This window comes from Nocardia sp. CNY236 (genome assembly GCF_000482385.1).
GTDB lineage: Bacteria > Actinomycetota > Actinomycetes > Mycobacteriales > Mycobacteriaceae > Nocardia.
Genome location: NZ_AXVD01000003.1, coordinates 173,014 through 287,601 on the forward strand (window position 1 = coordinate 173,014; position 114,588 = coordinate 287,601).

The following is a 114,588-nucleotide window of genomic DNA, read 5'->3' on the forward strand; positions in this document are numbered from 1 at the left end:
CTTCGCCGGTGGTACCGCGGTGCACATCAATGCCGGCGCCGCCGCATTGGCGCTGGTTCTGGTGCTGGGAAGGCGCAAGGGTTGGCCGGCCGCTCCCTTCCGTCCGCACAACCTGCCGTTCGTCATGCTGGGCGCCGGTCTGCTGTGGTTCGGCTGGTTCGGGTTCAACGCCGGTTCTGCACTGTCGTCCGGCGGCCTCGCTGGTTCGACCTTCGTCATCACCGCGATTGCGACCGGTGCGGCGATGCTGGCCTGGTTGCTGGTCGAGAAGATCCGTGACGGCAAAGCGACGTCCCTGGGCGCTGCCTCGGGCATCGTGGCCGGTCTGGTCGCCATCACCCCGGCCTGCTCGTCGGTGAACGTGCTCGGTGCACTCGCGGTCGGCGTGGTTTCTGGTGCGCTGTGCGCCCTCGCGGTCGGCCTCAAGTTCCGGTTCGGCTTCGACGACTCGCTCGATGTGGTCGGCGTGCACTTGGTCGGCGGCATCGTCGGCACATTGATGGTCGGTTTCGTCGCGGCGCCGGAAACGGGCGCGGGTGTCGCCGGCCTGTTCTACGGCGGTGGCGCGGACCAGTTGTGGAAGCAGGCCGTGGGCGCCTTTGTGGTACTTGCCTTCTCCTTCGTCGTAACACTCGTCATTGCCTATATCGTGAAGTTCACCATTGGGCTGCGCGCGAGCGAAGAAGCCGAGTCGGTGGGCTTGGACGAGTCCGAGCACGCGGAATCCGCCTACGACTTCGCCGCTGTGGGTGGCACGGCACGTTCGGCCGTCAAGGAGGCATGACGAACATGAAACTGATCACCGCAATCGTCAAACCGTTTACGCTCGAGGACGTCAAGACCGGGCTCGAGCAGGCGGGTGTGTTGGGCATGACCGTCAGCGAGGTGCAGGGGTACGGCCGACAGAAGGGACACACCGAGGTCTACCGCGGGGCGGAATACTCGGTCGACTTCGTGCCGAAGGTCCGTGTCGAAGTCGTGGTGGACGACGCGTCCGTCGACAAGGTCGTGGAGGTGATCGTGGAAGCCTCCCGCACCGGCAAGATCGGTGACGGCAAGGTCTGGGTCAGCCCGGTGGAGTCCATCGTCCGGGTGCGTACCGGCGAACGCGGCACCGACGCGTTGTAACGGATCGCTGGAGTAGAGACACGTCGAGCAGCGGCCCCGCTCCAACCGGGATACCGGTCGGGCGGGGCCGCGGTCGTGAGGTGGTGGATAGTGGGTAGGTACGACGAGCGCGAGACGAACTCGACCGTGGTCGACTCTGCTGATGGTCGGATGGCCAGCGGGGCGGCAGATCTGGTTCGTGCGCGCGGGCGACTTCTCGACGGCGGTCAACCAGGTAGCCCGCGGCTCGACGCCGAGTCGCTGCGTGCGGCGTTGGTCGACCTGCACGAACTGTGGTTGACCAACAAGGGCGGCGAGTTGGGTATCGCCGAGGGCAGCGGGTTGGCGGTGATGGCAGTCGGCGGTCTCGGTCGCGGTGAGATGCTGCCGTATTCTGATCTCGATCTGGTGCTGGTGCACGCCGAAGTCGCAGCCGCGCAGGTCGCCGAGATCGCGGACCGGCTCTGGTACCCACTGTGGGACGCGCACATCAAACTCGACCACAGTGTTCGAACCGTGTCGCAGGCGGTGGAGGTGGCCGCCGGTGACCTCATCGCCGCGCTCGGTATGCTCGAAGCTCGGCATATCGTGGGCGATCAGGAGTTGAGCTCTCGACTGATCGGCGCCGTGCGGCGCGAATGGCGTTCCGGAATCCACTCGCGCTTCGACGAACTCGTCGACCACACCAGGGCCCGATGGCAGCGGGCAGGTGAGATCGCGCATCGCGCCGAACCGGATCTGAAGAACGGGCGCGGGGGTTTGCGCGATATTCAGCTGCTCGATGCCCTGGCCATCGCCCAGCTGACCGACCCGATACCCGGACTGGGACCGGAAACACCCGGGGGCGGACTACGATCGGCCCACCGGCGTTTGCTGGATGTGCGTACCGAACTGCATCGGGTGGCCGGCCGCCCGCGTGACCAGCTGCACGCGCAAGACGCGGACGAGATCGGCGCGGCGCTGCGCCTCGGCGATCGTTTCGACTTGGCTCGCACGCTCAGCGATGCGGCCCGCACGGTCGGCTATTCGGTGGATGTGGGTCTACGCACCGCGGGCAATGCTCTTCCTCGCCGCGGATTGGCACGGCTTCGTCGCAAACCGCTGCGCCGACCACTCGATGAGGGGGTGGTCGAACACGCGGGTGAAGTGGTGCTCGCCCGGGATGCTCGTCCGCACCGCGATCCCGGGCTCGTTCTCCGGGTTGCTGCGGCTTCGGCCCGGACCGCGCTGCCGATTTCGGCGACCACCCTCAACCGACTGTCGGAGGACGCTCCGGAGCTACGCGAACCGTGGCCCACGGATGCGCTCGACGATCTGTTGGTTCTCTTGGGGGCGGGCCGCGGCGCCGCCGATGTGATCGAGGCGCTCGACCGTACGGGATTGTGGGGCCGGCTGTTGCCCGAATGGGGCGCAGTGCGTGATCTGCCCCCGCGTGATGCCATGCATACCTGGACCGTCGATCGCCATCTCGTGGAGACGGCCGCCCAGGCCAGCACGATGAGCACCCGGGTAGCACGTCCGGACCTGCTGTCGCTCGGCGCCGTACTGCACGACATCGGCAAAGGACGTGCGGGCGATCACAGCGTCGTCGGTGCGGAATTGGCCACCCGCATCGGTCGCCGCCTCGGCCTGCGACCGTCGGATGTGCACACCCTCGGCACCATCGTCCGGCATCACTTGTTGCTGCCGGAGGTCGCGACTCGGCGCGACCCGTCCGATCCCGAGACGGTTCGCCAGGTGGTGGATGCACTCGAGGGTGATCCGCAGGCGCTGGAGGTACTGCACGTTTTGGCCGAGGCCGATTCCCTGGCCACCGGTCCCGGCGTGTGGGGCGACTGGAAGTCATCGCTGATCGGCGAGTTGGTCCGGCGCTGCCGCATGGCCATGGCGGGCGATCCGGCGCCGATGCCGGCGCCGATCTCACCGGAGATGGCCGAGCGTGCGCGGGCAGGCGGGGTACACGTCGACCTGGCGCGCGGCGAGAATATACATGCCTACACGGTGACCGTGGTCGTGCCCGACGGCCCGGATGTTCTTTCGGCCGCTGCGGGTGTACTCGCCTTGCACTCGTTGCAGGTGCTGTCGGCCTCGCTCGGCGTCGAGGGCGATTGCATCGTCGCTGTTTTCGGCGTCACGCCCACGTTCGGCGACCCGCCGGAGGTCGGTCTGTTGCGCCAGGACGTGATCCGCGCGACAGCTGGGAATCTGGATGTTTCCGCGGCGCTGGCCAAGCGCGAGCGGGCGGCGGGCGATGTCGGACGGCGTCTGTATGCCCACGCTCGACCGCGGGTCATCTGGTCGGATACCTCGGCGCCCGGCCCAGCAGTCCTGGAGCTGCGCGCCGAGGACCGGGTCGGCTTGTTGAGCCGTCTCGCCGCCGAGTTGGCCCGATGCGGCGCGAACGTCCGGTGGGCCTCGGTGGTCACATGGGGGGCTGCAGTTGTGGACCGTTTCGGCCTCGATGTGGGCGCCGAGGACGGACCTGCGCGTCGGGAAGCGATTGCCGATGCGCTTCTGGCTGTGGTTCCCGGTCCAGCGCCCAAGCCGTCGGAGAACGCTGTCGAGACGGTCTAGAAACAGGCTTGGACCTGCAAGTTTACCGAGTGATCAACCTGTTGCAGTATGTTTGCTACATCTGTACTCCAGTCCAGCGACCGGCCTTTACGATCTAGAGCGTCCGGCTATCGTAAGCACGAGGGGAGCAGGTCGGTGGCAATCGAGGTTGTTTCCGCGTCGACAATGACGAGCGACGAGACCACCCATATGGCGCGATGCGTCGGCGGAGACCGCTGGGTGGTCACGTGGCTGCCCGGCCGGACCTTGACCGGACAGCAGGCTGTGACGGCGATGACGATCGCGTCCACGGTGGCCAGCTCACCTGCGTCGAGCGCTGAGGAATGGGCTGTTCTCGACGACTTGGCGCTGGAGCTCGGGCTGACCGCCAACGAAGCGGTGTTCATGGTGGCCGAAGAGCATCACGACTATCGACGGCAGCCGAGCCCTCGTCGCCGGGTTCTGGAATAGCCGCTCGCTTCGCACAGGTGCACCGCCCGCACGGCTGCCCAGGTGATCCCACTACCCTGGGAGGGAATGTGACGTCCCCCGAGTTCAGGAGCGCGATCGGTGTTCGAATCCCTGTCCGACCGGCTTACCGGTGCCCTCAAGGATCTGCGCGGAAAGGGACGTCTGTCACCGGCCGACATCGACGCGACCGGCCGCGAGATCCGCCTGGCCCTGCTCGAGGCCGATGTCGCGCTACCGGTGGTGCGCGGTTTCATCGGCAGGGTCAAGCAGCGTGCGAAAGGCGCCGAGGTCTCCGCAGCGCTGAACCCGGCCCAGCAGGTCGTCAAGATCGTCAACGAGGAACTCGTGGGGATTCTCGGCGGCGAAACTCGGCGCCTGCACCTGGCCAAGAATCCACCGACGGTGGTCATGCTCGCTGGCCTGCAGGGTTCGGGAAAGACGACACTGGCCGGCAAGTTGGCGAAATTGCTCAAGGGGCAGGGACATCAGCCGCTCCTGGTGGCCTGTGACCTCCAGCGTCCCGGCGCCGTGACCCAGTTGCAAGTGGTCGGCGACCGTGCGGATGTGCCGGTGTTCGCTCCGCATCCTGGGACCTCCATCGGTGGTGGCGACAATCCGCTGGGCATCTCGGCTGCCGATCCGGTGAACGTGGCCCGCCGCGGAGTCGAGGAAGCGCGGCAGAAGCAATACGACGTGGTCATCGTCGACACCGCAGGTCGCCTCGGTATCGACGAGGAACTCATGCAGCAGGCCGCAGGCATCCGCGACGCCGTGCAACCGGATGAGACGTTGTTCGTGCTGGACGCGATGATCGGTCAGGACGCGGTCACCACGGCCGAGGCGTTCCGCGACGGTGTCGGTTTCACTGGGGTTGTGCTCACCAAGCTCGATGGCGATGCCCGCGGTGGCGCAGCCTTGAGCGTTCGTGAGGTCACCGGTGTCCCGATCCTGTTCGCCTCCACCGGCGAGAAGCTCGAAGACTTCGACGTATTCCATCCCGATCGGATGGCCAGCCGCATTCTCGGAATGGGTGACGTGCTCACCCTGATCGAGCAGGCCGAGCAGGTCTACGACGCACAACAGGCCGAGGTCGCTGCGCGCAAGATCGGCAGCGGCGAGCTGACCCTCGAGGACTTCTTGGACCAGATGTTGGCCATCCGCAAGATGGGGCCGATCGGCAACCTGCTGGGCATGCTGCCGGGCGCCGGGCAGATGAAGGACGTCCTTGCTCAGGTCGACGACAAGCAACTCGATCGTGTGCAGGCGATCATTCGTGGCATGACCCCCGCCGAGCGGGACAATCCCAAGATCATCAATGCATCCCGTCGACTGCGCATCGCCAATGGTTCCGGAGTCCAGGTATCCGAGGTCAACCAACTCGTCGACCGATTCTTCGAGGCCAAGAAGATGATGGCGATGATGGGGCGCCAGATGGGGCTGCCCGGTTCCCGTCGTAGCACCAAGAAGAAAGGCAAGAAGGGCAAGAAGAGCGGTCGCGGCCCGACGCCGCCGAAGGTGCGTGGCGGCTTCCCACCCATGGGCGGGATGCCCGGCATGCCCGCTGAGATGCCCGATCTGTCCGATATGCCCACGGGTCTGGACCAGTTGCCTCCGGGATTGGCGAATTTCGACCTCTCCAAGCTGGACTTCCCGAAGAAGAAGTAGCCGCACGTAGCGTCGTCCCGGCCCTCGAACGCCGGGGCGATCTCGTCGCTGGGCCGGGTGGGCGCACCAGTGACGCGTCTCCGAATGTGGGCGCTACGGTGGAACCAGTCGATGTGCAGGAGGTTATGGTGCATCTGCGGGGTGTGATCCTCCCAGAGGGCGAGGTGCGCGATATATGGGTGCGCGACGGCTCGATCACCTTCGACCCCGTGCCGGGCGCCGAAACGCTGTGCCGCCAGGGATGGATCGTTCCCGGCTTGGTCGACGCGCACTGCCATGTCGGTATCCGGCACGGCGGCGGTCACGAGGACCGTGCGGGCGCCGTCGCCCAGGCGGAGAGTGAGCGGGCGGCCGGCGCGTTGTTGCTGCGCGATGCAGGCTCACCGATCGATACCCGCTTCATCGACGACCACGACGAGCTGCCGCGAATCATCCGCGCGGGACGGCACATCGCCCGACCGAAGCGCTACATTCGCGAGCTGGGGATCGAACTCGACGACGAGCGCGATCTACCGGAGATCGTTGCCGAACAGGCCCGACTCGGTGACGGCTGGGTGAAGATCGTCGGTGACTGGATCGACCGCTCCGCGGGCGACCTGACCCCGCTGTGGAGTGACGCGATTCTGAAGGAGGCCATCGACGCCGCGCACGCCAATGGCGCGCGGGTCACCGCGCACGTGTTCGGAGAGGACGCACTCCCGGGGTTGATCGGTGCGGGTATCGATTGCCTGGAACACGGCACCGGCCTCACCGACGACGCCATCGAGATGATGGTCGCCCACGGCACGGCGTTGGTTCCGACCCTGATCAATATCGACACCTTTCCCGAGATCGCCGACAAGGCCGGCAAGTTCCCGGTCTATGCCGCGCACATGCGTGATCTGCACCGTCGGGTGCGAGGTACCGTCGCTGCGGCACACGAGGCCGGTGTACCGCTGTTCGCAGGTACCGATGCGGGGGGGTCCATTCGGCACGGGCGCATCGCCGACGAGATCGCGGCGCTGACCGGCGCGGGCCTGTCCGCGCACGATGCGCTCGGCGCAGCCTCGTGGGATGCCCGTGCCTGGCTCGGCCGACCGGGGATCGAGGACGGCGCACCGGCGGACTTCGTTGTCTACCAGCAGGACCCGCGCATTCATCCGGACACGCTCACCGCGCCCTACGCCGTGGTGCTGCGTGGGCGCGTGTATCGCACACACGATCCGGTGACCGGTCACCGCTGACCCGGGGGGGGGCTCACCGCCGGAGCTGGCGCCAGCCGAGGTCCGGATGAGGGCGGCGTTCGGGCGTAGTGCCGCGCTGCGCATCCGAAACTGGCGTAAGGTCGATTCGGTGACCATTCGCCTCGGGTATCAGATTCCCAACTTCAGCTATGGCACGTCGATGCGGGAGTTGTTCCCTACCGTCGTCGCACAGGCCAGGGCCGCCGAGCAGTCGGGTTTCGACACGGTCTTCGCGATGGACCACTTCTATCAACTGCCCGCGATCGGCAGTCCCGATGAGCCGATGCTCGAGGCGTACACCACGCTGAGCGGGCTTGCCGCAGCGACGGAGCGAGTTCAGCTGTCGGCATTGGTGACCGGGAACACCTATCGTAACCCGGCCATGCTCGCCAAGACCGTCACCACGCTGGACATGGTCAGCGGCGGGCGCGCAGTGCTGGGCATCGGCGCCGGATGGTTCGAACTCGAGCACCAGTCCTACGGCTACGAGTTCGGTACTTTCGCCGACCGGTTCGAACGGCTCGAGGAGGCGCTGCAGATCATCGAGCCGATGTTGCGTGGCCAGCGCCCGAGCTTCCGGGGCAGCTGGTATCAAGTGGACAATGCGATGAACGAACCTCGCATTCGAGACGATCTGCCGATCATGATCGGCGGCGGCGGGGAGAAGAAGACGTTCCGCTTGGCTGCCCGCTACGCCGATCACCTCAATATTCTCTGCAATGCCTCGGAGTTGCCGCGCAAGCTCGACGCACTACACGAGCGCTGTGCCGAGGTCGGCCGCGATCCACAGACCCTGGAGACGAGCTACCTGTGTTTCCTGGTGATGGACGACGATGCAGATCTGGCCCGCAAACGCTTGCAGGCCCTACTCGACCGGATGGGTATCGATCTGTCGACGATGTCGGCGCAGGAGATCGAACAAAGCATGGCCGACCGCGTGTTCGTCGGCACCCCGGACGACATCGCCGAGCAGCTGAAGACGCGAGTACTCGACCTCGGTGTCGACGGATTGACGATCAATTTGACCAGCAATGGGCACCAGCCGGGCGTGATAGAACTCGCCGGTCGTGCCCTGGCGCCATTGGTGCGTTGACCCGGGCAGTGGGAGCGAAGGTCCCGACCTCGAGGGCGTGATTTTCGGCTGTGGCGTCATCTCTGGCACAATGAACCACTGTCCTTCTGGACATCGTGTCAGCCCGTCTCCGGTTACGCACCGCACGGCGGTCACACACTTCAGAGCGCGAAACCGGGCTCGCAGACCATGCGAGTCGCCGAATTGCGTCGTGACCAACCTAGGAAAGGCAGATCAGCAGTGGCTGTTCGCATCAAGCTCACCCGCCTGGGCAAGATCCGCAACCCGCAATACCGCGTCGTCGTCGCGGATGCCCGTACGCGCCGCGACGGCCGGGCCATCGAGTCCATCGGCAAGTACCACCCGAAGGAAGAGCCCTCGCTCATCGAGATCGATTCCGAGCGTGTCCAGTACTGGCTGGGCGTCGGCGCGCAGCCGACCGAACCGGTCCTGCAGCTGCTGAAGATCACCGGTGACTGGCAGAAGTTCAAGGGCCTCGACGGCGCCGAAGGCACACTGAAGGTCAAGCCGTCCAAGCCGTCCAAGCTGGACCTGTTCAACGCCGCGCTGGCCGCCGCCGACAACGAACCCGTCGCACAAGCGGTCACGCCGAAGAAGAAGGCCGCCAAGAAGGACGCCGACGAGGCGGCCGAGTAATGAGCACTGTTGTCGCCGATGCCGTCGAGCACCTGGTGCGCGGCATCGTCGCCAATCCGGAAGACGTCCGCGTCGACTTGATCACCGGCCGACGTGGCCGCACCGTCGAGGTACATGTCCATCCCGACGATCTGGGCAAAGTGATCGGCCGCGGCGGACGTACCGCGACCGCACTGCGTACCCTCGTCGCCGGCATCGGTGGCCGAGGCATCCGGGTGGACGTAGTCGACACCGACCGGTAGTGGAACTGGTCATCGGGCGAGTCGCCAAGGCGCACGGTGTGCGTGGTGAACTCGTCGTCGAGGTGCGTACCGACGAGCCCGACGCACGGTTCGCTGCCGGCGTCACGCTACGCGGGCGCCTTCCTCGATCGAGCGACCTACGTGACTTCACGGTGCGATCGGCCCGCGAGCACTCCGGTCGGCTACTGGTGGCCCTCGCCGGCGTCGACGACCGAACCGCCGCAGACGCGCTACGTGGCGCGCTGTTCGTGGTCGACAGTGCGGACCTTCCGCCACCGGACGATCCGGACGAATTCTACGACCACGAGTTGGAGGGTCTTCAGGTCGGGCTCACCGACGGCGCCTCGGTCGGATCCGTCCACGAGGTGCTGCACTCTGCGGCCGGTGAATTGCTCGTGGTGCGGGCCGACAGCGACGGACGGGAGATTTTGATTCCTTTCGTCGCCGCTATCGTGCTCACGGTGTCGACGGCCGACGGCACCATCGTCATCGACCCGCCGGCAGGTCTTCTCGACCCGGAATAGGGACTACGCGGCTCGACCGTGGGAGCGGGGACCTGGCGTCGAGAGGAGACAGTCATGAAGCTCGATGTCGTCACGATATTCCCGGAGTACCTGCAGCCGTTGCGGACGGCGCTGCTGGGGAAGGCGATCGACCGAGGGCTGATTTCGCTCGGGGTGCACGATTTGCGCCGGTGGACACACGATGTGCACAAGTCCGTAGACGATGCCCCCTACGGTGGCGGGCCCGGAATGGTCATGAAGCCGACGGTATGGGGCGACGCTCTGGACGAGGTATGCCCCGATGACGCGTTGCTCGTCGTTCCCACCCCGGCCGGACTGCCGTTCACCCAGGCCACCGCGCAGCGCTGGGCCGCGCAAGAGCATCTCGTCTTCGCGTGCGGCCGCTACGAGGGCATCGATCAGCGAGTGGTCGAGGACGCCGCCCGCAGGGTGCGGGTGGAGGAGGTCAGTATCGGTGACTATGTGTTGATCGGCGGGGAGGCGGCGGTGCTGGTCATGACCGAGGCGGTGGTCCGGCTCTTGCCGGGAGTGCTCGGTAATCAGCAGTCACACGAGGAGGATTCCTTCTCCGAGGGTCTGCTCGAGGGGCCGAGCTACACTCGTCCGGTCTCCTGGCGTGGGCTCGACGTTCCGCAGGTGCTGTTGTCGGGCGACCACGCGAAGGTCGCGGCATGGCGGCGCGAGCAAGCGCTGGCACGCACGCGCGAGCGCCGTCCCGATCTTCTTTCGGACCAGGACGCGCAGGCGCCTCCGCAGCGGTGATCCGCCGGAGCCGCGCGGCGGTGAGACCGCGCACGGTGGACCAGCGAACACGCATCGGTTCGCCTGGGCAGCGACCGGGTGTCCGAAGGCGACGGTAGTGTCTGCGGGCGTGACGACAGCTCCCGAGACCGCCAAGACCGAGTCGGACACAACCGAGTCCGACACCGAATTCGCTTCGACCGATTCCGCCGCTGGCGGCAGCATGGGCGTGAACCGCCGTCTTGCCGAGGAGCTCGCGGTACCCGAGGCCCAGGTGCGTGCTGCCGTCGAACTACTCGACGCCGGATCTACAGTGCCCTTCATCGCGCGGTACCGCAAGGAGGTCACCGGCGGTTTGGACGACGCGCAGCTGCGGGTTCTCGATGAGCGTCTGCACTACCTGCGCGAACTCGACGAACGCCGGGCCACAATCGTGGAATCCATCCGAGCCCAGGGCAAGCTCGATGAAGCTTTGCACCGGCAGCTCCTGCTCGCCGAGACCAAGGCCAGGCTCGAGGACATCTACCTGCCGTACAAGCCGAAGCGGCGCACCAGAGCTCAGATCGCGCGAGAGGCCGGGCACGAGCCGGTGGCCGACGCCCTGATCGCAGATCCGACCGTCGACCCCGAGCGCTACACTGCCGAGCAGCTCGACGGCGCACGAGCCATCCTGGTCGAGCGGTTCGCCGAAGACGCCGATTTGGTCGGCGAGTTGCGTGAATTGATGTGGCAGCGCGGGCAGGTCACCTCGGCGGTCCGCGCGGGCAAGGAAGACGCGGGCGCCAAGTTCGCCGACTACTTCGACTTCGCCGAGCAGTTCGAGACGCTGCCGTCTCACCGGGTGCTCGCACTGTTGCGCGGGGAGAAGGAAGGCGTGCTCAATGTGCAGCTCGAGCCGGACACCGAGCAGCCGCAACCAGGTGAGCGCACCCTCTACGAGGGCCGTATCGCCTTCCGCTTCGGAATCGCCGACCGCGGCCGTCCGGCCGACTCGTGGCTGCTGGAGACGGTGCGCTGGGCGTGGCGCACGAAACTTCACGTCGGCCTTGGCATCGACATCAGAATGCGACTGCGTCAAGCGGCCGAGAAGGACGCGGTGGACGTGTTCGCCGCGAATCTGCGGGACCTACTGCTGGCCGCACCCGCCGGCACCCGCCCGACCATGGGCCTCGATCCCGGCTACCGCACCGGGGTGAAGGTTGCGGTTGTCGACGCCACCGGCAAGCTGGTCGCCACCGAGGTCGTCTACCCGCACAAACCGCAGGGCCGAACCGAGAAGTCACTGGCGGTGCTGGGTGCCTTGGTCACCAGGTTCGGGGTGGAGCTCATTGCGATCGGCAACGGCACCGCGTCCCGGGAGACCGATGCCCTTGCCACCGAGCTCATCTCACGGATCACCGCGGCGTCGGACACCACGCCTGCGCCGACCAAGATCGTGGTCTCCGAGGCGGGCGCCTCGGTGTACTCGGCCTCGGCCTATGCCACTCAGGAGCTGCCCGAGGTGGATGTGTCGTTGCGTGGTGCAGTCTCCATCGCCCGCCGTCTGCAGGACCCGTTGGCCGAGCTGGTGAAAATCGATCCGAAGTCCATCGGTGTCGGTCAATACCAGCACGACGTGTCCGAAACCCTGCTGGCTCGCTCGTTGGGCGGGGTCGTGGAAGATGCGGTGAACGCGGTCGGCGTCGATGTGAACACGGCGTCGGTGCCGCTGCTGTCTCGGGTGTCCGGCATCGGCGGCGCCGTGGCGGAAAGCATTGTGACGTATCGGGATCACAATGGCCCGTTCCGCACCAGGACCGCGCTGTTGGACGTGCCGCGGCTGGGACCGAAGGCATTCGAGCAGTGTGCCGGCTTCTTGCGTATTCGCGAGGGCGACGACCCGTTGGATACCTCTGCGGTACACCCGGAGGCCTACCCGGTGGTGCGACGGATCCTGGAAACGACTGGTAGCTCCGTCGCGGAGGCCATCGGAAACACGGCGCTGCTGCGGTCGCTGCGTGCCGACGACTTCACCGACGAGCGCTTCGGTGTGCCCACTGTCACCGATATCATCGCCGAACTGGAGAAGCCGGGTCGTGATCCGCGTCCCGAATTCAAGACCGCGGAGTTCGCCGCGGGCGTGGAGAAGGTCGCCGACCTGAAGCCGGGCATGGTGCTCGAGGGTGTGGTCACCAATGTGGCCGCTTTCGGCGCGTTCGTCGATGTCGGGGTACATCAGGACGGATTGGTGCATGTCTCGGCGATGTCGCGCAGCTTCGTGAAAGATCCGCGCGCGGTGGTCAAATCCGGCGACGTGGTGAAGGTGAAGGTACTCGACGTCGACGTTGTTCGACAGCGCATCGGGCTTTCGTTGCGGTTGGACGACGAGCCGGACGGGGCAGGCAACAGCGGCCAGAATCAACAGCACGGCCGATCCAGCGGTGGCGAGCGGCGGCAGAATGGTCAAGGTAGGCAGCAGGGCCGGGGCCAGGGTAAGGGCGCCCACAGCAAGGGAGGCCAAGGTCAAGGCCGCGACGGCAACCGGCGGCGTGCCGCCCCTGCCCCGAGCGGTGCGATGGCGGATGCGTTGCGCAGGGCAGGGTTCGGCCAGTAGTCGAATACACGAGAGTGAGCGGTGGCGATGGGACCGTGGCTCGACGAGGAGCTGATCGCTCGAGAACGGCTACCGTTGCTGTGGTTTCTCCTCGGATTCATCGTCGGCTTCTTGTTCATTCGGCTCAGCGTGCGACTGATTCGCGCGCGGGTGCGCTGGTGGCCGGGGAATCTGCGCGCCGGTGACACCCATATCCATCACATGGTGTTCGGGGTGATCCTGGTGCTGGTGTCCGGCATCGGCATGGTCGCGGCGTTCCCCAACGTGAGTTCGGCCACGGCGGCGGCGCTGGCCGCTGCCTTCGGCGTTGGGGCCGCGCTGGTCTTGGACGAGTTCGCTTTGATCTTCTATCTGCGGGACGTGTACTGGGAGGAGCAGGGACGCACCTCGGTGGACGCGGTGTTCGTCGCCGTCGCGGTGACCGGATTGTTGCTGCTGGGTTTCCATCCGCTGTGGATGCTGGACATCAACGACTTTCGGCGAGGTTCCAGCGCCGCGGTCGATATTTTCGTGATCGTGTTCGCGGCGGCCAACCTGGCGTTGGCTGCGGTCGTCATCGCAAAGGGGAAGATTTGGACCGGCCTGTTCGGCATGTTCTTCTTGCCGCTTCTCGTGGTGGGGGCGTTGCGGTTGAGCCGACCCGGTGCGCCGTGGGCGCGCTGGCGCTATGCCGACCGCCGGCGTCTGATGTATCGGGCCATCGTCCGAGAACGACGCTATCGTCGGCCGGTGATTCGCGCGAAGATCTTCGTGCAGGATCTGGTGGCGGGCAAACCCGATGTCGAGCATGTGCGCGAGGCGGCCGAGGCCGAGCTCGCCCGGCGAGTAGTGCCCGCGCCACCGGCGCCGCACCGTCACCACTCGTTGTGGCATGCCGCCGGTCACAGCGGCCCGACCTCTTCCGAACAGCCTGCCCCGCGGGACACGGTATCCGGCGACGAGAAGCATTGATCGGTCCGCCAGCGCGCGAAACACGGCCGCGACCTGGGTCGGGCTGTGGTTACTCGATCGGACGATCGTCATCGCGGGGTGGGGAGCGCGGGTCGATTTTTCTCGTCTCGGTCGATCTGACACAATGCACAGGTTGCCTGGGACGGTTCTCGGCCCGGAGCACCGCTATTCGGAGCATGAACCGGCCGAGCGCACACAGTGCCGCCAGGGTCCTCTGTTCGCGCGAAACCATGAAGGATGGACAATGAACACCCTTGACTTCGTCGACGAGAAGTCGTTGCGCAGCGACGTTCCCGACTTCCGACCGGGCGACACGCTGAACGTGCACGTGAAGGTCATCGAGGGCTCGAAGGAGCGCATCCAGGTCTTCAAGGGCGTCGTGATCCGCCGGCAGGGTGGTGGCATCCGGGAGACCTTCACCGTCCGCAAGGTGTCGTTCGGTGTCGGCGTGGAACGCACCTTCCCGGTACACAGCCCGAATATCGACCACGTCGATGTCGTGACCCGTGGCGACGTCCGCCGCGCCAAGCTGTACTACCTGCGCGGCCTGCGCGGCAAGGCGGCCAAGATCAAAGAAAAGCGCTGAACAGGCTGACTGTCCAGTAGATTCTTCTCGGCCCGGCGGGCGGACATGGGTTCGACCGCCGGGCTACTCTGTTCGCCGTGGCAGACGAAAGTGGGTCGGTGTCGATGTCCGAATCCGGCGACGACGGGGCGCGGCATGCGCGTGCCAAACGTACGCGGAAGAAGAAGCAGCGCCCGTTCTGGCAGGAGCTGCCGATCCTGATCGTGATCGCGGGGGTGATCGCCGCACTGATGGTCACCTTCGTCGGCAGGCCGTATGTGATTCCGTCGGAGTCGATGCAGCCCACCCTGCACGGGTGCGCCGGATGTACCGGCGATCGCATATATGTGCAGAAGCTGAGCTACTACTGGGGTGACCCGCAGCCGGGCGATGTGGTGGTGTTCGTCGGCCCCCCTTCCTGGAACACCCACTATCAGTCGATTCGTTCCGACAACACGGTCGTTCGCGGCGTGCAGAATTTCTTCGCCTTCTTCGGCTTCGTGCCGCCCGACGAGAACGATCTGGTCAAGCGAGTGATCGCGGTCGGCGGCCAGACTGTCGAGTGTTGCGATGCGCAGGGGCGGGTCATCGTCGACGGCAAGCCGCTCGATGAACCCTATGCCCGCTACGACGATCCGTATGTGCCGGGACGGCCCTACGGATCGGCTGGTGGTCGTGAGTTCGGGCCGGTGACGGTGCCCGAGGGACATTTGTGGGTGATGGGTGACAACCGCAATCAGTCCAGCGATTCGCGCGCGCATATCAGTGATTCCCCCGACTTGCGCGGCACGGTCCCGGTGGACAACGTCCGCGGCAAGGCGGTGGTCAAGATCTGGCCGCCGAGCCGGATCGGAACGGTGCGTTCGGAGAACCCGCAAACGGACTGATCGTCGCGTTAGCAGGACAATTGGATGGTGAATCGAGATCGGGTGTCCACAGCCACCGGTTGGCCGCCGCGCGTGGTGATGCGGCGGGCGGCCGGGCTGCGCACGCTCGAGGCGGCACTGACCCGCAGCGGGCTCGGACCCGTTGCGGGGGTGGACGAGGCCGGCCGGGGACCGTGCGCCGGGCCGCTGGTCGTCGCCGCGTGTGTCCTCTCCCCACGAGCGGATGACACGCTCATAGGCTTGAACGATTCCAAGAAACTCGCCGAGGCGACTCGTGAGCAGCTGTATCCGGTGATCACGCGCCGGGCATTGGCATACACGATCGTCGTGATCCCGGCTGGGGAGATCGACACGCTCGGCGTCCATGTGGCCAATATCGAAGGAATGCGCCGGGCGGTCGCGGGACTGGGCCAGCGGCCGGGCTATGTGCTCACCGACGGTTTTCGGGTACCGGGCATCCCCGTGCCATCCTTGCCGGTCATCGGTGGCGACGGCGCCGCAGCGTGTATCGCTGCGGCCAGCATCCTGGCCAAGGTCACCCGTGACCGAATCATGGTCGAACTGGACGAACAGCTACCCGGCTATGGCTTCGCCGGACACAAGGGCTACAACACGCCCGAGCATACGGCTGCGCTGCGTCGTCTCGGGCCGAGCAGCGAACATCGCCGATCATGGCGCAATGTGCGCGCTGCCGCCGCGACCGTGCGAGGTGGGACGCTGTTGGACGACTTCCCGCACGGGCATGCGGCCGGCCGACTGGCTACCGATACCGCGCATGCGCGATGATGTCATCACACCACGCGACGCGGCGAGAAGGAGGATGTCCCACCCGATGAGTGCCGAGGACCTCGAGAAGTACGAGACCGAGATGGAGCTCTCGCTGTATCGCGAGTACAAGGACATCGTTGGTCAGTTCTCGTATGTGGTGGAGACCGAGCGTCGTTTCTACCTCGCCAACTCCGTCGAATTGCGGCCACAGGACGCGGACGGCGAGGTGTACTTCGAGGTGCGGATGAGCGATGCATGGGTATGGGACATGTATCGCCCCGCTCGCTTCGTCAAACACGTTCGAGTGATCACCTTCAAAGACGTCAACATCGAAGAGTTGGAGAAGCCGGACCTGCGGTTGCCGGAGTAGCCGGTGCAACGCGGCGAGTTTCCACAGGAGCACGCTGATCCACAGGTGTTGTTTTGGCCCAGCGTGATGCAGCCGAACCGAGTCGAGCCTGTCGCAGACTCGACTGGTGACACACAGACAGGCGCTCGGCGCGCAGGGAGAGCAGTTGGCGGCCGAATTTCTCTGTGCCGCGGGGATGGAGGTTCTCGACCGCAACTGGCGCTGCCGGTACGGGGAGCTCGATCTGATCGTCCGCGACGGGCATGTGACGGCCTTCGTCGAGGTGAAAACGCGTTCTGGCTTTCGCTATGGAGTGCCGGCCGAATCGGTCACCGCCGGTAAGCGACAGCGGATTCGACGGCTCGCGCTGCAGTGGTTGGCCGAGCAAGGTGGGCCGTGGCGACGCATTCGGTTCGACGTGGTGTCCGTGCTTGCGTTGCCCGGACGCGTTCCGGTCATCGAACACTTCGAGGCGGTGTTCTGAATGGTGCTCGGCCGTGCGCATTCGGTGGCGGTCTCCGGTGTCGAGGGCGTGATCGTCGAGATCGAGGCGGATATCGGACAAGGGCTGCCGGCCATCCATCTGGTCGGCCTGCCCGACACCGCCCTACAGGAATCCCGCGACCGAGTGCGCTCGGCCGTGGCGAATTCGGGGGAGAAGTGGCCGGACACCCGGGTGATCCTGGCCTTGTCTCCGGCGACATTGCCCAAGCTGGGCAGCGTGTACGACCTGGCACTGGCGGTCGCGGTGCTGCACGCCTCCGGCTGCGTCCCGGGCGAGCGGCTGGCGAAAACGATCCTGCTCGGTGAACTCGCGCTGGACGGGCGAGTACGCCGCGTGCGTGGTGTACTGCCCGCGGTGATCGCCGCGCGCACCGCGGGAAGGGCGGCCGTCGTGGTACCGGAGGCGACGTTGGCCGAAGCAGCATTGGTCACCGGTATCGAGGTCTATGGTGCGAGCAGCCTGCGCGAGGTGGTGTCCTGGTTGTGCGGCCGAGGAACGCTCACCGTGCCAGAAAGCAACTCTCCTGCCCCGGTGCGCGCGGGTGGCGATTTGAGCGAGGTGACCGGGCAGGAGGAGGCCCGCTGGGCGCTGGAGGTGGCCGCTGGAGGTGGACATCATCTGCTCCTGACCGGCCCGCCCGGCATTGGAAAGACGATGCTGGCACAACGCCTTCCGAGCCTGTTGCCACCCCTGGCCGAGCCCGAGGCGCTGGAAGTGACCGCGATCCATTCGATGGCGGGCGCACTGTCCGACGATCACCCCTTGGTCACCGCGGCGCCTTTCGTTGCCCCGCACCACTCGACGTCGATCACCGCCATGATCGGCGGTGGCTCCGGGATCGCACGGCCGGGTGCGGTGAGCCGGGCGCACCGCGGCGTCCTGTTCCTCGACGAGTGCGCAGAAATCGGGGCGAAGGTGCTCGATGCGTTGCGTACGCCGTTGGAAGAGGGGGAGGTGCGCATCGCTCGGCGCGACGGCGTGGCCCGGTATCCGGCGCGCTTTCAGCTCGTACTGGCGGCGAATCCCTGCCCGTGTGCCCCAGCCCGGGACGTCGACTGCGTGTGCGCGCCGCTGGCCCGGCGACGTTATCTCGGAAAGCTGTCCGGTCCGCTCATGGACCGCGTCGACATTCGGGTACGGATGTACGGGGAGTCCAGCGCTGCGTTCGGTACCGCTGTGGCCGAGAGCAGCGAGGTGGTCCGCGCCCGGGTCGCTCGCGCCCGGGAGGCGGCCGCGGCGCGCTGGCGCGAGTACGGGTGGCTGACGAACGCCGATGTGCCCGGACATGTCCTGCGCCAGCGGTACCGTTTGCCACGAGAATCGCTCGCGCCCGTCGAAGGTGCGCTTCAGCGCGGTCGCCTCTCCGCGCGCGGCGCAGACCGCGCTATCCGTGTGGCGTGGACCATCTGCGATCTGCGGGGTGGCGACATACCATCCGCGCAGGATGTGGTGCTCGCATTGAACTTTCGCCAGCGAGACCCGGAATGAGCGGGGCGTCGTGTGGGAAGGATGGTGCGACTACGGTTGCCCGCCCGAATGTCGGTGACCCCGATGCTCGACGGTTGGCGTGGGTGTATCTGTCGCGGGTCGTACTGGGTCCATGCCCAGCCCTGTCGGCTCTGATCGACGCTGTCGGAGTTCTCGAAGCGGCGCGGGCTGTACGCGAGTGCGCGCTGCCGGAATCTCTGCGCGCTCCGACTGCTCGGCGTCGCGAACTCGACTTGGCTGCACAGGATCTGGAGACCGTCGAGCGGCTCGGTGGGCGGGTGATCACGCCGGACGACCCGGAATGGCCGGCATGGCGCATGCTGGGCCTCGCTCGACTCGACCCGGGGCACGATCGGGAGGCCGGTGCGCCGCTGGTGCTGTGGGTGCGCGGCACACGCTCCGCGCTGGAGTCGACCGATCGCGCGGTGGCGGTGGTGGGCGCACGGTGCAGCACCGGATACGGCAGTCGCGTCACCGGTGAGATCGCTGGTGATCTTGCGGCGCAGGGATGGACCATTGTTTCCGGGGCAGCCTTCGGGATCGACAGCACGGCGCATCGAGCTGCGCTCGCCGTCGCGGGCACGACCATTGCGGTGCTTGCATGCGGCATCGACCGGGCCTACCCGGCGCAGCATGCGCGTCTTCTGGCAGAGATTGCTGAATCCGGTCTGGTGGTCAGCGAATATCCGCCCGGCATCACCGCGCGTAAGCATCAATTCCTCGCCCGGAACCGACTCATCGCCACTTTGGCCGCTGGGGTGCTCGTTGTCGAGGCGGGGCGGCGCAGCGGTGCGCGCAACACCATCAAATGGGCTCGCCGCCTCGGCCGTCCGGCCATGGCCGTGCCCGGTCCGGTGACGTCGGCGGCCTCGATCGGCTGTCATCGAATGATACGTGACACCGAAGCCGTTCTGGTTACCGGTGCGCACGATGTGGTCGACGAGGCCGGTCCATTGCGGTTGCCTGTGGTCGACGCTGAGGTGGCGGACATTGGTCCAGCGGATCGCCTTTGTGGAGTCGAGGCTGACGTTTTCGCTACGCTCCCGAAGCGTGGGTCTTCGATTCCGCTGGAAGTGGCAAAGAATTGCGGGCTTCCGATCGCTACGGTCCGCGCTGCACTCGCTGCACTCGAACTGGCCGGTCTGGTCGTAGTCGATGACAGTGGTTGGCGGCGGGCGCCGCGCGTTGGGTGATAGCGTCCGGTCGGCCTTGCGGCGTGCTCACTGGTCGTGGGTGTTGATGCTCCGCTGGGTCAGCTGGGGCCGGATATCATGTGCCCATGACCATGATCCACCGGTGCGGTGTGGCAGACCTGGACGATCTGGCGGCGATGCGAATGCGACTGTGGCCGGGCAGCACAGTGGCCGAGCATCGTGCCGAGGTCGGTGACCAATACGGTGGTTCCCGTTCTGCCGCAGCGTTTCTGGCTCGGGACGACGGTGGCGCGGTTGTCGGGTTCAGCGAGGCCACGCTCCGCCACGACTACGTGAACGGATGTGATACGTCCCCGGTTGCGTTCCTCGAGGGGATCTATGTAGTCCCGGCATTCCGCGAACGCGGCACCGCTCGGGCATTGTGTAGTGCCGTTGAAGCATGGGGCCGCGACAACGGCTGCACCGAGCTCGGTTCAGACGTCTTGCTGGACAACCTCACCAGCCACAAAATGCACGCCGCTCTCGGCTTCGATGAGCGTGAACGCGTCATCTACTACCGAAAGTTGCTTTGACAGCTGGCGGCGAGGTAGCCATAAGGGTGCATGGCTGCAGGGTTGCAAGGCGGGCGAGTTCGACAACCTGACCGCTTGACGTCATTGTCAGGTGGATCAACGAAACTTCTGTGTCTTGGCGAACGTGGCTGTACTCGGCTCGAATTTGCAATCGGATGTGCCGATTCTGCGCGTGGGCGAGTGGATCAGAGGTCGGGGACCCAGGTGCCGTGGAAGCCACTGGGGACCACTCAGATGCAGCGGCGTTGTGGTGGGTGGTGCGTCGGTCATCGCCTGGTTCTCCTGTCGATGGATCGGCCGTGCCAGAATGCCGCGCTCACCAGCGCAGAAACAGTCTTGTCTTTGCCGATGCCGTCAGTCGATCGGAGAACCCGCTGCATACGGTGTCACAAAGTGGAGCCGCCTGGCGGCGCCGGAGATAGGGAGGGAGTGGGTCGAGGGTGCACTCCAGGTGCACGTCGGCGAATGGGGCTGGCTAGATCCACCCCTTCTCGCGGGCTTTGACAGCGGCCTCGTAGCGGTTGGACACCCCGAGCTTGGCCATGGCCGAGGACAGGTAGTTGCGGGTGGTCCCTGGCGATAGGTGAGCGCGTCGAGCGATGTCTTCGACAGGTGCACCGTCGATAGCGTATTCCAGGACATCGGCCTCGCGGGGGGTGAGAACGGTGTCGCCGGCGCTGATGGCTTCTGCGGCCAACTCGGGGTCGACGTAGCGTCCGCCGCGATGGACGGTGCGAATCACCTCGGCCAGCGTCGCCGCCGAGGTCGTCTTCGGCAGAAAGCCACGGACACCGGCGGCGAGGGCTCGTTTCAGGTATCCGGGTCTACCATGGCTGGTCACGATCACGGTGACTGCGCCCGGAGTGAGGCGCTGAAGTTCGATGGCGGTTTCGATGCCGTCGATGCCGGGCATCTGCAGATCGATGACGGCCACCGCGACTGGGGCGCCGCTGTCGGCGCGGAGACGCCACGCCGCGACCAGCTCCTCACCTGAGCTCACGTGCTCGACGACCTCGAGATCGGTTTCGAGATCGAGCATGGTTGCCAACGCGGTCCGAACGAGGTTTTCGTCATCTGCGAGAAATAGGGTAATCACTTTTCTCCCAATGGATTTCGAGGCGGAACTCCTCCGGAGACTCGACGGAATCGAGGGTCGCGCCGAGGGGCTCGAGCCGCTCGGCAAGACCGCGTAGCCCAGATCGCTCGCCCGGTGGGCCGTTCGGGTGGTCATTGCGCAGCGACATTCCGGCATTCCCGAACGCGAGGATCGCCGATGTCGCCGTCGAGTGCTCGACTATATTCGTCGTACCTTCGCGCACCACCCAAGCGGCGACCTCGTGCAACCGCGCCGGGACGGAGGCCGGATCGCCCTCGACCACGAGCCGGCAGCCGACCGCCGACAGCAGCGAACGCGCGCCGGCCACCTCGCTGGTCAGATCGATACCGCGGTAGCCGCGGACCAGTTCGCGCATCTGTCCCATGGACTCGACAGCGAGAGCTTTGACCTCGCCCATCTCGGTCACGGCGCGTTCGGTGTCGCCCGACCGCGACAACAACACAGCGAGTTCGCTCTTCACCGCGATCGCGGAGAAGCTACGGCCGACGACATCATGGAGGTCCCGCGCAAAGCGCAGCCGCTCTTGGGCTACCTGCAGTTCGGCCTCGACCACTTTCGCGCGGTCCAGATCTTCGACTACCCGCAGTCCCCACATGGTCAGAAGCGTTGTGCCGACCACGACAGCACCGGTAAGGAAGGTCGCCGCCACGGTCTCGATTCCCTGCGCCAGCGACGAGCTATAGGCGAGTCCTGTGGCAAGGCTGAGGGCAAGGACCACCCACCACCTGTGCCGGATGAATGGCACGATGGAGAACATGGCTAGCACCGCGACACAAATGCCGGTGAAACGCACGTGTTCGAAGGTCGATTCGTTCGTTGTCGTTCTGGCGATGCCGCAATAGCTGAGCCACACCGCTGCCAGCGTCGTTACGGCGACAGCAAGTACTCGCCGCCGGGACAACGTATTGGGGGACAACGCGAATTCGGGTTGCCCATGCAGTAGGACGACGGCCGCGATTCCGGCGACCACGATTCCGGCGACGAATTGCCACGGACCCGCTCTGATCGCCATCGAGCCGACCACGAAGACGGCGCCCATCTGGAGTGAGAGTCGGCTGAAGAGCTGGAACTTGGCGGCCCCCGACAGCTGGCGCCACCAGGAACCCACAGCGCTCAACCGCGGTCGTCCCAGCGGAAGCTCTGGTGGGTCAGAAAGAACGCCAGGACTACCCATGCCACCAGTGTGGCAAACGGGCGGCCGAGCTGGCCGAACGTGCCCGCGAAGTCGAGCGGTGCCATGTCGGGGGTGGCGCCGACTGCCGGTTTGCCGGACGCGCCAAGGTACATCAAGTCGGAAATGGCCGCGAAAGGTGTCCGGCTGGCCAGTTCGGCAAACGAGTCCGGAAGGACATTCCGGATCGAACCGAGGCCGAGCATTGCGACCGCATTCACTGGCAGAGAGGTGATCTGCGCAGCCTCCGCATTTTTCGTTACGGCGCTGGTGGCCAGCGCGAGCAATGCGAACAGGACTATTCCGCCAACGACAGCCAGCGCAATCGCCACGAGGTTGACCGGGGCCGGTGTGCCTGTCCCATAGATCACTGCGGCGACCACCACGGTGGAGGCGAGGGTGATCAGTGCGCCGGGAACGGCAGGAGCCGTCTGGATCTGCCAATCGGCTGCCTCACCAGTGCGCAGCCGCCGCAACACGCCCTCGCCTCGTCGCGTTGTGACCATCGACAACACGGAGTAGTACTGCACGAACAGCACAGTGACCAGGGCGATCACCTCGAGCGTCGTCGCCGCTGTGGCGGTCGTTGGCGCCTGGTCTCTGGTCGCGACGAAATATATCGTCAGGGAGATGCCGACCGGAAGAAAGATCCCCATCCCGACCAGCGTTTTGTTACGCCGAAACTGCAGATACTCGGCCTTCGCGAGCGCGGTGAGCGGGCGACGCCGAAACCCTTCGGCAGGTGTCGTCGTGGTCTTCATCGAGAGGCTCCGATCAATTCGGGCCTGGTCGGGTCGACCGGTTCCTTGGCGATGTCCAAGAAGACCGCCTCCAGGGACGCTGCGCGCGCTTCGAGCCCACCCAGGTGCAGGTGGTGCTCGCGTGCCCAGCGGAGCAGTTCGAACAAGTGCCCTTGCAGGTCGAAGGTGCTGACCGTGACGCGCGCCTGCGGGTCGATCCGCGCCTCCCGCAGTGCCGGCAGCGGCAGCCCGGGATGGTCGAAGACGATCCGCGAGGGATGACCGTCGACGAGCTCTCGTAGTGTTCCTGTCCGCGCGATCTCCCCCTTGTGCATGATCGCGATTCGATCGGCCAGCGCTTCGGCCTCGTCGAGATAGTGCGTTGTGAGCACCATCGTCACACCAGAAGACTTGAGGTCGGCGAGCAGCTGCCATGCGCCGCGTCGACTCTCTGGGTCGAGTCCGGTGGTCGGTTCGTCGAGGAACAGCAAGCGGGGTTGCCCCAGCAGAGCACATGCCATGTCGAGGCGGCGCTGTTCACCGCCCGACAGAGAACCGATCCGTACATCGGCGCGGTGAGCAAGATCGACTTGCGCAAGAACGGTTTCGGTGGTCGTCGGGTTGCTACAGGTCCCGCGCCACATTTCGAGCGTTTCGCGCATGGTCAACTCCGCAGGCATCCCGCCGGACTGCAACATGATGCCCACCTGAGCGCGGATCTGATCGCGGTCGCGGTATGGGTCGAGACCGAAAACCTCGACCACACCTTCCGAAGGAGCCGCAAGCCCTTCCAATACGTCGAGCGTCGAGGTCTTGCCAGCGCCATTGGTGCCCAACAATGCGAAGACCTCCCCCTCATCGACTCGAAGATCTATCGATTTCACCGCGTCGAACACCTTCTTGCCGCGGCCATAGGTCCGGCTCAGTCCCCGCGCCGTGATGATGTCACGACTCGGCCGTTCGGCCGGCGCACGATTCAGCGTGCGTGGCGGCGGTCTGCGAAAAGTCGTCGGTTTGCGATTTGCACTGCTCACGTCTTCAACGGTCATGGATGTGACGTGATCTCGGTAGTAAGCGCAATCATCGAAGTCCGACGGTTCTGCATGAACCCACGATGACAAAAGTCATCACCGACTCCGACGATAGCCGCACTGTGCCGCCACGCGCCCTGGTGCTGTCGGTGTGGTGACTTGCCAACCAGGATCGGGGCCCGGACGGTGGGGGGATGGACGAATTGCCCGAGGATCTCGAAGCCCTGCTCGTCGAATTCGGGCGGCATTTGCGGCTCGGGCGCGATCGCTCCGCACACACGGTGCGCGCCTATCTGGGGGATGCGCGATCACTGCTGCGGCATCTGTGTCAGCGCTCGGCGGATTCGGCGATCGGTGAGTTGGATCTACCGCTGCTGCGATCATGGCTGGCGCAACAGGTCGCGGCGGGTGCAGCGCGTTCGACCACCGCCCGGCGGGCTGCCTCGGCACGAACCTTCACCGCCTGGCTGACGCGGACCGGACGACTGTCCATCGATCCGGGGGTGCGGTTGCGCTCGCCCAAAGCCCATCGCGTGTTGCCGGCGGTGCTCGCGCGAGCACAGGCAAGTGACATCATGGCGGCGGCGGAATCCGGTGCTGCGCAACGTGATCCGATGGCACTGCGCGACCGGGTGATCGTGGAGCTGCTCTACGCCACCGGCATCCGGGTCAGCGAACTGTGTGGGCTGGATATCGACGACGTCGACCGTGAGCGGCGGGTGGTCCGCGTACTCGGCAAGGGCAACAAGGAACGGTCGGCGCCTTTCGGCCCGCCGGCCGACGCCGCAATCGGGCACTGGTTGTCCTACGGGCGCCCCGCTTTCGTGACCGCTCGGTCCGGCAGGGCGCTGCTGCTGGGTCGTCGCGGTGGGCGGCTCGATCAGCGACAGGCCAGAACCGTGGTGCACGATGTGGTCGCGGCTGTTCCGGGCACACCCGACATGGGTCCGCACGGCTTGCGTCACACCGCCGCGACCCATCTCGTGGAGGGGGGCGCCGACCTGCGGGTGGTCCAAGAACTCCTCGGCCACGCCAGCATGGCGACCACCCAGCTCTACACACATGTCTCGGTCGACCGGCTCAAGAACGTGCACGATCGGACTCACCCTCGGGCATGATCCATCGCTGAGGGCGCCCGTGCCCCTCGACACCGATCGGTGCATAACCACCCAGTCACGAGTGCCTCGAGAGCATGGACCGCCCCTTCGGCGGCGGCTACGCTGACCGAGCGCACAGTTTGCCCACGCTACGAGCGATGGAGTGGTGCCCGTGATTGTCCTCGACCAGCGCGGTGCGAACGAACGGTGCTGTGCATCGATCCGGTCGGATGGCACGGCGCGGACGATGCCTCCAGGTGCAGCGGCGTGACCCTGCCGAACCCGGATGCCGAATCCGAGGAGGGCGAAGAGGAGCTCGACTACCGTTTCACCCTCGCGAACGAGCGCACCTTTCTGGCATGGATGCGGACCTCACTGGGTCTGCTCGCCGGTGGGGTAGCGGTGCATACGTTGGTCGACCCCTCCAGGATCGCGGGATTTCGGCGGGCGATCGCCCTGAGCTGTCTGGTGTTGGCGGCGATGGTGGCACTCGGAGCGTACGTCCACTGGCGGCGGGTCGGGCTGGCCATGCGCCGTGGCGGCCCGTTGCCGGACACCATACTGGTCCCGATTCTGACGGTCGGAATCGCAACGGTAACGGTGTTGGCGGGCGTGGCGGTGCTGCTGCGATGACCCCGCCACAGGTGACCGCCCCGCACCTGGCTGCCGAACGCACTGCCCTGGCGTGGCGGCGCACCGCCATCGCCGCCATGGTCGTCGCAGTGGCGTTCGTGCAGGCAGGCGCCGGCAGCGACCGGTATTCGGTCGCAGTCGGGCTGATCGGCGCCGCGACGACCATGGCAGTGCTGGCCGGAGCCTGTTACCTGCGCAATCGCGATTTGCGTCGAGGTCGTTTCACGCACGGCGGACGCGCCGTCGCACTGACAGCGGTCGTGGTCGGCGTCGTCGCGCTTGCAGCTTGCACGACCTTCGCGGCCGATCTGCTCGAGCTGCCGCCCTGATGCGGGCGGTCGCCACGAAGGCGTCGGCACCACTGGAGGACGACGAACCGCAGGAGGACGACAAACCACAGGAGGACGACAATGAGCACTGCGAGCGAGCCGAGCCGCCTCATCGTCGCGGCGCTACAGCGCGCTGCCGAGACGATGCCGTTCACCGACACCACGGATCGGGCCGACGCCGAGCGCGGGTTCATCGCCGCCCTGGAGCCCGGTGTGGTTACCTCCGACGACGGGACTGTCGTCTGGGACAGCGACGCCTATGCCTTTCTGCAAGGCCACTGCCCCGAATCGGTACACCCCAGCCTGTGGCGACAGTCGGAGTTGACCGCTCGGCAGGGCTTGTTCGAGGTGACCGAAGGTATCTATCAGGTCCGCGGCCTGGATCTGTCCACTATGACGCTGGTCGAAGGAACCACGGGTGTTCTCGTGATCGATCCACTGATCTCCACCGAGACCGCGGCGGCAGCGCTTGCGTTGTACCGCGCGCACCGCGGCGATCGCCCGGTGACCGGACTGATCTACACCCATTCGCACGTCGACCACTTCGGCGGTGCGCTGGGAGTCACCACCACCGAGGATGTCGAGGCGGGCACCTGCCCGGTGCTGGCGCCGGCAGGTTTCATCGAACACGCAGTTGCGGAGAACATCTACGCAGGTCCGGCGATGGCGCGGCGCGCGGGATACATGTACGGCGCGATACTTCCGCGCGGTCCGCTCGGCGCCGTAGGCGCGGGCCTGGGACAGACCACCTCGATCGGCACCGTCTCGTTGATCGCGCCCACTGTCGACATCACGACCACCGGCCAGCAGGAGACGGTCGACGGGATCCGGATGATCTTTCAGCTCACCCCTGGAACCGAAGCTCCGGCGGAGATGAACTTCTATTTTCCCGACCACCGTGCGCTGTGCATGGCCGAGAACGCGACCCATACCTTGCACAATCTGCTCACCCTGCGTGGCGCGTTGGTGCGCGACGCACGCGTCTGGGCGAAGTACCTGACCGAGGCGATCAATCTGTTCGCGCGCCGCTCCGACGTGGTCTTCGCCTCGCACCACTGGCCCACGTGGGGTACCGAACGTCTGGTGGAGTTCCTGGCGCTGCAACGTGATCTGTACGGGTACCTGCACGATCAGACCGTACGGCTGCTGAACCAAGGCTTCGTCGGTGCGGAGATCGCCGAGATGCTCACGCTTCCACCGGCGATTGCGGATGCCTGGCATACGCGCGGCTACTACGGTTCGGTCAGCCACAACGTGAAGGCCGTCTACCAGCGGTACATGGGGTGGTTCGACGGAAATCCGGCGCATCTGTGGCAGCACCCGCCGATCGATTCCGCGCGCCGCCATGTGGAATATATGGGCGGCGCGGACGAGGTGCTGCGCCGGGCCGCAGTCTCCTTCGCCGCGGGTGACTACCGCTGGGTGGCGCAGGTACTCGACTATGTGATCTTCGCCGACCCTGACAACGCGGCTGCCAAGGCGTTGCAGGCGAGCGCATTCGAACAACTCGGCTACGGTGCGGAGAACGCGACGTGGCGCAACCTGTACCTCAGCGGAGCATACGAATTGCGCTACGGCGTGTTCGGTACGCCGATCAAGGGCAGCGCGCCCCCGATGCTCGCTGCGCTGACCGTCGATCAGATCTTCGAAGCCATGGCGTTGCGTGTCGACGGTCCCATGGCGTGGGACCGGCGACTGGTGGCCGACTGGGTTTTCACCGACAGCGACTGCACCCACCGTCTCGAACTACGCAATGGCCGGCTGACGCATTTCGACGTCGACTCCGCGATGACCCTTCCCGGCGCCGATGCAACGTTCACGCTGTCCAAGTCCACACTGGTCCGGGTGCTGCTGGAGGGAGAGGACTTCGGCGTTGCCGTCGCCGCCGGCGAAATCGTCGTCCAGGGTGATGTTGCCAAGCTCGTCGAACTGGCCAGCATCTTCGACAGCCCGGACCCGGATTTCGCGATCGTCACCCCGTGAGCTGCCGTCGGCCTGGAAAAACAGTCGCGTGGTCGCGAGCGGTGTGCTTACGTGGTTTGCATGTCACTCGAGTCGTCCTCGGACCGTCCCGCCCTGCGTGAGCGGATGCGTTCCGAGTTGTTCGCAGCCATGAAATCCCGTGATCGCACAGTATCCTCGGCACTGCGTTCGGCGTTGGGCGCCGTCGACGACGCCGAGGCGGTCGAGGTTGCTGGGCCCCCGGCAGGCGCGCTGGAGAACAGCCCAACCGGGCTGGGCGTCGCCGAGGCTGCGCCCCGCGAGTTGACCGAAGACGATGTCGAGCGAATCGTGCGGGCCGAGATCGATGAACGGCTCTCAGCGGCTCGACAATTCGAAGCCCATGGTCGGACCGACCGTGCCGCGGTCCTACACGCCGAGGCGAAAGCGTTGACCGACATGTTGTGAATTCGCCCCGAGCGCGCAGAACGGTCGGCGCGGGACGCCGCCCGTCGGCCGCGTCCGCGGTGGTGCGGCCGGCCCTCGATGTGGACCGGTTTGAGCCGTAGCGGAGTGAGCCGAAGAAGTCCCAGTGGGTCCAGATATCCCGGGTCGCGGCGGCTACCGCCGCGAGCGCGCACCCCCCAGTGCAGACACGGCGTCGAGCATCCGGGGTGACCGGACTCCAGCACGCCGATCCGGGTCCCTTGTTCCACCCGCCGACCCACGGGCACGTCGGCGCGTACCGGCTCGTAGGTCGTGCGCAGGCCGCCACGATGCTCGATGGACACCACAGGCTTGTCGGCCACCATGCCGGCGAAAGCGACTCTTCCTGCTCCTGCGGCGCGGACGGCCTGCCCCTCGGCGCCTGCCAGATCGACTCCACGGTGCCCGGGCAGCCAGTTGTCCAGAGGCTTGTCGAACTGCCGTTGCACGGTCGGACGGGGGTGAAGTGGCCAATCGAATCGTCCCTCCGGGGCCGCCATCGCACTCGGCTCGTGTCCGGCGCCGGTGATGATGCCGAGTCCGAGGAGCACGGCAAGACCTCGTTCCGCGGTGGAGTTCATGCGTGAAGTGGGGTTCGGCGCCACTTCTCCACTGTCCGATCACGAATAGGTGACCGACAGGTGTGCGTGGGAAATGTGGACAACTGTCGACCTGTGGAATCCGCGGTCGGTCCGCTCGACCGCGCCGAATCGGACCGGGTTGGGTCGATGTGAGCTCACGTCCTAGACTGGGCGAGCGGTCTGTGCTTGCATCGACCGACTTCGCGCGCCGTCCGTGCTCGTTCGCATCGGCGTTGCTCGAATCGAATCAATGGTCTCGGTTCGTGGCAGCGTGCTCGGAACAGCGGATCGTCGGCTGGTCCCACCATGACGGTCGGGTCCGATGATTCGACGGCGCCAGGGCAGTGGATCGCCGATTCGCTGCATCAACCGGCAAACGAAAGAGAGTACGAGAGCCATGGCTGTCGTAACAATGAAGCAGCTGCTCGACAGCGGCGCCCACTTCGGCCACCAGACCCGTCGCTGGAATCCGAAGATGAAGCGGTTCATCATCACCGACCGCAACGGTATCTACATCATCGACCTGCAGCAGACGCTGACCTATATCGACAAGGCGTACGAGTTCGTCAAGGAAACCGTCGCCCATGGCGGCAGTGTCTTGTTCGTCGGTACCAAGAAGCAAGCCCAGGAGTCGATCGCCGCCGAGGCGACGCGGGTAGGGATGCCCTACGTCAACCAGCGCTGGTTGGGTGGCATGCTCACCAACTTCTCCACTGTGCACAAGCGTCTGCAGCGCCTCAAGGAGCTCGAGGCGATGGAGCAGACCGGCGGCTTCGAGGGGCGCACCAAGAAGGAAATCCTCATGCTGACGCGTGAGATGAACAAGCTGGAACGCACCCTCGGCGGTATTCGTGACATGCAGAAGGTGCCATCGGCCATCTGGGTCGTCGATACCAACAAAGAACACATCGCCGTCGGCGAAGCACGCAAACTCAACATCCCGGTCATCGCGATCCTGGACACCAACTGTGACCCCGATCTGGTCGACTACCCCATTCCGGGAAACGACGACGCGATCCGCTCCGCCGCGCTGCTGACGAAGGTCGTCGCCTCTGCGGTGGCCGAGGGTGTGCAGGCGCGCGCGGGCTTGTCCGCGGGCGACGAGAAGCCCGAGGCAGGCGCTGGCGAGCCGCTGGCCGAATGGGAGCAGGAACTGCTCGCGCAGGCTGCCCCCGCAGCGGAGACCGCCCCCGCCGAGACCGCCCCTGCCGAGACCGCCCCTGCCGAGACTTCGGCCGAGGCCTGAGTCTCGCCTCCAGCAGTCTCCACGACGGCGACCACGAGCGGATGGCCTCGTGGTCGCCGTTGCTCAGAACTCACACTTCTCTCCGAAGGAGGCTCGCCGACAATGGCGAACTACACCGCCGCTGATGTGAAGCGGCTGCGGGAGCTGACCGGCTCCGGCATGATGGATTGCAAGAATGCGCTGACCGAGACCGACGGCGACTTCGACAAAGCCGTGGAGCTGCTGCGCATCAAGGGTGCGAAAGACGTCGGCAAGCGGGCCGAACGGACCACCGCCGAGGGCTTGGTGGCAGCCAAGGACGGCGTGATGGTCGAGATCAACTCCGAGACCGATTTCGTCGCGAAGAACGCGGAGTTCCAGCAGTTGGCCCAGCAGATCGTCGGTGCGGCGGCCCTGGCCAAGCCCGCTGATCTGGACACCTTGAAGGCGCTGGACCTGGGCGGTAGGACAGTCGATGAGGCAGTTCAGGCCCTCGCGGCGAAGATCGGCGAAAAGCTGGAGCTGCGCCGTGTGGTCTCGCTGGACGGCCCGGTCGCCACCTACCTGCACAAGCGTGCCTCGGACCTGCCGCCGGCGGTCGGCGTGCTGGTGGAATACACCGGAGCTGGTGACGGTGCGGCAGAAGCGGCCCGCGCTGCCGCCATGCAGGTCGCCGCGCTCAAGGCCAAGTATGTGACCCGAGACGAAGTGCCCGCCGACATCGTGGACAACGAGCGTCGTATTGCCGAGCAGACCGCTCGTGAGGAGGGCAAGCCCGAGGCGGCACTGCCGAAGATCACCGAGGGGCGCGTCAACGGCTTCTTCAAAGATATCGTGCTGCTCGAGCAGGCATCGGTCACCGACTCCAAGAAGACCGTCAAGGCACTGCTGGACGAGGCCGGTGTCGTAGTCACCCGCTTCGCCCGCTTCGAGGTCGGCGGGAGCTAGTTCGCCGAGCCCAGCGCATGGCCCCCCGTCGATCGGATGTCTCCGGTTGCCGGGGGGTCTTCTGCTGCCGCGCAACCGAATGAGGCAGGATAGGTGCCGCCGCCAGTGCCGTGCTGCCACCGGGCGCCCACCGTCGGCGCCGCACCGTCGGGACAACGACCATTCACCGCCGAAGGAGACGCAGACCCATGATGGACCCGGGGACCGACCGCCCAGGATATCGCCGGGTACTACTCAAACTGGGCGGGGAAATGTTCGGCGGGGGCAAGGTCGGGTTGGATCCGGATGTCGTGCAAACCGTTGCCGAGCAGATCGCCGAAGTGGTCGCAACCGGAGTCCAGGTTGCTGTGGTGATCGGTGGTGGAAACTTCTTCCGCGGCGCGGAGCTCGAGGAGCGCGGTCTGGAGCGCGCTCGCTCCGACTACATGGGCATGCTCGGCACCGTCATGAACAGCCTTGCGCTGCAAGATTTTCTGCAGAAGCAGGGAGTGGACACCCGGGTGCAGACCGCGATCACTATGGGACAGGTCGCGGAGCCCTACCTGCCGCTTCGTGCCAAGCGCCACCTGGAGAAGGGGCGTGTGGTCATTTTCGGTGCGGGTATGGGCATGCCGTACTTCTCCACCGACACCACCGCCGCGCAGCGTGCCCTGGAGATCGGTGCGGATGTGGTCCTGTTGGCCAAGGCGGTCGACGGCGTGTTCACTGCGGACCCACGGGTGGACGAGACCGCCACCATGTACTCCGAGATAACGCACAAGGAGGCCATCGAACGTGACCTCAAGGTCGCCGACGCGACTGCCTTCAGTTTGTGTATGGACAACCAGATGCCGATTCTTGTCTTCAATTTGTTGAGTAAGGGCAATATCGCCCGTGCGGTCGCAGGTGAGAAGATCGGCACATTGGTTCGATCGTGAGACCCGCGAGCCGCGGTTCATGACATGACGACGCTGTGGAGGAAACGGTCGTGATTGAAGAAGCGCTCCTCGATGCCGAGGAGAAAATGGAGAAGGCCGTCTCGGTGGCGAAGGACGATCTCGGAACCATTCGCACGGGTCGGGCGAATCCTGGCATGTTCTCCCGAGTGGTCGTCGACTACTACGGGTCCCCGACTCCGATTACCCAGATGTCCAGCATCACGGTGCCCGAGCCGCGCATGGTGGTGATCAAACCCTATGAGGCCGGCCAGCTCGGTGCGATCGAGACTGCGATCCGCAACTCGGATCTCGGGGTCAACCCCACCAACAACGGTGACATCATTCGAATTTCGGTGCCGCAGTTGACCGAGGAACGCCGCCGTGACCTGGCCAAGCAGGCCAAGAGCAAGGGGGAGGATGCCAAGGTCGCCATTCGCAACGTCCGTCGCAAGGCGATGGATGAACTGGGCCGCATCCAGAAGGATGGCGAGGCAGGAGAAGACGAGGTCGGACGCGCCGAAAAGGAGCTCGACAAGACCACAGCCAAGTATGTCGGTCACGTCGACGAGTTGGTGAAACACAAAGAAGCCGAGTTGCTCGAGGTGTGACGCCGCTCGATGTGTACCCAGGAGTCCAAAGGCGGTAGTTTGTCGTAGCCGAGGTGGCATTGCGAATGCCCCAGGGTGCGGCATCGCGAGTGCCCGAGAGTGTGACACAGCGAATGCCCGAGACTGCGACACAGCGAATGCCCGAGAGTGCGACACAGCCGAGGACCTGCCCGGGTGGGGATGAACGGAACGACAAGGTGAGCGACGGGACAATCGTGGCCGACAATGCTGCCGCGACCGGTGCGGCCGAGGAGCCGCCGGCGAACGGTGGAGCCGATACGATGCGAGAACAGGGCAAGGACGTCGGCGCCAGCGCGGCCGTCCCGCCCGCGGCCGGGCCGGCGGAGACCGATTCCGTCGTCGGGCAGCCCGCATCGGCCCGCTCCGGTTCGCGTGCGGGCCGTAATCTGCCGGCTGCGCTGGCGGTCGGATTCGGCCTGGGGTTGTCGCTCATCGCGATTCTGCTGTTCGTACCAAAGGTGTTCATCGGCGTCGTCGGGGCCGCGGTCGGCGTGGCGACGTGGGAAGTGGCCAAACGGCTTCGTGAGGCCGAGGTATTGGTTCCGCGGATTCCGCTGATCCTCGGGGGCCAGGCGGTGTTCTGGCTCGGCTGGCCCTATGGGGCCAGCGGTGTCGCTGGCGCCTTCGCCGCTACTGCACTGATCGGCATGGTCTGGCGGCTGTTCGACCGCGGTCTGCATACGGCGCCGCGCAACTTCTTGCGCGACGCCGCCATCACGGTCTTCACTCTGGCCTGGATCCCGTTGCTCGCCTCGTTCGCCACACTGCTGCTGTTGGAGCCGGACGGCAACCTGCGTGTGTTGACCTTCATGATCGTGGTGGTCTGCTCCGACGTGGGCGGCTATGTGGCGGGTGTGCTGTTCGGCAAGCATGCGATGGTGCCCGCGATCAGCCCGAAGAAGTCGTGGGAGGGATTCTGCGGCTCGCTGGTGTTCAGCGTGATCGGCGGGCTGCTCACCGTGACGCTACTACTGGACGCCGACTCGATGATCGGCGTCGTGCTGGGTGTGGGCCTGGTGGTGGTGGCGACATGCGGCGATCTCATCGAATCGCAGATCAAACGGGAGCTCGGGATCAAGGACATGGGCACGTTGCTGCCAGGGCACGGTGGAATCATGGATCGACTCGACTCCATGCTTCCTTCGGCGTTCGTCTCCTGGCTGGTGTTGTCGACGCTGCTCTGATCGCGATCAGCTGTCAGCGGCGAGCTGACCGCACGCCGCTGCGATTTCCTGGCCGCGCGTGTCGCGGACGGTACAGCTGATCCCGCCGGCTCGGATGTGGGCGACGAACTCGTCCTGGACCCGCTTGGGGCTGGCATCCCACGCGCTGCCGGGGGTCGGGTTGAGTGGGATGAGATTGACATGGGCCAGATGCGCGCCGAGGTGGCGGCGCAGCAGTTCGGCGAGCAGGTCCGCGCGCCAAGAATGATCGTTGACCTCTCGGATGAGCGCGTACTCGATCGACACGCGCCGGCCCGTGGCCTCGGCATATCCCCTGGCCGCTTCGAGGACTTCGGCGACCTTCCATCGCTGGTTGACCGGGACGAGCGTGTCGCGCAGGTCATCGTCCGGAGTGTGTAGGGACACAGCGAGACGGACCTGCAACCCGGCGTCGGCGAGTTTGTGGATCGCGGGAACAACCCCCACTGTGGACACCGTGACCGATCGTTGGGATATACCGAGTCCGGCAGGTGCGGGATCGCAGATCCGGTGGACAGCGTCGATGACCCGGGTCAGGTTCGCCAACGGTTCGCCCATTCCCATGAAGACCACATTGGACAGGCGGCTCGGCCCGCCGGCGAGTTCGCCGGCGCGCACTGCCGCGGCGGCGCGGCGAACTTGATCGACGATTTCGGCGGTCGACAGATTACGAGTCAGCCCGGCCTGCCCGGTGGCGCAGAAGGGGCACGCCATGCCACAGCCGGCTTGGCTGGAGATACAGACGGTCGAGCGGTCGGGGTAGCGCATGAGGACGGTTTCGACCAGGGAGCCGTCGTGGGCGCGCAGGAGGGTCTTGCGGGTGGCACCGTCGTCGCAGCTGAGTGTGCGAACCTCGGTGAAAAGGGTAGGAAACAGCGCATCTGCGAGCCGTCGCCGATTCTCTGCGGGGATGTCGGTCATCTCGTCCGGGTCGGTGGTGAGCCGGCCGAAATAGTGGTGCGACAGCTGGGTGGCGCGAAAGGGCTTCTCACCCAGGTCGACAACCGCGCGCCGCCGATCGGGGAGGGGAAGATCCGCCAGGTGGCGCGGCGGCAGACCACGGCGAGGGGCATCGATTACGAGCGGAAGCGTCATAGCCGAAGAATTTTCCCACAACAGCGCGACCGAGCCAGGCGCGGGCCGGCCGACGCACGTCCACGCCCCCGGATCGGCAGATCTGGCGACCACGGCGATCGTCGAAGGCGTTGGCCGCCTGGCTCGCGGGGCGGCGGCGCTAGCGCGGCTTGCGATGGAGCACGATGTCGCGAATCAGGACGCCCACGATCAGCACAGCGAAGCCGACGAGAAACAGATTCTCGACTCGCCCCTGGTGATTACCGATCAGCATCGCGAGCAGAATGAACGCGACGACCGCGCCCGCGACCTGAAAGGTTCGGCGGGACTCACCGCTCCACCCCCACGCGGCGGAGGGAACTTCGGCAGGGTCCACGCGAGTGACGATGCCGCGCTCGGTACCGGCGTGTTCGAGTTCCGTGGCGGCCACGATCGCTCCTTAGCTGTTATCCGTACCGTGATTTCGGTACCCGAGGTGATGAGCTCCTAACGAATATCGTGACATACGACAGCATGTCGTTGGCAGTCGGCCCGCACCTGACGATCCGGTGATGTCGGTGGGGCACAATAGGGCCGTGTCCGACCGCGTGAGAGTTCTGCTGCTGGGCAGTACCGGATCGATAGGTACCCAAGCGCTCGAGGTGATCGCCGACAACCCCGATCGTTTCGAGGTGGTCGGATTGGCCGCGCGTGGCGGCACTGTGGCAGCGTTCGCCGACCAGATGGCCGCCACCGGCACCCGCAATGTCGCTGTCGCAGATCCGGCTGCCGCCGCGCAGCTGGACCTCGCTCACAGCGGCCCCGAGGCCGTGGCCGAGCTGGTCCGCAGTACCGAGGCAGACGTTGTGCTCAACGCATTGGTCGGCTCGCTCGGGTTGCAGCCCACTCTGCTCGCCCTGCAGTCGGGTGCGCGGCTGGCTCTGGCCAACAAGGAATCTCTGGTCGCGGGCGGCTCGCTGGTGACCCGGGCCGCCGCTGCCGGCCAGATCGTTCCGGTCGACTCGGAGCATTCCGCCGTGGCGCAGTGTCTGCGGGGTGGACGCGCCGAGGAGGTGGATCAGCTGGTGCTGACCGCCTCCGGCGGCCCGTTCCGAGGATGGACTGCCGACATGCTCGAATCGGTCGATCCGGTTGCCGCCCGGTCTCACCCCACGTGGTCGATGGGGTTGATGAATACCCTGAACTCGGCCTCGTTGGTGAACAAGGGCCTGGAACTGATCGAGGCGCATCTGCTGTTCGACATCCCCTACGAGCGGATCGCCGTCACGGTGCACCCCCAGTCGATCGTCCATTCCATGGTCACCTTCACCGACGGTTCCACCCTCGCGCAGGCAAGTCCGCCGGATATGAAGCTGCCGATCGCGCTGGCCCTCGGCTGGCCGGACCGGGTACCCGGCGCCGCGCCCGCGTGTGACTTCGGCAACGCGTCCACCTGGACGTTCGAGCCGGTCGACAGCGAGGTCTTCCCGGCCGTCGAGATAGCCCGCGCGGCCGGGCAGTTCGGCGGCAGTGTCCCGGCGGTCTACAACGCGGCCAACGAGGTAGCAGTGCAAGCCTTCCTCGATGGAGCCATTCGGTTCCCCGACATCGTGCGCACGGTCGCCGCCGCGGTCGAGGCGGCCGTGCAATGGCGTACCGAGCCGGATTCGCTCGACGAGGTTCTCGCCGCGGACGCGTGGGCGCGTACATTCGCCGCCAGCCATGTCCCGGCACGATAATCGGTCGAGGAAAGATCGGAACGCGCGTCGCGACCGGGCGATGGCACACGCAACACGCGCGGCGGGGCGTTGTCCGGTTAGGGTGAGCACAATGCTCGCGGCCCGGATCGGACGCGCGCGTGCGGAATATTCGAGCTGCGCAAACGCAGGAGGGCTGTAGAGCAAATGGTGTTCGCGTTCGGATTCGTGCTGTTCGCGCTCGGTATCACCCTTTCGATCGCGCTGCACGAATGTGGGCACATGTGGGCGGCTCAGGCGACCGGAATGAAAGTGCGCCGGTATTTCATCGGCTTCGGACCGAAGATCTTTTCCTTCCGCCGCGGAGAAACCGAATACGGAGTGAAGGCACTTCCGCTCGGTGGTTTCTGCGATATCGCGGGAATGACCGCACTGGACGAACTGGACCCCAAAGATCTCGACCGCGCGATGTACCGGCAGGCCACCTGGAAACGACTCCTGGTCATGTCGGGCGGTATCGCGATGAACTTTCTGCTCGGGTTCTTTCTGATCGTGGTCGTCGCCGTCGGCTGGGGGCTGCCCCGGTTGGCCGATCCCCCGGCGAAGATCGGCGCGGTGCAATGCGTGTCCGACCACAACCCGGACCGCTCCTACCAGGCGTGTACCGGCCAAGGGCCTGCGCAGCGCGGCGGGCTGCGACCGGGCGATGTCGTCACCGCGGTCAACGGGGTGGGGGTGAGCACCTGGTTCGAGTTCACCGCACAGACCCAGAAGCAGACCGGCGTGATCCGGTACACCGTGGAGCGGGACGGGCAGAGCCTGCAGGTGAGTGTGCAGCCGCAACAGGTGGTGCGCTACACCGATTCTGGAGAGCAGCTCGAGATCAGTGCGGTCGGCGTCACCTTGGACGTGCCGGAATCGCCGCAGTACGACGTGTTCACGGCCATTCCCGCGTCCGCGCAGTTCACTGCGGACCTGTCGGTGCGTACGGTGCACTCGTTGCTCCAATTGCCCGCGAAGGTGACTGCGCTGTGGGACGCGGTTACCGGCGGAGAACGCGACCCGGAAACCCCACTCAGTGTTCTGGGTGCGAGCCGCATCGGAGGTGAGACCGCCGAGCGCGGATTGTGGCAGTCGTTCATTCTGGTGTTGGCCAGCTTGAACTTCTTCCTCGCTGTGTTCAACCTGCTGCCCTTGCTTCCCCTGGACGGCGGCCATATTGCGGTGGTGCTCTACGAGAAGATCCGCAACACCATTCGTGGTTGGAAAGGTCTCGCACCCGGCGCCCCGGTCAACTATCTGAAGCTGCTGCCCGCTACCTACGCCTTCGTGGTGATCGGCGGTGCCTACATGTTGCTGACTTTGGCCGCCGACATCGTCAATCCGATCAGGCTGCTCTGACCGCTCGAAGCGCCGGAACTCGCCGCGCGGCGGGTTCGGTGATGTCCGCGCGCCGGGTTCGGTGATATCGCCGCCGTCACGAGATCGACTACCCACCGACGGCTAGACTCGGCACCGAACAGCCCACACGTGAGGAAAGTAGGCAGTCGAAAGTGACCAGCGCAATCGGATTGGGCATGCCGACCGCGCCTGCGGCGGTGCTCGCTCCTCGGCGCAAGACCCGCCAGCTGAGGGTGGGCAGTGTCGGGGTGGGCAGCGATCATCCGATCTCGGTGCAGTCGATGACCACGACCAAGACCCATGATGTGAATGCCACCTTGCAGCAGATCGCGCAGCTGACCGCATCGGGATGCGACATCGTGCGGGTAGCCTGCCCGCGACAGGAGGATGCGGACGCGCTCGCCATGATCGCGCACAAGTCCCAGATCCCGGTGATCGCCGACATCCATTTTCAGCCGCGCTATATCTTCGCCGCGATCGACGCCGGGTGCGCCGCGGTGCGGGTCAACCCCGGCAACATCAAAGAGTTCGATGGCCGCGTCGCGGAGGTGGCCAAGGCTGCGGGCGACGCGGGCATTCCGATTCGTATCGGCGTGAATGCCGGGTCCCTGGACAAGCGGATGATGGCGAAATACGGCAAGGCGACCCCAGAGGCTCTGGTGGAGTCGGCATTGTGGGAAGCGAGCCTGTTCGAGGAGCACGGGTTCGGCGATATCAAGATCTCGGTCAAGCACAACGACCCGGTTGTCATGGTGGAGGCCTACCGGCAGTTGGCCGCGCAGTGCGACTACCCGCTGCATCTCGGTGTCACCGAGGCCGGTCCGGCCTTCCAGGGCACGATCAAGTCGGCAGTGGCGTTCGGTGCATTGCTGTCGGAGGGCATCGGCGACACGATTCGAGTGTCGTTGTCCGCGCCGCCGGCGGAGGAGGTCAAGGTCGGCGACCAGATCCTGCAGTCGTTGAACCTGCGCCCACGGAAGTTGGAGATCGTGTCGTGTCCGTCGTGCGGGCGCGCCCAAGTGGATGTGTACACCTTGGCCGACGAGGTGACTGCTGGCCTGTCGGGGATGGACGTGCCGCTACGGGTGGCCGTGATGGGGTGCGTGGTGAACGGGCCGGGAGAGGCGCGCGAGGCAGACTTGGGTGTGGCCTCGGGCAACGGTAAAGGGCAGATCTTCGTCCGGGGTGAGGTCATCAAGACCGTCCCGGAAGCGAAGATCGTCGAGACCCTCATCGAAGAGGCGATGCGTATCGCCGCCGAGATGGGTGACCCGGCTCGAGCCGGTGAACCGGTGGTCACCGTCGGCTGAGTAGCCTCCAGTACCTGGTCTTTTGTCGCGTCGATACCGCCCTGCCTCGGATTCGTGGCAGGCTGTTGGCGTGCGGAGTCTGCTGGAGCCGGTACGGCGGGGCAAATACACCCCCGTGCGGCAGCTCACGAATCAGGACCTGACCCAGGTGCTGCGCGTGCTGGATGCCGATCCCGTGGCCTCGTGCATGGTCGCTGCCCGGCTGCAAGAGTCCGGTGTGGACGACCGGTACGGTCAGGGCGAGCTGTGGACCAGAGGCGGCCCGGAGGAGTCGATGTGCTTCTCGGGCGCCAACCTGGTGCCGCTACTGGGTGACCAGGATGCGCTGCGGGGGTTTGCCGACCGGGCGATTCGGTGGCCACGCCGATGTTCGTCGGTGGTGGGGCGCAGAGAACTGGCCTTGCCGCTGTGGGAGATGTTGGCGGCTCACTGGGGTCCCGAACGTGAGGTGCGCGCGGACCAGCCGCTGCTCGCGCTCGGTCGGCCGCCAGTGGTCGCGCCCGACCCAGAGGTTCGCCGGGTGCGCCCGGACGAACTCGACTGCTATCTGCCGGCCGCAATCGCCATGTTCATCGCGGAGGTCGGGGTCGATCCGCGCGCCAGCGACGGCGGACGCGGCTATCGCCGGCGCATGCAGAGCCTGATCGATTCCGGCCGCGCGTGGGCTCGATTCGAGGACGGTGAGGTCGTTTTCAAGGCCGAGGTCGGCGCTCTGTCCCACCGCACCGGCCAGATCCAAGGGGTGTGGGTGCATCCAGCACATCGTGGGAAGGGGCGCGGCACGGCCGGCATCGCTGCGATCGCGAACGCGGTGGTCGCCTCCGGCCGCACAGCCAGCCTGTATGTGAACGACTACAACCGGATCGCGCGGCGCGCCTACCGCACGGTCGGCTTCCGTCAGATCGCGACATTCGCCACCGTCCTGGTCGACTGATCGCGTGCGCGCACGGGGAACGTCCGGACTGCCGCGGACACGTGCCGAACAGCGAACACCGGCATGGAAGCGGATGTCGACACCGATACTGTCGCTTCTGGCTGTCGTGGTGCTCGTGGTGTCCGGTGCCGGATGTGTGCGTGGGACCCAAGGGCCGGTACCGGTGGCGGATGCGTTCGTACAAGCGTTCGCCGAGCGCAGAGTGGAATTCGCCGCCGAACTGACCACCGCGCCGGAGCGAGCCGGCCCAGCGCTGGGGTCTACCTGGGATCAGTTGCAAGCCGACGGGCTCGTTGCGCGCACCGGTGCGGCGCAGGTGAGCGGTGACACCGCGACCGTCGAGTACACCTATGAATGGCGGCTGCCGAAGAATCGACTGTGGAGCTACTCGGGCCGCCTGCGTATGGGGCGCAACGAGGGGCGCTGGGTGGTCCGATGGACGTCGTCCAGCATCCATCCCAGACTCGGAGATACCCAGACCATGGCGTTGCGGAGCACTCCGGCCCCGCGGGCACGGGTCAATGAGCAGTCCGGGAGTGATGTATTGGTACCGGGTACAGTATCTCGCGTCTCCTTCAGCGCCATGCAGGCCCCGGATGCCGTGTCCGTGGCCACGACGTTGGCCGCGGTATTGCACCGTGCCGACCGGCCGATGACGGCCCACTCGATCCTCGCCGCCGCCGAATCGTCCCCGGACGCCTACACCGTCGCTGTGCTGGGCGAATCCGAATCCCGTGCTGTGACTGCCGATCTCATCGGACTGCCCGGCGTCACGGTGACCCAGGAATGGGACCTGGTTCCCACCGATCGCGAATTCGCCCCCGCGCTGCTCGCCCAGGTGCGTGAGACACTGATCACCGAAGTGGACGGCACAGCCGGGTGGAGTGTGGTCACCATGACCGCGAACGGTGCTGAGACGGGCGTGTTGACAGATGTGCCGCCGCGGCCGGCGCCGTCGTTCTCCTCGAGTATCGATCGTGGGGTGCAGAATGCCGCTCAGCAGGCAGTCGATTCGCGTTCCGAACAGGCTGTGATGGTGTTGCTGCGCCCCTCCACCGGCGCCATCCTGGCGGTGGCCCAAAACGAGGCGGCCGACCGCGACGGACCGATCGCACTGCTGGGACTGTATCCACCCGGCTCGGTATTCAAGACCGTGACCGCCGCTGCGGCATTGTCGGTGGGACGCGCCACACCGGATTCGATTCTGCCGTGTCCGAGCCGAATCGTCATCGGAGAACGAGTCATCCCCAACCACAACCGGTTCGCCGCGGGAAACGTGTCGTTGACCACCGCGTACGAGCAATCGTGCAATACGTCGTTCGCCGTACTCGCCAGTGAACTGCCGGGTTCGGCGCTGCACGACGCAGCGGCGCAACTCGGTGTGGGACCGCGCTATTCGATCGTCGGGGCGCCGACTGCCTCTGGTTCGGTCCCGCTGGCCGATGACCTCGTCCAGCGCATCGAGGACGGCATCGGTCAGGGCAAGGTGGTGGTCAGTCCATTCGCCATGGCGCTGATGGCAGCGACCGTCGCCCTCGGCGCGGTGCCTGTGCCCTACCTGATCGACGGGCGTCCCACCGAGGTCGACGGGACCCGCCCCGCCCCGGCGCCGGACGTGATCGAGGGGTTGCGGCTGATGATGCGCGCAGTGGTGACCGGCGGCACCGCCGAGCGGATCGCGGATCAGGGGCAGGTGTACGGAAAGACCGGCGAAGCGGAAACAGAGGGCGCCTCGCACTCGTGGTTCGTCGGCTTTCGCGGTGACATCGCGTTTGCCACGCTGTTGGTTGCGGGCGGCAATTCCGACAATGCCGTCGACGTGACGCGACAGATGCTCGCGGCACTGCCTGCCGGATACTGATCGGCGCATTGCGAGGCGTGTGCCTCATCACAGTGGGTCGGCCGGCTGGCTGTCGCGGCAGTCGAAGCTCGACAATCACTGCCGCGTGGCAGAGGTGATCACCAGGTGTTCCAAGCCCGCTGTCCGGTCGGAGTGTCCGTTGATTCGAACAACCGCTATGAACTCACGATCGCCGGTGCGCTGTTGTAGCGGAGTCCAATGGTTGGCAAGGTACCAGCCCGCCCCGGCCGTGCCGCGCGGTCCCAAGCCCGCGCAATATATCCAGTACCGACCGGGGTGCCGTTGTGGGTTGGGTCGAACGCGGGCGATGATGCCGAGAGGTCGTTCGTCGCTGGAGTCGTACCGGCTGCCATCGATGAGCTGCAGATGTGCGGCGCAGCGGCGGTTCTCGGTCGCCTCGAGGCGCACTGTGAACAGTGGGGGTTCGACGGTTCGGAGGTAGACGTGCGTACAGTGGCGGCCGCTCAAGCCGAAACTGATGTAGGAGCGATCTCGGTGTGCGGCGACAGCGCGGTCGTTCTGCACGGTCGTGGGGATGGCGGTATGACGCTGGAGGAGGGCGAACACGTACAGTAGTCCGCGGAAATCGTCCTCCGCCACCACCGACGTCGCGGCCAGTTCTCGTCTCGGGTATATCAGGGTGGCTCCGCTGGTGGCCATTTCCGCGCCGAGGAACGCTTCGAGTCGAACCTCGGAATCCGATGGATCTCGTGCCGGCGGTCGGACACCGGTCGAGGTCGCCTCGGCCACCTGAAACAACGCATCGACCGTCCAGCCCGGAAACATCCGCTCCAGCACCCGGCGGTGATAGTCCCGGGGAAGCCCGATCATCCTGCCCGACAACCACTGATAATACTGTGCCTTTGCTGGTCCATGGCCCGGCGGCATCGGCGGGTCGAGTTGCTGGGCGCATCTGTCGTACATGGACAGAAAGTCCGCGTGTCGGGTCAGATGACGTTCCGCCAGCAGTACCTTGAGCACGGTCGCCAACGTCGATCCCTCGCCTCTGCAGCCATTGTTCACGGTGGCGGAGAGTCGGCGTCGCCGTGGTGCTGGTTCCTCCGCACCGGGAGCACCCGATTCCGCTGGTGGCCCGGTCCTTTCCATTAACGCCCGACACCGATTTCTCGGCAATGTGTCAGACGATCCGTTTTCGTCTGTTGTTCGGATCGTTGCCGGGCGGTCGAGGGCGACTGGTGGGTGGGGTCAGTCGCGATGCAGCGTGGCGGCGAGATGGTGTTGTAACGGTTCGCCTACCGCAGCCATGCGCAAGGTGTATTCCAGGGTGTTGCCGGACAGGTGGATCGAGCGGCCGAGGGAGGTCACGAGTTTTGCTGTGCTGCTGCAGCCGATACTGGTGGACGACAATTCCAGGCGTATCGAATCGCGCTCGACGAACAGTGCGCCCTCACAGATTTCGGTGATCCCGGTCGGATGGGCGAGGATCCATTCGATACGGTCGGGGCGAGGGCAACGCACATAGCCGGTCTCGGCGTGCAGGGGTCTGCCGTCGTCGGCGGCGCGAGTCTGTTGCCGGTAGGTGAGGAATGGTCGGCCGAGATGGCCGAACCATATCTGTTCGACATAGCCGAACGGTCGAATGGTTGGGTACCGTCCGTTTCCGGCTCCGCGCCAGGTGCCGAGCAGGGGAGCGAGTTGGGCGATCTCGGGGTGCGGTGCGACAGGAGGCTGGGGTTCCACCACAGCCGACAGCCTAACTCGGTTTCGCCGACCGCGGCCGCTACTTCCGTGAGTGTCCCACGCTAGGGTTGGGGTCGCCTTGTCACCGTTGTGGTGTGGTCGGAAAGGAATCGAGAACTTGAACGGACGTTGGAATGCGCGCCGCGGCACCGAGATTCGGTCGTGGGTCCGAAGTGGATCGTTGCGCGTGTCGGCGTTGGGACTCACGCTGGTTGTTGCCGTTGCCTGCTCGGACTCGACGCCGGAGGAGGTGGCTGCGCTCGATGGCAACGAGTACGTCCGGACCGATCTCGCGGCCAACGACGAACAGTACGATGCGCAATACACCCTCCCGGACATGGTGCGCGCGTGGGGGCTGGCCAGCCGACCCGAGGGTATGGGGGGCCACTTCTGGGTGGGCGCCGGCGGTGCGTCGTTCCAGTTCGTGGGTGACGTCACCGAGTCGTCGGACGATGGCGTGCAGACGCTCTCGCGCGACCCCTTGCAACTGGTCACCGTTCCTGGTGCCGACGCCGATATCTCGGATACCCGCGCAGGCACAACGACTGCGGTGGTCTACAACCCGGCACCGGTCGTGTCCGACATGTTCTTCGTCCGAGACCAGCCGGTCGCGGCAGAATTCGGACCGCTGAACGGTTCGGCACGGTATATATTCGCTACCGATTCGGGCAGAATCTCGGCGTGGACCGAACAGGGTTTCGAGGGGCGGATCGTGCATCACGACGGTCCAGCGACGCTGATCTTCGACGGTCACCCGCACGGGATGCGGTTCTTCGGCCTGGCGCTGACTCCGTCCGGAGACCAGTTGTTGGCCGCCGACTTCGGTTCCGAGCCACAGATTCGTACATTCGACAAGAATTGGCAACTGATTCCGACCAGTGGCTTCGCCAATCCATTCGCCACCGGTGACGCAATCGACCCCGCTGATCCGGAGAAGGGAAAAAGGGCGGTGCCCGGCGATCTCGCGCCCTTCAACGTCGTGACCATCGGTGACCGCGTGTTCGTCACCTATGCCACGACTCGGATCGACGAGAACGAGGCTACCGATTTCGCTGCTGGTGAGCCGGATTCGTTGAACCGCAGTGCGGAGCACGATGCGAACGGGAAGCCGAACAACGGCAAGGTCGCCGAGTTCGACGCCACCGGCAAGCTGGTGCGCATCTTGGACGACGACCAGCGCTTGAACACGCCGTGGGCCGTAGCCATCGCGCCCGACGATTTCGGTCCACTCGGTGGTGCCCTGTTGGTCGGCAATACCGGCGGCGCCGGGCAGGTGCTCGCCTATGACGACACCACGGGTACGTTCACCGATTATCTCCGCGACGCCGAGGGCGAGCCGATTGCCATCGAAGGCCTGGGGGCGTTGATGTTCGGAAATGGCGAGAGCCTGGGTGACGTCGATTCGTTGTACTTCACGTCGGGACCCGACGATGGTGAGGACGGGTTGTTCGGCAGGCTTCGTCCGGCGCAGGCGCGCTGACCCGAGCGTGTGGCTCGGGCAACCCCGGCGCGGGCCACACCTGACCGGCTTCCTTCCGCGCGCTGGGTGATGTTCGGTGGACCGCTCACGGATCGCCGAGGGGTCGTGCGACGCCTTCGCCCGACACGCCGGCGATTGGCTGGCACGCCGCCCCATGGCTCGCCTTCTTGACAATGCCGCCGCCATAGCGGAAAGCATGTGGTCACTGGATATTTGCCATAGATTGCGCCCAGCCGGACTGCGCCGAAGACCGGTATGGCCGGCGTGTCGAGAGATCGAAGTATGTGAAACCGATACGGAACAAGCCGATGTCGGTCACGCTGGGTGTATGTGGAGGTTCCGGCAATGCCGCAACACCGGCGCAACGAAGCATCTGGGGGTGTCGAGCGTGGATCAGACCTCCGAGAACTGGACGATCCCCGACAAAGAGCCGCTGTTGGCAGCCTGTCGTGGCTTGCCGCATGTCGATCATCCGATGCTCGAGGCGGCCGGAGAACTGGCTGCGTTGCACCGGACTCGGGAGCATACCCCGGCTGCCCGATGCGGGCCGTTCGACCGTAGACGGGTGCAACTGGCGCGCGGAATCGATCGGTGGGTGACTCTGGCGACGCCGGTGCCGCCTGCGGTGGCGCCGGAACATTCGGAAACCGTGGGGAGAGTGGTCGATCGGCTGGCCATGCTCAGCGCTCAGGTGTTCGTGGGACTGGCGTGTGCGCCGGAAGCGGTCTTCTACGAGGCGTCGATCCAGCTCGGTGAACTGGCAGACGGATACCAGGATCTCGTCGACGACCTCCGTGTCGGGGCCAGGCGACTACCCGAGGAGTACTACGACCGCTGGTAGCCGAGCGATCTGTGCTATCGGCCCCACCCGAACAGCCGGAACGAGCGACGGCGCCGCCGTGGCAACGAGGCATACACCATGGTCATGTCGGCGAACATTTCCGCCTCCCGCTCCTGGTCGGCGTCGAGGTCGGCGCGGCCGAGTACATCGTCGACCGAGTGCAGCGAGATCGATGACGAGACCATGGCTGTGGACGACGGCCGCGAGTCGGCGCTGCGCTGCTGCGTTCGTTGGTGGTTCAGCAGCATATGGCCGATGACGTGCAGGATGGCGTGGTCGGCGGTGTGGCCGATCGCTGCGGCGTCGTACACGATGACATCGTCGTGTACGCGCGCCACCCACAGGCCGCCGCCGCAACCCGTGCCTGCCAGCGTCGATTCGGAAACGGGGTGCAGGCTGATGGAGCGACCGCGGTGTGTGGCCACCGAGGCCAGGTACGCGGTCAGGTTCCATGGATTGGGCAGGGGCACAGTTCGGGTCGCGTCCCCGAAACGGACTTCCATGCTGGCCATCGGAGCCCACCTTACCCACATCGCAGCCCATGGTCATCAGCGGAACCCCCGCCGAGAGAGTGGCCGCCGTCAGTCCATCCGCTGCATGGCGTCCACGATCATGCCCGCCGAATCGCGCGGACTCAGTGCCATCGCACGCAGTTGGTCGAAGATGACGCCGAACCGTCGAATTTCGGTGTGCCCCTCGATCAGTTCGTCACCAGCAATGCCTTCGACGTACACCAGTTCGGGATCCGCTGGATCGGGGAAGTCCAGCAAGGTGAATTGGCCCGCCATGCCGGGGTGCGCGCCTGCGTCGAACGGCAGGATCTGCAGAATCACATTCTTACGCTTGGTTTCTTGCAACAGGCGTTCGAGTTGGCCACGCATCACCGAGGGGCCACCGATAGCACGTCGGATCGCCGCCTCGTCCATGATCACCCATAGCTCGAGCGGATCTTCTTTGGACAGGTTGGCGGCGCGATCCATCCTGGCTTTCGCCCTGCTCTCCATGACGGCCGCTTCGAGCTTGGGCATCGAGGTGTCGATGACCGCGGTGGCATACTCATAGGTTTGCAAAAGCCCTGGGATGATCGAGGTTTGGTAGTGGCGCGCCGACAGCGCCTCGGCCTCGAAATTGATGAAGGCGGCGTATACCTCCGACACGCTGCCTTCGTAGGCGCGAGACATGCCGGGCTTCAACGCATCCGACAGCAGTTCCAACGCGTCGTCACGCTGGTCGTCGTCGATGCCGTACAAGTCCAGCATCGTGGTGAGGGTGCGACGCTGCGGACGAGCTTGCGCGGTCTCGATCCGGTACAGCGTGGTGACATTGATTCCGGTCTGCGCGCTGACGTCTTCCTTACTGAGCTGGGCGCTTTCGCGCATTTCTTGCAGCAGCGCCGCGAGGCGCCGCAATCGGACGGTCAGGACGGTGCGTTTGCCTGCCATCAGAACAACCCCTTCGGTGGCATACGGCCCACGTACAGTGCATTCACGAGATTTGTGGGCGCAGTATCCGAGAATACCTCCAGTGATCTGCGTTATGGTCAGTGTTGTTCGAACGGTGCACGATCGGCCTCGATCCGGTGGGGATCGACGTCGGGCTCACCGCACGGTAACCGATTTGGCGAGTGAGCGTGGCTGGTCGATCTCGCGGCCGAGAAAGACAGCGCAGTAGTACGCGAGCATCTGACCGGTGACCAGGTGCAGCACCGGGTCGGCAATATCGTCGTGGTGGCAAGGAAGCGGGAGGTATTCCACAAAGTTCGCCAGATCGTCGGGTTCGGTGTCGGTAGGGCCGATTCCGATGACCGGCCCTCCGCGAGCGGCGATCTCGCTGACTGCGGCCAGGGTCGCGCCGTAGCGACGCGGCGCGGCGTGTGCGGACGGGAGCAGTGCGACGGTATGGAAGTTCTCGTCGATCAGCGAAATCGTGCCGTGTTTGACCATGCCCGCGGCCATACCCTCGGCGTGGTGGTAGTTGACTTCTTTGAACTTCAAGGCGCTTTCGCATGCGGTGGGGAACAGGATGCCGCGGCCGAGGAAGAACCAGTCGTTCACGTGACGGTAGGTCGCGGCCAGGGAGCGCACAGCGGCGCCGGTGGTGTCGATGAATCGGCGCAATGTGTGTGGCAGGCGGGTCAGCGACTCGGCGTGTCGATGATAGTCGGCGTCCGACAGCGTGCCATTGGTGCGGCCTGTTTCGAGGGCGAGTCGGGCCAAGAGCACAACCTGGGAGACGATGCTCTTGGTCGACAGCACACAGACCTCCGGGCCGGATCCTTGTTGCACCAGGTGAGTTGCGAGACGTTCCTGTGTGGAGTTCGGGACGTTGCAGATCGAGGTCACAATCGCTCCGGCTGCCACCGCCGACCGGCAGGCCTCGAGGGTGTCGAATGTTTCTCCGGACTGCGAAATGGCGATCACCGGGTCACCGGTGTGCAGCCGCATCAGATAGTCGGCTTCGTCGGCGGGCACCGCGACCGATTGCACACCCGCCAGAGAAGCCAGCAGATACGAGCCCATCGCCGACACGTAGTACGCGCTACCCGCGCCGAGCAAGGTGACCAGTCGATCACTCGGGAGGACGGTGTCGAGGCGGTCGGCGGGTAGTTCGAGTGCGGTGGTCGCCGCATCTGGAGTTTCGTGAATCTCCTTGATCATCCAGTGCGGATGATCACCCTTCTCGGCGCGGGTGTACCCATGGTCGATCGGTGTGTAGGCGCGAACCGCGCTACGCGGGCGTCCGTTGTGGCTGCGGGTGTGCACCTGAGCGCCGTCGGAGCGTAGGGCGACGATGTCACCGTCCTCCAGAACGAGCGCCGCGTCGGTGCCATCGAGGGCCATGTGATCCGACGCCAGTACACCACGCTCGCCATTGTGGGCGGCCAGCAAGGGGCTTTTGTGTTTTGCACCCCATACAGTGGTCGGGTCGCAGGTTGCGACGATTGCGAGTGCGTATTCCCCGGCGAGTCGACCTACGGTGGCTGCGATGGCGGTGACCATGTCCGAGCCGTTGCCGAGATGGCGGGCGATGAGATGGGCGGCGACTTCGGAGTCGGTGCCGGAGGTCAGGGTGATCCCGTCGGCTTCCAGTTCGCGGCGCAGCTGAGCATGGTTTTCGATGACGCCGTTGTGTGCGATCGCTACCCGGCCGTCGTAGGACAGGTGGGGGTGGGCGTTGGTCCGAGTGACGCCGCCGTGAGTAGCCCATCTGGTATGGCCGAGCGCCAGCGAAGCCGGCGGAATTCGATCGATTCCCCCGGCTGCGATGGCTCGGCCGATGGACCCGACGTCCTTGATCACCGTCAGCGCGCAGTCACCGAGGGTCGTCAGTCCCCACGAGTCGTAGCCGCGATATTCCAGGACTGCCAGTTGCCTCGCAGTGGCCCTGCCCACGTCGGTAGTCGGCGAGACCATCCCCACGATGCCGCACATAGTTCCTCCAGTGGTTGCCCCAGGTTGTGGTCGGGTGTCGGCGTTTGCGGATGCCGGCGCGTCCGGCCGTCGCCCATTGCGGCGATCAGCATGGTCGGTCGCAGATGGTCAGACTATTGCTAATTTATTGCTGAATAGCTGGCAACCGTGCCGATTTTGGGTATTCGGGCCAGGAAGATCTGGTTGAAGAATTCAATGCTACTGATTTGCCACAGTTTGATCTCGGATCGTGTTCCGGAGTGGCTCCGGACTCCTGCGATGGATAATTGCCGCGTGACGAGGATGGATCACCTCGCGCTGTTGAGCGCGTCTGCGGTCGACAGTATCGTCGCGGGTACGCCACAGACCGTCGGTACCTTCCGGTTCTGGTTCGCTACCCAACGCTGGGAATGGTCGGATGAGGTCGCCGCGATCTACGGTTACTCCGCGGGAAGCGCGCAGCCCAGCACCGAGTTGCTCCTGGCCCACAAGCACCCGGACGATCGAGAGTTGGTCGCGCACGTCGCGGCTGCCGCCCTACACGCGGGCGAGCCGTTTTGTGCACGTCATCGTGTGATCGACACCTCGGGACGAATACACCATGTCATCGTCGTCGCCGACCGGATACTCGACGAGGAGGACCTGGTGATCGGTGCGAGCGGATATGTCATCGACGTTTCCGACACCTTGGCCGAGAACCGGCGCGAGATCCTCGATGGCACTGTGCCGGAACTCGTCGAATCACGGGCGGTGATCGAACAGGCCAAAGGTGTGCTCATGGTCGTCTATGGCATCACCGCCGAGCAGGCATTCCGGGTCTTGCAGTGGCGTTCACAGGAAACCAACATCAAGTTGCGCACCGTGGCCCAGCGGTTGGTTGCCGCGATTGCCCGGACGGGTGGCATTCCGGCCGCGCAACGAACACGATTCGATCATCTGTTGTTGACCGTACATAGCGATCCCGCGACATCGGAGCACTGAGCCGATCGCGCGGCGGCCGCAGCGGCACTCACTCGCAATTGGCCAGTAGGTGTAGGAATGTCACTGGGACGATCGGCCATTCGGCGTGCCACCGTCCCTGTCGTTGGTCGTCCTCGAGCTCACGCAGAAGCGGACCGATCCATGGACTGTCATCCAGCAGCGGACGAACGAGCCCGGTGTCGGCACACGTGCTGATCACCGGTACCAGAGCACCCTTCGCGGCGTCGGTCTGCCCTGCCGCCGCCAAGCAGGTCGTGACCAGCAGTTGTGCGTGTACCGCGGCGCGTGGGCGTCCAGCAGCATCGATGGAATCGCGTAAGTGCCGGGCGCGGACGCAGGCAGCGGAATAGGCGTCGTCGGAGTCGGACCGCAACAGTGTCCGAATCGCGGAATCCGCGCACAGCTCCGCGGTCACCATGGCGATGCCGCTGTCTCCGACCGGTGGTTCGGTGGTGTAGTAGGTAGGACGCAACCCGAGCCGAATCTGCTCGTTGGCGATCCGGGCCGCCAGGCGCGGTAGCTTCATGGCCTGCGCGGCTTCGGCGCCCTCCTCCAAGCGGCGCGCGGCGGCAGGCAGATCACCGCGCAGGGCCTTGATCCGAGCCCCGGTGGCGTAGGTGGCCATCAGAAATTCGACCGGACCGCCTTCGGTGCCGACCGGGCCCGCGTCGTCCAACAGTCGCTCCGCTGCGGCGAGGTGGTCCCGGTCGTAGAGCAACTCACCGAGCATGACACCCGCCAAGCGTGCAGCATAGGACTTCGGCCCGGACGAGCGCGTGGCGATCTCCACCGCGGTTCGGAAGCTGCGCTCGGCTGCGGGGACATCGAGCTGTTCGCGTGCAGCCATGCCGACCAGGCATTCGCTGTACATCAAAATGAACGTGTTGTGGGTCTCGGGGTGGTACTGGGCTGCCCAATCATGCCATTCACACGCGGCGTGGTAGTCGAATCGGTAGACCGCGGAAAACGCGCCGAGATTCGCGGCCGTGCACAGCGTCCACGGTACGAGCGTGTCTGCGCGGGCCATACATTCATCGACCACGGCGTCCACACCGTCGACGTGGTCGGCGAACGCCCCCTCCACACATTCGATGAGGTCGGCCTCGACAGCGAGATCGGAGTCGGCGTCCGGGGATGTGCTGATTGCCGCACGGACCAGGCGCAGCGCGGCGTGTAGTTCGGAGGGGCGCCGCAGCAGAACGTTCGACCATGCGACTTCGATCTGCAAGAGCGGACGTGCGCCGGTGTCCTCGGGGGGGAGCTTGCCGACCAGCCCCAGCAGTGTCGCCAGCTGGGCGTCTTGCACGAGATCGCGTGCCTTCGCCTCGATGATGTCGACTGCGTACTCGCGGTCGCCGCAGGCCAACGCGTGATCGATGGCTTCGCTGAGCATTCCGTGGTCGGCGAACCAGGCCGCCGCCGCGCGGTGGAGTTCGACTACCTGCTCGGGCCGATCACGTTCGAGGCGTTGCCGCAGGAAGTCGGCGAACAGATGGTGGTAGCGGAACCATTCGCCGCCGTCGTCGGTCCGGTGCAGGAACAGATTGCGTCGTTCGAGATTCTCCAGCAAGGTCTGTCCCTGCGGAATACCGGTCAGCGCGGTGGCGAGGTTGCCGGAGATCTGTTCGGGCAGTGAGGTTTCGAGCATGAGCTCGAGCACATCGGGCTCCACGGTATCGAGTACGTTTTCGGCCAGATACTCGGTGATGGTGTGATGGCGTCCGGACAGATGTCGGATCAGGGTTGTCGGGTCGGGATGTTCGCGTAGCGACAACGATGCAAGCTGCAACGCGGCCGCCCAGCCTTCGGTGCAGTCGCGCAACCGGGCGCTGTCCTCGTCGTCCAACCTCACGCCGCTGTGTCCGGCGAGAAACGCACGAGCCTCGTCGTCGTCGAAACGTAGGGCGGTGGAGTCTATTTCGACCAGATCATGCTGGACCCGCATCGTGCCCAGCGGCAAGCCTCCCAGGGAGCGTCCGGTCAGGATGATCTGCAGATCAGGGCAGCTCTGGTCCACCAGGAAGTTCAGGGCAGAGACCGCGGGGGGATCGATGACGCGATCCCAATCATCGATGACCAAGGCGAATCGTTGCCCACGAGCAAGAACGGAGTCGACCAGTGTGGTGAGCGTTTCGCGCGCGTCGCTGTCGCCCTCTTCGAGCATCGGGGTGAGCTCGGGCGCCAACGTCGGGTCGGCGCGGTTGAATGCTTCGACCAGGTGTGTGAGTAGCCACACGACGTTGTTGTCGTCGCGGTCGGCGTTCATCCACACCACCAGAACGCCCTCGGTTTCGGCCAGCTGCCGGGTCCACTGGGCCGCCAAGGTGCTCTTGCCGAACCCGGCAGGGGCATGGATGACCGCAAGCTGCGGACGCGGCTCGGTTTGCAGTGCCCCGATCAGCCGGTCGCGCTGGACCAGGCGGCGGGTGGGGACGGCGGGACGAAACTTCGTGTCCAGGCTGCGTGGCGTCCCGTAGCGGAGCGAAGGGGAATGCGGAGTGGTGCCGAAGGTGCGAGGGCCGGGCTCGTCGGCAGCCGGCTGATTGTCGGAGGGGAGGGTCATGTTCGCGATCGACACGCCGTTGTGGCGTTGGATATTCCGTAGCAATTCCCCGAACGCCGCGGCCGAGGGCGGGCGGTCCGCGGGGCTGCGTGACATGCCGGCTTCGATGACAGCGCAGATGTCGTTGGGGATGCCGTCGGGTCGCAGATCGGGAAGCGGGTCGGCGGAGATCCGCAGGAACTGCGCGACGATCTGCTCGCCGGATCGACGTTCGTACGCTGCATGCCCGGTGATCATGGCGAACAGGGTCGCACCGAGCCCGTAGACGTCGGAGGCCACAGACGGAATACCGGAGTGCAGGACTTCGGGTGCGGTGAATGCGGGCGAGCCGGTGACCACGCCGGTCGTGGTTTCGAAACCCCCTTCGATCCGGGCGATCCCGAAGTCCGCGAGCTGCGGCTCACCGTAGTCGGTGAACAGAACGTTTCCCGGTTTGATATCCCGATGGAGTATTCCGGTGCGGTGCGCGGTCTCGAGGGCGCCGGCCAGCTTGATGGCGACATCGATCGCTTCAGGCGCTGGAAGCACACCATCTCGGCGGATGCGGTGGTCCAGGGAACCATGAGAGTGATAGGGCATGACCAGGTAAGGGGATCCGCCGCGGGTGGTGCCTACCTGCAGGATCGGGACAATGTTCGGATGTCCGGACAACGCGCCCATCGCCTGTTGTTCGCGCACGAATCGTTCAATGTTCTCCACTTCGAGATCGAACCGCGCCGTGAGCACCTTGACCGCCACACTGCGATTCAGTGAGCGTTGGCGACATCGATAGACCACCCCGAACCCGCCCTTGCCGACTATCTCGGGGTCGTCGAATCCCTCGCCCTCCAGTTCCTGCTCGATTCCTGAAGGTCGATCGTGCTGTGTAGCGAAGGGATCCCAACTGGTCATGGTAATTGCTCTGTGTCGGATGGCAGCTCTGTGTCGGATGGCAGCTCTGGGTCGGATGTCGCTGGGTCGGATGTCTACGGTTCTGCAAACGAACACCTAGTTTATGCCTGGTTGGTGCCGGGCTGGTTTCCTGTCGCCGGCGATGGCCGATACGCCCGAATCCAATGCGCTATGAAATGAATCACACCGCTGTGGCCGTGTGGTTCAGTGGTGCGTGTTCGAGTGTTCACTCGAATTGGGCGTGCTCGCTTCCGCGGGTAACTGGTGACGGTGAGTACGAGGCGGTGGTACCGAATTCGCGCTATGCGAACGTCGGTAGGTCGGCAACTCGGGGGAGTCGGAATCGGTTGCGGCCGACGCGCTCTGGATAATCCGGAATCCGGAGCCCTTGACAGATGAAATGCGGACGCAATTTTGCATTCTGCCATCAGGGCGTGCATGTTCCCGTTAGCCTTGTTGCGACAACCAATCCGATGACCGGGATTATCGAATCGAGAGCCAATTATGTTGGTACAAAGAACATGGGTGCCGGGCGGACCGGAGGCTGCGCGGTGACCGCGCCGACAGTCGGTGAGCTGCCGACGGCATCGCAATTGTTGTGTGCATTCCAGGGGCGTCGTTACCAAGACCGGGAACTTCTGCGGTCGGCGCATGCACTTGCCATGGTGCACCAGCATCGCGCGCGGGTATGGGATGCCACCATGATCACCGAAATCGACCATCGGCGTGCAGAGCTTGTCGACGATATCAACGACTGGGTCGCTCAAGAGATGCCACAGCATCGCAGCGGGACGTCACTGCATACCGAAAGTCTCGGTGCGGTGGTGGACCGGATGGCGCGTAGTTGGGTGTGTGCGAATCACATCATTCACGCCGAAGGCGCGCGCAGCGACAATACCCATAAACATTGGTATCAGTTGGCCGAACTCGTCGACGGTTACACCGACCTGGTGACCGACGTGGTCGGCGGCCGTCGCCGTCTACCAGAACAATAACCTCCTCGAGGCGGTGATCCGGCCGCGGTGGTCATGCCATTCCGCGGCCCGAGCCCCAATGGTTCGGCCCCGCGGGTCACCATGTCGACGGTGATCGTCGTCGCATCGACGGGGCGCGCGGCCCGAGCCGCGCTTCATCGGCCAGCGTTCGGCGACCGAGCGTTGGCCGATCCTGCGGCGGACTGTCGGCGTCGATCAACTGGTCCGATTACGCTGTTCGCTATGTCCGTCCGTACCCGCAAGCCCCTCGTTCCCGGCGTTCTGTCGCCCACCCGTGACGTTCCGCGCGCTATCGAGCGCCCGGAATACGCGTGGAAGAAGACTGCGGACGAGGGGCACGAACCGTGGGTACAGAGTGCGGAGACCATCGAGAGGATGCGGGTCGCCGGCGCGATCGCTGCGCAGGCGTTGGAAGAAGCGGGCAAAGCGGTTGCGCCCGGTGTCACGACCGATGATCTGGACCGCATCGTGCACGACTACCTGTGCGATCACGGCGCGTACCCATCGACTCTGGGTTACAAGGGATTCCCGAAGTCCTGCTGCACGTCGCTGAACGAAGTGATCTGCCACGGCATCCCGGATTCCACGGTGATCGAGGACGGTGACATCGTCAATGTCGATGTCACCGCATACCACCACGGCGTGCATGGAGATACCAACAAGACCTTTCTCGCCGGCGACGTCGACGAGCAGGTGCGGCTGCTGGTCCAGCGGACCGAGGAAGCCACCATGCGGGCCATCAAGGCGGTCCGCCCAGGTCGTGCCCTCAACGTGATCGGCCGGGTGATCGAATCGTTCGCGAATCGGTTCGGCTACGGTGTGGTCCGCGACTTCACCGGCCACGGTGTCGGTCCCACGTTTCACAGTGGCCTGGTCGTCTTGCACTACGACCAGCCGCAGGTGGAGACGGTCATCGAACCGGGCATGACCTTCACCATCGAGCCGATGATCAACCTCGGCGGTATCGATTACGAGATCTGGGACGACGGCTGGACCGTCGTGACCAAGGATCGCAAGTGGACCGCACAGTTCGAACACACTCTGGTCGTCACCGAGTCGGGGGCCGAGATTCTGACTCTGCCGTGACCCGCCACGGGGACGCGTCCGCGGCCGGTGCAGGCGCCGTGTGATGAGGGGCTCGTTGCTGGTCGCGGGCACTACCTCCGACGCAGGCAAAAGCGTCGTAGTGGCCGGAATCTGCCGCATGCTGACTCGGCGCGGCGTGCGTGTTGCGCCATTCAAGGCGCAGAACATGTCCAACAACTCCGTGGTCACGCTCGATGGCGGGGAGATCGGCCGGGCGCAAGCCCTGCAGGCACGAGCGTGCGGTCTGGAGCCGAGCGTCCGGTTCAATCCTGTCTTGCTCAAGCCGGGAAGCGACCGACGTTCTCAGTTGGTGGTACAGGGGAGGGCCGTCGGCACCGTGGGTGCCGAAGACTACCTTCACCACCGACACGAGTTGCGTGCTGTCGTGGCGGCCGAGCTCGACGCCTTGCGCGCCGACTTCGATGTGGTGATCTGTGAGGGCGCCGGATCGCCTGCCGAGATCAATTTGCGAGCCACCGACCTGGCGAACATGGGTCTGGCGCACGCCGCTCGCCTGCCGGTGATATTGGTCGGCGACATCGACCGTGGCGGTGTGTTGGCGCACCTGTTCGGCACCCTTGCCATCCTGTCGCCGGCAGACCAGGCATCGATCTCGGGTTTCGTGGTGAACAAGTTTCGTGGCGCGGTCGAATTGTTGCAGCCCGGCCTGGACCGGCTCACCGAACTCACCGGCCGTCCGGTCCTCGGCGTCCTGCCCTACGCCGAGGATCTCTGGATCGACGCCGAGGATTCGCTGGGTACTCTCGCCGACGCGCCGGTCGGTCGGCCGCAACCACCGGTGGGCGCCGAGTGGCTGACCGTTGCGGCGATTCGGCTGCCACGGGTATCCAATTCCACCGATATCGAGGCATTGGCCTGTGAGCCGGGCGTTGCCGTGCGCTGGGTGAGCGACCCCTCCCGGCTGGTGGGCGCTGATTTGGTCGTGGTGCCCGGCAGCAAGGCAACGGTGTCGGATCTGCGGTGGTTGCATCGCACGGGAATCGCCGCCGCGCTCCGGTCGCGTGCTGCGGCCGGGGGGCCGATCCTGGGGATCTGTGGCGGCTACCAGATGCTCGGCACCCGGATCGTCGACCATGTCGAGTCCGGCGAAGGCGCGGTGGGCGGGCTCGGGGTGCTCGACATGACCACCGAGTTCGCCGAGTCCAAGGTGTTGCGGCGCAGTGTGGGGTACGCCGAGGGGATCGCCGTGAGCGGCTACGAGATCCACCACGGTCGCGTAACCCGACGCGGCGACCCGGCCTGGATGACCATCGACGGTGCGCCGGAGGGGAGTGTTCGCGGTTCGATATGGGGCACCCACCTGCACGGATTGCTGGAATCCGACGACTTGCGTCGAAGCTGGCTGCGTGCGGTCGCCGCGGCTGCTGGCCGGTCCGGATTCGTCGTCGCCGAGGACGTGTCGGTCGCGCGGGTGCGTGCCGCGCAGCTGGATCTGTTGGCCGACCTGATAGAAGACCACCTCGACGTCCCGGCGATCGAGCGTTTGCTGACGACAGGGAAAGCCACGGACCTGCCGACTCTGGTCACCGACGCTATTGCTCACCCTGAGCACATGGATCGACGGCTCACCCTGAGCACATGGACCGACGGTTCACCCTGAGCACATGGACCGACGGCTCACCCTGGGCACATCGACGACCGTCGTGTGCGGGGGATCGTGGCCAGCGCTCGTGTCCCGTAGTCCGTGTAGCGTGACTCGGTATGAATCCTCGGCGGATCGCGATGGGTGACCGGGCGTGGACCGTTCGGATCGACGGACCGCGGTCACCGCACAGCGTGTTTCTTCTTCCCGCATCGGATGATTCGGCGGATGTCTACGACCCGGTGTGCGCTCGGCTGCACACTTCGGATCTAGGAACGTTCGCCATGGAATCGATCACGGGCCTCGGCCCTGCCGACGTGACCGCGATACTGGATGAACTCGGACTGTCATGGGTGAACCTCGCCGGACGGGGGGCGGGCGCCGAACTGGCCTGGCAGGCGTGCGCGCGTGGGTTCGGCAGGTTCCAGAGTTTGGTCGTCGCCGACCGTGGCCACCCGGCCGCCCCCGGTGTGGACGGCTCGGTCCTGGATGCGTCGACCGGCCCGGTGGAGGTGCCGACCACGGTGCTGGCCACCAAGAATCTGCCGCGCTCGGTGGCCGAGGGCTCCGCCCGGTTCGTCTATGGCGAATTCCGGGTGGTCGAGGTCGATGTCGCCGATGTGGCGACCGAAGCCGAGCACGAGCTGGCCACCGAGATCGTGCTACGAACCAGCCTCTGGTAGTCGAGCGTTCGCCGCGGCACGATAGCCCGCGAGCCAGGTCAGCCAGCTGTCCACTTCGGCGAACGCTCGAGCCAACGGCTGTGGGCCGGACAAGAACACGTCGTGCTTGGCGCCTTCGATCGGCACGATGTTCGTCCGGTCGCCCAAGCAACCCGACCAGCGTTGGATCTGTCCGACATCGAGGACGGCGTCGGCGACATCCACGGCAGGACTGTACTTCCGGGCGAATTTGGTGGTGCGAGAACGCAGTATCAACGACGGCACCCCGATATCCAACCCCTTGTGTAGTCGGGCGTGCCCATGGCGGATGGCGCGCAGCCAACCCAGCCGCACCGGGAAACTGCGCAACGGCTTCCAATCCAGGTTGTAGTCCCATTCGCCCGATGCCGATCGGTGCAGACTGTCTCCGTAGGTGCTGATCGTGTTGCTGCCGGGTACGCTCGACAGCTTCCGAAAACGCCCTACCGCCTTGATGAGCGATGTTCCGACGGTTCGGACATACGACGGCCCCTGCAGGTCGAACCATGGGCTGTTGAGCACCAAACCTGTGATCCCCGCCGCAGCTGTGCCATGGCGACGATTCAATCGGTCCAGCCACAGCGCAACGATCAGGCCGCCGGTGGAATGGGCGGTGAGCACCACCGGCGCCCCGGTCTCGGCGCGGACGATCCGCAGCGCCTCGGTCAGCTCTTGGTCGTAGAAAGCGAGATCGGTCACAAAGTGCGGGGTGTGGCCCGGCAAGAGTGACCGACCGCATTTCCGCAGGTCGAGCGCATAGAACTGGAAACCGCGGGCCGCGTAGTACTCGGCAAGGTGTTCTTGGAAGAAGTAGTCGGTGAATCCGTGCGTGTAGAGCACCGCGCCTGCGGTGTGTTCGACGTCGCCCGAGGGCACGTAGCGCACCAACGTGGCAACCGCATCGCCTTCTCCGTCGGGATCGGGACCCAGCGGCAGGGTTCGTTGCTGGTAGTGCGGACCTAGGGCATCGGGAAGCCAGCCCGCACCATTCGGAGACGTTCCGACCGGCTCGGCAGGCGACTGTTGGTGTGTCACACATCCAACTTATGGGACGTCGGATCCGGACGACAGCACCCGTCTGCCGGGAGCTCGTGCCCCTTTTCTGCTATCGAAGTGACGATGGTCTCTGTCGCATTTCGCACATTGGATGGGTTGGTTGCGCACAGCCGACGCAGCGAGGTGCACAATTGGGCCTAGGTGAACGGCGGGTAACCTGACTCCGCCGCGCTGTTCGGGGCCGGTCACCACTGGACCCGAGTCGCAACCCGATATCGTGCCCAGGCAGGTCCCTCCGCCCGGTGGGCCTGCGCAGAAGGACAAGGAAGTCGATCTACCTGTGCCGAACGCTGCCCTGATTGAAAAGACCGATGTAGTACTCATCGGTGCCGGCATCATGAGTGCCACTCTCGGCGCGCTGCTGCGGCAGCTGCAGCCGGACTGGTCGATCTCCCTGTTCGAGCGGCTCGACGCCGCCGCGGGAGAGAGTAGCGACCCGTGGAACAACGCGGGCACCGGACATTCCGCCCTGTGCGAGCTCAATTACAGCCCCCAGAATCCCGACGGATCGGTGGACATCGGCAAGGCCGTCGACATCAACGAGCGCTTCCAGATCTCCCGCCAGTTCTGGTCCTATGGCGTAGAGAACGGCATCCTCGGCGATCCGTCCAGCTTCATCAACCCGATACCGCATGTCAGCTTTGTCCACGGTGCCGACAATGTGCGGTACCTGCGCGCACGGTACGAGGCGCTGGCTGCGCATCCATTGTTCGAAGGCATGGAATTCATCGATGATCCCGATGAGTTCGCTCGACGCTTGCCGGTGATGGCCCGCGGCCGCGACTTCTCCGATCCGGTCGCGTTGAACTGGACCGATGGCGGCACCGATGTCGATTTCGGCGCGCTCACCCGGCAACTGCTCGCTCATCTCGGTGCGAGCGGGGCGGATTTGGCCTTCGGTCACGAGGTGCAGGACCTGTCCCAGCAATCCGACGGTTCCTGGCTGGTCACGGTACGCAATCTCCGCACCCGTCGCACGCGCAGACTGGTGGCGGCATTCGTCTTCGTCGGTGCGGGCGGCGGTGCACTTCCATTGCTGCAGAAAGCGAACATCGGCGAGGCCAAGGGATTCGGCGGCTTTCCGATCAGTGGCCAATTCCTGCGGTGTGTCGATCCCGCGCTGATCGAACGGCACCAAGCCAAGGTGTACGGCAAGGCTGCGGTCGGAGCGCCGCCGATGTCGGTGCCGCACTTGGATACTCGCGTCATCGCAGGGCGACCAGGACTGTTGTTCGGTCCGTATGCGGGATGGACGCCGAAGTTCCTCAAGGACGGTAAGAACTCCGATCTGTTCAAGTCGGTCCGCCCCGACAACATCCTGTCGCTGCTCGGAGTGGGCGTCACCGAGTTGGGGCTGGCCAAGTATCTGGTCGGTGAGCTGCTGGAGTCCGGAGCGGGCAAGGTGGCGACCTTGTCGGAATTCGTCCCGCGCGCCGAGGCGCGGGATTGGGAACTGATCACCGCGGGGCAGCGCGTGCAGGTCATCCGCCGCAAAGGTGCCGGCGGCGTGCTCGAGTTCGGCACCGCGGTGATCGCCGCGCAGGACGGCAGCATCGCGGGACTCCTCGGTGCTTCGCCGGGCGCGTCGACCTGTGTCACGGCCATGCTCGACGTACTCCAGCGGTGCTTCCCGCGAGAGTACGATCTGTGGAAGCCCCAGTTGCGGGCCATGGTTCCCTCCTTGGATGTGCGTCTGTCGGACGATCCGAGGCTGTTTCGCGAAGTGTGGGACTGGACGTCCAAGGCGTTGAATCTCGACAGCGGTGGCAACACGCAGTCACAGGGCCGGGTCGCGACGAACCCCTAGGTGTGGTAGCAAGACGCGATGATGTCAACGGTTGCCCTCAAACGGTCATGGGCGCAGGATCTCGACACTGCCACGCTCTATCAGCTGTTGAAGCTTCGCGTCGAAGTCTTTGTCGTGGAGCAGAAGTGTGCCTATCCAGAGCTCGACGGCAGTGACCTGCTTCCCGAGACTCGACACTTCTGGCTCGATGACGAAGGTGAGGTCATCGCCACGTTGCGGCTGTGTGAGGAACACCGCGGCGGTGTGAAGAGTTTCCGCATCGGGCGGCTGTGCACCGCGGTGCCGGCGCGAGGACACGGTTATACGACGAGGTTGCTCCAGGCGGCATTGGCAGAGGTCGGTTCGGGCACGGTACGGCTGAACGCGCAGACCTACCTGGTCGATTTGTACAGCAAACACGGGTTCAAGGTCGATGGTCCGGAGTTCGACGCAGATGGCATCATCCATGTGCCGATGCGCAAAGGTGGAGCCTGAGATCGTCGCCGATGTGCGGCGGGCCCGCAGCGAAGCCGTGACGCGACGAGTTCGGTGCCGCGGTGACGAATCGCGGGGTGCTGGTGTCGGCCGCACGGCCGGGCATGCCTAGAGTTGGAACGTGCCCCTGTCCTCTGCCCAGCCCACTGTCGAGCCGGCTCTACCCTCGGTCGAGACTGCTCAACCCTCTGTCGAGACTGCTGAGCCGACAGTCGAGACGTCGGAGTCCGATCGCTCGCACCCACCGCGGACCAGTTCGGACGCTCCGGTCGGATTCCCCTTTTCGGCGGTTGTGGGGCAGCAACAATTGCAGCTGGCCTTGATTCTCTGCGCGGTGCATCCGGGAATCGGCGGTGTGTTGGTGCGTGGTGAGAAAGGCACCGCCAAGTCGACCGCTGTGCGTGCGTTGGCGCACTTGTTGCCACCGGTGACGGACACCACCGGGCTGCGGCCCGCTCGGTTGGTGGAGCTACCGGTGGGCGCGACCGAGGACCGAGTGGTCGGCTCGCTGGACCTGGAGCGGGTTCTGCGTGATGGAGAGCAGGCCTTCCGTCCGGGTCTACTTGCTGCCGCGCACCATGGTGTGCTCTACGTGGACGAGGTGAACCTGCTGCACGACCATCTGGTGGACGTGCTGCTCGATGCTGCTGCCATGGGCCGCGTCCATATCGAACGAGACGGTGTCTCACACTCGCATCCAGCACGTTTCGTGCTGGTCGGCACCATGAATCCAGAGGAAGGCGAGCTGCGCCCGCAACTACTCGACCGGTTCGGGCTGACCGTGGACGTGGCGGCCTCGCGCGAGGTCGACGTACGAATGGCGGTGGTGCGTCGCAGGTTGGACTACGAGGCCGATCCCGCCGCGTTCGCGACACGGTATGTCGATGCCGACCGAGCAGTGGCGCAGAACATTCGGGCCGCCCGCGACCGAATCGACCGCGTGGTGCTCGACGACGTGCAACTGTGCCGGATCGCTGCACTGTGCGCGGCGTTCGAGGTCGATGGAATGCGCGCAGATCTGGTGATCGCCCGGACCGCGACCGCGCACGCCGCATGGCGTGGCGGCACGGAGGTCACCGCGGATGATGTGCGCGTGGCGGCAGAGTTGGCACTGCCGCACCGTCGACGGCGGGATCCATTCGATGAACCAGGTGTCAGCGAGCAACAGCTCGACGAGGCGATGCGTGCCGCGGACGAACACGCACGCGATACTCGACAATCACCGCCGCCGGCGGAAAGCGCCCCGCCCGAGGACGGATCCGACACCGGTGACCACGATCCCGATGGTGGTCCCGATGATCCTTCCCCACCGGATGGGCCCAGCGGTGGTGCAGCCGGCGAACAGCGCAGTGCCGCCCCGGCTTCGGGAATGGCGCCACCGCGTTGGGAGGTTCCCGGTGTCGGTGAGGGCGCCCCAGGGCGACGTTCTCGCGCCGAATCGCGTCACGGGCGGATCGTGCGTTCGAGTGCGGACGCCACCGGGCTGCATGTGCTCGGCACAGTAGTTGCCGCGGCGCCACATCAGCGGCTGCGCGGACGAGAGCAGGGACCGTTGCGCTTGGCTGCCACCGACCTGCGCGGCGCGTATCGCGAAGGGAGGGAGGGCAATCTGGTCGTCTTCGTGGTCGACGCATCGGGCTCGATGGCCGCGCGCGACCGGCTGTCGGCCGTAACCGGTGCGGTCGTGACCGTGCTGCGGGATGCCTACCAGCGACGCGACAAGGTTGCCGTCGTCAGCGTGCGTGGCGAGCAGGCCGAACTGGTTTTGCCGCCGACTTCGTCGGTCGAGATCGCGGTGCGCCGGTTGTCCAGGATGCGCACCGGCGGAAAGACACCGCTGGCAGCTGGGCTCCTGCGTGCGCGTGAGGTGGTGCGGCGCGAGCGGATTCGGGACCCGCGCCGCAGACCGATTCTGATCCTGCTCACCGACGGTCGCGCCACTGGCGGCGCCGACCCGGTGTCCCGTGCGCGGACGGCCGCCGCACTGGTGGCGCGCGAGGAGATCGCTGCGATCGTGGTCGATTGTGAACGCGGCATGGTTCGCCTCGGGCTCGCCGCCGAGTTGGCCCGCCACCTCCGCGGCGGGTATCTGAGATTGGAAGAATTGACCGGAGATTCGGTCGCGGATGTCGTCCGGAAGCACTCCGGTGCTGGGCGAGAGCGGCCGGTCAGAGCAGCCTGAGGCCTCGCAGCGGCGTCGCTCGACAGACGCGCGTAGAGGTGCCCGCGTGCGCAGGTGGCTTTCGGCGGTGCCGACCGACCGGGTGCTGGGGCGGGCGAGTGACACGGAATGAGGAGACTGGATGCCCAAGGGGATTCCGGCGGCGGTGCCCGACGACGGGCTGACCACCCGCCAGCGCCGTCATCAGCCGGTGCTGGCGATACACACCGGCCCGGGTAAGGGAAAATCGACAGCCGCGTTCGGGATGGGGTTGCGGGCCTGGAATCAGGGCTTCGACGTCGCAGTCTTTCAGTTCGTGAAAAGTGCCAAATGGAAGGTGGGCGAGGAAGCGGCGTTTCGTGCCCTGGGTGCGCTGCACGAGCAAACCGGGGCGGGGGGTCCGGTCGAGTGGCACAAGATGGGCGAGGGCTGGTCGTGGGCTCGTAAATCGGGAACCGAGCAGGATCACGCCGCCGCGGCGCGCGCCGGCTGGCGTGAGATCGTTCGCCGCTTGAACGAGCAACGGCACCACTTCTACATCCTCGACGAGTTCACCTATCCACTCGAGTGGGGGTGGGTGGATGTCGCGGAGGTCGTCGCCACCCTCCAGGACCGCCCGGGTCGGCAGCATGTCGTGATCACCGGCCGTCGCGCTCCCCAGCCGCTGATCGACGCTGCCGACATGGTGACCGAGATGACCAAGGTCAAGCACCCCATGGACGCTGGGCGCAAGGGGCAGCGGGGCATCGAATGGTAGATGTTGGTGACGGCCTGTGCAGCCGGCTTGCGCGATGTCGCGCTGCGGTGTCGGGCAGGGCTCGACCGTGAGCGCGGCCGTGGTGATCGCCGCCCCCGCGTCGGGCAGCGGAAAGACCACGGTCGCCACCGGCTTGATCGGTGCGCTGCAGCGAGCGGGGCATCGAGTGGCGCCGTTCAAAGTGGGCCCCGACTACATCGATCCCGGCTATCACGGTGTCGCGGCTGGACGTCCTGGGCGCAATCTGGACCCCGTCCTGGTGGGTACGCAGCTGGTCGCACCGCTGTATCGGCACGGCGCCCGCGGCTGCGACCTGGCGGTGGTCGAGGGAGTGATGGGGCTGTTCGACGGCCGGATCGGCGAGCAGCACACCGATCCGGCGGCAGAAGGGTCGACGGCGCACGTAGCAAAGTTGCTGGGCGCCCCGGTGATCCTGGTTGTGGATGCTCGCGGCCACAGTCAGAGTGTGGCGGCCCTGCTACACGGATTCGCCACTTTCGACAGCGGTGTCCGGCTGGCTGGTGTGATCCTCAACCGGGTCGGTAGCGAACGACACGACGAGGTATTGCGCGCGGCGTGTGAGCGCGTCGGACTACCGGTGCTCGGATCACTGCCGCGCCTGGCGGGGTTGGAAGTGCCATCTCGCCATCTGGGCCTGATCCCCGCCGTGGAACACGGCCCTGCCGCCGTGGCGGCAGTCACGGCGATGACAGATCTCGTTGCCGCCCATGTCGACCTGCACGCGGTCGTGGCATTGGCGCGGTCACCGGTCACCGGGCCGGCATGGGATCCCGCCGCGGCCGTGCTCGACCCCGATCGTGCCGAGAGTTCCGAGCGTCCAGCCGGGAGCGTTCGGGTCACCGACGACGGCGTCGACGGTCCGCGGCCGGTGATCGCCATGGCGGGCGGCGCAGCATTCACCTTCGGGTATACCGAACATCGAGAGATGTTGGCGGCGGTCGGAGCGCACGTCGTGGTATTCGACCCGCTGCACGATCCGCTGCCGACCCATACGGCAGGCTTGGTACTGCCCGGTGGCTTCCCCGAGGAGCATGCAGCACAGTTGGCAGCCAACCGTGGGCTCTTGCGTACGGTGGCGCAGGCGGCGCGGCGAGGAATGCCGGTGCACGCAGAATGCGCCGGGCTGTTGTATCTCACCCGATCGGTCGAGGGACACTCCCTTGCTGGGGTGGTCGACGCCGACGCAGAGTTCGGATCTCGGCTGGTTCTGGGCTATCGCGATGCCGTGGCGCTCGAGGATTCTGTTCTGTGGAAGGCCGGCGAGCGGGTGCGTGGGCACGAATTCCATCGCACGCATCTGGTCTCGGCGCCGTCGGCGCCCGCTGCATGGGGGTGGCGAGGTAGCGACGGGCAGCGGGTCGGTGAGGGTGTAGCGGTTGGCGCTGTGCATGCGTCCTACCTGCACACCCATCCGGCTGCGACTCCAGCTGCGATCCGCCGCTTCGTCGCCGCTGCCGCTGCCTACGGCCGGGCGCGTGTCCCGACGTGAGCTGGCCGTCGGAATCGGCATTCGTCGGGGAACCGACGAAGATACGATTCGGGCGGCGGTGCGCGCGGTGGTGGGTCGGCAGCGTGTCGCCTGCCTGGCGACCATCGACCGGCGTGCCGACGACTCCGGGCTTCGGGCTGTTGCCGCGTCGTGGGGCGTGCCGATCGTCTCCTATCCGGCGCACGAACTGGCGCGCGTGCCGGTACCGAATCCCTCCGCGCGCACGGCCGCTGCACTCGGCACAGCGAGTGTCGCCGAAGCGGCAGCGCTGCTGGCCGGCCGTGGCAGTCTGGTGATCGGCAAGACCACGATCCACGCCGTGGTGATCGCCGCGGCCGTCGTCCGGGAATCGCCGGTCACCGCGACCGACCGCTGATCGGCCGCCGGCGCGTGCACTCACCGTCGGCGTGGTATCGAGCGTTCCCAGTCGGTTGCCGGTGTCGGGAATCCAGGCCGTAGGCTCGCTCCTTGTGCCGAACACGTCAGACGTAGCGCAAGACCAGCCGACCGGCGACCCGAACTACCTCGTCGGGCTCGATCTGCACGGGCGGCGTGTCGTCGTGGTCGGTGGGGGCACCGTCGCGCAGCGTAGGTTGGGCCTGCTGATCGCCTCCGGCGCCGACGTGCAGGTGGTCAGTCGTGCGGTCACGCCCGCCGTCGAGGCAATGGCAGCGGCGGGGCAACTCACCGTCGCACTGCGTGACTATGTCGACGGTGACCTCGACGGCGCCTGGTACGCGATCGCCTGCACCAACGAACCCGAGACCAATGCAGCAGTGGTGTCCGAAGCGACCCGGCGGCGGATCTTTTGCGTGCGGGCCGACACGGCGCGGCTGGGCACCGCCGTGACTCCGGCCACCGCGCGGTACGACACACTGACGCTCGGGGTATTGGCCAGCGGGCAGCACCGACGCTCGGCAGCGGTGCGTACCGCACTGCTCGAAGCGCTGCAATCCGGCGTGGTCACCGACGATTCCACGCCGATCACGCCGGGCGTCGCGCTGGTCGGCGGCGGACCGGGCGATCCCGATCTGATCACTGTGCGCGGACGGCGGTTGCTGGCCCGGGCCCAACTGGTCGTCGCCGATCGACTCGCGCCACCGGAATTGCTCGCCGAACTCGGTCCCGAGGTCGACGTGGTCGACGCCGCGAAGATTCCATACGGGCGAGCGATGGCGCAGGAGGCGATCAACACCGTCCTGATCGACGGCGTGCGGGCAGGCAAGTTCGTCGTGCGGCTCAAAGGTGGCGACCCCTACGTGTTCGGCCGCGGCTACGAGGAAGTCGAGGCATGCGTCGCCGCCGGCGTCCCGGTGACGGTGGTGCCCGGGGTGGCCAGCCCCATTGCGGTGCCTGCCGCAGCGGGGATACCGGTGACCCACCGTGGTGTCACGCACGAGTTCGTGGTCGTGAGCGGGCATGTTCCACCGGATCACCCGGATTCCCTGGTGGACTGGCCAGCCCTGGCCCGGCTGCGCGGCACGGTGGTGCTGATGATGGCAGTGGAACGGATCGAGCAGTTCGCCTCTGCATTGCTGGCCGGTGGACGCTCGGCCGAAACGCCTGCCACCGTTGTTCAGGAGGGCACCCGGCGCACGCAGCGCGTGTTGCGAGCCGACCTGGGCACCATCGCCGCGCGCGTACGCGCGGAAGGCATCCGCCCACCCGCCATCGTGGTGATCGGCCCCACTGCCGGATTTGCCATCACGTCCCCGCTCGACGCTCATTGACCTCTGCCCACTCGGCGGGACAGCGCACCCACACGTCGAGTCGACTCGCGGGCCCGGCTGGCGCTGAATTGGAGCGGCAGAACCTCGAGATCATCGGCTGCGACGCTGCGACGCACCTGCGGTTTCGGCTGGTGCATGGTGGATCATCCCTGATCAGCGGACCTATTTCGAATAGTAGGGTTGATCGATGTTTCGGCTACAGTGACTCACCGTGCTATCCGATCCCGCTGCGACGATGCAGTATCCCGTGACGCAGCGGGCCTTTGGGCTCGCCATTCTGGTTCTGAGCGGATTGCAGCTCATGGTGGTGCTCGATGGCACCGTGGTGATCTTCGCGCTGCCGCGGCTGCAAGCCGAGATGGGCCTGTCCAGCGCGGGAAGCACCTGGACGGTGACCTCCTATGGGCTTACCTTTGCTGGATTGATGCTGCTTGGCGGGCGCCTGGGCGACACCTGGGGGCGTAAGCGCATGCTGATTGCTGGCGTGGCGTTGTTCACCCTGGCGTCGTTGGTGTGTGGGCTCGCGCAGAACGAAGCCATGCTGCTCGCGGCTCGCGCCGTCCAGGGCGCGGGCGCGGCCGTCGCCGCGCCGACCGCGTTCGCGCTGGTGGCTACGACATTCGCGCCCGGGAAGGCGCGCAATCAAGCGATCGCAATCGTCGGTTCAATGGTCGGTGTCGGCTCGGTCGGTGGTTTGGTGGTCGGCGGCGCGTTGACCCAGTTGTCGTGGCGGTGGATCTTCCTGATCAATGTCCCGATCGGATTGTTGATCATTCTCGGCGCGGTACGCGAGCTCGCCGATACCGAACACCATCGTGCCGCGCTGGACGTGCCGGGTGCGATACTCGGCACCATCGCGTGCACCGCCATCGTGTTCGGCGCGACCGAAGGGCCGGAGTTGGGGTGGGGCCACCCCGCCATCGTGGGTGCGTTGATCGCTGGTGTCGTGCTGTTGGCCGTGTTCGTGGTGGTGGAGGGCCGGGAGAAGGATCCGCTGCTGCCGTGGTCGCTGTTCGACAGCCGTGATCGCGTCGCCACGTTCCTGCTGATCTTCTTGGCCGGAGGCATGCTCGGGGCGATGACATTCTTCGTGGCGCAGTTCATGCAGAACGTCGTGGGGTACGGACCTCTGCAGGCTGGGCTGGCGGCCATCCCGTTCACCATCGGCATCGGCGTCGGCGGTGCGCTGGCATCCAAATCAGCGCTGTTCGTCGCGCCACGGTGGCTACTTGCGGCCGCAGCCGCCATCCTCGGCGTGGGGCTGTTGTTCGGTTCCACGCTCGACCATGGCGTCGGCTATGTCACGACACTGTTGCCGCTGCTGATCGGCATCGGCATCGGAGTCGGCGTGGCGATGGTGCTCGCCCCATTGTGCGTCCTCGTCGGAGTGCCGCCGAACGATATCGGCCCGCTGGCCGCGGTCGGGCAAATGTTCATGAACCTCGCGGCACCGATCGTCATCGGTCTGCTCGCGCCGGTCGCCGCCTCGCGCACACTCTCGCTCGGCGGCAGAACCGGACCGGTCGCAGATATGACACCAGAAGAGATCGCAGCGCTCAGCAGCGGCTACACCCTGGTGCTGTTCATGTGCGCCATGCTCGCAGTCGCGGCCGGACTGGTCGCACTGACATTGCGTTTCACGCCAGAGCAGTTGGCGAAGGCACAGCATGCGCAAGAAGAGGCCCAACAAACATGAGCCGCGGCGTCCCGAACAGGCCTATGGGAACCGTAGACGTTCAGACGATGATCGCCAGTTCTGTGGGTGAAACGATCTCGGCGCGCAGCCCAGCTCTGCTCGCCACCCGGGCGACACCACGCACGTCGACGGGCTCGGCCCTCGTGAGCACGAGCGAGCGAGCCAGCAAGCCCTTGTAGCGCTTGTTGAAGTGACTCAGCACTGTGCGTGCGCCGTCCGGGGCTTCGGTGAGCACGTTCACCGTCACCGCATCGGGTAGTCGGCCGAGTTGCCGATAGATTCCGGAGCGCAGGTCGACCACGAGATCGCCGGCTGTCTCGGCGTGTAGTGCGGCGGTCAGGTCCTTGCGCCACAGTGCCGACAGCGAGCCCACGCTGGGCAGGACGGTGTTGCCCGACAGCCGATAGGCGGGAATCGAGTCACCCGCGCGGACGGCGCCGAACAAGGCCGAGCCGATGGCCAACCGAGCGTGCGCCTTGGCCCGTTGCCCAGTGGTGAACGAGGGCGCATCCAGTGCGTCGTAGAGCACACCGCAGTAGCGATCCAGCGCCGGGCGGGTGGGGGAGGTACGCAGGGCCGCGTTGCGGACGATCTCGGCATGCGCCCCGGCGCCCAACTTCAGCGCCACGCGGGCGCGGTCCGGGTCGGCGGCAAGCCGGATCAGCTCGTCGAGCAGTTGCTCACGAACTGCGCCGAGCTGGGGCATCGCCAGCGAGTCCAGAGCGAGGGGCGCCCCGGCGCCGCCGTCGGATTTCCGTTCGGACGGAGGCAACAACACCAGCATGGGCCACTACGGTAGTGCGTCACGACCGGCGATCGGCGTCGGCATACCGGTGCAGTGCATGGAGTTGCCGTACAGGTCCGACGCTGTCGTGAACAGAATCCACGTTCGCTGCTGCGAGATCGACGCGCCCCGTCCACGCGGCGGCTACCCGCTGGTAAGTTAACCACCATGACAAGCACCCCCGCGCGCCTGTTCAACCCCGCCGGCTACGACCCGCACCAGTTCGACGCCGAGACGCGCCGGTTGCTGCGCGCCACGATCGAATGGTTCGAAAGTCGGGGTAAGCAGCGACTGCTCGCAGACGATGCAGATGCGGTGTGGACGGCCGACTTCCTCGACTTCGTGAAGAAAGAGAAGCTGTTCGCTACGTTCCTCACTCCCGCGGCCTATGCCGAGGGCGACCCCGATCGGCGCTGGGACGCCGCCCGCAACGCGGCCTTGTCCGAGATTTTCGGGTTCTATGGCTTGGCGTATTGGTATGCCGAGCAGGTGACGATTCTCGGTCTCGGCCCGATCTGGCAGAGCGACAACGAGGACGCCAAGAAGCGTGCCGCGACGGATCTGTCCGCTGGTGAGGTGATGGCATTCGGTCTGTCCGAACAGACGCATGGCGCCGACATCTACAACACCGATCTGGTGCTCACCCCGACCGAACCCGGAAGCGCTGATGCCGAGGCCGGTATTCTGTTCCGCGCCAACGGCGAGAAGTACTACATCGGAAACGGCAATGTCGCCAGTATGGTGTCGGTGTTCTCCCGACGTGCCGATCTCGACGGCGCGGACGCCTATGTGTGGTTCGTCGCTGACTCGCGTCACGAGAACTACCGCCTGCTGGGCAATGTCGTGCACGAGCAGATGTACGTCAGCACCTTCCGGCTGGACAACTATCCGGTTCGCGCCGAGGACATCCTGCACACCGGCCCGGAGGCGTTCTCGGCAGCGCTGAACACGGTCAACGTCGGCAAGTTCAATCTCTGCCACGGCGGCATCGGCATGGTCGAGCACGCCTTCTACGAGGCGATCACACATGCCGACAATCGCGTTCTCTACGGTCACGCGGTCACCGAGTTTCCGCACGTGCGCACCAATTTCGTCGACGCCTACACGCGTATTCTCGCGATGAAGTTGTTCAGCGACCGTGCCATCGACTATTTCCGCAGCGCAAGCCTGGACGACCGGCGCTATTTGCTGTTCAACCCGATGACCAAATCCAAGGTGACCTCCGAGGGCGAGACGGTCATGACGTTGCTACTGGATGTCCTGGCCGCCAAAGGGTTCGAGAAGAACACCTATTTCGCCGAGGTACGGCGAATGATCGACACCTTGCCTCGACTGGAGGGCACGGTACACGTGAACGTCGGTCAGATCCTGAAGTTCATGCCGAACTATCTGTTCAATCCGAAGGACTACCCGGAGATCGGGACTCGGCAGGATGCGTCCGACGACGCATTCTTCTGGCGGCAGGGCCCGGCGCGCGGCGCGGGCAAGGTGCAGTTCGCCGACTGGACCGCCAGCTACGCCGAGCATGCCCACATCCCCAATGTAGGACGGTTCTTCGAGCAGGCGCAGGCGCTGCGTTCGTTATTGACGACCGCAGCGCCCGACGCCGACCAGCAGAAGGATCTGGACTTCATGCTGACCATCGGCCATCTGTTCTCTCTGGTGGTCTATGGCCAATTGATTCTGGAGCAGGCTGCGCTCACCGATCTGGACGATGCATCGGTCGACCAGATCTTCGACTTCCAGATCCGCGATTTCAACCTGCACGCCACCACGTTGTACGGCAAGCCATCGGCTACCGCGGACCAGCAAGGCTGGGCGGTATCCGCACTGCGACGGCCGGTGGACGACCGTCAGCGCTTCGACCGCGTGTGGGCGGAAGTGGCCTCCTACAACGGCGCCTACGAGATGCGACTGTAGGAGTCCGCCTTTCGCCCGTACCTCGACTCGGGAGGCGCCGGAATCAACCTCCGCCGCCACCCCCGCCGTCGCCGCCACCGCCGCTGTGGCCGCCACCGTCGCCACCGCCGCTGTGACCGCCACCGTCGCCACCGTCGCTGTGGCCGCCACCGTAGCTGTAGCCGCCGCCGGACCCCGCCGCGGCATATCGGTTGTCTTGGCTGCCGAGCCAGCGTCGCCTGCGCTGGTCGAGAGAAACGCTGGTGTCCTCTGTCTGCTTGCTCAGCGTGGCGAGCAGACAGAGTATCGCCACGGCGAAGCACGCCACGGTGTACCAGAGGTTGCCGACGGGAGTGCCCTGCGGTGTCGAACCCGCTGTGGCATCGAAGAAGTCCGGCAACGCGGTCACCCATAGCAGCGCCATCACGCCCAGGTACACCGCGCCGTAGACTTGGACGAACCTGTTGGTGTAGCGCGGTTGCTCTGCGTGGTCGTCGCGTCGTAGCCGCAGCCACTGACGCGACAGTATCGCCACAGCGACAACGGAGACGACGACCAGTTCGGCGGCGTAGAGTACGCCGCGCACGGTGGTGGACCCCATCCCGAATACCGTTGCCGGAAGCGGCAGTATCGCGGTGCCCAGCGAAGCGAGCACGCCGATGACCGCGGTCCGCCATACCAGTTGCAATCCGGAGAACGTTCGCCCTGCATCGACATGGCGTCCGACGAAGAATTGGACGCACAACGCCAGAGACATGGGCCACAACGCAGCGAAGACGACCACGCTCGGCAGCGGTACCGAATCGAACATCGGCTGGTTGATCGGGTGATCGGTCGACCATGCCCACCAGCGCAATTGCGGGCCGAGGTGATCGAAGATCTCATAGAACGCGTGGTGGACGAAACCTACGCAAGCAGCGCCCAACACGACCCCGTATCGACGGAATATTCCCAGCATTCTAACTATTTCGAAGGCGATGGTCGCCATGAACGGGTAGAACGCGACGATATAGAGCGGGAGTCGGCCCCACAAGAACTCCACGGTGAAGACATTGTGCACGAACATGGTGTCCACGTGCGCGTCGATGCCGAACGCCGCGGGGAAGTACAACGGGGGCTCGATGACGAACAAGTAGGCACTCGCGCCGAACCAGAGCACGAGGTTGGTGGGATCTCCGTGCCGGCGTAGGCGCACGATCGCGTAGACGAGCGCGAGGACCGCTCCGATGACGATCGTGAATTCCAGGACGGGCAGGGTCCAGTTCTCCAGCGCCGCTGGGTTTCGTATCTCGACGAGTCCTCCGGCCTCTTCACAGGAGAAGCCGAGCTCGGTCGAGAGCCGGTCGAAGGTGGATGCGCAACGATCGGTCATCGATTCGACTCCTTGGCCGCTGTGTACCACCGCGTGACGTCATATCCGGCTGCATGGCGTTCGAACCACTCGCTGGCCAGTGCGGGCAATTTTTCGTGGCCCGGGTTGTGGTTCGGTAGCTGACTGCGGACTATTCCGGTCAAGGCGACGAGTTGCTCGCGCAGCGGCAGATGGTCGAATGCGCGCGCCATCGGGCCGTGGTCGTGCGCCCGCAGCATTGGCAACCAGGTGCGTAGCCGCTGCATGTAGCGATACGACGCAAACATCGCCAAAGCGTCGATCCTGCGGTCTGCCAGAGGAACGTGCTCGTTGAAGCCTTCGCACGCCACCCGAATGACCCGCATCACATGCCGAAAGATCGAGGGCGCCATACGCATTCGGTACAGGTCGCTGCCGATCGCGGATTGGAAGATGATGAGTGCGGAGCTTCGGTGTTCGACTTCTTCGACGAAATGCCAGATGAACAAGGAGGCAACGCGATCATCTCCGGGGCGGAAGAGTGACGCGTCGTTGTCCAGCATCAATTTGAACACCGGCGTGAAGGTTGCCTCCAGATCGGCGGTGTAGGCGAGTCGATAGTCGACGGGAGTGGTGCTCGTCAGGTGATCGAACTGCGCGATCACGTTGTCGAGTGTCTCCTGCAACCCCGGGTATCGCTTGATCAGGCCGCTGACATGCTGGCGGTGGGCCGTGGAGTGTTGTCCCTCCTGGCGCATGAAGGCGTCGGCTTCCTCGACCACCTCCGGGTCCGAGATCAGCGGTATCGCCTCCCGAACCATGTTCACGACCATCTTCTCGAAGCCGATTGCCAGGAAGGACACCGCGTTGGCCATGGACGAGAACGCCGGATTCTCCTCGTTCCATAGATAGGGCACGTCGTAGTCCGCGAAGCCGAATCGCATCTTTCGGACATGGAGTTCGGTCATGTGGTCACACCTCGTTGTCGACGATCATTCGGCTGTTGCGGACGTTCGGATTCGGCGAAGCCCGATATCAGACAAATCATACAACTGATGGATGGAATGTATGATTGAATTCGTGAATGCGGAAGGGGTCCGCAGTCATGGGAGCCGTACGGGAGCGTGATACGGTCGGCCGGCCGATGAAGACGTCGACGAGCCGGCCGTTCGGAGGTTTTGCAGGCGCAGACAACGTCGAGCCGAGGAAGCGGACTGTGGCAGGAAGGCGCGGGTGGGGCGGAAGCCCGCCGAGTAGTGACGACGAGGCCGCTCAGCGCATCGTCGCCGCCGCAGTCGATTTGATCGGGCGGACGGGAGCGGCGATCAGCATCGCCGACGTGGCGGAATCGCTGGGCGTCATTCGCCAAACGGTCTATCGGTATTTCCCGAGTGCGGAGACATTGATGAAGGCCGCCGCGATCGCGTCGGTGGACAGCTTCCTCGATCGCTTGGCCCAGCACGTGCGCGGTATCGAGGACCCGGTCGACGCATTGACCGAGGGTGTGGTGTACACACTTGCCGACGTGCGCCGTACTCCCCATCTCGGCATTCTGCTTTCCGGCTCGTATTCGAACGCCCATCCCGACGGACTCGTTTCGGACGAAGCGCAGCTGTTCGGGGCGACGATGATCAGACGCTTCGATGTCGATTGGGACAGTTACGGATACGGCGAAGCGTCGTTACGCGAACTCGTCGAGTACTTGCTGCGAACCATGCAGTCTTTCTTCGTGTCCCCTGGCAATCCGCCGCGAAGCGACGACGACCTGCGGCGGTATCTACGCCGCTGGATGGGGGGCGCGATTCTTGCGCAGGCACAGCCCGCTGTGCGGGTGTGACGCGCCGCTCGTGGCTGTGTCGGACTCGTCGTGTCGTGCTTGTCGTGTCGTGCTTGTCGTGTCGGGCTCGACACGACAAGCTACGCCTCCCAGGCGCGCCGTACCCGTCAGGACGAGCCAGGAAAGGCGACGGTAGTCGGATTCGTGCCGAGGATCGATTGCCACGTCGCCAGCCGCACCGCGGCATCGGTGAGCGCGTCGATGCCCGAGCCCCGGATGGTCTCCGACGAGCTTCGCTCGACCACCGCTCGCCAAGCGACGGCGGTGTCGGACTCCACGGCGGTTGCCAACCGAGCGGCCGAGACCGGGTCGGTGACCGGGAACGGCGCCAGATACGCGGCGTCGGGGTGCGGCGTCGTGCCACTCTCGGCGAGTGTGTCGGCCGTGGCATCACGTCGGGCGCGATGCGCGGCGGTGTGCTCGGCGACCAATGCAGCGCGCCCCGGCGCAGCGTAGGCGGCGACTACCCCGTAGGCGAATATCGCGCCGTGCTCGGCGATCAGTGCGTTCTCCAACGCCTGGCGTTCGGCCTCGGTCATGGCAACAACACCTCTACCTGGGCGGCGCAGGCGGCGCCGATCGAGGCGAGTAGACCGGCCCGATATCCGGACAGGGTCCGAGCCAGCTCCGCTGCCGACTGCCCAGACGCCATCAGCTGGGTGCGCAACGATTCGATACTCCGTGCACCGGCGTCGCTCGGGGGCACGGTCGTCGGGTCCGATTCGCTGGTGAGGTGTGTTGGTGTGGTGCCGTCGGCATAGACACCGATGACGCGCACGGTCTCGGCGCGCAACGCATCTGCGTGCGCAGTTCGCTCGGCTGCGACCGTGCTCAACGCGCTGTGCCGCGCCGGCTCGACCGCGATGGCTGCGGTCGCCGCGGCGGCATCGGCGCGAGCCAGCGCCTCCTGTGCGGCAAGGGGATCGGGCTCGTGGACCGTGTCGCCTTCGGCGCAGCCGGCGAGGGCGGCCAGGGTGAGCACGCCGACCGCACCACTGCCGGCAAGTCGGAGAGCGCTGCGCCTGTCTACCACGGGCCTGTGCCGATCGGAACTCGTACGCGCTGTGCGCGCGGCATGTGGCGTGATGCCGGATGTGCGCTGAGCATCCGAAGCGGGGGAAAGGCGGAGGGGCACGGGCACCATCGTGCCAGATCCCTACGCCAGCGGACGAAGCGTTCGTTGTGGCGCGCGAACTGTTCGACCGCTGGACCATTACACTCTCGTGGCGCGTTACGCTAGACCTTCGGTAGAGAAATCCCCGCCGCGTCACAACTGAACCAGGAGCCGCCCATATGCCGATGCCGACCGAGGAGAGGGTGAGCCAGCTCGTTGCTGGTCTCGTCGCACGCCGAGGATTCGATCTCGAAGGTGTCGAGATTTCAGCGGTGGGGCGCCGTGAGGCGCAGGCGCGGGTGCAGGTGACCGTGGACAGCGACACCTCCGATCTCGATTCCATCGCCGCGCTCAGTACCGAGCTTTCGGCTGCGCTGGACGATGCCGGGGATTTCGGTGAGACGGCCTATCTGCTGGAAGTTTCCACCCCGGGAATCGAGCGTCCGCTGATCGCCGACCGGCACTGGCGCCGGGCGCAGGGACGCAAGGCGCGGATCGTGCTGCGCGACGGGGTGCGGCCGCCCGAAGGGCCGACGACTTTCGAGGCCAGGATCGGTGCCCTGGCCGCCGATGCGGTGACGCTGGTCCTGGGCGGCAAACGAAACCCGCGTCGGGTGACCATCCCGCTGGCCGATATCACCAGCGCTGTCGTGCAGGCGGAATTCTCCCCGCCCGGAGCGCGAGAGCTCGAGCTCGCCGGTGGAGTCGTGGCCGGGCGACCGGTCCCCGGCAGGGAAGACGACGTCGTGGTCGAGACCTCCGCGGACAGCGGCGTGCTGCCCTCCGCGGACAGCGGCGTGCTGCCCTCCGCGGACAGCGGCGTGCTGCGAGGAATACCGAATGCGCAACCCGAATCACCGACAGCGTCCGATTCGCCGACCGAAGGGATCGTGGAATGAACATCGAAATCGAAGCCCTACGTGCGATCGTCGCCGATAAAGGGATCTCGATCGAGACGGTGATCTCCGCGATCGAGTCGGCGCTGCTCACCGCGTATCGCCACACCCAGGGTCATCAAGCCAACGCGCGTATCGAAATCAACCAGAAGACCGGCGTGGTGCGGGTGTTGGCCCGCGAGTTGGACGCCGATGGCAATGTGATCTCGGAGTGGGACGACACCCCTGAGGGATTCGGCCGGATCGCGGCGACGACGGCGCGGCAGGTGGTGTTGCAGCGGCTGCGAGACGCGGAGAACGAGAAGTCCTTCGGCGAGTTCTCCACGCACGAAGGAGACATCGTCGGCGGTGTGGTGCAGCGCGACGCGCGAGCCAACGCCCGCGGCACGGTCGTGGTGCGCATCGGCAGTGAACTCCACGGCGCCGAGGGGTTGATTCCGCCGGCAGAACAGGTGCCGGGCGAGACCTATGAACACGGGGATCGGATCAAGTGCTATGTGGTCGGCGTTTCCCGCGGCGCCCGCGGCCCACAGATCACGTTGTCGCGTACCCACCCGAACCTGGTACGGCGACTGTTCGCTCTGGAGGTGCCCGAGATCGCCGATGGCTCGGTGGAGATCATCGCTGTGGCACGCGAGGCCGGGCACCGCTCCAAGATCGCCGTGCGTTCCACGGTGTCCGGCGTCAACGCCAAGGGTGCCTGCATCGGTCCGATGGGTCAGCGAGTACGCAACGTGATGAGCGAGTTGGCCGGCGAGAAGATCGACATCATCGACTACGCCCCGGATCCGGCCACCTTCGTCGGTAATGCCCTGTCGCCGTCGAAAGTGGTTTCGGTCACAATCGTTGATGCAGAGGCGCACGCAGCCCGTGTCGTGGTCCCGGACTTCCAGCTGTCGTTGGCCATCGGGAAGGAAGGACAGAACGCGCGTTTGGCTGCACGACTGACTGGTTGGCGCATCGACATCCGCAGCGACGCGGCTCCCGACCTGGGGGGATCCATGCGCACGGAGGCTCACCGGAATTGACCGGAGCCCGCCCGCAGAGGGTGCGCAGTGACATGTTGGTAACGTCAGCAGGGGAGGGGTTCGGCGATCGGAGCGATTCAGCGGTAGAGTGTTCCAAGGTTCAGTACGAGCCCTCGGATCCTGTGTCCGACCGTAGCAGCGAGCAGCAGCTGGCGCGCCCACGCCACGCCGCTCCGATACGGACGTGCATCGGATGTCGAAGGCGTGAACTGGCCGTCGATCTGTTGCGGATCGTGGCTCGGGGCACGGAGACCGGAAACGGTTCCCGAGTCGTCGAGATCGTTCCCGATCCGCGGCGCAGACTTCCCGGACGGGGTGCGTGGTTGCACCCCTTTTCGGCTTGTCTGAGCACGGCAGAGCGGCGCCGAGCAATCGGCAGAGCACTACGAGTGTCCGGACATCTGGATATCTCGGCCCTGGAGCAATACCTCGAGAACAGGCACGAGCACTCATGAGCACACCGTGAAGTACCAACGATGAACGTCCATCGGAGATAACCCGAGGTCGTGTGGGCCGCCGCTTCACCGGCGGAGCTGCTCGACCTCTCAGTGAGGAGAGCAGTGGCAGGCAAGGCCCGCGTGCACGAGTTGGCGAAAGAACTCGGTGTCACAAGCAAGGAACTACTCGCGACGCTCAAGGAGCAGGGCGAGTTCGTGAAGTCGGCGTCATCGACGGTGGAAGCTCCCGTCGCGCGTCGGTTGCGTGAGTCGTTCGCGGCGAAATCTTCACCGTCGAACGGTGTCAAGCCGGGAGCACGCCCCGGTCCCGCGTCATCGGTGCGTTCGGGCACGAAGCCTACGGGGGGTCCTCGGCCCGGCCCACGCCCATCGGCTCCGACACCTGGCTCGGCCGCGCCCAGCCCGGCGGCGCCCGCTGCGCGCGACTCGAGCCGTCCCGCCCCGCGTCCTGGCGACTCCCCGGTCGCGAAGCCGGGCTCTGCTGCCCGTCCGGGACCAGCTCCGGCGTCGAAGCCCGCAGCACGTGACTCGGTGGCGGGTGCGAACACCGGTTCCGCGCCGGCTCCTGCGGGTCCTCGTCCGACGCCAGGCGGTCCCCGTCCGAGTCAGCAGCGCTCGGGCGGGCCGACTCCTGGCGGGCCGCGCCCAGGTGCCACACCTGGTCCCCGCCCGGGTCCGAAGACTCCGCGCGTAGGCAACAACCCGTATTCCTCCGCTCCCGAGCGTCCAGCGCAGCGGCCGACACCCGGTCCGCGTCCCGGTCCGGCGCAGGGTGGGCCTCGCCCGGGTCCGGCGCAGGGCGGCCCTCGCCCGGGTCCGGCGCAGGGTGGGCCTCGCCCGGGTCCCGCGCAGGGCGGCCCTCGCCCGGGTCCCGCGCAGGGTGGGCCTCGCCCCGGCTCGGCGCAGGGCGGCCGTCCGGCATCGGGTCAGGGTGGTCCGCGTCCCGGTGGTCCCCGTCCGAGCCCCGGTTCGATGCCTCCCCGTCCGAGTCCTGGTGCAATGCCGTCGCGAGCAGCGCGCCCGGGTCCGGGATCGGGTCGCCCGGGTCGTCCCGGTGGCGCCGGCACGGGTCGTCCCGGTGGCGGTGGTGGCGGTGGCTATCGCGGCGGCGGTTCCGGCGCCGGCGGGCCCGGGACCGGTACGGCCGGGGGCTTCCGCGGTCGTCCCGGTGGCGGCGGTCGTCCCGGTGGTCCCGGTGGCCGTGGCGGCGCAGCAGGTGCGTTCGGTCGTCCCGGTGGGGCTCCGCGGCGTGGTCGTAAGTCGAAGCGGCAGAAGCGCCAAGAGTACGACTCGATGCAGGCGCCAGCCGTGGGTGGTGTGCGGCTGCCACGCGGAAACGGTGAGATCATTCGGCTCGCTCGGGGCGCATCGCTGTCCGATTTCGCCGAGAAGATCGATGCCAACCCGGCTGCGTTGGTCCAGGCGCTGTTCAATCTCGGCGAGATGGTCACTGCGACCCAGTCGGTGAACGACGAGACGCTCGAGCTGCTCGGCGGCGAGATGAACTACGTGGTGCACGTGGTCAGTCCCGAGGACGAGGACCGCGAACTGCTGGAGTCGTTCGACCTGACCTACGGCGAGGACGAGGGCGGCGAAGAAGATCTCGAGCAGCGTCCGCCGGTCGTGACCGTCATGGGTCACGTCGACCACGGCAAGACCCGACTGCTGGACACGATCCGCAAGGCCAATGTCCGCGAGGGCGAGGCCGGCGGCATCACACAGCACATCGGCGCATACCAGGTCCTCACCCACCTGGGTGAGGAAGACCGGCTGATCACCTTCATCGACACTCCGGGTCACGAGGCGTTCACCGCCATGCGTGCTCGCGGTGCGAAGGCCACCGACATCGCAATCCTCGTGGTCGCTGCCGACGACGGCGTCATGCCGCAGACCGTGGAGGCGATCAACCACGCGCAGGCTGCGGATGTGCCGATCGTGGTGGCGGTCAACAAGATCGACAAAGAGGGAGCCAACCCGCAGAAGATTCGCCAGCAACTCACCGAGTACGGCTTGATCTCCGAGGAATATGGTGGCGACACCATGTTCGTGGACATCTCCGCCAAGCAGGGGACCAATATCGAGGCGCTGCTCGAGGCGGTCTTGCTCACCGCGGACGCCGCTCTCGATCTGCGGGCGAACCCGGACATGGATGCCCAAGGTGTGGCCATCGAAGCGCACCTCGACCGCGGTCGAGGGCCGGTCGCCACGGTCCTGGTGCAGCGCGGCACGCTGCGGGTGGGCGATTCGATCGTCGCCGGTGATGCCTACGGTCGTGTGCGTCGCATGGTCGATGAGCACGGTGAGGATGTCGATGGCGCGCTGCCGTCGCGGCCGGTACAGGTCATCGGCTTCACGTCGGTGCCGGGCGCGGGAGACAACCTCCTCGTGGTCGACGAGGATCGCATCGCACGCCAGATCGCAGACCGGCGCAATGCGCGCAAGCGCAATGCGCTGGCGGCCCGCAGCCGCAAGCGGATCAGCCTGGAAGATCTGGATGCCGCGCTGAAGGAAACCAGCGAGCTGAACCTGATCCTCAAGGGCGACAACTCCGGTACCGTCGAGGCGCTCGAAGAAGCGCTGCTCGGTATCGAGGTGGACGACGAAGTGCGGTTGCGTGTCATCGACCGTGGTGTCGGTGGCGTCACCGAGACCAATGTCAACCTGGCTTCGGCCTCGAATGCGATCATCATCGGATTCAACGTTCGCGCCGAAGGCAAGGCCACCGAGCTGGCCAGCCGCGAGGGTGTGGACATCCGGTACTACTCGGTGATCTACCAGGCCATCGACGAGATCGAGAAGGCGCTCAAGGGCATGCTCAAGCCGATCTACGAAGAGGTCGAGCTGGGTCGTGCCGAGATCAGGGCGATCTTCCGTTCGTCGAAGGTCGGCAATATCGCCGGATGTATGGTCACCTCGGGTTCGGTCAAGCGCAACGCGAAGGCGCGCTTGCTCCGCGACAACGTGGTGATTGCCGAGACCATGACGATCGCCTCGTTGCGCCGTGAAAAGGACGACGTCACCGAGGTCCGTGAAGGCTTCGAGTGTGGTATGACTGTCTCCTATTCCGACATCAAGGAAGGCGACGTCATCGAGGCGTACGAGCTGCGTGAGAAGCCGCGCGACTGATAGTCCGAGACGGGGTCCGGGCATTGTGATGTCCGGACCGTTCGTCCGAACCATTCGAGGGGTGTAGGTGTACCTGGGTGCACTGGAGTTCGATGTGCTGCTCGGCGATGTGCATTCACTGAAGCAGAAGCGTTCGGTGATTCGGCCGATCGTGGCCGAGCTACAGCGTTTCGGGGTCAGTGCCACCGAAGGTGGGGAACACGACCTGTATCGCCGGTCGTTGCTGGGCGTGGCCATGGTCTGTGCCGACATGGATCATCTGACCAAGGTGCTCGACAAATGTGAGCGGCATGTCGCAGCGCGCCCGGAACTAGAGTTGCTGGCGGTGCGTCGCCGGGTTTTCGGACCCGAGGATTGACCGAGGCGGCGGATGGACACCGTTGTCCGAGCCCGGCCATGGAGCCGCCATGCTTTCGCCGCAATCGAACAGAGTTACCAGTGAGGAGGAAACGGCCATGGTGGATCAAGCCAGGGCACGCCGACTCGCGAAGCGGATTTCTTCGATCGTGGCGACCGCGATCGAACATGAGGTGAAGGATCCGCGGCTGCGTTTCGTGACTGTCACCGACGCCAAGGTCACCGGCGATCTCCGGGAGGCGACGGTGTACTACACGGTGATGGGCGAGACACTCGATACCGAACCGGATTACGAAGGCGTGGCTGCGGGACTGGAGAAGGCCAAAGGCGTGCTGCGTTCGAAGGTGGGTGCCGCAACCGGGGTGAAGTTCACTCCGACGCTGGCGTTCGTGCTCGACACCGTGCCCGATGCGGCGCGGCAGATGGAGGAACTACTGGCCAAGGCGCGGGCAGCGGATAGTGCCGTGGCCAGGGTCGCCGCCACCGCTCGGCATGCCGGGGACGTGGACCCGTACAAAGAGCGTGATTCCGTCGAGTGACCTGCGATAGTCGATGAGGACGATGCGGGAACCGCTAGGTCTGGCCACGGCCGTGGCGGCGCTGCAAGCAGCGCGCTCGGTGACGGTGCTGTGCCATGTCCAACCCGATGCGGACACGATAGGAAGTGGCCTGGCCCTGGCCCTGGTCCTGCATCGGCGAGGGATCCCCGTGCAGGTATCGTTCGCCGAACCGGCCGAGCTGCCGGCGTCGATGCGGTCGCTGCCGGGGACAGGGCATGTAGTGGCCCCGGCGGACGTGCGCACCGAAGTGGATCTTCTGGTTGCGGTCGATTGTGGCAGCGCGGGTCGGCTCGGAGCGCTCGCCGACCGGCTGGCCGGCGCAAATAGCACGATCGTGATCGATCATCACCGATCGAATACTCGATTCGGATCGATCAATGTCGTCGATCCTGGTGCGGAGTCCACCACGAGTCTGATGGCCCAGCTGTTCGACGAGTGGGATGTGCCGATCGATTGCGATGTCGCGCAGTGCTTGTATGCCGGTTTGGTCACCGACACCGGCTCGTTCCGCTGGGTGCGGCCGGGCACGCACGCCTTGGCCGAGAGACTGTTGGCGACGGGGATCGATGGTGCTGAGATCGCCCGTACCTTGATGGACTGCCACCCGTTCGGATGGCTGTCGATGCTGTCTCGGGTGCTGGCGACGGCGCGGCTCGTGCCGGGCGCGCACGACGGCGTCGGGTTGGTGTATGCCTTCGCGTATTGCAACGAGGTCCAAGGAATGTCGTCGGAAGAAGTGGACAGCGTCATCGACATCGTGCGCACGAGCGCCGAAGCGGCCATTGCAGCCGTATTCAAGCAGTCCTGCACGACGCCGGACCGGTGGACGGTGTCGCTTCGGTCCCGCTACGTGGCGCTGCACGCCGGTGACAGCGTGGACGTGGCCGAGGTGGCCACGATGTTGGGTGGGGGTGGTCATCGTTTCGCCGCTGGGTACACCGGGTATGGAACCCCCGACGACATGGTCGCCGCGTTGTTGACGGCGCTCGACATGTGACGGTAGCGGCCGGTGCACACGCCCGGGAATCGATATGCCAAGGTAGGTGTGGTGATACCCAAGTTGATGGCGGTGAGCGACGTGCACGTCGGGCACCAAGGGAATCGGCCGGTGGTCGAGCAGATCACGGCGGACTCACCGGAGGACTGGCTCATCGTGGCCGGAGACGTGGGAGAGAAGACCGACGACATCCGGTGGGCATTGCAGCTGCTGCGCAGCCGGTTCGCCAAGGTGATCTGGGTGCCGGGCAATCACGAACTGTGGACCACGGCGAAGGATCCGGTGCAGATTTCCGGGGTCGCGCGTTACGACTACTTGGTTGCGATGTGCCGTGATCTGGACGTGCTCACCCCGGAGGATCCGTTCCCGATCTGGGAGGGTGCCGGCGCGGAAGAGTACGGCGGGCCGGTGACCGTGGTGCCGATGTTCTTGCTCTACGACTATTCGTTCCTGCCGGACGGGGCTACCACCAAGGCGCAGGGGCTCGCGATCGCCAGGGAACGCAATGTGGTGGCAACCGATGAGTTCCTACTCTCGGCAGAGCCCTATCAGTCCAGAGATGCGTGGTGCCGGGCCCGCGTGCAGGCGACCGAGCGCAAGCTCGACGCGCTGGCGCCCGACACCCCGCTCGTATTGGTCAACCATTTCCCCTTGGTACGCGAGCCGACCGACGTCTTGTTCTACCCGGAATTCGCGTTGTGGTGCGGTACGGACTCGACCGCCGACTGGCACATTCGCTACAACGTCGTCTGCTCGGTGTACGGCCACCTGCACATCCCTCGAACCACGCATTACGACGGCGTCCGTTTCGAAGAAGTGTCGCTCGGATATCCGCGGGAATGGCAGCGCCGGGGCATGCCCGAACGGCTGCTGCGCCAGATTCTGCCGACACCGCAGTATCCGCCGGGCACGTTGAACAGGTGGGGCGGTCATTTTCGGGTGACCCCGGAGATGGAGGCCGCCGCCGCGGCCTTGCGCAGCAGAGCCCAGCGGCGGCGCGGTTCGGCGTAGCACTCGTGAATGCCGGTGAAGGGCTTGCGAACAGATCCCGGCCGGGTGGCTCGACTAGGCTCTATGGTGATGATCGAGAACATTCTGCCCGCAGGTGTGGCCTCGGCCGAGCTGCTGGCCTACCCGGAGGATCTGCAGCCGTATCCGGCGGAGGAGCATCTCATCGCCAAGTCGGTCGAGAAGCGGCGTCGTGATTTCATCGGCGCTCGGCACTGTGCTCGGCTGGCGCTCGAGCAGCTCGGCGAGCCGCCGGTCGCGATCGGCAAGGGCGAACAAGGCGCTCCGGTGTGGCCGCGTGGGATCGTCGGCAGCCTGACCCATTGTGACGGCTACCGGGCCGCGGCACTCGGCCATGCCCTGCGGTTTCGTTCCATCGGGATCGACGCCGAGCCGCACGAGACATTGCCCGACGGGGTGCTGGACTCGGTCAGCCTGCCCGCGGAGCGCATGTGGCTGCGGACAACGGGGTCGGAATTGCACCTGGATCGTTTGCTGTTCTGTGCCAAGGAAGCCACCTTCAAGGCATGGTTTCCGCTGACCACGCGATGGTTGGGTTTCGAGGACGCGCACATCACTTTCGAGATCGAGGAGCGCTCCGCCGAGTCCGGCCACGGCAGCTTCCATTCAGAATTGTTGGTACCCGGTTCGACCACCGACGGCGGGGCGCCGCTGCAATCGTTCGACGGCCGCTGGTCGATCGCAGAAGGCTACATCCTCACCACGATCGTGCACATCTGATGGATGGTCTGGGCGGGCTGCTCATCATCGATAAGGCAGGTGGTATGACCAGCCACGATGTGGTCTCGAGGTGCCGGAGGCTATTGCGGACGAAGAAGATCGGACACGCGGGAACGTTGGATCCGATGGCGACCGGCGTGTTGGTGCTCGGTGTGGACCGTGCGACCAAGCTGCTCGGGCTGCTCGCTCCGACCAGTAAGGCCTACCGGGCGACCATTCGGCTCGGGCAGGCGACGAGCACCGACGATGCCGAGGGTGAAGTGGTCGCCACCACACCCGCCGGTCACGTGACCGACTCGGACATCGCGGCGCGCATCGCCGAATCGACCGGCGACATCGACCAGGTACCTGCCACGGTGAGCGCGATCAAGGTGAACGGCGAACGCGCCTATGCGCGTCACCGCGCGGGTGAAGACGTGCGGCTACCGGCGCGGCCGGTCACCGTGTCGCGATTCGACGTCCTCGCCCGCCGCGATGTGGGGGATTTCGTGGATCTGGACGTGTCGATCGAATGCTCCTCGGGCACCTATGTCCGTGCTCTGGCTCGAGACCTGGGCGCCGCATTGACCGTGGGCGGCCATTTGACCGGGTTGCGCCGCACGCGGGTCGGGTCGTTCACTCTCGATGAGGCTCGCACGCTGGACGAGTTGGCCTCCGCCGCGGAATCGGGGCGGCAGTTGCTGAGCCTCGACATGGATCGGGCAGTGCGCACCGCCTTCGTCTGCCGCGATATCGATGATGCGCAAGCAGAGGACCTGCGTAACGGCCGGTGGCTCGAACCGGTCGGGATATCCGGCGTATACGCGGCTGTCGATCCGGCCGGACAGGCGATCGCGTTGGTGCGCGAAAGTGGTCGGCGGGCCGCGTCGGTCATGGTGGTGCGCCCCGCCACCAGGTAGCGGTCGAGTGTCAGGCCGTAGGCTGCACTGCTGGTCAGGTGCCGATGTGCTGGCCGAGTCGGCGCACGGCGTCATCCATGTGCTCGACGAGTCGAGCGTATGCATCCGTCGGGTCGTCGGTGGCAATGGCATCACGCAGGTCGACGTGTTCGCGGGCCTGGGCGCGGAGGTCCGGGTAGGTGGTCTGCAGGGCGCCCAGACACATGCGGGTCTCGATCAGCAGGGTCCGGGCTGCCCGCATCAGTCGCGAGCTGGCCGCACTCTCCACCAAGGCCTCGTGAAAAGCCTGGTCGGCGTCGGAAACCCCGACCGCATCCCCGCGTTCCGCGCACGCGACCATCTCCTCGATACTGGGCTCGAGTGCTTTGTAGGCGATAGCGCGACGTCCGTCCAGAATCAGCTGGAGCGCGCCGCCTTCGAGTGCTGTTCTGGCTCGGTAGACATCGACGACGTCCTCCAAGGTCAGTTCGATGACGAAGATGCCGCGGTGCGGGATGCTGTGTAGCAGGCCCTCGGATACCAGGCGTTGCATGGCCTCACGCACAGGTCCGCGGGAGACCGCGAACTGCGCGGCCAGGTCGGCCTCGCCCAATTGTGACCCGGGAGCAACGGTGCCGCGCATGATCGCCGTGCGCAGCCGATCGGCGATCATCTCCGCAGTCGATTGCCGGTTGACCGGCTCGAAATCAACGACCGGCATCGGTCTGCCTTTCCGCGAACAGGGTGCCGAACCCGGAGGCGACCGGCGCGGCGCCCGCCAGGCGTAGGCCGGCCCAAATGGAGACCTGGTTGGCCGTCAGCACCGGTTTACCCAGCGTGGCCTCCAGCTCGGTGAGCACACCCATGGTGTGCATGGCGGTATCGGGAACGAGCAGCGCCTGTGCTCGGGGATGGTCGTTGTCGACGGCCAAGTGGACCACATCGCGTGGGGCCAGGGTTCCGACCTCCGCCGCGGTGTCGATCCCTGCGCTCGACATGGAGACGACGTCGATGTCGGCATCGGTGAGGAACTCCACGAACAATTCGGCGACCTCGTCGGGATAACTCGCGGCCACTGCCACGGTGTGGAGGCCGAGCGTGTGCACCGCGTCGGCGAACGCGAGGCTGGTGCTGGTCGCCGGTACACCCGCTGCGGTCGCCAGAGTACGGGCCTGCTCGCGCAGCCCCGTGGGTCCGTAGACGAAACTTCCCGAGGTGCAGGCCCATACGACGGCGTCGGGCCGGTGAGTGGCCAGCTGTGTGACGCCGCCACGCAGCTTGTCCGGGCTACCCAGGTCGAGCAGTTCCGGCACGGCGTGCAGATCGGTGCCGTAGATGTGGGCCACCGGCAGGTGGACACCGAGCGCCGCCGCCGCGAGCGGGTAGTCGTCTTCGGCCGCGTGATCGGGATAGATGATGCCGACGGTCGGTTCGCGCATGCGTGATACTTCTTCCTTCAGAAACGTCGATTCCTTCAGAAAACGTTGAGCAGCCACTTGCCAGGTCCCATCATCGGCAGTTTCATCCGCCCGAGGCAGGCCCACATGGTGAGTTGGTTGGCAGTGAGTACGGGTTTGCCGAGCGCGTTCTCCAACGGCTCGATCACGTCGTAGGTGGGCAGGTTGGTACAGCTGACGAAGATGGCTTGGGCCGCGGGGTCGTCGGCGCCGACGATACGGTCGGCTATGGTGCGGTAGCCGACTTTCCAGATACCGCCGCCCAGGCCGAGGTGGTCGGAGCGCACGACCTGACATCCGGCCTCGGCGAGGAAGTCGTGCAACTTGTGGGTGAGGATCTCGTCGTATGGAGTGAGCACCGAGATGCGGGTGAGCCCCAGATGTCGGATCGCCTCGAGCAGCGCGCCCGAGGTGGTGACGGCGTCTTGGGCTCCGGCGCTGCAGATGGTCTCCCGCAACGACCGTTCGTGTGCAAGGCCTTTGATGAAGCTGCCCGAGGTACACAAGTACGCGACCACCTCGGGTTCCACGTGCAAGACATTACGGGTCGCCGCGGTCAGGTGCGCAGACGCGGACACCAACTCGGCCATCTCCAGCGATACCGGGACCGGCTCGTAGGGCGTGCGGGCCAGGTGCAGGCTCACCTCCAGGGGCGCCCAACGCCACAGCTCCCGTTCGAGTGCGAGATCGAACGGGGCGATGATGCCGATGCCCCGCTGCGCAACGGGCCCGTCGAGGTCGGGAAAGCTCAGATCCACTGCGGCCCCTCTCGCATTCAGCTGGGACGACCTCCGAACCCGATCGGATTGTTGACAATCATACGATCTCATCTTACTGTGTCAATGTGAATCAGGGCCCTATTGTCACCGTCCTGCACAGTGACAGTGTGCCCGACGTCGAGTACATGACTCGTATCGCACAGCGCGCGACCGTTCGCTATACCGAGGAGAACGGCCTCGCAGACGCCCTTCGTGGGGCGGAGGTGCTGTTCGTCTACGACTTCGGCACCCGTGCATTGCCTGGTGCGTGGCATGCTGCCGATCGGCTGCGATGGTTGCACATGGGATCGGCCGGTGTCGACCCAGCGATGTTTCCCGAGCTTCGAGGGAGCGACGTGGTGGTGACCAATACGCGAGGTGTCTTCGATTCGGCCATGGCCGAATACGTGCTCGCGCAGATCCTCGCCTTCGCCAAGGACTTCTCCGGCTCGCTGGAATTGCAGCAGCGTCACGAATGGCGTCATCGAGAATCCGAGCGGATCGCGGGAAGAACAGCGCTGATCGTGGGTACCGGTTCGATCGGACGACACATCGCTCGTTTGTTGCGCGCGGTCGGGATGTCCATACGCGCAGTCGGCCGGCGAGAACGTCTCGCAGATCCGGATTTCGGCGTCGTCGGCACCGACCTGCATCATGAGTTGGCTCGGGCCGACTATGTGATCGCGATCGCTCCGCTGACCGACGAGACCAGGAACATGTTCGACGCGGACGCTTTCGCCGCGATGCCTCCCCATGCCAGGTTCGTCAACGTCGGACGTGGGGAACTCGTCGTCACCGACGATCTGGTGGCCGCGTTGTGCGTCGGGTCGATCGCCGGCGCGGCGCTGGACGTCGTGGACCCGGAGCCGTTGCCGAAGGACCACCCGCTGTGGGAACTACCGAATGTCCGGATCACTCCGCACAATGGAGCAGATGTCATCGGGTGGCGCGGTGAAGTCGTCGAGGCGTTCACCGACAACTTCGACAAATGGATCGCCGGCCATCCGCTGGACAATGTGGTCGACAAAAGGCTGGGGTACGTGCCCAGTTGAAGGAGTCCATCCATGAGTTACCCCGATAGGAACCAACCCACCGATCCGACCGCGCTGACTGCGGTCGAGTTGGTCTCCGCGTATGCGTCCGGCGCGTTGTCGCCTGTGGAGGCGACCGAGGCGATACTGCGAGCGATCGCCGACCGCGACGGGGCGCTCAACGCGTTCTGTCTGGTCGACCCGGACCGCGCCATGGTGCAGGCGAAGGAATCCGAGGCGCGGTGGCAGTCCGGCCACGCGCGCGGCCTGCTCGACGGAGTACCGATCTCGATCAAGGACGTCTTCCTGACCGAGGGCTGGCCCACTCGACGTGGCTCCACCTCGATCGACCCGGCCGGCCCATGGCTGGTCGACAGCCCGGTGGCCGCGCGGTTGCGCGAAGACGGCATGGTGTTCGTCGGAAAGACCACGACCCCGGAGATCGCGTGGAAGGCGGTCACCGACAGCCCACTGACCGGAATCACCCGTAACCCGGCAGACCCGTCCACGACCGCGGGCGGGTCCTCCGGCGGCAGCGCGGCGGCCGTCGCGGCGGGCATGGGTCCGGTCTCGGTGGGAACCGACGGCGGCGGCAGCGTTCGAATTCCGGCCGCGTTCTGCGGGACCGTCGGCTTCAAACCCACCTACGGTCGCATTCCGTTGTATCCGGCCAGTCCCTTCGGTCCATTGGCGCATGCCGGCCCGATCACCCGGACCGTCGAGGACGCGGCGCTGCTGATGGACATCCTGTCGTTGCCCGATCCGCGCGACCCGACGTCGTTGGCTCCCACGGTCACCACCTTCCGCGGAGAAATGCAGCGCGACGTTCGCGGACTGCGGGTGGCGTATTCGAAGTCGCTGGGCTATGCCGAGGTCGCCCCGGAGGTCGCCGAGATCGTGGACCGTGCGGTCGATCGACTCGCCGGAGCCGAGTTGCGCGTCGTGGCCGCCGATCCGGGATTCGACGATCCGCGCGATGCCTTCGAATTGTTGTGGGCGGCGGGGGCGGCGGCCATGCTCTCCGGCTTCCCGGACGGCACCCGAGAGCGTGTCGACCCTGGGCTGCGCAGAATGTGGGAACACGGTGAAGCGGTCAGTGCCGTCGACTATCTCGCGGCGCGCGACGTGGCGGCACGGATCGGCATTGCAATGGGTGCCTTCCACGCCGACTACGACGTGTTGATCACGCCCACGGTGCCGATCCCCGCGTTCGCTGCCGGGCACGATGTACCTCCCGACAGCGGCGTGCGCACGTGGTCGGAGTGGACGCCGTTCACCTATCCGTTCAACCTCACCCAACAGCCCGCGATCAGCATTCCGGCCGGCGTCACCCGCACAGGTCTCCCGGTGGGATTGCAGATCGTCGGACCGCGGCATTCCGACGATCTGGTGTTGGCGGTCGCTCGGTACGCCGAATTCGTTCTGTCGGCCTGAACGCCGGTGGCGGGAAGGTCGCGCACGGTTGGGTTTCACGCGCGAGCGAAGGCGAGTTGTTCGCCCTCGACTCCGCGGAGCCACAGTGCATTGCACGCCGAGGCCAGCTCGGGCAGGCCCTCTTCGATGGTGGCGAAGACATTGCCCGGGACCCAGCCCAGATCGCCGTTGATCAGCAGATTGTTACGCCCGTAGAAGAGAGCGAGGTCGGTAGCCCCCTGATCGTGGCCGGCCACCGAGCCGGACTCGTAGCCGTAGGCTGGATTGCCGATCTCCCACGGTTCGAAGTCGAACAGGCACACATCGCCGGGGATCGGGGTAACGGTCGGATTCTCTCGGTGCGGCGCCGCGTCGATCCGTGGCAGCAGTGTGTACACCTCGTTGCGGGCGTACTTGGCGTGGAAGGCGTCACCTGCCTGCGGTAGCGCGTGCCACACAGCCGCGCAGGTGTGCGGCGCCTCCGCATCCAGGAGGCGGGCGCGACAGGTCACCGCAGCCTTGATCAGGGTGATGGTGATATAGCGGGCCATGCGGTCCTGCTTTCGGTTCGTTCCCAGCGGCATTACAGTTCGGCCAAGACCTCCGACCAGATCGTGAGGGCATCCTGGATCTGGGTGTCGGTCACGATCAGTGGCGGAATCATGCGCACCACGTTCATCAGGGCTCCGCAGGTCAGCAGCAGCAGTCCCTTGGCCGCTGCGCTGCGTTGGGCGGCCGCCGCGGTAGCGGGATCGGGCTCGCCGGTAGCAGTGACGAATTCGGCGCCGACGAGCAGTCCGAGGCCGCGCACATCGCCGATCGCTTTGGTGGCGCTGTCACGCACGCCACGGATCAGTTGTGTGCCTCTCGCCGCGGCGTTGGCGACCAGTCCTTCGGATTCGATGACGTCGAGCGTGGCAATCGCTGCCGCACAGGACACGGCGTTCGCGCCGTAGGTGCCGCCTTGTGATCCCGGCCATGCCCGTGCCATGAGCTCTCGCGCAGCAGCGATACCCGAGAGCGGGAATCCGCTGGCCAGTCCTTTGGCAATGGTGATCACGTCCGGACGCACGTGGAAGTGCTCGTGTCCGAAGAACCTTCCCGTACGTCCGAAACCGGTCTGGATCTCGTCGAACACCAACAAGATGCCGTGTCGGTCGGCGCGTTCACGCAATCCGTGAAAGAACTCGGCATTTCCGGGGATGTAGCCGCCTTCGCCGAGTACCGGCTCCACGATGAACGCGGCCGTTTCCGCTGGAGAGGTCAGTGTGGCGAACAGATAGTCGAGCTCACGCAGCGCGAATGCGGTGGCCTCGGACTCGCTCCAGCCATAGCGGAACGCAGTGGGAAAGGGAGCGACATGCACACCCGACATCAGTGGGCTGAATCCGGCCGAGAAGCGGGTGCCGGAGGTGGTCATGGTCGCAGCGGCGACGGTGCGTCCATGGAATCCACCGTGGAAGACCACGACATTGGGTCGCCCGGTGGCCTGGCGCACCAGCCGGAGCGCGGCTTCGATCGCCTCGCTACCGGAATTGGCGAAGAACAACGCGTCGAGCCCGGTCGGCAGTACGCGGCCGAGTCGATCGGTCAACTCGAGCAGTGGACGATGCAGCACGGTCGTGTACTGGCCGTGGATCAGGGTTGCCACTTGTGCTTGCGCTGCCGCGACCACATGCGGGTGGCAGTGACCGGTGCTGGTGACGCCGATGCCGGCGGTGAAGTCCAGGTACCGGCGGCCGTCGGTGCCGAAGACATAGCACCCGGCGCCGTGATCGACGGTCACCGCAGTGGCCTGTTTCAGGATGGGCGACAACTCGGCCATGGTGATGCGCCTCCCGGAGCAGAAGGGATGAGGTCGGTCGGACTGTGCTGGCAAGGAACGCCGATGCGATCGTCTATTGTCGGATTGTCGACAATATGCATAACATAGCCGCACGGGTCGCAGCAATGGCCGAACGCTGCGCGGTGCCGAGAAGGAGCCACCGACGATGCTCACCGATACCGTCTCGAGTTCCGTCGAACAGACTGTGATCGACACCGCGCCGCGTGGTCTGTTCATCGATGGCGAGTGGCGCAAAACCGCCAGGACGTTTCCGGTCTTCGACCCGGCGACCGGCGACGAACTGTGTACCGTGGCCGACGCCGATGCGGCGGACGGGCTCACGGCCTTGGACGCAGCGTGCGCGGCGCAACCGGATTGGGCCCGCACGGCACCGCGGGAGCGGGCCGAGCTGCTGATGGAGGTGCATCGGGCACTGGTGGCCGATAGCGACCGACTCGGACTGCTCGCCACGCTGGAGATGGGCAAACCGCTGGACGAAGCGCGCCGGGAGATCGCCTACGCCGCGGAGTTCTTCCGCTGGTTCGCCGAAGAAGCGGTGCGGATCGACGGGGGATACATGCCCGCGCCGACCGGCGGATCCCGATTCGTGGTCGCCCGGCAACCGGTCGGACCGAGCTTGCTGATCACTCCATGGAACTTCCCGATGGCGATGGGTGCGCGCAAGATCGCTCCCGCGCTCGCGGCCGGGTGTACCTGCGTGGTGAAACCAGCCGAGCAGACGCCGCTTTCGATGCTGGCGTTGGCGGAGGTGATCGCCGCGGTCGGAGTGCCCGCCGGCGTGGTCAACGTTCTGACGACCACAGACCCCGCTGCGTTGATGACGCCGTTGATCCACGATCACCGCTCCCGCAAGCTGTCGTTCACCGGTTCGACCACGGTCGGCAAGCAGTTGCTCGAGCAGTGCGCGCGCACGGTGATGCGAACCTCGATGGAACTCGGTGGCAACGCCCCGGTACTGGTGTTCGCCGACGCGGATATCGAGGTAGCGGTGGACGGCGCGGTCGAGGCGAAGATGCGCAATATCGGTCAGGCCTGTACGGCCGCCAATCGGTTCCTCGTCCAGCGTGATGTCGCGGATCTGTTCGCGCAGCGACTCGCCGACCGGATGGCGGCGCTGCCGATGGGGCGGGGCACCAAGCCCGACGTGGTGGTCGGTCCGCTGATCGATGCCGATGCGGTGGCGAAAGTGCAGCGGCTAGTGGACGACGCACGCGCTCGCGGCGCGACGGTGCTCACCGGCGGCACCGCGATGGACGGCCCCGGCACGTTCTATCCGGCGACGGTGCTCGTCGATGTGCCGGACGAGGCCGAGCTGTGCCACACCGAGATTTTCGGCCCGGTCGCCGCGATCGGGGTATTCGACACCGAGGACGAGGCGATCAGCCGGGCCAACGACACCCCCTATGGATTGGTGAGCTATGTGTTCACCGAGAGTCTGCGCCGGGGCCTGCGGGTAAGCGAGGCGATGGAAACCGGAATGGTGGGACTCAACCAGGGAGTGGTGTCCAACCCGGCAGCGCCGTTCGGTGGCGTCAAGGAGTCCGGACTCGGTCGCGAGGGCGGCCCCACCGGGATCGATGAGTTCTTGGAAACCAAATACATCGGAGTGCGACTGTGAAGGAGCGCCGGTGAGCACCTACCGCCTCGCCAGCATCCCCGGAGACGGGATCGGGGTCGACGTTACCGCGGCGGCAACGCGAGTTCTCGATGCCGTGGTATCCGGACTGGAGTGGACCGAATTCGACTGGTCGTGTGAAAACTACACGCGCACTGGCGCGATGATGCCACCCGACGGCCTCGAGCGCTTGTCCGGTTTCGATGCGATCCTGCTCGGCGCGGTCGGCTTTCCCGGCGTACCCGACCATGTGTCGCTGTGGGGTTTGTTGATCCCGGTGCGGCGCGAGTTCGGCCAGTATGTCAACCTGCGTCCGGTTCGCCTGCTACCCGGCACGGAATCGGCGCTGCGTGCACGGACGGCCGACGACTTGGACATCGTCATCGTCCGGGAAAACTCCGAGGGAGAATATTCCCAGATCGGCGGCATCCACAACACCGGCCGCCCGGACGAATTCGTGCTCCAGGAATCGGTGTTCACCCGTACCGGGTGTGAACGAATCATTCGGTATGCCTTCGAGCGCGCCAGCGAACGGTCCGGGCGACTGTGCTCGGCGACCAAATCGAACGGGATCATTCACTCGATGCCCTACTGGGACAGCATCTTCGAATTCGTCGCGGCGGACTATCCGCACGTGCACGCGCGCCAGATGCACGTCGATGCATTGGCCGCGGAGCTGGTGCTGCACCCCGAGCGGCTCGATGTGATCGTGGGTTCGAACTTGTTCGGCGACATCCTCTCCGACCTCGCCGCGGCTGTGACCGGCGGGCTCGGTCTGGCCCCGTCGGGCAATATCAATCCCGAGCGCACCGGTCCGTCGATGTTCGAAGCCGTGCACGGTAGTGCCCCGGATATTGCGGGGCAGGGGATAGCGAATCCGATCGCCGAGATTCTGGCCGGCGCGATGCTGCTCGAGCATCTCGGTGAATCCGTCGCGGCCGGGGCTGTCGATCAGGCCGTGTGCGATGTGCTCGCGGCCGGCGAGGTGCGCACCCCGGACCTCGGCGGATCCGCCACGACAGGCGAACTCGCCGATGCCGTGGCCAGGCGCGCCACCGAACTGATCGGCCGCGCCGCGGCTGCGAATCCTGGGTGAGGGTCGCGACTCGAGAACGCCGAGCCCTCCGGTGAGCGTTGCGTGGCCTGTGTGGTGGTCGACATCCCGCGGGGTGCTCGGGTATCGGGTGGAAGTAGCTGGATGCTCACGTGCGAAGCCAGATCGCCTCGGCAGCAGGGCATCCCAAGTCCGTGGCTGCATCGGTGGTGCCGATACGAATGGCGATGGTGCCCGCGAAGTCACGCCGTTCGATGACCGTGATCGCGGTATCCAATGCGATGCCGACGGAGTCGAAGTAGCGCAGCATATCCGGGTCCGCATCGGATATCCTTGCGACCCAGCCGGATTCGCCCGCGGTGAAGTCGATCAGCTGCCGCGCGGGTGGGGTGGGTACCGCGCCGTCGACCGACGGAATCGGGTCGCCGTGTGGATCACGGTCTGGGTAGCCGAGTTTGGCGTCGATGCGCTCCATCAACAACTCCGACACCGCGTGTTCGAGTATCTCGGCCTCGTCGTGTACTTCGTCCCAGCCGTAGCCGAGCACGTTCACCAGGAATGTTTCGATCAGTCGGTGTCGGCGCACCATGGCGACCGCGACGCGCCGTCCTTCGGGCGTCAGGGTGATCGCGCCGTAGCGAGCATGTTCCACCAGACCTTGGTCGGCCAGCTTGCGCACGGCCTCGGAGACGGTCGAGGCAGACACGCCGATTCTCTCCGCCAGCAATTTTGTGGACACCTTCTTGTCGTGGCCCCACTCCTGCGCGGTCCAGATGACCTTCAGATAGTCCTGCGCAACCGATGACAGCGCTGGCGCGACCGTCGAGGTGCCGCCGGGTGCCGCACCCGGCACGGAGGTGTCGGCCAGCTCGCGTCGCGTGGCGATATCTCGTTTACCGGGCATATAGTCGAGCTTAAGCATTACGAGCCCGATGTACACATTCGGACATTCCGGCCGGGTGGCGTCGAGGGTAGCGTGCGGATACACGAGGCGCGGTCTCGAGGCACTCGGGGCACGCAGTCGGTGCGAATTCGGTCGACGCGTCCCGAGCGATTCCGGCAACCCGGATCCGGGCACCCGCCGAGCAAAACCCAGGATCGGTTACTCGATGGAGAAAGCCGAACAGTGGGCGGCGAATATGCACAATGAGCACAAGGTTTCGTGCTCGAGTGCCGACAGAAGCGAATTCTTAGGGTGGGCCGCCCAGGATTCTCGCAATCGAAAACCGAAGTCCTCGGAACGGAAACCAGCACAGCCCCGAGGGTCGCGCGGTATGATCGCCGTGCACTGTGGCAGTCCGCTGCTGGAGTGTGCTCGGCGTATCCCGGCGCAGTCGATACCACCGCCGGCGCAGTCGGCACCGCGCAGTCGGGCAAGAAGTGTTGTGTGACATCAGCACACCCGAATGCTGTTCGCTACCCGAGGTGCGTAGGCTGCGCAGTGTGCAGAGATGGCGAAGTCTCGACGAAGTGCCTGCAGACTGGAGACGTTGTGTCCTCACGATCGGTGTGTTCGACGGCGTGCACCGCGGTCACGCGCAGTTGATCAGTCGTGCGGTGAAGTCCGCTGCCGCGCGTGGCGTGCCTGCGGTGCTGATGACCTTCGACCCCCACCCCATGGAAGTGGTTCGCCCTGGTACGCATCCAGCGCAGCTGATCACGTTGGCCCGCCGCGCCGAACTGGCCGAACAGTTGGGTGTCGATGTGTTCTGCGTCATACCGTTCACCCAGGAATTCATGAAACTGACCGCCGCGCGCTATGTCCACGATTTGCTGGTCGAGCGGTTGCATGTGGTCGAGGTGGTGGTCGGGGACAACTTCACCTTCGGCAAGAAGGCGGCGGGCACAGTGGCGACCATGAACGATCTGGGTCGCCGCTTCGGTTTCGAGGTCGACGCGGTGACGCTGCTCGGTGAGCACGCGGTGACCTTCTCGTCGACCTATATCCGCGCGTGCGTCGATGCCGGCGACATGGTGGCCGCCGCCGAGGCATTGGGTCGTCCCCATCGTGTCGAGGGTGTCGTGGTGCACGGCGACGGTCGCGGCAAGCAGCTCGGGTTTCCTACCGCGAATGTCGCTCCTCCGATGCATGCAGCGGTTCCTGCGGACGGGGTGTATGCCGGCTGGTTCACGGTGCTCGGCTCCGGCCCGGTCATAGGGTCCGTGAAGCCTGGCGATCGAGCGATGGCCGCGATCTCGGTGGGCACCAACCCGACCTTTTCCGGTCGTGCCCGTACCGTCGAGGCGTTCGTGCTCGACGGCGAGGCCGACCTCTACGGCCAGCACGTCGCGATCGATTTCGTCGATCATGTGCGTGCCCAGCGGGCCTTCGATTCGGTCGACGAGCTCACCGAAACCATGGGCCGTGATGTGGAAACTGCCCGCAAGATCCTGACAGCCGACGCACGGTGACCGACTCGCGGCTCCCGCCGTGTGACCGACTCGCGGTTCGCGTCGTAGTGGTGATTTCGGTCCGAGACCTGAGTCCGGTAGGGTGCAGCTCGGGTTTGCTGCGGTCCGCGGCGGCGCCTGTGCCGGGTAACCGGGAATTCGAGCGCGGAACTGAGACAGAGGAGTGGATGCCTCATGGCGCTGACCACCGAGCAGAAGTCGGCGATTCTTGCCGAGTACGGCCTGCACGAAAAGGATACCGGCTCACCAGAGGCGCAGATCGCGCTGCTATCCAAGCGGATCGCGGACATCACCGAGCATCTGAAGACTCACAAGCACGACCATCACACGCGTCACGGCTTGATGGCGTTGATCGGTCGTCGCAAGCGGCTGTCGAAGTACCTGCAGGACAAAGACATCAACCGCTACCGATCGCTGATCGAGCGCCTCGGCTTGCGGCGGTGACCGGACACGGTTCGCGGTGCCGGCGCGTCCGTGCCGGCCAGTGATGGTCCGTCTGCGAGCAGGCGAGGCCCGGGGTATCGGAGCCGGTGCGCAGTGAGCCGGCCGGCGGATGCCGGCCGGCGGGCGGTTGACGCCGGGGCAGCCCAGCGGCCGGTGGCCCGGCAGAATCCGGCCCTGCGGTCTCGACGACCCGAGGCAGTCGACAGTTCGGCCAACGGGGAGACGTACACTCTCCTCGTTGGCTTCTCGTGTATCCGGGCGCACGCCGCCTCGCCGCACGACAACATTGCACAGCCGTATGCACCCGACCGCGTGGCGTCGGTCTTCGGTAGTGGCCTTTCGGCAGCGATGTCGCGCCGTCGGGCTTCAATCGATGACCGCCTCCGCGTCGCTGTTTCCAAGGGGATTCGGCCGGGTGCGCGCGTCGCGGCCACGACGGTCGCCGTGCGCCCGTATCCGGTACGGCTGACGACGGCCGGCTCGCGCCGACACGGCGCTCGAGCCGGCGAAGACGAGAGGTTGAGAGAAGAATGACCGAAACAACCGAACGACGGACCTCGGCCATCGAGGTCGAGCCCGGAGTGTTCGAGTCCGTCGCGCTGATCGACAACGGCAGCTTCGGCACCCGTATCATCCGATTCGAGACCGGCCGTCTGGCCCGGCAGGCCGCCGGTTCGGTCGTCGCCTACCTGGACGACGAGACGATGCTGCTGTCGGCGACGACGGCGGGCAAACAGCCCAAGGACCAGTTCGACTTCTTCCCGTTGACGGTGGACGTGGAGGAGCGGATGTACGCCGCGGGGCGTATTCCGGGGTCCTTCTTCCGTCGTGAGGGTCGCCCGTCCACAGACGCGATCCTGACCTGCCGGTTGATCGACCGCCCGCTGCGCCCGTCGTTCGTCGACGGGCTGCGCAACGAGATCCAGGTCGTGGTCACTGTGATGAGCCTGGACCCGAAGGACCTCTACGATGTGGTGGCGATCAACGCCGCGTCCGCGTCCACCCAGATCGCCGGCCTGCCCTTCTCCGGCCCGGTCGGCGGCGTGCGCGTCGCGTTGATCCAGGGACAATGGGTCGCTTTCCCGACCGCGGAGCAGCTCGAGAGTGCGGTCTTCGACATGGTCGTGGCCGGCCGGGTGGTCGAATCCGGTGACGTGGCCATCATGATGGTCGAGGCCGAAGCCACCGAGAACGTCATGGCGTTGGTCGAAGGGGGCGCGTCGGCACCGACCGAGGCGGTCGTGGCCGAGGGGTTGGAAGCCGCCAAGCCGTTCATCGCTCGACTGTGCCGGGCGCAGCGGGACCTCGCCGAGCTGGCCGCCAAACCCACCGAAGAATTCCCACTTTTCCCACCGTATGGCCCGGATGCGTACGAGGCTGTCGAGGGCGCCGCGGCCCGCGAACTCGCAGATGCGCTGAGCATCCCGAGCAAGCAGGAACGCGAGGAAAAGATCGACGAGATCAAACTGGCCGTCCTGGACCGTCTCGGAGATGCTTTCGCCGGGCGCGAGAAGGAAATCGGCGCGGCGTTCCGTTCGGTGACCAAGCACCTGGTGCGTCAGCGCATCCTGTCCGATGGCTTCCGCATCGACGGTCGCGGATTGGCGGATATCCGCGCGCTGTCCGCCGAGGTTGCGGTGGTGCCGCGGGCGCACGGCTCGGCATTGTTCGAACGCGGCGAAACGCAGATTCTGGGCGTCACCACTCTGGACATGGTGAAGATGGCGCAGCAGGTCGATTCGCTGGGCCCAGAGACCAGCAAGCGCTACATGCATCACTACAATTTCCCGCCGTTCTCCACCGGTGAGACGGGCCGGGTCGGTTCGCCCAAGCGGCGCGAAATCGGACACGGCGCGCTGGCGGAGCGAGCGCTGATGCCGGTGCTGCCCAGCCAGGAGGAGTTCCCGTATGCCATCCGACAGGTCTCGGAGGCGCTGGGCTCCAATGGCTCCACGTCGATGGGATCGGTGTGCGCCTCCACCCTGTCGTTGTTGAATGCGGGAGTGCCGCTGAAGGCGCCGGTCGCCGGTATCGCGATGGGCTTGGTTTCGGACAACGTCCGCAACGACAAGGGCGAAGACGAGGTCCGCTATGTCGCATTGACCGATATCCTCGGCGCCGAGGACGCGTTCGGTGACATGGACTTCAAGGTCGCCGGGACACGCGAGTTCGTGACCGCGCTGCAGTTGGACACCAAGCTGGACGGCATCCCCTCGCAAGTGCTGGCCGGTGCCTTGAGCCAGGCGCACGATGCGCGTACCACCATCCTGGACGTGATGGCCGAGGCCATCGCCACACCGGACGAGATGAGCCCCTATGCGCCGCGGGTCACCGCGATCAAGATTCCGGTCGACAAGATCGGTGAGGTGATCGGCCCCAAGGGCAAGGTGATCAACCAGATCACCGAGGACACCGGCGCCAATATCTCGATCGAAGACGACGGCACCGTGTTCGTCGGCGCGACCGATGGTCCGTCGGCGCAGGCCGCGATCGACGCGATCAATGCCATCGCCAACCCACAGCTGCCCAAGGTGGGCGAGCGCTTCCTCGGCACGGTGGTCAAGACCACCGCCTTCGGGGCGTTCATTTCGTTGTTGCCCGGCCGGGATGGCCTGGTGCACATCTCCAAGCTCGGCAATGGCAAGCGGGTGGCCAAGGTCGAGGATGTGGTGAACGTCGGCGACAAACTGCGTGTGGAGATCGCCGATATCGACAACCGCGGCAAGATCTCGCTGGTGCCGGTCGAGGAAAACGCCGAGGAGACCGGTGGGGACCCGGCCGACGCGAGCGCGGCCGGGACCGAGTAGTACTGGTCTGTGTGACGAAGAAGAAGACGACAACCCCTCTGCTCGACGCCGGGCAGGGGGGTTCGTCACTCGAAGCAACGGTGGACTCCGATAGCGGTGTGCGGCGCACGGTGCTGCCCGGTGGATTGCGGGTGGTCACCGAGCGCCTACCCGGAGTGCGGTCGGCCTCTGTGGGGATCTGGGTAGGGGTCGGCTCGCGCGACGAGGGTCCCACCGTCGCCGGCGCCGCGCACTTCCTGGAGCATCTGCTGTTCAAGGCGACACCGACCCGCTCGGCGCTCGACATCGCCGAGGCGATGGACGCGGTCGGTGGCGAACTCAACGCGTTCACCGCCAAGGAGCAGACCTGCTACTACGCGCATGTCGTGGACGAGGACCTGGCGTTGGCCGTGGACATGGTCTCGGATGTGGTGCTCAACGGATTGTGTCGCTCGGTCGATGTCGACGTGGAGCGTCAGGTGGTGCTCGAGGAGATCGCCATGCGCGACGACGATCCCGAGGATCTGGTCGGCGACTCGTTTTTGACCGCATTGTTCGGCGACCACCCGATCGGGCGACCGGTCATCGGCTCCATGGCATCCATCGAGGCCATGCGTGCTGGCCAGTTGCGCTCCTTCCACGGGCGCCGATACCGGCCGGATCGGATGGTGGTCGCGGTCGCGGGCAATGTGGATCACGATCGCACCGTGGAATTGGTGCACCGTGCTTTCGAGCAACGGCTCGACCCGGCCGGAACGCCCGCGCGGCGTCGCGAGGGTCGATTCCGTCCGCAGGGTGATCCGGTGCTGCAGCGCAACCACCGCGACACCGAGCAGGCGCATCTCGCCTTCGGCGTCCGCGCTTTCGGGCGGCACGAGGGGCACGGGCGCTGGCCGCTGTCGGTGCTGAACACAGTGGTCGGTGGCGGGCTCAGTTCGCGTCTGTTCCAACGGATCAGGGAAGAACGCGGGTTGGCGTACTCGGTGTATTCCAGTGTCGACACCTTCGCCGACACCGGCGCGTTCTCGGTGTACATCGGCTGTCAGCCGGAGAATCTCGGCCAAGTGGCCGCGCTCGCACGCGGCGTCTTGGACGAGGTCGCCGCTGAGGGCATCAGCGAGGCCGAGTGCGCCCGAGCCAAGGGTTCGTTGCGGGGTGGCCTGGTCCTCGGCTTGGAGGATTCCGCCTCACGGATGAATCGCCTGGGTCGGAGCGAACTGAGCTATGGCAACCATCGCAGTCTGTCGGAAACCTTGGCGCGTATCGACGCGGTCACCACCGAGGAGGTGGCCGAGGTCGCGCGCACCGTGCTGTCGCGTCCTTTCGCGGCGTCGGTTGCCGGACCGTACCGCCGGGTCCGTGATCTGCCCTTGGCTGTGCGGCGCCTGGTGCCGAGTTGATCGGGCGCGGGTGGGCGCGTGCCGACGCTCGGCCGGACGGCAGGTGGTGTCGGACGCGGACCATCGGCTCCCTGCGAGATGGTGAGCGCTCGCACAGATGCAGAGGGCAGAAGGTAGCGTCGGCGCCATGAAGATTCGTGGGGCGGTCCTGGAGCGGACCTCGGCGCGTGCGCCATTCATCGAGTCGGCGCCGGTCACCGTCTGTGAACTGGACTTGAGTGCACCCGGGCCGGGTGAGTTGCTGGTTCGAATCGAGACAGCGGGGCTGTGTCATTCGGACCTGTCGGTCGTGGACGGTAGCCGGGTGCGCCCGATGCCGATGTTGCTGGGACACGAGGCCGCGGGAATTGTCGAAGCGGTCGGTTCGGATACCCCCGACATCGGGATCGGCCAACGTGTGGTGATGACCTTCCTACCGCGTTGCGGTGCGTGTGCCGGCTGTGCCAGCGGCGGGCGCACTCCGTGCGTGCCGGGCAGCCGGGCGAACAATGCGGGTGAACTTCTCGGCGGCGGGCGGCGGTTGGTGCGTGACGGCGTCGAGGTGCATCATCATTTGGGAGTATCGGCCTTCGCCACCTACGCGGTGGTAGATCACAGATCGGTGGTCGCCGTCGACGACGACGTGCCGCCGGAGGTTGCCGCGACGCTCGGTTGTGCAGTGCTCACTGGTGGTGGCGCGCTGCTGAACTCGGCCAAGCCCGGCGCAGGAGACCGGATCATGGTCGTGGGCCTCGGTGGTGTCGGAATGGCGGCGGTTCTGGTTGCCCTGTCGGAAGCATCCGACGGACACGAGGTCATCGCGGTGGACACCGTGCCGGAAAAACTCGCCCTCGCCCGCGAATTGGGCGTACACGCGGCCTATACCCCGGCCGAGATCGCCGAGCGCGGCGTGCAGGCCGAGATCGTGGTAGAGGCCGCGGGCGCGGTTCGCGCTTTCGAGACCGCGGTCGCGGCGACTGCTCCTGGTGGCACCACGGTCACCGTCGGTCTCCCCGCTCCCGATGCACGGGCGAGCATTTCGCCGCTGGCTCTGGTCGCTCAGGGGCGATCCATCGTCGGCAGCTACCTGGGCTCCGCCGTACCCGCTCGCGACATCCCCGAGTACGTCCGCAGGTGGCGGGCCGGCCGCCTTCCAGTGGAGCGACTCATTTCCGCACGGGTCGATCTGGCCGACATCAACCGCGCGATGGACGACCTCGCCGCCGGCCATGCCCTGCGCCAGATGATCGTCGTCGACTGATCGAGCGGGTCGGTTGGCGGCGAGCATCGGCTGGGCAGCTGGCCGACCTGCGGTGGCGCGGGCATTGCGCGAGTGCTCGCACCTGCGTGGGTAGGCAGGTCCACGTGGGGATCGGCACACGCGCTCGATAGGCTGGCACCGATCGAGACGGAACGAGGAGGTGCGGTGGCCATACGGGTCGGAGTGCTCGGAGCGCGGGGCAAAGTGGGACAGGCGATCTGTTCGGCGGTGACCGCGGCGGACGATCTGGAATTGGTCGCCGCGATCGACAAGGGCGATTCGCTCGACCAGCTGACTGCGGCCGGCGCGGAGGTGGTCGTCGACTTCACCCACCCGGATGCGGTGATGAAAAATCTGGCGTTCGTGGTGCGTAACGGTATGCACGCGGTGGTCGGTACCACCGGGTTCGACGAGGCTCGACTGGCCGAAGTGCGAGACCGGCTGGCAGAGCATCCTCGGGTCGGCGTGCTGATCGCACCGAATTTCGCTATCGGCGCCGTGCTGTCGATGCGTTTCGCTGCACAGGCCGCCCGGTTCTTCGAGTCGGTCGAGATCATCGAGCTGCACCACCCGAACAAGGCGGACGCGCCCTCCGGCACTGCCTACCGCACTGCGGGTGTCATCGCCGCCGCTCGGGACGAGGCGGGGCTGGAGCGCAGCCCCGATGCGACGACCACCGAGTTGGCCGGTGCGCGTGGCGCCGAAGTGGCGGGCGTGCGGGTCCATGCGGTACGTGCGGCGGGCCTGGTGGCCCACCAGGAGATAGTGTTCGGCACCCAGGGTGAGACCCTCACCATCCGGCACGACTCGATCGATCGCTCCTCTTTCGCTCCCGGCGTCCTGCTCGGCGTGCGTGACATTGCGAAACGGCCGGGCCTCACCGTGGGGCTCGACTCGTTCTTGGACCTATGAGCGGGTCCGATCCGGTCGAACTGCCGGGCCGCGCAGCAGTTGCCAAAGTCGTCGGGCCGATCGTGGCGGCGATCATCGTGCTCGGCTTCTATTTCGTTCGGCTCGGTCACAAAGCGTTCGTGTGGATCGGTTCCGGGGAGCCGGCGGCGATCGCCTTGGGGGTGGGGGTGCTGATCTTGCCGGTGCTGGGTGTGTGGATCGTCGTGGCCACCCTCCGCGCGGCACTGGCGCATCAGCATCTGGCCCGGCGTATACACGACGAGGGCCTCGAACTCGACGTCTCGCGGCTGCCGCGCTTGCCGTCGGGCCGGATCGAGCGCGCCGCAGCCGACGAGCTGTTCGCGTCGGTCGAGGCGGAATGGGAGGCCGATCCCGACAACTGGCGAATCTCCTACCGCCTCGCCCGTGCCTACGACTACGCAGGCGACCGCGCACGAGCGCGGCAGACCATGCGTCGGGCGGTCGCGTTGGAACAGCACGAGCGCCGCGAGGTCTGACCGCTGCGGCGCAGCGGCGTCGACGCTAGGCTCGGGCGCGTGTCTCGGCTGTTGATCGTTCATCACACTCCGTCGCCGGCGATGCAGGCCATGTTCGAAGCGGTCGTCTCCGGGGCCACCGACCCCGAGATCGAGGGCGTGGACGTGGTTCGTCGCGCGGCGTTGACCCTCACGCCGACCGACATGCTCGAGGCCGACGGCTACGTGCTGGGTACCCCGGCGAATCTGGGGTATATGAGCGGCGCGCTCAAGCACGCGTTCGATGTGTGTTACTACCCGTGCCTGGACTCGACTCGCGGCCGCCCGTTCGGCGTGTACATTCACGGCAACGAAGGGACCGAGGGCGCCGAGCGCGGCATCGAGACCGTGACCACGGGTCTGGGGTGGCACAAGGTCGTCGCGCCGACGATCGTCTCCGGTCCACCGAGCATGGCGCAGCTCGAGAGCTGCCGGGAGTTGGGCGCCACGGTGGCAGCGCATCTGATGCGCTGACCGGCCGGCTCAGTAGTAGTCCCTCGGATCCGGTTTGCGCATCTGGTCGCGCAACGCGCCGTGTACGGCATGCGACAGCCACGAATTGAGCGACTGACCGCTTTGGGCCGCGGCCTCTTCCGCGCGAGCCTTCATCTGTTCGACCAGGCGCAGCGTGACCCGGCTGATGTCGCCGGTCATCTCCTCGAATGTCGGTGCCTCGTTCGTCGGGGTGTTCTTGCGCACATCCACGTGCGCGTCGGTGTCGTCGACCGAGACGTGAACCGTGTGGCCGTCGAGTGCCGAGCTGACCTCGCTCGCGAGATCCGATAGCGCGGCCAGGAGCACGAGCCGGGCCGAGTTCTCCGTCGCAGAGGCCAGCGTTGCTGCCGTTGCCTGGGTCGACTCGTCGCCGAGTGCTGCTGCGGCGATCAGGTTCTCCCGCAGTTGAGCGGTGTATTTGGTCAGATCCATGACAGCATTATGGTGTCAAGAATGACGTCAATCAAGGGTTGAGATGATGTCGTTGCACTGTCGGGCTATCGGAATGTGCGCCACGCCGCCGCGCGACCACCGACGACGGTGTCGAGGCGCATCTGCGACCGGGTAGCCTTTTCGACCATGACGAACGGTGAATCGACGCCAACGCAGTTGCGCGCGTCCGGCACGGTAGGTGTCGCGATGGTGACCCCTTTCAGTGCCGAGGGCAAGCTCGACGTCGATGCCGGAGTCGCGCTGGCGGCGCATCTGGTCGACCGCGGAATCGACCTGCTCGCGATCTCGGGGACCACCGGGGAGTCGCCGACCACGACCGAATCGGAGAAGACCGACCTGTTGCGCGCCGTGGTCGATGCCGTGGGTACCCGGGCGACGGTGATCGCCGGCGCGGGCACCTATGACACCGCGCATTCGGTCGAACTCGCACGCACGGCACAGCGCGCAGGCGCGCACGGTTTGCTCGTGGTGACACCGTTCTACTCGAGGCCCACCCAGGAGGGATTGATCGCGCATTTCACCGCCGTCGCCGACGCCACCGAGCTCCCGGTGACCTTGTACGACATTCCCGGGCGGTCGGCGGTTCCGATCGCTCGTGACACCCTTCGCACATTGGCCGAGCATCCGCGCATCGTCGCGGTGAAGGACGCCAAAGGTGACCTGAACATGGGCGCGGAACTCATCGCCAGCACCGGCCTGAGCTTCTATTCCGGCGACGACATGCTCAACCTGCCGTGGCTCTCGGTTGGAGCGACGGGGTTCATCAGCGTGATCGGCCATCTCGTGCCCGACCGACTGCGCGCGCTGCACGAGGCGTTCACCGCTGGCGATGTGGTGCGCGCTCGCGACATCAACGCCACATTGCTGCCCCTGCACGCGGCGATGACCAGGCTGGGGGGCGTCGCGATGAGCAAGGGAGGCCTGCGATTGCTCGGTATCGAGGTCGGGGAGCCCCGGTTGCCCCAACTGATGCCCACAGTGGAGCAATTGGAGACATTGACCATCGATCTGCGGGCGGTTGGAGTGCTCTCGTGAACGATCCCCTGACCCGTCGCCGCCGCCGCGGCGCATCCCGACCAGCCGGGGCGCCTTCGGCTCCGGTCGGCCAGGCCGCAACGACAGTCGAGTCGGACAGCGCAATGAAAGTCGAGCAGGTCGAGTCCGTCTCGGCCCGAGACAGCGAGTCCAATCCCACGAAGAAGGCCGCTCGAGCACGGGACGGGTCGTCTCGGCGAGCGGCCCGCGGGCGTACGCCGTTCACCCCCCGGCGCAGCGAATTCGTCGCGCCGCGACCGGATCCCGTCTCCGCGCCCGACCGACTCGGCACCCCGCCGAAACTTCCCGAGACCGGTTTGCGCGTGTTCGCCCTCGGCGGCATTGGCGAGATCGGTCGGAACATGACCGTGTTCGAGTACGGCGGCAAGCTGCTGATCGTCGATTGCGGTGTGCTGTTCCCCGAGGACCAGCAGCCCGGCGTCGACCTGATTCTGCCCGACTTCCGTCCCATCGAGCACCGCATGGACGATGTGGTCGCTCTGGTGTTGACCCATGGCCACGAAGACCATATCGGTGCGGTCCCGTTCCTGCTCCGATTGCGCCCGGATATTCCGGTCGTCGGGTCGAGATTCACCCTCGCGCTGGTCGCCGCGAAGTGTCGCGAACATCGTCAGCGTCCGAAGCTGGTGGAGGTGACCGAGGGCCAACACACCACGCACGGTCCGTTCGGTTGCGAATACTTCGCTGTCAACCATTCCATCCCGGATGCCCTCGCGGTGGCGATTCGCACGCCCGCCGGCGTCGCGCTGCACACCGGCGACATCAAGCTCGACCAACTTCCGTTGGACCAACGGCTCACCGACCTGGCCGGGTTTTCCAGGTTGGGCGACGAGGGGGTCGACCTGTTCCTGGTGGACTCCACCAACGCCGAGGTCCCCGGGTTCGTCACGCCCGAACGCGAGATCGGTGGTGTCCTCGACACCGTGATCGGCAAAGCGACCGGCCGGGTGATCGTCGCGTCGTTCGCCAGTCACGTGCACCGGATTCAGCAAGTGGTCGACGTGGCGCAGAAGTTCGACCGGCGAGTGTGTTTCATCGGCCGCTCGATGGTCCGCAATATGCAGATCGCGCAGGACCTCGGCTATCTGACCGTGCCGGACGAGGTGATCGTCGACCTCGACGTCGCCGCGACGTTGCCCAGTCACCGCCTGGTGCTGATCTCGACCGGCTCGCAAGGAGAGCCGTTGTCGGCGCTGTCGCGGATGGCTCGCGGCGAACACCGGCAGATCAACATCCGCGCCGATGACCTCGTGGTGCTGGCCTCCTCGCTCATCCCGGGCAACGAGAATTCGGTGTTCGCGGTCGTCAATGGTTTGGCGCGACTGGGCGCCACCGTGATCACCCAGCAGAACGCCAAGGTCCACGTCTCCGGACATGCCTCGGCGGGGGAGCTGCTGTATTTGTACAACGCGGTGCGGCCGACCAACACCATGCCGGTCCACGGTGAATGGCGGCACCTGCGGGCGAACGCGGCCTTGGCGGTAGCGACCGGAGTGCCCGAGGAGCGGGTGGTACTCGCGGAGGACGGCGTCGTGGTCGACTTGGTCGACGGTATCGCCGCGATCGTCGGACGAGTACCCGTCGGCCATGTCTACGTCGATGGGCTGTCGGTGGGCGATGTCGGCGAGTCGACCTTGTCGGATCGATTGGTGCTGGGCGAAGGCGGCTTCATCGCGATCACGGTGGCGATCGACGAGACCACCGGCAAGGCGGTGAGCCCGCCCGAGGTGAGTGGGCGTGGCTTCTCCGACGATCCGGCTGCTCTCCTCGACGCGGCAGAACTGGTCGAGGCCGAGTTGCTCCGGCTGACGGGCGAGGGCGTGACCGAGACCCATCGCATTGCCCAGAGCGTGCGCCGGGTGGTCGGCCGTTGGGTGGCCGAGACCTACCGCCGTCGTCCGATGATCGTGCCGACCGTCATCGGGGTCTGACTGCCGGCGGCGACCGGCAGATGCTGTGCCTCGCGGCGTGGTTGGAACCTCGGTATGTTCGGGGTATGACACTGGCGCAGCGAGAACGTCGAGCACTCGTCGAGACGATGCGGTCGGCGGGGCCGGACGCGCCGACCCTGTGCGGTGAATGGACAGCACGGGACCTCGCCGCACACTTGGTGGTTCGCGAACGGCGGCCCGACGCGGCACCGGGCATCTTGCTGGGGCCATTGTCCGGCTACACCGCCAAGGTGCAGGCTCGAGTGGTGGGCACGTCGTTCTCGACATTGCTGGACCAGATATACGCCGGCCCGCCGTGGTGGTCACCGCTGCGGCCGATCGACGCTGTGGCCAACGTGACGGAGATGTTCGTCCACCACGAGGACGTGCGCCGGGCCGAATCCGGTTGGCAGCCGCGTGAACTGGCCACCGCCGATGCCGACACGCTGTGGGCACTGGTACGCAGGATGGGTTGGAGATCATATCGCAAGGCGCAGACCACGGTCGCATTGGCCACGCCGGACGGCAGACGCGCGGTGGTGCGGTCGGTGTCCGGCTCCAGCGTGGTGACACTCACCGGCCCGCCCGCGGAACTGCTGCTGCATGCCTTCGGCCGGAACGAAGTTCGGCTGGAAACCACCGGTGCTCCGGACGAGGTCCGCGCCGTGCTGGATCTGGACCGCTCGATTTGATCTGCCTGGCGCCGGATCGACCGGCAGGTGGGCGGCACCAGGGGCTTACCGGCGCGTGGCGGTGATACCAGTGTTGCGGATGGTCCGGGTGGGGTGGTTGCGACTAGCCTGAGGGCATGGCAGGAAAGTCCCGCAGCACCTCGACCACACGGGCGCGGGCGGGAGCGCCGCGGGGCAGGCAGTCCACAACTCGGTCTCGTGCAGGCGCGCCCACGACGCCCCGCCGGGCGACGGCGGCCAAGAGTGCCGCGAGGACCAGGGCTCGTACGGCAGCGGCGCCACGCCGCCGCACTCCTGCACGGCGGCGTCCGGCGCGCCGCCCCTCCACGACGGCCCCGCTGCCGGTGATCGGGCGGGCCGTCGCCACTGGTTGGGCTGCGCTGGCCCGAGGCGTGGGCGCGACGACCCGGGCGTTGAGCCGCGCGGGGGAGATCGAACACGGTCATCGGCGCGACGGCATTGCGTTGGCTCTGATCGCATTCAGCGCCGTCGTTGCCGTGTCGGTATGGCTCTCGGCGGGCGGCCCGGTCGGACATTGGGTCGAGGGGCTCGTTCGCGCGATATCCGGATCGGCTTCTGCGGGACTGCCGTTCGTTGCCAGTGGGATCGCCGTTGTCCTGATGCGTACCGAGCCCCGCCCGGAGATTCGGCCTCGCCTGGTTCTCGGCGGCGTGCTGACCGGCCTGTGCACCCTCGGCCTGTGGCATATCGCGGCAGGCGCCCCTGCCGAGGCGTTCGAGCGTTCCCGTGCGGCGGGTTTCGTCGGCTTCGTGGTGGGTGGGCCGGTGACCGATGGGCTCACCGCATGGTTGTCGGTCCCGATCCTGGTGCTGGCCATCGTCTTCGGTGTGCTGCTGATGACCGGAACGACGGTACGCGAAGTGCCCGCCGCGCTGCGCCGCTACGTCGACGCGGCAAACGGTCGTGACGAATACGCGTCCCATCCCGACGACGATCAGGACGAATACGACGCCGACGGCCTCCCGGTGCATCGCTCTCGCGGTGGCCGGCGAAACCGCACGCCGGCCGAAAACTATCCGCCCGACGAGTTCGGTGACCCCGGCGCCGACACCGAGGTACTCGGTGAACCGCCGCTGCGAGAAGCCAAGTCGATCGGAGGCGGACACCCTCCGACTACGAAGCCCTATCCCACGCTCGAGCCGAAACCCGACCCCACGCCGAAACGGCGGGTCGCGCCGGTGCAGGACCAGACGCCACCGCCGGCGGTGGAATTCGTCACCGACCGTGAAGTCGAGGGCGACTACCTGTTGCCGCCGTTGTCGTTGCTCACCGATGGCGATCCGCCCAAGAAGCGCAGCGCCGCCAACGAATCGATGATCGAAGCGATCACCGAGGTGCTGGTGCAGTTCAAAATCGATGCCGCGGTCACTGGTTTCGTTCGCGGCCCGACGGTCACCCGGTACGAGGTCGAACTCGGTCCGGGCGTCAAGGTCGAGAAGATCACCGCCTTGGCGCGCAATATCGCCTATGCGGTGGCGACGGAGAACGTTCGGCTGCTCGCGCCGATCCCGGGCAAGTCCGCGGTGGGCATCGAGGTGCCCAATGCCGATCGTGAGCTGGTCCGGTTGGCCGACGTGCTCAAGGCGCCGGCCACCCGCAACGACCATCATCCGCTGGTGATCGGCCTCGGCAAGAACATCGAAGGTGAATTCGTCTCGGCGAATCTGGCCAAGATGCCGCACTTGTTGGTTGCCGGTTCCACCGGGTCGGGCAAGTCGAGCTTCGTGAATTCGATGCTGGTGTCGCTGCTGCAGCGTGCCACGCCCGACGAGGTCCGGATGATTCTGATCGACCCGAAGATGGTCGAACTCACTCCCTACGAGGGGATTCCGCATCTGATCACGCCGATCATCACGCAGCCGAAGAAGGCGGCTGCCGCGTTGGCCTGGCTGGTCGAGGAGATGGAACAGCGCTACCAGGACATGCAGGCCAACAAGGTGCGCCACATCGACGACTTCAACAAGAAGGTCAAGTCGGGAGCGATCACCGCGCCGTTGGGCAGTGAACGGGTGTATCGGAGCTATCCCTACATTCTGGCCATCGTCGACGAGTTGGCCGATTTGATGATGACCGCGCCGCGCGACGTCGAGGACGCCATCGTCCGGATCACGCAGAAGGCCCGCGCGGCCGGCATCCACTTGGTGCTGGCCACGCAGCGGCCGTCTGTCGACGTGGTGACCGGTCTGATCAAGACCAATGTGCCCTCCCGACTGGCGTTTGCCACCTCCTCACTGACCGACTCGCGGGTGATTCTCGACCAGCCCGGTGCGGAGAAGTTGATCGGCATGGGCGATGGATTGTTCTTGCCGATGGGCGCAGGCAAACCGGCTCGTCTGCAGGGCGCGTTCATCAGCGACGAGGAGATTCACGCGGTCGTCGAGTTCACCAAGAACCAGGCCGAACCCGACTACCGTGACGGCGTCACTGCGGCCAAGGCCGGCGAGAAGAAGGACGTCGACCCCGACATCGGTGACGATCTCGATGTCTTCCTGCAAGCGGTGGAACTCGTGATCAGCTCGCAGTTCGGGTCCACGTCGATGTTGCAGCGCAAGCTGCGGGTCGGATTCGCCAAGGCGGGCCGACTCATGGACCTCATGGAGACTCGTGGTGTGGTCGGCCCGAGTGAAGGCTCCAAGGCGCGTGATGTGCTGGTCAAGCCCGATGAACTCGACGGCTTGCTGTGGTCGATCCGTGGCGGTGGCCAGGACGACGGTTCGGCCCAGCCATCGGAGTGATTCTGGGCCCAATGCTGGCGGCGGTCTCACCGCCTCACCAAGTGTGGGTCGATCCCTTCGGAACTTGTAGTGGTTCAGGCTGTATCGCCAATTGTGCTGACACACAGCATATCTCGTGGAGTAGCATGCCCGGGCAGTACGCCCGAAGCACTGGGCTTCGATCCCGCTGGAGGGGAAATGCGGATTTTGCCTGTCGTAAAGCCGACTTCGGAGCAGCTGCAGCTTCTGCTCGATACCAAGCCCGGCGTCTTTATCATCAAGGGTGCCGCCGGCAGCGGCAAGACCACTACTGCTCTTATGCGGTTGAGGCACCTGTGCGCATGGTGGCTGAAGCGCGGGGACGGTTGGGTTTGGTCCGTCCTGTCCGAGTGCTTGTCCTCACCTACAACTGAACTCTGCAGGGCTACATCGCGGAGGAACAGCGAAGTCGTCACTCTCGCTACTCTCGCCACCGAGAATCAAACCCCAGACCCGAGCCGGGGACTCCTTCCCTGCCACGACAGCCGTAGCGCACAGCTCTGTTGCTCGCAGCGCGTAAGGGTTCTCAAGGGTACTCCGCTCGGGGGATGCAGGCCAAGCGGTCGGTAAATGCCATGAAATCGTCGAAACCTGACTAGGACTCCACCAGGAATCGGGCAGTTAGGAGATAGTATCGTTGGGCGCGCGTTCCCACGCAACTTGTTCAAGGTTGGTGTGTTCGGGTGCACTGGTACCGACGCTGGCGCGAAGCCCCTTGCCGCCTCCAGAAGCCTCTATACTCTCACGCCTGCCATACGCGACGTTTCTCGCGAGCGCCGGAGGGTGAAGCTACCCACCCAGTGGCACATCCTCGATACCCTCGTCTAATGGTGGGTCATGAACCGTTGTGGGCATGGCGGATCGCGCGCACGGAACTGGAAGCCGAACTTCCCAGACGGTGGGCGCACACCCAGGGCGTGGCCAGTGCCGCAGCCGACCTCGCCGACGGGCTCGGCTGTGACCGTGATCTGCTGGTCGCCGCCGCTGTTCTGCACGATGTGGGCTACGCGCCGCGGCTCGTGGTAACCGGATTTCATCCTTTGGACGGTGCGCGGTTCCTGCGCGATGAACACCAGGTCGACGCGAGGGTGGTGCGCTTGGTCGCCAATCACACCTTCGCGTTACTCGAAGCCGAAGAACGTGGACTGCGTGCGCAACTGGCCGCCGAATTTCCCGCTCTCGACGACGAACTTCTGTCGGATGCCCTGACCTACTGCGATATGACCACCACGCCGGATGGTGCACCGACAACACCACCAGAACGGATAGGTGAGATCGTCTCGCGTTATGGCCCCGATTCGGTTGTGGGGCGGTTCATCCGCCGCGCTGAGCCGGAGATTCTTGCGGTAGCCGGTCGGATCGAAAGGGCGTTGCCGGATCAGCCGAGATAGGGGTAGTCGCCGGACAGGTAGTCGCTGATCTGCTGGCGCATACTCGGGTGGATGTCGTACTGGTCCA

The 114,588-nt window shown here is 65.8% G+C and carries 104 protein-coding genes and 2 pseudogenes (1 of these 106 only partly in view); 80 read left to right on the forward strand and 26 right to left on the reverse strand.

What is annotated here, in order from left to right; all coding sequences use genetic code 11:
* The 21 genes from K940_RS0104140 to aac(6') all read left to right on the forward strand — a co-directional run.
* On the forward strand, positions 1–784 hold the 3' portion of the coding sequence (locus K940_RS0104140) for an ammonium transporter (RefSeq protein WP_231390241.1). It extends 512 nt beyond the left edge of the window; the window shows 784 of its 1,296 coding nt (coding positions 513–1,296); its start codon lies beyond the left edge, outside the window; its stop codon occupies positions 782–784.
* Positions 785–789: 5 nt separating this feature from the next.
* Entirely contained in the window at positions 790–1,128 is a 339-nt protein-coding gene (locus K940_RS0104145) for a P-II family nitrogen regulator (RefSeq protein WP_028476489.1), read from the forward strand.
* A gap of 150 nt (positions 1,129–1,278) precedes the next feature.
* Positions 1,279–3,681, forward strand: coding sequence for a [protein-PII] uridylyltransferase (locus tag K940_RS26905; protein WP_036527523.1), 2,403 nt, complete (start codon positions 1,279–1,281; stop codon positions 3,679–3,681).
* 135 nt (positions 3,682–3,816) lie between these two features.
* Positions 3,817–4,131, forward strand: coding sequence for a hypothetical protein (locus K940_RS0104155; protein ID WP_028476490.1), 315 nt, complete (start codon positions 3,817–3,819; stop codon positions 4,129–4,131).
* 99 nt (positions 4,132–4,230) lie between these two features.
* Entirely contained in the window at positions 4,231–5,796 is a 1,566-nt protein-coding gene (ffh, locus tag K940_RS0104160; protein ID WP_028476491.1) for a signal recognition particle protein, read from the forward strand.
* Between the two features lie 125 nt (positions 5,797–5,921).
* Complete coding sequence (locus K940_RS0104165; RefSeq protein WP_036527440.1) at positions 5,922–7,019, forward strand: amidohydrolase family protein; 1,098 nt, start codon at positions 5,922–5,924, stop codon at positions 7,017–7,019.
* A gap of 109 nt (positions 7,020–7,128) precedes the next feature.
* Positions 7,129–8,112 carry an LLM class F420-dependent oxidoreductase gene (locus tag K940_RS0104170; protein ID WP_028476493.1) on the forward strand — a complete coding sequence of 328 codons (984 nt, stop codon included), beginning with the start codon at positions 7,129–7,131 and terminating at the stop codon, positions 8,110–8,112.
* A 219-nt stretch (positions 8,113–8,331) separates the two neighbouring features.
* Positions 8,332–8,748 carry a 30S ribosomal protein S16 gene (gene rpsP, locus K940_RS0104175; protein WP_028476494.1) on the forward strand — a complete coding sequence of 139 codons (417 nt, stop codon included), beginning with the start codon at positions 8,332–8,334 and terminating at the stop codon, positions 8,746–8,748.
* Positions 8,748–8,990: an RNA-binding protein gene (locus K940_RS0104180; protein ID WP_028476495.1), complete on the forward strand. Its 243-nt coding sequence runs from the start codon at positions 8,748–8,750 to the stop codon at positions 8,988–8,990. The genes rpsP and K940_RS0104180 overlap by 1 nt, the downstream gene beginning before the upstream one ends.
* On the forward strand, positions 8,990–9,514 hold the full coding sequence (rimM, locus tag K940_RS0104185; protein WP_028476496.1) for a ribosome maturation factor RimM: 525 nt from the start codon (positions 8,990–8,992) through the stop codon (positions 9,512–9,514). Before K940_RS0104180 ends, rimM begins: the two co-directional genes overlap by 1 nt.
* A gap of 54 nt (positions 9,515–9,568) precedes the next feature.
* The gene (gene trmD / locus K940_RS0104190) at positions 9,569–10,276 is read left to right on the forward strand and encodes a tRNA (guanosine(37)-N1)-methyltransferase TrmD (RefSeq protein ID WP_028476497.1); all 708 of its coding nucleotides are present in this window, start codon (positions 9,569–9,571) and stop codon (positions 10,274–10,276) included.
* 202 nt (positions 10,277–10,478) lie between these two features.
* On the forward strand, positions 10,479–12,848 hold the full coding sequence (locus K940_RS0104195) for a Tex family protein (RefSeq protein ID WP_028476498.1): 2,370 nt from the start codon (positions 10,479–10,481) through the stop codon (positions 12,846–12,848).
* 27 nt (positions 12,849–12,875) lie between these two features.
* Entirely contained in the window at positions 12,876–13,799 is a 924-nt protein-coding gene (locus tag K940_RS26910) for a hypothetical protein (RefSeq protein ID WP_081706138.1), read from the forward strand.
* 244 nt (positions 13,800–14,043) lie between these two features.
* Positions 14,044–14,385: a 50S ribosomal protein L19 gene (gene rplS, locus K940_RS0104205; protein WP_028476499.1), complete on the forward strand. Its 342-nt coding sequence runs from the start codon at positions 14,044–14,046 to the stop codon at positions 14,383–14,385.
* A gap of 104 nt (positions 14,386–14,489) precedes the next feature.
* The gene (gene lepB / locus K940_RS0104210) at positions 14,490–15,251 is read left to right on the forward strand and encodes a signal peptidase I (RefSeq protein WP_036527529.1); all 762 of its coding nucleotides are present in this window, start codon (positions 14,490–14,492) and stop codon (positions 15,249–15,251) included.
* A gap of 24 nt (positions 15,252–15,275) precedes the next feature.
* Positions 15,276–16,037: a ribonuclease HII gene (locus K940_RS0104215; protein ID WP_081706139.1), complete on the forward strand. Its 762-nt coding sequence runs from the start codon at positions 15,276–15,278 to the stop codon at positions 16,035–16,037.
* A 46-nt stretch (positions 16,038–16,083) separates the two neighbouring features.
* Complete coding sequence (locus K940_RS0104220) at positions 16,084–16,389, forward strand: DUF2469 domain-containing protein (RefSeq protein WP_028476502.1); 306 nt, start codon at positions 16,084–16,086, stop codon at positions 16,387–16,389.
* Positions 16,390–16,495: 106 nt separating this feature from the next.
* Positions 16,496–16,852 (forward strand): YraN family protein, encoded by a 357-nt coding sequence (locus K940_RS0104225; protein ID WP_028476503.1) that lies wholly within the window; start codon positions 16,496–16,498, stop codon positions 16,850–16,852.
* Entirely contained in the window at positions 16,853–18,361 is a 1,509-nt protein-coding gene (locus K940_RS0104230) for a YifB family Mg chelatase-like AAA ATPase (protein ID WP_028476504.1), read from the forward strand.
* Positions 18,358–19,554 (forward strand): DNA-processing protein DprA, encoded by a 1,197-nt coding sequence (dprA, locus tag K940_RS0104235; protein WP_081706140.1) that lies wholly within the window; start codon positions 18,358–18,360, stop codon positions 19,552–19,554. Before K940_RS0104230 ends, dprA begins: the two co-directional genes overlap by 4 nt.
* An 86-nt stretch (positions 19,555–19,640) precedes the next feature.
* Positions 19,641–20,087 (forward strand): aminoglycoside 6'-N-acetyltransferase, encoded by a 447-nt coding sequence (gene aac(6') / locus K940_RS0104240; protein WP_028476506.1) that lies wholly within the window; start codon positions 19,641–19,643, stop codon positions 20,085–20,087.
* A gap of 475 nt (positions 20,088–20,562) precedes the next feature.
* Here the strand turns inward: aac(6') and K940_RS0104250 are convergent, their stop codons facing one another.
* The 4 genes from K940_RS0104250 to K940_RS0104265 are packed head-to-tail and all read right to left on the reverse strand — an operon-like array spanning position 20,563 to position 24,041.
* Positions 20,563–21,183 (reverse strand): response regulator transcription factor, encoded by a 621-nt coding sequence (locus K940_RS0104250; RefSeq protein WP_028476507.1) that lies wholly within the window; start codon positions 21,181–21,183, stop codon positions 20,563–20,565.
* A complete protein-coding gene (locus K940_RS0104255) occupies positions 21,158–22,312 on the reverse strand; it encodes a sensor histidine kinase (protein WP_036527442.1) in 1,155 nt (384 codons plus the stop codon). The genes K940_RS0104250 and K940_RS0104255 overlap by 26 nt, the downstream gene beginning before the upstream one ends.
* A gap of 5 nt (positions 22,313–22,317) precedes the next feature.
* A complete protein-coding gene (locus tag K940_RS0104260) occupies positions 22,318–23,136 on the reverse strand; it encodes an ABC transporter permease (protein WP_028476509.1) in 819 nt (272 codons plus the stop codon).
* Positions 23,133–24,041, reverse strand: a complete 909-nt coding sequence (locus K940_RS0104265) for an ABC transporter ATP-binding protein (protein WP_369797465.1) — start codon at positions 24,039–24,041, stop codon at positions 23,133–23,135. The genes K940_RS0104260 and K940_RS0104265 overlap by 4 nt, the downstream gene beginning before the upstream one ends.
* A gap of 299 nt (positions 24,042–24,340) precedes the next feature.
* Between K940_RS0104265 and K940_RS0104270 the strand changes: the two genes are divergently transcribed.
* From K940_RS0104270 to K940_RS0104290, 5 genes are all read left to right on the forward strand, one after another.
* The gene (locus K940_RS0104270) at positions 24,341–25,264 is read left to right on the forward strand and encodes a tyrosine recombinase XerC (protein ID WP_028476511.1); all 924 of its coding nucleotides are present in this window, start codon (positions 24,341–24,343) and stop codon (positions 25,262–25,264) included.
* A gap of 246 nt (positions 25,265–25,510) precedes the next feature.
* Positions 25,511–25,876 (forward strand): YidH family protein, encoded by a 366-nt coding sequence (locus K940_RS0104275; protein ID WP_028476512.1) that lies wholly within the window; start codon positions 25,511–25,513, stop codon positions 25,874–25,876.
* Complete coding sequence (locus tag K940_RS0104280) at positions 25,873–26,205, forward strand: DUF202 domain-containing protein (protein ID WP_028476513.1); 333 nt, start codon at positions 25,873–25,875, stop codon at positions 26,203–26,205. The genes K940_RS0104275 and K940_RS0104280 overlap by 4 nt, the downstream gene beginning before the upstream one ends.
* A 144-nt stretch (positions 26,206–26,349) precedes the next feature.
* Positions 26,350–28,188 carry an alkyl/aryl-sulfatase gene (locus K940_RS0104285; protein ID WP_369797466.1) on the forward strand — a complete coding sequence of 613 codons (1,839 nt, stop codon included), beginning with the start codon at positions 26,350–26,352 and terminating at the stop codon, positions 28,186–28,188.
* Between the two features lie 60 nt (positions 28,189–28,248).
* Positions 28,249–28,614, forward strand: a complete 366-nt coding sequence (locus tag K940_RS0104290) for a GatB/YqeY domain-containing protein (RefSeq protein ID WP_036527444.1) — start codon at positions 28,249–28,251, stop codon at positions 28,612–28,614.
* A gap of 83 nt (positions 28,615–28,697) precedes the next feature.
* Here the strand turns inward: K940_RS0104290 and K940_RS31420 are convergent.
* Positions 28,698–29,213, reverse strand: a pseudogene (locus K940_RS31420) (M23 family metallopeptidase); the annotation flags it as partial.
* Positions 29,214–29,610: 397 nt separating this feature from the next.
* Here K940_RS31420 and rpsB point away from each other — a divergent pair.
* The 5 genes from rpsB (at position 29,611) to K940_RS0104330 (ending at position 34,116) form a co-directional block, all read left to right on the forward strand.
* A complete protein-coding gene (rpsB, locus tag K940_RS0104310) occupies positions 29,611–30,459 on the forward strand; it encodes a 30S ribosomal protein S2 (protein ID WP_028476517.1) in 849 nt (282 codons plus the stop codon).
* A gap of 102 nt (positions 30,460–30,561) precedes the next feature.
* Entirely contained in the window at positions 30,562–31,386 is an 825-nt protein-coding gene (tsf, locus tag K940_RS0104315) for a translation elongation factor Ts (RefSeq protein ID WP_028476518.1), read from the forward strand.
* 188 nt (positions 31,387–31,574) lie between these two features.
* On the forward strand, positions 31,575–32,303 hold the full coding sequence (gene pyrH, locus K940_RS0104320) for a UMP kinase (RefSeq protein WP_028476519.1): 729 nt from the start codon (positions 31,575–31,577) through the stop codon (positions 32,301–32,303).
* Between the two features lie 50 nt (positions 32,304–32,353).
* Positions 32,354–32,911 (forward strand): ribosome recycling factor, encoded by a 558-nt coding sequence (frr, locus tag K940_RS0104325; protein ID WP_028476520.1) that lies wholly within the window; start codon positions 32,354–32,356, stop codon positions 32,909–32,911.
* A gap of 197 nt (positions 32,912–33,108) precedes the next feature.
* Entirely contained in the window at positions 33,109–34,116 is a 1,008-nt protein-coding gene (locus K940_RS0104330) for a phosphatidate cytidylyltransferase (RefSeq protein ID WP_036527534.1), read from the forward strand.
* A 6-nt stretch (positions 34,117–34,122) separates the two neighbouring features.
* Here the strand turns inward: K940_RS0104330 and rlmN are convergent, their stop codons facing one another.
* Together rlmN and K940_RS0104340 are read right to left on the reverse strand one after the other, a co-directional pair.
* The gene (gene rlmN / locus K940_RS0104335) at positions 34,123–35,229 is read right to left on the reverse strand and encodes a 23S rRNA (adenine(2503)-C(2))-methyltransferase RlmN (RefSeq protein WP_028476522.1); all 1,107 of its coding nucleotides are present in this window, start codon (positions 35,227–35,229) and stop codon (positions 34,123–34,125) included.
* Between the two features lie 139 nt (positions 35,230–35,368).
* On the reverse strand, positions 35,369–35,638 hold the full coding sequence (locus K940_RS0104340; RefSeq protein WP_028476523.1) for a DUF2631 domain-containing protein: 270 nt from the start codon (positions 35,636–35,638) through the stop codon (positions 35,369–35,371).
* A 121-nt stretch (positions 35,639–35,759) separates the two neighbouring features.
* On the opposite strand from K940_RS0104340, the gene dxr reads away from it, so the two are divergent.
* The 5 genes from dxr (at position 35,760) to K940_RS0104365 (ending at position 42,390) form a co-directional block, all read left to right on the forward strand.
* Positions 35,760–36,926 carry a 1-deoxy-D-xylulose-5-phosphate reductoisomerase gene (dxr, locus tag K940_RS0104345; RefSeq protein WP_051406863.1) on the forward strand — a complete coding sequence of 389 codons (1,167 nt, stop codon included), beginning with the start codon at positions 35,760–35,762 and terminating at the stop codon, positions 36,924–36,926.
* Positions 36,927–37,091: 165 nt separating this feature from the next.
* Entirely contained in the window at positions 37,092–38,285 is a 1,194-nt protein-coding gene (locus tag K940_RS0104350) for an RIP metalloprotease (RefSeq protein WP_028476525.1), read from the forward strand.
* Positions 38,286–38,437: 152 nt separating this feature from the next.
* On the forward strand, positions 38,438–39,595 hold the full coding sequence (gene ispG, locus K940_RS0104355; protein WP_028476526.1) for a flavodoxin-dependent (E)-4-hydroxy-3-methylbut-2-enyl-diphosphate synthase: 1,158 nt from the start codon (positions 38,438–38,440) through the stop codon (positions 39,593–39,595).
* Between the two features lie 82 nt (positions 39,596–39,677).
* Complete coding sequence (locus tag K940_RS0104360) at positions 39,678–40,529, forward strand: GNAT family N-acetyltransferase (RefSeq protein WP_369797467.1); 852 nt, start codon at positions 39,678–39,680, stop codon at positions 40,527–40,529.
* A 73-nt stretch (positions 40,530–40,602) separates the two neighbouring features.
* Entirely contained in the window at positions 40,603–42,390 is a 1,788-nt protein-coding gene (locus tag K940_RS0104365) for a penicillin-binding transpeptidase domain-containing protein (protein WP_028476528.1), read from the forward strand.
* 75 nt (positions 42,391–42,465) lie between these two features.
* On the opposite strand, the gene K940_RS0104370 is transcribed toward K940_RS0104365, so the two are convergent.
* A complete protein-coding gene (locus tag K940_RS0104370; RefSeq protein WP_028476529.1) occupies positions 42,466–43,380 on the reverse strand; it encodes a hypothetical protein in 915 nt (304 codons plus the stop codon).
* A 216-nt stretch (positions 43,381–43,596) separates the two neighbouring features.
* Complete coding sequence (locus tag K940_RS0104375; protein ID WP_028476530.1) at positions 43,597–44,094, reverse strand: peroxynitrite isomerase; 498 nt, start codon at positions 44,092–44,094, stop codon at positions 43,597–43,599.
* A gap of 115 nt (positions 44,095–44,209) precedes the next feature.
* Between K940_RS0104375 and K940_RS0104380 the strand changes: the two genes are divergently transcribed.
* Positions 44,210–45,571 (forward strand): TIGR03118 family protein, encoded by a 1,362-nt coding sequence (locus K940_RS0104380; protein WP_369797462.1) that lies wholly within the window; start codon positions 44,210–44,212, stop codon positions 45,569–45,571.
* 388 nt (positions 45,572–45,959) lie between these two features.
* Entirely contained in the window at positions 45,960–46,412 is a 453-nt protein-coding gene (locus K940_RS0104385; protein WP_036527536.1) for a hypothetical protein, read from the forward strand.
* Positions 46,413–46,426: 14 nt separating this feature from the next.
* Here the strand turns inward: K940_RS0104385 and K940_RS0104390 are convergent, their stop codons facing one another.
* The 3 genes from K940_RS0104390 to glmS all read right to left on the reverse strand — a co-directional run bounded on the left by K940_RS0104390 (position 46,427) and on the right by glmS (position 49,843).
* The gene (locus tag K940_RS0104390; protein ID WP_028476533.1) at positions 46,427–46,924 is read right to left on the reverse strand and encodes a hypothetical protein; all 498 of its coding nucleotides are present in this window, start codon (positions 46,922–46,924) and stop codon (positions 46,427–46,429) included.
* A 69-nt stretch (positions 46,925–46,993) separates the two neighbouring features.
* Positions 46,994–47,854, reverse strand: coding sequence for a helix-turn-helix transcriptional regulator (locus K940_RS0104395; RefSeq protein ID WP_028476534.1), 861 nt, complete (start codon positions 47,852–47,854; stop codon positions 46,994–46,996).
* Between the two features lie 156 nt (positions 47,855–48,010).
* Positions 48,011–49,843: a glutamine--fructose-6-phosphate transaminase (isomerizing) gene (glmS, locus tag K940_RS26915; protein ID WP_036527450.1), complete on the reverse strand. Its 1,833-nt coding sequence runs from the start codon at positions 49,841–49,843 to the stop codon at positions 48,011–48,013.
* A gap of 282 nt (positions 49,844–50,125) precedes the next feature.
* Here glmS and K940_RS26920 point away from each other — a divergent pair, with 282 nt between their 5' ends.
* Positions 50,126–50,803 (forward strand): PAS and ANTAR domain-containing protein, encoded by a 678-nt coding sequence (locus K940_RS26920; protein WP_036527453.1) that lies wholly within the window; start codon positions 50,126–50,128, stop codon positions 50,801–50,803.
* Positions 50,804–50,831: 28 nt separating this feature from the next.
* Here K940_RS26920 and K940_RS0104410 read toward each other — a convergent pair whose 3' ends face one another.
* On the reverse strand, positions 50,832–54,257 hold the full coding sequence (locus tag K940_RS0104410) for a serine/threonine-protein kinase (protein WP_028476535.1): 3,426 nt from the start codon (positions 54,255–54,257) through the stop codon (positions 50,832–50,834).
* A gap of 551 nt (positions 54,258–54,808) precedes the next feature.
* Between K940_RS0104410 and K940_RS0104415 the strand changes: the two genes are divergently transcribed.
* The 4 genes from K940_RS0104415 (at position 54,809) to K940_RS0104430 (ending at position 58,624) form a co-directional block, all read left to right on the forward strand.
* Entirely contained in the window at positions 54,809–55,252 is a 444-nt protein-coding gene (locus K940_RS0104415) for a DUF4254 domain-containing protein (protein WP_036527538.1), read from the forward strand.
* A gap of 222 nt (positions 55,253–55,474) precedes the next feature.
* The gene (gene map / locus K940_RS0104420) at positions 55,475–56,338 is read left to right on the forward strand and encodes a type I methionyl aminopeptidase (RefSeq protein ID WP_028476537.1); all 864 of its coding nucleotides are present in this window, start codon (positions 55,475–55,477) and stop codon (positions 56,336–56,338) included.
* A 43-nt stretch (positions 56,339–56,381) separates the two neighbouring features.
* Entirely contained in the window at positions 56,382–57,959 is a 1,578-nt protein-coding gene (locus tag K940_RS26925; protein WP_051406864.1) for a cobyric acid synthase, read from the forward strand.
* Between the two features lie 101 nt (positions 57,960–58,060).
* Positions 58,061–58,624: a hypothetical protein gene (locus tag K940_RS0104430; protein ID WP_028476538.1), complete on the forward strand. Its 564-nt coding sequence runs from the start codon at positions 58,061–58,063 to the stop codon at positions 58,622–58,624.
* On the opposite strand, the gene K940_RS0104435 is transcribed toward K940_RS0104430, so the two are convergent.
* Positions 58,604–59,677 (reverse strand): alpha/beta hydrolase, encoded by a 1,074-nt coding sequence (locus K940_RS0104435; RefSeq protein ID WP_028476539.1) that lies wholly within the window; start codon positions 59,675–59,677, stop codon positions 58,604–58,606. The two genes, K940_RS0104430 and K940_RS0104435, sit on opposite strands and share 21 nt — an antisense overlap.
* Before the next feature lie 301 nt (positions 59,678–59,978).
* On the opposite strand from K940_RS0104435, the gene mqo reads away from it, so the two are divergent.
* The 8 genes from mqo (at position 59,979) to K940_RS0104485 (ending at position 69,833) form a co-directional block, all read left to right on the forward strand.
* The gene (gene mqo / locus K940_RS0104440) at positions 59,979–61,505 is read left to right on the forward strand and encodes a malate dehydrogenase (quinone) (RefSeq protein ID WP_036527455.1); all 1,527 of its coding nucleotides are present in this window, start codon (positions 59,979–59,981) and stop codon (positions 61,503–61,505) included.
* An 18-nt stretch (positions 61,506–61,523) separates the two neighbouring features.
* Positions 61,524–61,979, forward strand: a complete 456-nt coding sequence (locus tag K940_RS0104445; RefSeq protein WP_028476541.1) for a GNAT family N-acetyltransferase — start codon at positions 61,524–61,526, stop codon at positions 61,977–61,979.
* 292 nt (positions 61,980–62,271) lie between these two features.
* Complete coding sequence (locus K940_RS26930) at positions 62,272–64,161, forward strand: VWA domain-containing protein (protein ID WP_051406865.1); 1,890 nt, start codon at positions 62,272–62,274, stop codon at positions 64,159–64,161.
* 121 nt (positions 64,162–64,282) lie between these two features.
* Positions 64,283–64,897, forward strand: coding sequence for a cob(I)yrinic acid a,c-diamide adenosyltransferase (gene cobO / locus K940_RS0104460; protein ID WP_028476542.1), 615 nt, complete (start codon positions 64,283–64,285; stop codon positions 64,895–64,897).
* Between the two features lie 34 nt (positions 64,898–64,931).
* Positions 64,932–66,407 carry a cobyrinate a,c-diamide synthase gene (locus tag K940_RS0104465; RefSeq protein ID WP_036527547.1) on the forward strand — a complete coding sequence of 492 codons (1,476 nt, stop codon included), beginning with the start codon at positions 64,932–64,934 and terminating at the stop codon, positions 66,405–66,407.
* The gene (locus K940_RS26935) at positions 66,394–66,783 is read left to right on the forward strand and encodes a cobalamin biosynthesis protein (RefSeq protein ID WP_231390236.1); all 390 of its coding nucleotides are present in this window, start codon (positions 66,394–66,396) and stop codon (positions 66,781–66,783) included. Before K940_RS0104465 ends, K940_RS26935 begins: the two co-directional genes overlap by 14 nt.
* Positions 66,784–66,877: 94 nt before the next feature.
* Positions 66,878–68,137 carry a uroporphyrinogen-III C-methyltransferase gene (cobA, locus tag K940_RS0104475; RefSeq protein WP_028476544.1) on the forward strand — a complete coding sequence of 420 codons (1,260 nt, stop codon included), beginning with the start codon at positions 66,878–66,880 and terminating at the stop codon, positions 68,135–68,137.
* Between the two features lie 235 nt (positions 68,138–68,372).
* Entirely contained in the window at positions 68,373–69,833 is a 1,461-nt protein-coding gene (locus K940_RS0104485) for an MFS transporter (RefSeq protein WP_028476545.1), read from the forward strand.
* 40 nt (positions 69,834–69,873) lie between these two features.
* On the opposite strand, the gene yaaA is transcribed toward K940_RS0104485, so the two are convergent.
* A complete protein-coding gene (gene yaaA, locus K940_RS0104490) occupies positions 69,874–70,617 on the reverse strand; it encodes a peroxide stress protein YaaA (RefSeq protein WP_028476546.1) in 744 nt (247 codons plus the stop codon).
* Positions 70,618–70,785: 168 nt separating this feature from the next.
* Here yaaA and K940_RS0104500 point away from each other — a divergent pair, with 168 nt between their 5' ends.
* Positions 70,786–72,537 (forward strand): acyl-CoA dehydrogenase family protein, encoded by a 1,752-nt coding sequence (locus K940_RS0104500; RefSeq protein WP_028476547.1) that lies wholly within the window; start codon positions 70,786–70,788, stop codon positions 72,535–72,537.
* A gap of 259 nt (positions 72,538–72,796) precedes the next feature.
* Here the strand turns inward: K940_RS0104500 and K940_RS26940 are convergent.
* Both K940_RS26940 and K940_RS0104510 read right to left on the reverse strand, forming a co-directional pair.
* Positions 72,797–73,888 (reverse strand): annotated as a pseudogene (locus K940_RS26940) (hypothetical protein); the annotation flags it as partial.
* On the reverse strand, positions 73,885–74,814 hold the full coding sequence (locus tag K940_RS0104510; RefSeq protein WP_028476548.1) for a metal-dependent hydrolase: 930 nt from the start codon (positions 74,812–74,814) through the stop codon (positions 73,885–73,887). The gene K940_RS0104510 and the pseudogene K940_RS26940, both read right to left, overlap by 4 nt.
* Before the next feature lie 248 nt (positions 74,815–75,062).
* On the opposite strand from K940_RS0104510, the gene K940_RS0104515 reads away from it, so the two are divergent.
* On the forward strand, positions 75,063–75,683 hold the full coding sequence (locus tag K940_RS0104515) for a TetR/AcrR family transcriptional regulator (protein WP_028476549.1): 621 nt from the start codon (positions 75,063–75,065) through the stop codon (positions 75,681–75,683).
* Positions 75,684–75,790: 107 nt separating this feature from the next.
* Here K940_RS0104515 and K940_RS0104520 read toward each other — a convergent pair whose 3' ends face one another.
* Positions 75,791–76,222 (reverse strand): ferritin-like domain-containing protein, encoded by a 432-nt coding sequence (locus tag K940_RS0104520; protein ID WP_028476550.1) that lies wholly within the window; start codon positions 76,220–76,222, stop codon positions 75,791–75,793.
* On the reverse strand, positions 76,219–76,716 hold the full coding sequence (locus tag K940_RS0104525; RefSeq protein WP_028476551.1) for a hypothetical protein: 498 nt from the start codon (positions 76,714–76,716) through the stop codon (positions 76,219–76,221). The genes K940_RS0104520 and K940_RS0104525 overlap by 4 nt, the downstream gene beginning before the upstream one ends.
* A 260-nt stretch (positions 76,717–76,976) precedes the next feature.
* On the opposite strand from K940_RS0104525, the gene rimP reads away from it, so the two are divergent.
* The 10 genes from rimP (at position 76,977) to truB (ending at position 86,867) form a co-directional block, all read left to right on the forward strand.
* Entirely contained in the window at positions 76,977–77,696 is a 720-nt protein-coding gene (gene rimP, locus K940_RS0104530) for a ribosome maturation factor RimP (protein ID WP_028476552.1), read from the forward strand.
* Positions 77,693–78,721 carry a transcription termination factor NusA gene (gene nusA, locus K940_RS0104535; protein ID WP_028476553.1) on the forward strand — a complete coding sequence of 343 codons (1,029 nt, stop codon included), beginning with the start codon at positions 77,693–77,695 and terminating at the stop codon, positions 78,719–78,721. The genes rimP and nusA overlap by 4 nt, the downstream gene beginning before the upstream one ends.
* A gap of 149 nt (positions 78,722–78,870) precedes the next feature.
* Complete coding sequence (locus tag K940_RS31430) at positions 78,871–79,176, forward strand: YlxR family protein (protein ID WP_231390245.1); 306 nt, start codon at positions 78,871–78,873, stop codon at positions 79,174–79,176.
* Positions 79,177–79,281: 105 nt separating this feature from the next.
* Positions 79,282–82,305 (forward strand): translation initiation factor IF-2, encoded by a 3,024-nt coding sequence (infB, locus tag K940_RS26945; RefSeq protein WP_036527460.1) that lies wholly within the window; start codon positions 79,282–79,284, stop codon positions 82,303–82,305.
* Positions 82,306–82,372: 67 nt separating this feature from the next.
* Complete coding sequence (locus tag K940_RS0104550; RefSeq protein WP_028476555.1) at positions 82,373–82,663, forward strand: DUF503 domain-containing protein; 291 nt, start codon at positions 82,373–82,375, stop codon at positions 82,661–82,663.
* Positions 82,664–82,760: 97 nt separating this feature from the next.
* Positions 82,761–83,201 (forward strand): 30S ribosome-binding factor RbfA, encoded by a 441-nt coding sequence (gene rbfA, locus K940_RS0104555; protein WP_028476556.1) that lies wholly within the window; start codon positions 82,761–82,763, stop codon positions 83,199–83,201.
* A 13-nt stretch (positions 83,202–83,214) separates the two neighbouring features.
* Positions 83,215–84,219, forward strand: a complete 1,005-nt coding sequence (locus K940_RS0104560; protein WP_028476557.1) for a bifunctional oligoribonuclease/PAP phosphatase NrnA — start codon at positions 83,215–83,217, stop codon at positions 84,217–84,219.
* A gap of 51 nt (positions 84,220–84,270) precedes the next feature.
* A complete protein-coding gene (locus K940_RS0104565) occupies positions 84,271–85,230 on the forward strand; it encodes a metallophosphoesterase (RefSeq protein WP_028476558.1) in 960 nt (319 codons plus the stop codon).
* Between the two features lie 69 nt (positions 85,231–85,299).
* The gene (gene npt, locus K940_RS0104570; protein ID WP_028476559.1) at positions 85,300–85,968 is read left to right on the forward strand and encodes a 4'-phosphopantetheinyl transferase Npt; all 669 of its coding nucleotides are present in this window, start codon (positions 85,300–85,302) and stop codon (positions 85,966–85,968) included.
* Positions 85,968–86,867 carry a tRNA pseudouridine(55) synthase TruB gene (gene truB / locus K940_RS0104575; protein ID WP_028476560.1) on the forward strand — a complete coding sequence of 300 codons (900 nt, stop codon included), beginning with the start codon at positions 85,968–85,970 and terminating at the stop codon, positions 86,865–86,867. Before npt ends, truB begins: the two co-directional genes overlap by 1 nt.
* A 34-nt stretch (positions 86,868–86,901) precedes the next feature.
* Here truB and K940_RS0104580 read toward each other — a convergent pair whose 3' ends face one another.
* Genes K940_RS0104580 through K940_RS0104590 form a run of 3 tightly spaced genes read right to left on the reverse strand, consistent with a single transcriptional unit; the run spans position 86,902 to position 89,061 of the window.
* Positions 86,902–87,567, reverse strand: a complete 666-nt coding sequence (locus K940_RS0104580) for a GntR family transcriptional regulator (protein ID WP_028476561.1) — start codon at positions 87,565–87,567, stop codon at positions 86,902–86,904.
* Positions 87,554–88,285, reverse strand: coding sequence for a maleate cis-trans isomerase (locus K940_RS0104585; protein ID WP_036527463.1), 732 nt, complete (start codon positions 88,283–88,285; stop codon positions 87,554–87,556). Before K940_RS0104585 ends, K940_RS0104580 begins: the two co-directional genes overlap by 14 nt.
* 35 nt (positions 88,286–88,320) lie before the next feature.
* Positions 88,321–89,061, reverse strand: coding sequence for an Asp/Glu/hydantoin racemase (locus tag K940_RS0104590; protein WP_028476563.1), 741 nt, complete (start codon positions 89,059–89,061; stop codon positions 88,321–88,323).
* 86 nt (positions 89,062–89,147) lie between these two features.
* On the opposite strand from K940_RS0104590, the gene K940_RS0104595 reads away from it, so the two are divergent.
* Both K940_RS0104595 and K940_RS0104600 read left to right on the forward strand, forming a co-directional pair.
* Positions 89,148–90,113: a D-2-hydroxyacid dehydrogenase gene (locus K940_RS0104595; RefSeq protein ID WP_028476564.1), complete on the forward strand. Its 966-nt coding sequence runs from the start codon at positions 89,148–89,150 to the stop codon at positions 90,111–90,113.
* 12 nt (positions 90,114–90,125) lie between these two features.
* Complete coding sequence (locus tag K940_RS0104600) at positions 90,126–91,526, forward strand: amidase (RefSeq protein ID WP_051406866.1); 1,401 nt, start codon at positions 90,126–90,128, stop codon at positions 91,524–91,526.
* Between the two features lie 35 nt (positions 91,527–91,561).
* On the opposite strand, the gene K940_RS0104605 is transcribed toward K940_RS0104600, so the two are convergent.
* Both K940_RS0104605 and K940_RS0104610 read right to left on the reverse strand, forming a co-directional pair.
* Positions 91,562–92,056 (reverse strand): DUF3830 family protein, encoded by a 495-nt coding sequence (locus K940_RS0104605; protein ID WP_028476566.1) that lies wholly within the window; start codon positions 92,054–92,056, stop codon positions 91,562–91,564.
* 32 nt (positions 92,057–92,088) lie between these two features.
* Positions 92,089–93,330, reverse strand: a complete 1,242-nt coding sequence (locus K940_RS0104610) for an aspartate aminotransferase family protein (protein ID WP_028476567.1) — start codon at positions 93,328–93,330, stop codon at positions 92,089–92,091.
* A 166-nt stretch (positions 93,331–93,496) separates the two neighbouring features.
* Here K940_RS0104610 and K940_RS0104615 point away from each other — a divergent pair, with 166 nt between their 5' ends.
* Positions 93,497–94,969: an NAD-dependent succinate-semialdehyde dehydrogenase gene (locus tag K940_RS0104615; protein ID WP_028476568.1), complete on the forward strand. Its 1,473-nt coding sequence runs from the start codon at positions 93,497–93,499 to the stop codon at positions 94,967–94,969.
* Positions 94,929–96,062: a tartrate dehydrogenase gene (locus K940_RS26950; protein ID WP_051406867.1), complete on the forward strand. Its 1,134-nt coding sequence runs from the start codon at positions 94,929–94,931 to the stop codon at positions 96,060–96,062. Before K940_RS0104615 ends, K940_RS26950 begins: the two co-directional genes overlap by 41 nt.
* A 106-nt stretch (positions 96,063–96,168) precedes the next feature.
* Here K940_RS26950 and K940_RS0104625 read toward each other — a convergent pair whose 3' ends face one another.
* On the reverse strand, positions 96,169–96,924 hold the full coding sequence (locus tag K940_RS0104625; RefSeq protein ID WP_155980743.1) for a metal-dependent transcriptional regulator: 756 nt from the start codon (positions 96,922–96,924) through the stop codon (positions 96,169–96,171).
* A 539-nt stretch (positions 96,925–97,463) separates the two neighbouring features.
* On the opposite strand from K940_RS0104625, the gene K940_RS0104630 reads away from it, so the two are divergent.
* From K940_RS0104630 to K940_RS0104670, 8 genes are all read left to right on the forward strand, one after another.
* Positions 97,464–98,432 carry a bifunctional riboflavin kinase/FAD synthetase gene (locus K940_RS0104630; RefSeq protein ID WP_081706163.1) on the forward strand — a complete coding sequence of 323 codons (969 nt, stop codon included), beginning with the start codon at positions 97,464–97,466 and terminating at the stop codon, positions 98,430–98,432.
* Between the two features lie 174 nt (positions 98,433–98,606).
* Positions 98,607–98,876 carry a 30S ribosomal protein S15 gene (rpsO, locus tag K940_RS0104635; RefSeq protein ID WP_028476571.1) on the forward strand — a complete coding sequence of 90 codons (270 nt, stop codon included), beginning with the start codon at positions 98,607–98,609 and terminating at the stop codon, positions 98,874–98,876.
* A 530-nt stretch (positions 98,877–99,406) separates the two neighbouring features.
* Entirely contained in the window at positions 99,407–101,683 is a 2,277-nt protein-coding gene (locus K940_RS0104645) for a polyribonucleotide nucleotidyltransferase (protein ID WP_028476573.1), read from the forward strand.
* Between the two features lie 38 nt (positions 101,684–101,721).
* Positions 101,722–103,062: a pitrilysin family protein gene (locus K940_RS0104650; RefSeq protein WP_028476574.1), complete on the forward strand. Its 1,341-nt coding sequence runs from the start codon at positions 101,722–101,724 to the stop codon at positions 103,060–103,062.
* A 127-nt stretch (positions 103,063–103,189) separates the two neighbouring features.
* Complete coding sequence (locus tag K940_RS0104655; RefSeq protein ID WP_028476575.1) at positions 103,190–104,302, forward strand: alcohol dehydrogenase catalytic domain-containing protein; 1,113 nt, start codon at positions 103,190–103,192, stop codon at positions 104,300–104,302.
* Between the two features lie 165 nt (positions 104,303–104,467).
* Entirely contained in the window at positions 104,468–105,214 is a 747-nt protein-coding gene (gene dapB / locus K940_RS0104660; RefSeq protein ID WP_028476576.1) for a 4-hydroxy-tetrahydrodipicolinate reductase, read from the forward strand.
* Complete coding sequence (locus K940_RS0104665) at positions 105,211–105,711, forward strand: tetratricopeptide repeat protein (protein ID WP_051406868.1); 501 nt, start codon at positions 105,211–105,213, stop codon at positions 105,709–105,711. The genes dapB and K940_RS0104665 overlap by 4 nt, the downstream gene beginning before the upstream one ends.
* Positions 105,712–105,750: 39 nt before the next feature.
* Positions 105,751–106,203, forward strand: a complete 453-nt coding sequence (locus K940_RS0104670; protein ID WP_028476578.1) for a flavodoxin family protein — start codon at positions 105,751–105,753, stop codon at positions 106,201–106,203.
* Between the two features lie 9 nt (positions 106,204–106,212).
* Here K940_RS0104670 and K940_RS0104675 read toward each other — a convergent pair whose 3' ends face one another.
* Positions 106,213–106,656, reverse strand: coding sequence for a hypothetical protein (locus tag K940_RS0104675; RefSeq protein ID WP_028476579.1), 444 nt, complete (start codon positions 106,654–106,656; stop codon positions 106,213–106,215).
* A 147-nt stretch (positions 106,657–106,803) separates the two neighbouring features.
* Between K940_RS0104675 and dapA the strand changes: the two genes are divergently transcribed.
* The 5 genes from dapA (at position 106,804) to K940_RS0104705 (ending at position 114,521) form a co-directional block, all read left to right on the forward strand.
* Positions 106,804–107,712, forward strand: coding sequence for a 4-hydroxy-tetrahydrodipicolinate synthase (gene dapA / locus K940_RS0104685; protein ID WP_028476580.1), 909 nt, complete (start codon positions 106,804–106,806; stop codon positions 107,710–107,712).
* Complete coding sequence (locus K940_RS0104690; RefSeq protein WP_028476581.1) at positions 107,709–109,664, forward strand: ribonuclease J; 1,956 nt, start codon at positions 107,709–107,711, stop codon at positions 109,662–109,664. Before dapA ends, K940_RS0104690 begins: the two co-directional genes overlap by 4 nt.
* A 65-nt stretch (positions 109,665–109,729) precedes the next feature.
* Entirely contained in the window at positions 109,730–110,356 is a 627-nt protein-coding gene (locus tag K940_RS0104695; protein WP_028476582.1) for a TIGR03085 family metal-binding protein, read from the forward strand.
* 116 nt (positions 110,357–110,472) lie between these two features.
* Complete coding sequence (locus K940_RS0104700) at positions 110,473–113,112, forward strand: DNA translocase FtsK (RefSeq protein WP_028476583.1); 2,640 nt, start codon at positions 110,473–110,475, stop codon at positions 113,110–113,112.
* Between the two features lie 845 nt (positions 113,113–113,957).
* Complete coding sequence (locus K940_RS0104705; protein ID WP_028476584.1) at positions 113,958–114,521, forward strand: HD domain-containing protein; 564 nt, start codon at positions 113,958–113,960, stop codon at positions 114,519–114,521.
* The last annotated feature ends 67 nt before the right edge of the window (positions 114,522–114,588 follow it).

Excerpts from the sequence above, each read along its gene's own strand:
- K940_RS0104520 (WP_028476550.1), bottom strand. The coding sequence starts at position 76,222 with ATGACCGAGGCCGAACGCCAGGCGTTGGAGAACGCACTGATCGCCGAG.
- K940_RS0104410 (WP_028476535.1), bottom strand. The coding sequence starts at position 54,257 with ATGACCAGTTGGGATCCCTTCGCTACACAGCACGATCGACCTTCAGGA.
- lepB (WP_036527529.1), top strand. The coding sequence starts at position 14,490 with ATGTCCGAATCCGGCGACGACGGGGCGCGGCATGCGCGTGCCAAACGT.
- rimP (WP_028476552.1), top strand. The coding sequence starts at position 76,977 with ATGCCGATGCCGACCGAGGAGAGGGTGAGCCAGCTCGTTGCTGGTCTC.
- K940_RS0104510 (WP_028476548.1), bottom strand. The coding sequence starts at position 74,814 with ATGACCGAACTCCATGTCCGAAAGATGCGATTCGGCTTCGCGGACTAC.
- K940_RS0104260 (WP_028476509.1), bottom strand. The coding sequence starts at position 23,136 with ATGAAGACCACGACGACACCTGCCGAAGGGTTTCGGCGTCGCCCGCTC.
- K940_RS0104625 (WP_155980743.1), bottom strand. The coding sequence starts at position 96,924 with ATGCCCGGTAAACGAGATATCGCCACGCGACGCGAGCTGGCCGACACC.
- K940_RS0104390 (WP_028476533.1), bottom strand. The coding sequence starts at position 46,924 with ATGGCCAGCATGGAAGTCCGTTTCGGGGACGCGACCCGAACTGTGCCC.
- K940_RS0104655 (WP_028476575.1), top strand. The coding sequence starts at position 103,190 with ATGAAGATTCGTGGGGCGGTCCTGGAGCGGACCTCGGCGCGTGCGCCA.
- K940_RS0104560 (WP_028476557.1), top strand. The coding sequence starts at position 83,215 with ATGAGGACGATGCGGGAACCGCTAGGTCTGGCCACGGCCGTGGCGGCG.
- K940_RS0104700 (WP_028476583.1), top strand. The coding sequence starts at position 110,473 with ATGGCAGGAAAGTCCCGCAGCACCTCGACCACACGGGCGCGGGCGGGA.
- K940_RS0104445 (WP_028476541.1), top strand. The coding sequence starts at position 61,524 with ATGATGTCAACGGTTGCCCTCAAACGGTCATGGGCGCAGGATCTCGAC.
- npt (WP_028476559.1), top strand. The coding sequence starts at position 85,300 with ATGATCGAGAACATTCTGCCCGCAGGTGTGGCCTCGGCCGAGCTGCTG.
- K940_RS0104585 (WP_036527463.1), bottom strand. The coding sequence starts at position 88,285 with ATGCGCGAACCGACCGTCGGCATCATCTATCCCGATCACGCGGCCGAA.
- map (WP_028476537.1), top strand. The coding sequence starts at position 55,475 with ATGTCCGTCCGTACCCGCAAGCCCCTCGTTCCCGGCGTTCTGTCGCCC.
- glmS (WP_036527450.1), bottom strand. The coding sequence starts at position 49,843 with ATGTGCGGCATCGTGGGGATGGTCTCGCCGACTACCGACGTGGGCAGG.
- K940_RS26950 (WP_051406867.1), top strand. The coding sequence starts at position 94,929 with ATGAGTTCTTGGAAACCAAATACATCGGAGTGCGACTGTGAAGGAGCG.
- cobO (WP_028476542.1), top strand. The coding sequence starts at position 64,283 with ATGCCCAAGGGGATTCCGGCGGCGGTGCCCGACGACGGGCTGACCACC.
- K940_RS0104285 (WP_369797466.1), top strand. The coding sequence starts at position 26,350 with ATGCCGTTCACCGACACCACGGATCGGGCCGACGCCGAGCGCGGGTTC.
- K940_RS0104290 (WP_036527444.1), top strand. The coding sequence starts at position 28,249 with ATGTCACTCGAGTCGTCCTCGGACCGTCCCGCCCTGCGTGAGCGGATG.
- K940_RS0104180 (WP_028476495.1), top strand. The coding sequence starts at position 8,748 with ATGAGCACTGTTGTCGCCGATGCCGTCGAGCACCTGGTGCGCGGCATC.
- K940_RS0104485 (WP_028476545.1), top strand. The coding sequence starts at position 68,373 with ATGCAGTATCCCGTGACGCAGCGGGCCTTTGGGCTCGCCATTCTGGTT.
- rbfA (WP_028476556.1), top strand. The coding sequence starts at position 82,761 with ATGGTGGATCAAGCCAGGGCACGCCGACTCGCGAAGCGGATTTCTTCG.
- K940_RS0104580 (WP_028476561.1), bottom strand. The coding sequence starts at position 87,567 with ATGCCGGTCGTTGATTTCGAGCCGGTCAACCGGCAATCGACTGCGGAG.
- K940_RS26925 (WP_051406864.1), top strand. The coding sequence starts at position 56,382 with ATGAGGGGCTCGTTGCTGGTCGCGGGCACTACCTCCGACGCAGGCAAA.
- pyrH (WP_028476519.1), top strand. The coding sequence starts at position 31,575 with ATGATGGACCCGGGGACCGACCGCCCAGGATATCGCCGGGTACTACTC.
- tsf (WP_028476518.1), top strand. The coding sequence starts at position 30,562 with ATGGCGAACTACACCGCCGCTGATGTGAAGCGGCTGCGGGAGCTGACC.
- nusA (WP_028476553.1), top strand. The coding sequence starts at position 77,693 with ATGAACATCGAAATCGAAGCCCTACGTGCGATCGTCGCCGATAAAGGG.
- K940_RS0104695 (WP_028476582.1), top strand. The coding sequence starts at position 109,730 with ATGACACTGGCGCAGCGAGAACGTCGAGCACTCGTCGAGACGATGCGG.
- K940_RS0104605 (WP_028476566.1), bottom strand. The coding sequence starts at position 92,056 with ATGGCCCGCTATATCACCATCACCCTGATCAAGGCTGCGGTGACCTGT.
- dxr (WP_051406863.1), top strand. The coding sequence starts at position 35,760 with ATGTCGGTGGGGCACAATAGGGCCGTGTCCGACCGCGTGAGAGTTCTG.
- K940_RS0104195 (WP_028476498.1), top strand. The coding sequence starts at position 10,479 with ATGGGCGTGAACCGCCGTCTTGCCGAGGAGCTCGCGGTACCCGAGGCC.
- K940_RS0104500 (WP_028476547.1), top strand. The coding sequence starts at position 70,786 with ATGACAAGCACCCCCGCGCGCCTGTTCAACCCCGCCGGCTACGACCCG.
- K940_RS26920 (WP_036527453.1), top strand. The coding sequence starts at position 50,126 with ATGGATCACCTCGCGCTGTTGAGCGCGTCTGCGGTCGACAGTATCGTC.
- K940_RS0104280 (WP_028476513.1), top strand. The coding sequence starts at position 25,873 with ATGACCCCGCCACAGGTGACCGCCCCGCACCTGGCTGCCGAACGCACT.
- K940_RS0104230 (WP_028476504.1), top strand. The coding sequence starts at position 16,853 with ATGGTGCTCGGCCGTGCGCATTCGGTGGCGGTCTCCGGTGTCGAGGGC.
- K940_RS0104610 (WP_028476567.1), bottom strand. The coding sequence starts at position 93,330 with ATGGCCGAGTTGTCGCCCATCCTGAAACAGGCCACTGCGGTGACCGTC.
- K940_RS0104350 (WP_028476525.1), top strand. The coding sequence starts at position 37,092 with ATGGTGTTCGCGTTCGGATTCGTGCTGTTCGCGCTCGGTATCACCCTT.
- rplS (WP_028476499.1), top strand. The coding sequence starts at position 14,044 with ATGAACACCCTTGACTTCGTCGACGAGAAGTCGTTGCGCAGCGACGTT.
- K940_RS0104645 (WP_028476573.1), top strand. The coding sequence starts at position 99,407 with ATGACCGAAACAACCGAACGACGGACCTCGGCCATCGAGGTCGAGCCC.
- K940_RS0104145 (WP_028476489.1), top strand. The coding sequence starts at position 790 with ATGAAACTGATCACCGCAATCGTCAAACCGTTTACGCTCGAGGACGTC.
- K940_RS0104430 (WP_028476538.1), top strand. The coding sequence starts at position 58,061 with ATGAATCCTCGGCGGATCGCGATGGGTGACCGGGCGTGGACCGTTCGG.
- K940_RS0104665 (WP_051406868.1), top strand. The coding sequence starts at position 105,211 with ATGAGCGGGTCCGATCCGGTCGAACTGCCGGGCCGCGCAGCAGTTGCC.
- K940_RS0104220 (WP_028476502.1), top strand. The coding sequence starts at position 16,084 with ATGAGTGCCGAGGACCTCGAGAAGTACGAGACCGAGATGGAGCTCTCG.
- K940_RS0104600 (WP_051406866.1), top strand. The coding sequence starts at position 90,126 with ATGAGTTACCCCGATAGGAACCAACCCACCGATCCGACCGCGCTGACT.
- rlmN (WP_028476522.1), bottom strand. The coding sequence starts at position 35,229 with ATGACGCTTCCGCTCGTAATCGATGCCCCTCGCCGTGGTCTGCCGCCG.
- K940_RS0104395 (WP_028476534.1), bottom strand. The coding sequence starts at position 47,854 with ATGGCAGGCAAACGCACCGTCCTGACCGTCCGATTGCGGCGCCTCGCG.
- trmD (WP_028476497.1), top strand. The coding sequence starts at position 9,569 with ATGAAGCTCGATGTCGTCACGATATTCCCGGAGTACCTGCAGCCGTTG.
- K940_RS0104270 (WP_028476511.1), top strand. The coding sequence starts at position 24,341 with ATGGACGAATTGCCCGAGGATCTCGAAGCCCTGCTCGTCGAATTCGGG.
- K940_RS0104465 (WP_036527547.1), top strand. The coding sequence starts at position 64,932 with ATGTCGCGCTGCGGTGTCGGGCAGGGCTCGACCGTGAGCGCGGCCGTG.
- K940_RS0104365 (WP_028476528.1), top strand. The coding sequence starts at position 40,603 with ATGTCGACACCGATACTGTCGCTTCTGGCTGTCGTGGTGCTCGTGGTG.
- dapA (WP_028476580.1), top strand. The coding sequence starts at position 106,804 with ATGACGAACGGTGAATCGACGCCAACGCAGTTGCGCGCGTCCGGCACG.
- K940_RS0104165 (WP_036527440.1), top strand. The coding sequence starts at position 5,922 with ATGGTGCATCTGCGGGGTGTGATCCTCCCAGAGGGCGAGGTGCGCGAT.
- rpsO (WP_028476571.1), top strand. The coding sequence starts at position 98,607 with ATGGCGCTGACCACCGAGCAGAAGTCGGCGATTCTTGCCGAGTACGGC.
- yaaA (WP_028476546.1), bottom strand. The coding sequence starts at position 70,617 with ATGCTGGTGTTGTTGCCTCCGTCCGAACGGAAATCCGACGGCGGCGCC.
- rpsB (WP_028476517.1), top strand. The coding sequence starts at position 29,611 with ATGGCTGTCGTAACAATGAAGCAGCTGCTCGACAGCGGCGCCCACTTC.
- dprA (WP_081706140.1), top strand. The coding sequence starts at position 18,358 with ATGAGCGGGGCGTCGTGTGGGAAGGATGGTGCGACTACGGTTGCCCGC.
- K940_RS0104675 (WP_028476579.1), bottom strand. The coding sequence starts at position 106,656 with ATGGATCTGACCAAATACACCGCTCAACTGCGGGAGAACCTGATCGCC.
- K940_RS26905 (WP_036527523.1), top strand. The coding sequence starts at position 1,279 with ATGGCCAGCGGGGCGGCAGATCTGGTTCGTGCGCGCGGGCGACTTCTC.
- K940_RS0104615 (WP_028476568.1), top strand. The coding sequence starts at position 93,497 with ATGCTCACCGATACCGTCTCGAGTTCCGTCGAACAGACTGTGATCGAC.
- truB (WP_028476560.1), top strand. The coding sequence starts at position 85,968 with ATGGATGGTCTGGGCGGGCTGCTCATCATCGATAAGGCAGGTGGTATG.
- K940_RS0104705 (WP_028476584.1), top strand. The coding sequence starts at position 113,958 with ATGGTGGGTCATGAACCGTTGTGGGCATGGCGGATCGCGCGCACGGAA.
- K940_RS26910 (WP_081706138.1), top strand. The coding sequence starts at position 12,876 with ATGGGACCGTGGCTCGACGAGGAGCTGATCGCTCGAGAACGGCTACCG.
- K940_RS0104215 (WP_081706139.1), top strand. The coding sequence starts at position 15,276 with ATGGTGAATCGAGATCGGGTGTCCACAGCCACCGGTTGGCCGCCGCGC.